100 protein-coding genes, 1 pseudogene and 2 riboswitches are annotated in these 115,343 nt (G+C 35.5%); of the genes and pseudogenes, 75 read left to right on the top strand and 26 right to left on the bottom strand.

Features of this window, described 5'->3' with window-relative positions; translation table 11 throughout:
- The first annotated feature begins 243 nt into the window (after positions 1-243).
- Positions 244-354, top strand: a riboswitch (SAM riboswitch).
- A gap of 111 nt (positions 355-465) precedes the next feature.
- The 4 genes from PQ479_RS03135 (at position 466) to PQ479_RS03120 (ending at position 4,412) form a co-directional block, all read left to right on the top strand.
- The gene (locus PQ479_RS03135) at positions 466-1,584 is read left to right on the top strand and encodes a sugar ABC transporter substrate-binding protein (protein ID WP_047989061.1); all 1,119 of its coding nucleotides are present in this window, start codon (positions 466-468) and stop codon (positions 1,582-1,584) included.
- Positions 1,585-1,660: 76 nt separating this feature from the next.
- Complete coding sequence (locus PQ479_RS03130) at positions 1,661-3,196, top strand: sugar ABC transporter ATP-binding protein (RefSeq protein ID WP_047989062.1); 1,536 nt, start codon at positions 1,661-1,663, stop codon at positions 3,194-3,196.
- Positions 3,165-4,175: an ABC transporter permease gene (locus PQ479_RS03125; protein ID WP_047989063.1), complete on the top strand. Its 1,011-nt coding sequence runs from the start codon at positions 3,165-3,167 to the stop codon at positions 4,173-4,175. Before PQ479_RS03130 ends, PQ479_RS03125 begins: the two co-directional genes overlap by 32 nt.
- Before the next feature lie 63 nt (positions 4,176-4,238).
- Positions 4,239-4,412, top strand: coding sequence for an SE1832 family protein (locus PQ479_RS03120; protein WP_273716753.1), 174 nt, complete (start codon positions 4,239-4,241; stop codon positions 4,410-4,412).
- A gap of 160 nt (positions 4,413-4,572) precedes the next feature.
- On the opposite strand, the gene PQ479_RS03115 is transcribed toward PQ479_RS03120, so the two are convergent.
- Positions 4,573-5,493 carry a VanW family protein gene (locus PQ479_RS03115; protein WP_047989064.1) on the bottom strand — a complete coding sequence of 307 codons (921 nt, stop codon included), beginning with the start codon at positions 5,491-5,493 and terminating at the stop codon, positions 4,573-4,575.
- Positions 5,494-5,619: 126 nt separating this feature from the next.
- Here PQ479_RS03115 and PQ479_RS03110 point away from each other — a divergent pair, with 126 nt between their 5' ends.
- Positions 5,620-6,582, top strand: coding sequence for an alpha/beta fold hydrolase (locus PQ479_RS03110; protein ID WP_047989587.1), 963 nt, complete (start codon positions 5,620-5,622; stop codon positions 6,580-6,582).
- On the opposite strand, the gene PQ479_RS03105 is transcribed toward PQ479_RS03110, so the two are convergent.
- The gene (locus PQ479_RS03105; RefSeq protein ID WP_053070413.1) at positions 6,561-7,616 is read right to left on the bottom strand and encodes an AbrB family transcriptional regulator; all 1,056 of its coding nucleotides are present in this window, start codon (positions 7,614-7,616) and stop codon (positions 6,561-6,563) included. The genes PQ479_RS03110 and PQ479_RS03105 overlap by 22 nt on opposite strands.
- A 624-nt stretch (positions 7,617-8,240) precedes the next feature.
- Between PQ479_RS03105 and desA the strand changes: the two genes are divergently transcribed.
- The 10 genes from desA (at position 8,241) to PQ479_RS03055 (ending at position 21,477) form a co-directional block, all read left to right on the top strand.
- Entirely contained in the window at positions 8,241-9,233 is a 993-nt protein-coding gene (desA, locus tag PQ479_RS03100) for a Delta(5) desaturase DesA (RefSeq protein WP_047989589.1), read from the top strand.
- A 13-nt stretch (positions 9,234-9,246) separates the two neighbouring features.
- The gene (locus tag PQ479_RS03095; RefSeq protein WP_047989065.1) at positions 9,247-10,401 is read left to right on the top strand and encodes a sensor histidine kinase; all 1,155 of its coding nucleotides are present in this window, start codon (positions 9,247-9,249) and stop codon (positions 10,399-10,401) included.
- Complete coding sequence (locus tag PQ479_RS03090; protein ID WP_047989066.1) at positions 10,398-10,997, top strand: response regulator transcription factor; 600 nt, start codon at positions 10,398-10,400, stop codon at positions 10,995-10,997. The genes PQ479_RS03095 and PQ479_RS03090 overlap by 4 nt, the downstream gene beginning before the upstream one ends.
- A 1,546-nt stretch (positions 10,998-12,543) precedes the next feature.
- Positions 12,544-14,373: an assimilatory sulfite reductase (NADPH) flavoprotein subunit gene (locus tag PQ479_RS03085; protein ID WP_047989067.1), complete on the top strand. Its 1,830-nt coding sequence runs from the start codon at positions 12,544-12,546 to the stop codon at positions 14,371-14,373.
- Positions 14,374-14,400: 27 nt separating this feature from the next.
- Positions 14,401-16,113 (top strand): assimilatory sulfite reductase (NADPH) hemoprotein subunit, encoded by a 1,713-nt coding sequence (gene cysI / locus PQ479_RS03080; protein WP_047989068.1) that lies wholly within the window; start codon positions 14,401-14,403, stop codon positions 16,111-16,113.
- A gap of 235 nt (positions 16,114-16,348) precedes the next feature.
- Positions 16,349-18,166, top strand: a complete 1,818-nt coding sequence (locus PQ479_RS03075) for a UbiD family decarboxylase (protein WP_047989069.1) — start codon at positions 16,349-16,351, stop codon at positions 18,164-18,166.
- A gap of 100 nt (positions 18,167-18,266) precedes the next feature.
- Entirely contained in the window at positions 18,267-19,187 is a 921-nt protein-coding gene (locus tag PQ479_RS03070; RefSeq protein ID WP_047989070.1) for a phosphotransferase, read from the top strand.
- A gap of 12 nt (positions 19,188-19,199) precedes the next feature.
- A complete protein-coding gene (locus PQ479_RS03065; RefSeq protein ID WP_047989071.1) occupies positions 19,200-19,925 on the top strand; it encodes an MOSC domain-containing protein in 726 nt (241 codons plus the stop codon).
- Positions 19,926-20,609: 684 nt separating this feature from the next.
- Positions 20,610-21,113, top strand: a complete 504-nt coding sequence (locus PQ479_RS03060; protein WP_047989073.1) for a flavin reductase family protein — start codon at positions 20,610-20,612, stop codon at positions 21,111-21,113.
- Between the two features lie 70 nt (positions 21,114-21,183).
- Entirely contained in the window at positions 21,184-21,477 is a 294-nt protein-coding gene (locus tag PQ479_RS03055) for a HesB/YadR/YfhF family protein (RefSeq protein ID WP_047989074.1), read from the top strand.
- 46 nt (positions 21,478-21,523) lie between these two features.
- Here the strand turns inward: PQ479_RS03055 and PQ479_RS03050 are convergent, their stop codons facing one another.
- Positions 21,524-22,348, bottom strand: coding sequence for an aldo/keto reductase (locus PQ479_RS03050; RefSeq protein WP_047989075.1), 825 nt, complete (start codon positions 22,346-22,348; stop codon positions 21,524-21,526).
- Between the two features lie 159 nt (positions 22,349-22,507).
- Here PQ479_RS03050 and PQ479_RS03045 point away from each other — a divergent pair, with 159 nt between their 5' ends.
- From PQ479_RS03045 to PQ479_RS03035, 3 genes are all read left to right on the top strand, one after another.
- Entirely contained in the window at positions 22,508-23,179 is a 672-nt protein-coding gene (locus tag PQ479_RS03045) for an NAD(P)H-binding protein (RefSeq protein ID WP_047989076.1), read from the top strand.
- A gap of 98 nt (positions 23,180-23,277) precedes the next feature.
- Positions 23,278-24,216, top strand: coding sequence for an MBL fold metallo-hydrolase (locus PQ479_RS03040; protein ID WP_047989077.1), 939 nt, complete (start codon positions 23,278-23,280; stop codon positions 24,214-24,216).
- A 398-nt stretch (positions 24,217-24,614) separates the two neighbouring features.
- Positions 24,615-25,214 (top strand): GNAT family N-acetyltransferase, encoded by a 600-nt coding sequence (locus PQ479_RS03035; protein ID WP_047989078.1) that lies wholly within the window; start codon positions 24,615-24,617, stop codon positions 25,212-25,214.
- A gap of 619 nt (positions 25,215-25,833) precedes the next feature.
- On the opposite strand, the gene PQ479_RS03030 is transcribed toward PQ479_RS03035, so the two are convergent.
- Complete coding sequence (locus PQ479_RS03030; RefSeq protein ID WP_047989079.1) at positions 25,834-26,415, bottom strand: hypothetical protein; 582 nt, start codon at positions 26,413-26,415, stop codon at positions 25,834-25,836.
- A 216-nt stretch (positions 26,416-26,631) separates the two neighbouring features.
- Positions 26,632-26,964: a hypothetical protein gene (locus PQ479_RS03025; protein WP_047989080.1), complete on the bottom strand. Its 333-nt coding sequence runs from the start codon at positions 26,962-26,964 to the stop codon at positions 26,632-26,634.
- A gap of 1,472 nt (positions 26,965-28,436) precedes the next feature.
- Between PQ479_RS03025 and PQ479_RS03020 the strand changes: the two genes are divergently transcribed.
- From PQ479_RS03020 to PQ479_RS03005, 4 genes are all read left to right on the top strand, one after another.
- The gene (locus PQ479_RS03020) at positions 28,437-29,171 is read left to right on the top strand and encodes an ABC transporter ATP-binding protein (RefSeq protein WP_047989081.1); all 735 of its coding nucleotides are present in this window, start codon (positions 28,437-28,439) and stop codon (positions 29,169-29,171) included.
- Positions 29,149-30,585 carry a hypothetical protein gene (locus PQ479_RS03015; protein WP_273716752.1) on the top strand — a complete coding sequence of 479 codons (1,437 nt, stop codon included), beginning with the start codon at positions 29,149-29,151 and terminating at the stop codon, positions 30,583-30,585. The genes PQ479_RS03020 and PQ479_RS03015 overlap by 23 nt, the downstream gene beginning before the upstream one ends.
- Positions 30,572-30,874 carry a hypothetical protein gene (locus PQ479_RS03010; RefSeq protein ID WP_047989083.1) on the top strand — a complete coding sequence of 101 codons (303 nt, stop codon included), beginning with the start codon at positions 30,572-30,574 and terminating at the stop codon, positions 30,872-30,874. Before PQ479_RS03015 ends, PQ479_RS03010 begins: the two co-directional genes overlap by 14 nt.
- A 538-nt stretch (positions 30,875-31,412) precedes the next feature.
- Entirely contained in the window at positions 31,413-31,670 is a 258-nt protein-coding gene (locus PQ479_RS03005) for a hypothetical protein (protein ID WP_047989085.1), read from the top strand.
- Positions 31,671-32,504: 834 nt separating this feature from the next.
- On the opposite strand, the gene PQ479_RS03000 is transcribed toward PQ479_RS03005, so the two are convergent.
- Positions 32,505-34,268 (bottom strand): ABC transporter substrate-binding protein, encoded by a 1,764-nt coding sequence (locus PQ479_RS03000; RefSeq protein ID WP_047989086.1) that lies wholly within the window; start codon positions 34,266-34,268, stop codon positions 32,505-32,507.
- 125 nt (positions 34,269-34,393) lie between these two features.
- On the opposite strand from PQ479_RS03000, the gene PQ479_RS02995 reads away from it, so the two are divergent.
- Positions 34,394-35,632 carry an MFS transporter gene (locus tag PQ479_RS02995; protein WP_047989087.1) on the top strand — a complete coding sequence of 413 codons (1,239 nt, stop codon included), beginning with the start codon at positions 34,394-34,396 and terminating at the stop codon, positions 35,630-35,632.
- Between the two features lie 87 nt (positions 35,633-35,719).
- The gene (locus PQ479_RS02990; RefSeq protein WP_047989590.1) at positions 35,720-36,217 is read left to right on the top strand and encodes a L,D-transpeptidase family protein; all 498 of its coding nucleotides are present in this window, start codon (positions 35,720-35,722) and stop codon (positions 36,215-36,217) included.
- A gap of 20 nt (positions 36,218-36,237) precedes the next feature.
- On the opposite strand, the gene PQ479_RS02985 is transcribed toward PQ479_RS02990, so the two are convergent.
- Complete coding sequence (locus PQ479_RS02985; protein ID WP_047989088.1) at positions 36,238-37,464, bottom strand: helix-turn-helix domain-containing protein; 1,227 nt, start codon at positions 37,462-37,464, stop codon at positions 36,238-36,240.
- A 174-nt stretch (positions 37,465-37,638) separates the two neighbouring features.
- Between PQ479_RS02985 and PQ479_RS02980 the strand changes: the two genes are divergently transcribed.
- A complete protein-coding gene (locus PQ479_RS02980) occupies positions 37,639-38,961 on the top strand; it encodes an MFS transporter (RefSeq protein ID WP_047989089.1) in 1,323 nt (440 codons plus the stop codon).
- Here PQ479_RS02980 and PQ479_RS02975 read toward each other — a convergent pair.
- Entirely contained in the window at positions 38,899-39,342 is a 444-nt protein-coding gene (locus tag PQ479_RS02975) for a hypothetical protein (RefSeq protein WP_273716751.1), read from the bottom strand. The genes PQ479_RS02980 and PQ479_RS02975 overlap by 63 nt on opposite strands.
- A gap of 700 nt (positions 39,343-40,042) precedes the next feature.
- Here PQ479_RS02975 and PQ479_RS02970 point away from each other — a divergent pair.
- From PQ479_RS02970 to PQ479_RS02940, 7 genes are all read left to right on the top strand, one after another.
- Positions 40,043-41,923, top strand: a complete 1,881-nt coding sequence (locus PQ479_RS02970) for a BCCT family transporter (protein ID WP_047989092.1) — start codon at positions 40,043-40,045, stop codon at positions 41,921-41,923.
- 988 nt (positions 41,924-42,911) lie between these two features.
- A complete protein-coding gene (locus PQ479_RS02965) occupies positions 42,912-44,555 on the top strand; it encodes an FAD-binding dehydrogenase (RefSeq protein ID WP_047989093.1) in 1,644 nt (547 codons plus the stop codon).
- A gap of 102 nt (positions 44,556-44,657) precedes the next feature.
- Entirely contained in the window at positions 44,658-46,328 is a 1,671-nt protein-coding gene (locus PQ479_RS02960) for a sigma-54-dependent Fis family transcriptional regulator (RefSeq protein WP_053070414.1), read from the top strand.
- 368 nt (positions 46,329-46,696) lie between these two features.
- Complete coding sequence (locus PQ479_RS02955) at positions 46,697-47,683, top strand: 2-keto-3-deoxygluconate permease (RefSeq protein WP_047989095.1); 987 nt, start codon at positions 46,697-46,699, stop codon at positions 47,681-47,683.
- 21 nt (positions 47,684-47,704) lie between these two features.
- Positions 47,705-48,997, top strand: coding sequence for a four-carbon acid sugar kinase family protein (locus PQ479_RS02950; RefSeq protein WP_047989096.1), 1,293 nt, complete (start codon positions 47,705-47,707; stop codon positions 48,995-48,997).
- Positions 48,984-49,988 carry a 4-hydroxythreonine-4-phosphate dehydrogenase PdxA gene (gene pdxA, locus PQ479_RS02945; RefSeq protein WP_047989097.1) on the top strand — a complete coding sequence of 335 codons (1,005 nt, stop codon included), beginning with the start codon at positions 48,984-48,986 and terminating at the stop codon, positions 49,986-49,988. Before PQ479_RS02950 ends, pdxA begins: the two co-directional genes overlap by 14 nt.
- Before the next feature lie 168 nt (positions 49,989-50,156).
- Positions 50,157-51,587 carry an aldehyde dehydrogenase family protein gene (locus tag PQ479_RS02940; RefSeq protein WP_047989098.1) on the top strand — a complete coding sequence of 477 codons (1,431 nt, stop codon included), beginning with the start codon at positions 50,157-50,159 and terminating at the stop codon, positions 51,585-51,587.
- Between the two features lie 140 nt (positions 51,588-51,727).
- Here PQ479_RS02940 and PQ479_RS02935 read toward each other — a convergent pair whose 3' ends face one another.
- The 4 genes from PQ479_RS02935 to PQ479_RS02920 are packed head-to-tail and all read right to left on the bottom strand — an operon-like array spanning position 51,728 to position 55,740.
- Complete coding sequence (locus PQ479_RS02935) at positions 51,728-52,843, bottom strand: GerAB/ArcD/ProY family transporter (protein WP_047989099.1); 1,116 nt, start codon at positions 52,841-52,843, stop codon at positions 51,728-51,730.
- A gap of 17 nt (positions 52,844-52,860) precedes the next feature.
- The gene (locus PQ479_RS02930; RefSeq protein WP_047989100.1) at positions 52,861-53,094 is read right to left on the bottom strand and encodes a hypothetical protein; all 234 of its coding nucleotides are present in this window, start codon (positions 53,092-53,094) and stop codon (positions 52,861-52,863) included.
- A complete protein-coding gene (locus PQ479_RS02925; RefSeq protein ID WP_047989101.1) occupies positions 53,084-54,292 on the bottom strand; it encodes a Ger(x)C family spore germination protein in 1,209 nt (402 codons plus the stop codon). Before PQ479_RS02925 ends, PQ479_RS02930 begins: the two co-directional genes overlap by 11 nt.
- Positions 54,289-55,740 carry a spore germination protein gene (locus PQ479_RS02920; RefSeq protein WP_273716750.1) on the bottom strand — a complete coding sequence of 484 codons (1,452 nt, stop codon included), beginning with the start codon at positions 55,738-55,740 and terminating at the stop codon, positions 54,289-54,291. The genes PQ479_RS02925 and PQ479_RS02920 overlap by 4 nt, the downstream gene beginning before the upstream one ends.
- 152 nt (positions 55,741-55,892) lie before the next feature.
- On the opposite strand from PQ479_RS02920, the gene PQ479_RS02915 reads away from it, so the two are divergent.
- The 3 genes from PQ479_RS02915 to PQ479_RS02905 all read left to right on the top strand — a co-directional run bounded on the left by PQ479_RS02915 (position 55,893) and on the right by PQ479_RS02905 (position 59,670).
- The gene (locus PQ479_RS02915; RefSeq protein ID WP_420535534.1) at positions 55,893-57,242 is read left to right on the top strand and encodes a sigma-54 interaction domain-containing protein; all 1,350 of its coding nucleotides are present in this window, start codon (positions 55,893-55,895) and stop codon (positions 57,240-57,242) included.
- Positions 57,243-57,528: 286 nt separating this feature from the next.
- Positions 57,529-58,305 (top strand): 3-hydroxybutyrate dehydrogenase, encoded by a 777-nt coding sequence (locus PQ479_RS02910; RefSeq protein ID WP_047989102.1) that lies wholly within the window; start codon positions 57,529-57,531, stop codon positions 58,303-58,305.
- Between the two features lie 51 nt (positions 58,306-58,356).
- Positions 58,357-59,670: a GntP family permease gene (locus PQ479_RS02905; protein ID WP_047989593.1), complete on the top strand. Its 1,314-nt coding sequence runs from the start codon at positions 58,357-58,359 to the stop codon at positions 59,668-59,670.
- A gap of 412 nt (positions 59,671-60,082) precedes the next feature.
- Here PQ479_RS02905 and pdxR (PQ479_RS02900) read toward each other — a convergent pair whose 3' ends face one another.
- Positions 60,083-61,483 (bottom strand): MocR-like pyridoxine biosynthesis transcription factor PdxR, encoded by a 1,401-nt coding sequence (gene pdxR, locus PQ479_RS02900; protein ID WP_047989103.1) that lies wholly within the window; start codon positions 61,481-61,483, stop codon positions 60,083-60,085.
- Positions 61,484-61,605: 122 nt separating this feature from the next.
- On the opposite strand from pdxR (PQ479_RS02900), the gene pdxS reads away from it, so the two are divergent.
- From pdxS to PQ479_RS02870, 6 genes are all read left to right on the top strand, one after another.
- Positions 61,606-62,493, top strand: a complete 888-nt coding sequence (gene pdxS, locus PQ479_RS02895; RefSeq protein WP_047989104.1) for a pyridoxal 5'-phosphate synthase lyase subunit PdxS — start codon at positions 61,606-61,608, stop codon at positions 62,491-62,493.
- Positions 62,493-63,068: a pyridoxal 5'-phosphate synthase glutaminase subunit PdxT gene (pdxT, locus tag PQ479_RS02890; protein ID WP_047989105.1), complete on the top strand. Its 576-nt coding sequence runs from the start codon at positions 62,493-62,495 to the stop codon at positions 63,066-63,068. Before pdxS ends, pdxT begins: the two co-directional genes overlap by 1 nt.
- Positions 63,069-63,455: 387 nt before the next feature.
- Entirely contained in the window at positions 63,456-63,602 is a 147-nt protein-coding gene (locus tag PQ479_RS02885; RefSeq protein WP_273716749.1) for a hypothetical protein, read from the top strand.
- Between the two features lie 638 nt (positions 63,603-64,240).
- A complete protein-coding gene (locus PQ479_RS02880) occupies positions 64,241-65,209 on the top strand; it encodes an NAD(P)H-dependent flavin oxidoreductase (protein WP_047989106.1) in 969 nt (322 codons plus the stop codon).
- Positions 65,210-66,031: 822 nt separating this feature from the next.
- Complete coding sequence (locus tag PQ479_RS02875; protein ID WP_047989107.1) at positions 66,032-67,234, top strand: ROK family transcriptional regulator; 1,203 nt, start codon at positions 66,032-66,034, stop codon at positions 67,232-67,234.
- Between the two features lie 293 nt (positions 67,235-67,527).
- Complete coding sequence (locus tag PQ479_RS02870; protein WP_047989108.1) at positions 67,528-67,806, top strand: CD3324 family protein; 279 nt, start codon at positions 67,528-67,530, stop codon at positions 67,804-67,806.
- A gap of 24 nt (positions 67,807-67,830) precedes the next feature.
- Here the strand turns inward: PQ479_RS02870 and PQ479_RS02865 are convergent, their stop codons facing one another.
- Positions 67,831-67,992: a DinB family protein gene (locus tag PQ479_RS02865; protein ID WP_273716748.1), complete on the bottom strand. Its 162-nt coding sequence runs from the start codon at positions 67,990-67,992 to the stop codon at positions 67,831-67,833.
- Positions 67,993-68,076: 84 nt separating this feature from the next.
- Here PQ479_RS02865 and PQ479_RS02860 point away from each other — a divergent pair, with 84 nt between their 5' ends.
- Both PQ479_RS02860 and PQ479_RS02855 read left to right on the top strand, forming a co-directional pair.
- Positions 68,077-69,147, top strand: a complete 1,071-nt coding sequence (locus PQ479_RS02860) for a serine hydrolase domain-containing protein (RefSeq protein WP_047989109.1) — start codon at positions 68,077-68,079, stop codon at positions 69,145-69,147.
- Positions 69,137-69,991 carry a GNAT family N-acetyltransferase gene (locus PQ479_RS02855; protein ID WP_047989110.1) on the top strand — a complete coding sequence of 285 codons (855 nt, stop codon included), beginning with the start codon at positions 69,137-69,139 and terminating at the stop codon, positions 69,989-69,991. The genes PQ479_RS02860 and PQ479_RS02855 overlap by 11 nt, the downstream gene beginning before the upstream one ends.
- A 142-nt stretch (positions 69,992-70,133) precedes the next feature.
- On the opposite strand, the gene PQ479_RS02850 is transcribed toward PQ479_RS02855, so the two are convergent.
- Entirely contained in the window at positions 70,134-70,436 is a 303-nt protein-coding gene (locus tag PQ479_RS02850; protein ID WP_047989111.1) for a hypothetical protein, read from the bottom strand.
- Positions 70,437-70,748: 312 nt separating this feature from the next.
- On the opposite strand from PQ479_RS02850, the gene PQ479_RS02845 reads away from it, so the two are divergent.
- Both PQ479_RS02845 and PQ479_RS02840 read left to right on the top strand, forming a co-directional pair.
- Complete coding sequence (locus PQ479_RS02845; RefSeq protein ID WP_273716747.1) at positions 70,749-71,909, top strand: alanine racemase; 1,161 nt, start codon at positions 70,749-70,751, stop codon at positions 71,907-71,909.
- On the top strand, positions 71,906-73,213 hold the full coding sequence (locus PQ479_RS02840) for a D-arabinono-1,4-lactone oxidase (RefSeq protein ID WP_053070415.1): 1,308 nt from the start codon (positions 71,906-71,908) through the stop codon (positions 73,211-73,213). Before PQ479_RS02845 ends, PQ479_RS02840 begins: the two co-directional genes overlap by 4 nt.
- A 157-nt stretch (positions 73,214-73,370) precedes the next feature.
- Positions 73,371-73,519, bottom strand: a riboswitch (cyclic di-AMP (ydaO/yuaA leader).
- A 36-nt stretch (positions 73,520-73,555) separates the two neighbouring features.
- Here PQ479_RS02840 and PQ479_RS02835 read toward each other — a convergent pair.
- Positions 73,556-74,167 carry a TetR/AcrR family transcriptional regulator gene (locus PQ479_RS02835; RefSeq protein WP_047989113.1) on the bottom strand — a complete coding sequence of 204 codons (612 nt, stop codon included), beginning with the start codon at positions 74,165-74,167 and terminating at the stop codon, positions 73,556-73,558.
- A gap of 220 nt (positions 74,168-74,387) precedes the next feature.
- Between PQ479_RS02835 and ytxJ the strand changes: the two genes are divergently transcribed.
- The 5 genes and pseudogenes from ytxJ to PQ479_RS02810 all read left to right on the top strand — a co-directional run bounded on the left by ytxJ (position 74,388) and on the right by PQ479_RS02810 (position 79,313).
- Entirely contained in the window at positions 74,388-74,735 is a 348-nt protein-coding gene (gene ytxJ / locus PQ479_RS02830) for a bacillithiol system redox-active protein YtxJ (RefSeq protein WP_047989114.1), read from the top strand.
- 294 nt (positions 74,736-75,029) lie between these two features.
- The gene (locus PQ479_RS02825; RefSeq protein ID WP_047989115.1) at positions 75,030-75,725 is read left to right on the top strand and encodes a response regulator transcription factor; all 696 of its coding nucleotides are present in this window, start codon (positions 75,030-75,032) and stop codon (positions 75,723-75,725) included.
- The gene (locus PQ479_RS02820) at positions 75,718-76,821 is read left to right on the top strand and encodes a HAMP domain-containing sensor histidine kinase (RefSeq protein ID WP_047989116.1); all 1,104 of its coding nucleotides are present in this window, start codon (positions 75,718-75,720) and stop codon (positions 76,819-76,821) included. The genes PQ479_RS02825 and PQ479_RS02820 overlap by 8 nt, the downstream gene beginning before the upstream one ends.
- 347 nt (positions 76,822-77,168) lie before the next feature.
- The gene (locus PQ479_RS02815) at positions 77,169-78,035 is read left to right on the top strand and encodes a M15 family metallopeptidase (protein WP_047989117.1); all 867 of its coding nucleotides are present in this window, start codon (positions 77,169-77,171) and stop codon (positions 78,033-78,035) included.
- Positions 78,036-78,120: 85 nt separating this feature from the next.
- Positions 78,121-79,313 (top strand): annotated as a pseudogene (locus tag PQ479_RS02810) (BCCT family transporter).
- A gap of 344 nt (positions 79,314-79,657) precedes the next feature.
- Here the strand turns inward: PQ479_RS02810 and PQ479_RS02795 are convergent.
- Positions 79,658-80,191, bottom strand: a complete 534-nt coding sequence (locus PQ479_RS02795; RefSeq protein WP_047989118.1) for a D-glycero-alpha-D-manno-heptose-1,7-bisphosphate 7-phosphatase — start codon at positions 80,189-80,191, stop codon at positions 79,658-79,660.
- A gap of 454 nt (positions 80,192-80,645) precedes the next feature.
- On the opposite strand from PQ479_RS02795, the gene PQ479_RS02790 reads away from it, so the two are divergent.
- The 4 genes from PQ479_RS02790 to PQ479_RS02775 are packed head-to-tail and all read left to right on the top strand — an operon-like array spanning position 80,646 to position 84,359.
- Complete coding sequence (locus tag PQ479_RS02790) at positions 80,646-81,731, top strand: zinc metalloprotease (protein WP_053070417.1); 1,086 nt, start codon at positions 80,646-80,648, stop codon at positions 81,729-81,731.
- Between the two features lie 35 nt (positions 81,732-81,766).
- Complete coding sequence (locus PQ479_RS02785; RefSeq protein ID WP_047989119.1) at positions 81,767-82,615, top strand: GNAT family N-acetyltransferase; 849 nt, start codon at positions 81,767-81,769, stop codon at positions 82,613-82,615.
- Positions 82,616-82,621: 6 nt separating this feature from the next.
- On the top strand, positions 82,622-83,548 hold the full coding sequence (locus tag PQ479_RS02780) for a tetratricopeptide repeat protein (protein ID WP_047989120.1): 927 nt from the start codon (positions 82,622-82,624) through the stop codon (positions 83,546-83,548).
- A 25-nt stretch (positions 83,549-83,573) separates the two neighbouring features.
- On the top strand, positions 83,574-84,359 hold the full coding sequence (locus PQ479_RS02775; protein ID WP_047989121.1) for an SHOCT domain-containing protein: 786 nt from the start codon (positions 83,574-83,576) through the stop codon (positions 84,357-84,359).
- 263 nt (positions 84,360-84,622) lie between these two features.
- Here PQ479_RS02775 and PQ479_RS02770 read toward each other — a convergent pair whose 3' ends face one another.
- Both PQ479_RS02770 and PQ479_RS02765 read right to left on the bottom strand, forming a co-directional pair.
- On the bottom strand, positions 84,623-85,216 hold the full coding sequence (locus PQ479_RS02770) for an SCO family protein (protein ID WP_047989122.1): 594 nt from the start codon (positions 85,214-85,216) through the stop codon (positions 84,623-84,625).
- 138 nt (positions 85,217-85,354) lie between these two features.
- The gene (locus PQ479_RS02765; RefSeq protein ID WP_337957082.1) at positions 85,355-86,065 is read right to left on the bottom strand and encodes an aspartate/glutamate racemase family protein; all 711 of its coding nucleotides are present in this window, start codon (positions 86,063-86,065) and stop codon (positions 85,355-85,357) included.
- A 121-nt stretch (positions 86,066-86,186) separates the two neighbouring features.
- Here PQ479_RS02765 and pdxR (PQ479_RS02760) point away from each other — a divergent pair, with 121 nt between their 5' ends.
- The 7 genes from pdxR (PQ479_RS02760) (at position 86,187) to PQ479_RS02730 (ending at position 92,416) form a co-directional block, all read left to right on the top strand.
- Complete coding sequence (gene pdxR, locus PQ479_RS02760) at positions 86,187-87,584, top strand: MocR-like pyridoxine biosynthesis transcription factor PdxR (protein WP_047989123.1); 1,398 nt, start codon at positions 86,187-86,189, stop codon at positions 87,582-87,584.
- Between the two features lie 122 nt (positions 87,585-87,706).
- Positions 87,707-88,384: an adenine nucleotide alpha hydrolase family protein gene (locus PQ479_RS02755; RefSeq protein WP_047989124.1), complete on the top strand. Its 678-nt coding sequence runs from the start codon at positions 87,707-87,709 to the stop codon at positions 88,382-88,384.
- A 180-nt stretch (positions 88,385-88,564) separates the two neighbouring features.
- Positions 88,565-89,455, top strand: coding sequence for a GNAT family N-acetyltransferase (locus tag PQ479_RS02750; RefSeq protein WP_047989125.1), 891 nt, complete (start codon positions 88,565-88,567; stop codon positions 89,453-89,455).
- 123 nt (positions 89,456-89,578) lie between these two features.
- Positions 89,579-89,923, top strand: a complete 345-nt coding sequence (locus PQ479_RS02745) for a YflT domain-containing protein (RefSeq protein WP_047989126.1) — start codon at positions 89,579-89,581, stop codon at positions 89,921-89,923.
- A gap of 439 nt (positions 89,924-90,362) precedes the next feature.
- Entirely contained in the window at positions 90,363-91,403 is a 1,041-nt protein-coding gene (locus PQ479_RS02740) for a serine hydrolase domain-containing protein (protein ID WP_273716744.1), read from the top strand.
- A 59-nt stretch (positions 91,404-91,462) separates the two neighbouring features.
- The gene (locus tag PQ479_RS02735) at positions 91,463-91,735 is read left to right on the top strand and encodes a CPCC family cysteine-rich protein (protein ID WP_047989127.1); all 273 of its coding nucleotides are present in this window, start codon (positions 91,463-91,465) and stop codon (positions 91,733-91,735) included.
- Positions 91,736-91,882: 147 nt separating this feature from the next.
- Positions 91,883-92,416 (top strand): GNAT family N-acetyltransferase, encoded by a 534-nt coding sequence (locus PQ479_RS02730; protein ID WP_047989128.1) that lies wholly within the window; start codon positions 91,883-91,885, stop codon positions 92,414-92,416.
- 376 nt (positions 92,417-92,792) lie between these two features.
- On the opposite strand, the gene PQ479_RS02725 is transcribed toward PQ479_RS02730, so the two are convergent.
- Together PQ479_RS02725 and PQ479_RS02720 are read right to left on the bottom strand one after the other, a co-directional pair.
- Entirely contained in the window at positions 92,793-95,360 is a 2,568-nt protein-coding gene (locus PQ479_RS02725; protein WP_047989129.1) for an ABC transporter permease, read from the bottom strand.
- Complete coding sequence (locus PQ479_RS02720; protein ID WP_047989130.1) at positions 95,357-96,124, bottom strand: ABC transporter ATP-binding protein; 768 nt, start codon at positions 96,122-96,124, stop codon at positions 95,357-95,359. The genes PQ479_RS02725 and PQ479_RS02720 overlap by 4 nt, the downstream gene beginning before the upstream one ends.
- Positions 96,125-96,286: 162 nt before the next feature.
- On the opposite strand from PQ479_RS02720, the gene PQ479_RS02715 reads away from it, so the two are divergent.
- From PQ479_RS02715 to PQ479_RS02655, 13 genes are all read left to right on the top strand, one after another.
- Positions 96,287-96,988, top strand: coding sequence for a response regulator transcription factor (locus PQ479_RS02715; RefSeq protein ID WP_053070418.1), 702 nt, complete (start codon positions 96,287-96,289; stop codon positions 96,986-96,988).
- Complete coding sequence (locus PQ479_RS02710; protein WP_047989132.1) at positions 96,978-98,345, top strand: sensor histidine kinase; 1,368 nt, start codon at positions 96,978-96,980, stop codon at positions 98,343-98,345. Before PQ479_RS02715 ends, PQ479_RS02710 begins: the two co-directional genes overlap by 11 nt.
- A 576-nt stretch (positions 98,346-98,921) precedes the next feature.
- On the top strand, positions 98,922-99,626 hold the full coding sequence (locus PQ479_RS02705; RefSeq protein WP_047989133.1) for a metallophosphoesterase family protein: 705 nt from the start codon (positions 98,922-98,924) through the stop codon (positions 99,624-99,626).
- A gap of 157 nt (positions 99,627-99,783) precedes the next feature.
- A complete protein-coding gene (locus tag PQ479_RS02700; RefSeq protein WP_047989134.1) occupies positions 99,784-100,713 on the top strand; it encodes a GNAT family N-acetyltransferase in 930 nt (309 codons plus the stop codon).
- A 15-nt stretch (positions 100,714-100,728) separates the two neighbouring features.
- Entirely contained in the window at positions 100,729-101,613 is an 885-nt protein-coding gene (locus tag PQ479_RS02695; RefSeq protein ID WP_047989135.1) for a serine hydrolase domain-containing protein, read from the top strand.
- A 503-nt stretch (positions 101,614-102,116) separates the two neighbouring features.
- Positions 102,117-102,629, top strand: coding sequence for a GNAT family N-acetyltransferase (locus PQ479_RS02690; RefSeq protein WP_047989136.1), 513 nt, complete (start codon positions 102,117-102,119; stop codon positions 102,627-102,629).
- A gap of 676 nt (positions 102,630-103,305) precedes the next feature.
- The gene (locus PQ479_RS02685) at positions 103,306-103,491 is read left to right on the top strand and encodes a hypothetical protein (protein ID WP_047989137.1); all 186 of its coding nucleotides are present in this window, start codon (positions 103,306-103,308) and stop codon (positions 103,489-103,491) included.
- A 42-nt stretch (positions 103,492-103,533) separates the two neighbouring features.
- Positions 103,534-104,127, top strand: a complete 594-nt coding sequence (locus PQ479_RS02680; RefSeq protein WP_047989138.1) for a hypothetical protein — start codon at positions 103,534-103,536, stop codon at positions 104,125-104,127.
- Positions 104,111-106,063 carry a DDE-type integrase/transposase/recombinase gene (locus tag PQ479_RS02675; protein WP_047989139.1) on the top strand — a complete coding sequence of 651 codons (1,953 nt, stop codon included), beginning with the start codon at positions 104,111-104,113 and terminating at the stop codon, positions 106,061-106,063. Before PQ479_RS02680 ends, PQ479_RS02675 begins: the two co-directional genes overlap by 17 nt.
- Positions 106,064-106,077: 14 nt before the next feature.
- Entirely contained in the window at positions 106,078-107,064 is a 987-nt protein-coding gene (locus PQ479_RS02670) for an ATP-binding protein (protein ID WP_047989140.1), read from the top strand.
- A gap of 65 nt (positions 107,065-107,129) precedes the next feature.
- A complete protein-coding gene (locus PQ479_RS02665; RefSeq protein ID WP_047989141.1) occupies positions 107,130-108,314 on the top strand; it encodes a hypothetical protein in 1,185 nt (394 codons plus the stop codon).
- Between the two features lie 21 nt (positions 108,315-108,335).
- Positions 108,336-109,793, top strand: a complete 1,458-nt coding sequence (locus tag PQ479_RS02660; protein ID WP_273716743.1) for a hypothetical protein — start codon at positions 108,336-108,338, stop codon at positions 109,791-109,793.
- Positions 109,794-110,131: 338 nt separating this feature from the next.
- Positions 110,132-110,452, top strand: a complete 321-nt coding sequence (locus PQ479_RS02655) for an AbrB/MazE/SpoVT family DNA-binding domain-containing protein (RefSeq protein WP_047989144.1) — start codon at positions 110,132-110,134, stop codon at positions 110,450-110,452.
- Between the two features lie 65 nt (positions 110,453-110,517).
- On the opposite strand, the gene PQ479_RS02650 is transcribed toward PQ479_RS02655, so the two are convergent.
- From PQ479_RS02650 to PQ479_RS02640, 3 genes are read right to left on the bottom strand one after another with little or no spacing between them, the layout of a single operon-like run.
- Entirely contained in the window at positions 110,518-111,273 is a 756-nt protein-coding gene (locus PQ479_RS02650; protein ID WP_273716848.1) for a cytochrome c oxidase assembly protein, read from the bottom strand.
- Between the two features lie 9 nt (positions 111,274-111,282).
- Complete coding sequence (locus PQ479_RS02645; protein WP_047989146.1) at positions 111,283-111,729, bottom strand: disulfide oxidoreductase; 447 nt, start codon at positions 111,727-111,729, stop codon at positions 111,283-111,285.
- Entirely contained in the window at positions 111,722-112,417 is a 696-nt protein-coding gene (locus PQ479_RS02640) for a DsbA family protein (protein WP_047989147.1), read from the bottom strand. Before PQ479_RS02640 ends, PQ479_RS02645 begins: the two co-directional genes overlap by 8 nt.
- Before the next feature lie 258 nt (positions 112,418-112,675).
- On the opposite strand from PQ479_RS02640, the gene PQ479_RS02635 reads away from it, so the two are divergent.
- A complete protein-coding gene (locus PQ479_RS02635; protein ID WP_053070419.1) occupies positions 112,676-113,875 on the top strand; it encodes a murein hydrolase activator EnvC family protein in 1,200 nt (399 codons plus the stop codon).
- Between the two features lie 58 nt (positions 113,876-113,933).
- On the opposite strand, the gene PQ479_RS02630 is transcribed toward PQ479_RS02635, so the two are convergent.
- Entirely contained in the window at positions 113,934-114,836 is a 903-nt protein-coding gene (locus PQ479_RS02630; RefSeq protein ID WP_047989148.1) for a cation diffusion facilitator family transporter, read from the bottom strand.
- Between the two features lie 104 nt (positions 114,837-114,940).
- Positions 114,941-115,246, bottom strand: coding sequence for an ArsR/SmtB family transcription factor (locus tag PQ479_RS02625; RefSeq protein WP_047989149.1), 306 nt, complete (start codon positions 115,244-115,246; stop codon positions 114,941-114,943).
- Positions 115,247-115,343: the final 97 nt, after the last annotated feature.

The following is a 115,343-nucleotide window of genomic DNA, read 5'->3' as shown; positions in this document are numbered from 1 at the left end:
GGCTTCACATATAAAATCCACATGGAGGAACCAATACTACTCCGTCAGCAAAAGAGAAAAAAGTATTAGCTTACCTTATATTTTTTCTATGACTGATAACGTTTAGATTTTGTCCTCTTATTGGTGGCTCTTCATTCAATTTGTTATTGTTGTATTTATTCTCATATAAAAAAAGATTGACCTTATCGTTTTTAAGGATTATAATGCCAATAAGATTAGTCAGAATATAATTGAATAGTAAAACTCTTATGTTGAGTGGTGGAGGGACTGGCCTGATGAAACCCAGCAACCGTTTTCGTTTAGAAAATTGGTGCTAATTCCTGCGAATCTAGAAGTAGATTCGAGAGATAAGAGAGGACTATATAAAAAACCTCTCATTGCAGAGGTTTTTTCTTTTGATTGTAGATTCCGAATTTTTAAATTAGGGATTACTACATAGATAAAAATAAAGAGGGGGAGAAAAACATGAAGAAGAAACTGATCGGAATAATCGCCGTCATTTTCATGATTATTTTAGTAGGGTGTCAGTCCAATGAAGGAACAGAAGGAGAAGAACAGCCAGAAACAACTGGTGCCGTTCAACAATTAGAAGGGGTACCAGAGGTGTTTACATCAGGGAAAGCTCCAAAAATTAAAGTAGTTAGAAAAATAGGTGGAGACGACCACACAGCTCAATTTTTAGCTGGAGCCAAGGAAGAAGCGGAGGCACTAGGGTTTGAAGTTGATATCTTCACTGCCAATGGTGATTCAGCGAGATTTCATGATGCACTAACGCAAGATGTTGATAAATATGATGGCTTTATTATTTCTCATGGAGATGATGAAGCAACGGTACAAACGGTCAAAGAATTACGTGAGACAGGCAAGTTGGTTGTAGCGTTTGATTCTGTGCCAGAGTTACAAGAAATCGAAGGAGTAACTTTAACCTCTCAAGATGATGAGCAGTTGGCCGATTTATCGTTAAATCAATTAGTTGAAGATTTTAACGGTGAGGCAAATATTGTTTATTTATGGGTAGATGGATTCCCACCTATGGTTCGTCGAAATGCCGTTTATCAAAATTATTTATCCGAACATTCTGGAATTAATGAGTTAGAGCGATTTGGTCTAGCAACAGACGATACTTCTGTACAAACCCAAAATGCAGTAGCAGCGATGTTAAATAAGTATCCAGAAGGAGAAATCGATGCTATTTTTGCAACGTGGGATGCTTTTGCGATTGGGGCTGCCCAAGCAGTAAGGGAAGCGGGACGAGATGAAATTAGCATTTATGGTATTGATGTATCGAATGCTGATTTACAAGAAATACAAAATGAAGAAAGCTCTTGGCAATATACAGCAGCTGTTGACCCAAAACTAATTGGTGCTGTTAATGTAAGAATATTGGCTAAACAATTAGCGGAAGAAGAAACGCCATCGACATATAATCTAGAAGCATTTCTTATATCTCAAGAGGAATTACGACAAGCTTCAGAGCCGGTTAATATGATCAACCTTACAGAAGTCATTGATGGATGGGGACAATCAGATGCATTTGAAGAAGATTGGATGAAAACCTTAAAAGAATATCATTCAAAAGATTAAAATGGATAGAGTAGCACTCTTTCTGATTTAAGAGTGCTACATGTCATCACTATAATTAAATGAGAAGGTGAAATAGATGAGTCAGCATGTACTAGAACTTAGAAAAATATCCATGACCTTCCCGGGTGTTAAAGCCCTAGACGAGGTCGATTTTCATTTGAAGTCCGGTCAGGTGCATGCTTTAATAGGAGCAAATGGAGCAGGGAAATCAACGTTAATGAAAGCATTAGCAGGAGCAATTAATCATTATAGTGGCACCATTGTTCTAGATGGAGAGCATGTTGAGATTCAGTCACCGAAACAGGCCCAGCAATTAGGAATACAAATGGTGTACCAAGAAGTAGATACAGCACTTATTTCTTATTTAACTGTTGCAGAAAATGTCATGATGCCAAAGATTATTCATCAAATGAAAAAGAAACATTGGATGTCTTGGCGTAAACTGCATCAACAAACAAAAGATATTTTGCACAGTATTGGATTACATATTTCTACTAAGGCTTTAGTTAGCGATTTGTCTTTAGCTGAAAAACAAATGATTTTAATCGCAAGAGCACTAGCAACGGAATGTCGTTTTTTATTATTAGATGAACCGACAGCTCCATTAAGTCAAACCGAAACGCAACAACTATTTAGAGTTATTAAAGAATTGAAACAACGTGACGTTGGGATCGTTTTTATCTCTCATCGCTTACCAGAAGTTTTTGAGATATGTGATCATATTACGGTGATGAGGAATGCTAAGCATGTCTATTCAACAATGACAACTCAAACGGACGAACAGGAAATCGTTTGGTATATGCTAGGTAAAAGATTAGAAGAACAGTTTCCTAGATACAAGAACGAAAATCAAAAGCTTGGTATGGAAGTGATTGGCCTATCTGACCGAAAATTCTTGAAGGATATTCATCTAACGATTAACCAAGGTGAAATTGTCGGTATTGCTGGTTTAGTGGGGGCAGGCAAAACGGAGCTGTGTAAGGCTTTGTTTGGTGAGAGTAAGAATATTGGGCAAGTGAAGCTGGCTGATCAAGAGCTGAAGATTCAATGTTCTGCTGATGCCGTCAAAGCTAAACTGGCCCTTATTCCAGAAGAAAGACGTAAAGAAGGCTTACTAATTCAAGAGTCAGTTGTACATAACTTAACGTTGCCACATTTGGGAGCTTGGACAAATCGATTATCATTTTTGAAGCCGAAACAGGAACTGATAGCTGCTCGTGAAATGATTCAAAGTTTAGGTATTAAAACACCGCATGCGTTTACAAAGGCTGAGCATTTATCTGGTGGTAATCAGCAGAAGATTGTCATAGGAAAATGGCTACTAGCTGATTGTGATGTTTATATTTTTGATGAGCCGACAAAAGGTGTCGATGTTGGAGCGAAAAAAGATATTTTTGATTTAATCATTAATTTAGCTAAAAAAGGAAAAATGATTTTGTATGTATCGGCTGAATTACATGAGGTTTTAGGGATATCGGAAAGAGTATATGTTATGTACGATGGGCGAATCGTTAAAGAATTAAAGACAGACGAAACTTCAGAAAATGAAGTGTTGTTTTATTCAGCAGGAGGGAATCAGGATGAATACGAGCCAGCAACCAGTGAAATCTAAAGAGAAAATTCCTCAATCTTCTACTGGACTATTTCAATTTTTATATAAGTATGGAACGATTGTGACAGTTGTCTTATTAGTTATTATTTTTACCATATTGGAGCCTAGATTCATTCAAACAGATAATCTAATCAATATTTTACGTTCTATTTCAATCGTGACAATTATCGCGATTGGGGTTACCATTTCCTTGACAGTAAATGGTTTTGATTTATCAGTAGGCTCAACTGCATCTTTAGCTAATGCTGTCGTGATGGCTATGTTTGTTTGGTTTTCACAGGATACGGTCATCGCCCTAATTTCTGCCTTGTTGGCAGCATTACTCGTTGGGTTCTTTAATGCTTTTATGATTGTCAAGTTAAAAGTACCGGATATGTTATTAACACTTGCAACGATGTTTATTATTCAAGGTGTTGCTCTTACTTTTACAAGAGGAGCCACGATTTCTCCGAATATGGTTATGCCAGATGGAACCTTTGCAGAAGGACAAATACCGCCATTCTTTTCTAAATTAGGACAAGTACCATGGATTATTATTTTAATGATTGTGATTGTTGTAGCTGTACATATCTTTCTCAATCATACAAAACATGGGCGTTATATGTATATGATTGGGGGAAATGAAGAAGCGGCACGTTTATCTGGGATTGCTGTTAACAAGTATAAGTGGCTTGCTTACTCACTATCATCCACGTTTGCGGCAATAGGTGGAATTATTTTAGCTTCTAGGGTAATGAGAGCCGAAATTAGTGCCGGTGCACCTTATTTAATGGAAGCAGTTGCGGCAACATTTATCGGCTTTGCCGTTTTAGGTAAAGGAAAACCTAATGCTTTTGGAACTTTTGTTGGCGCTGTCTTGATCGGTTTGTTGGCGAACGGCCTCGTGATGCTATCGGTCCCTTATTACGCAATGGATATTGTTAAAGGAACGGTTTTAGCTTTTGCACTTGCTGTCACGTACTATAAACAAAAACATTAGTCACTGTTTTGCTTTTTTCTAAAAGATGATAAAGTTATAGGGACAGTAAAGTGGAGGGATATGATGAGCAAAGCACAATGGGAAGCAGAACTAGAAGAACTGAAGGCTGAATATTTAAGAATTCAATTTGATTTAGAGAAAGTAGAATCTGTTGGTAGGGATATTGGCCCATTAGAACAGAAATTAATACGTGTGGAAACAGAGATTCAAGAGCTTAACGATAAGTTACGAGGTTAAATAAAGGGGATTGGCTAAAGATTGCCTGTCTAGTTAAGAAGCTACTGGCATATTGGCGTATGTCAGTAGCTTCTATTAGTTAAGAGCTAATTCTAAAACATTTAGATTACCGGTAGTGCCAACGACAGCTGAAATTAATTAAGGAAACGTATAAATAGTCTTAGCTGCTCTTATTCACTCTCATCTCTTCTGGAATCTTTCTTTCAGCTTTTGGAACTTCTTTTGTTTTGTAAATAACATCTTCTGTGGAAAATATTTTTATGATTAGTTGCCCGCCATAAACTTTTGCTTGAATTAAGATCGGTTGGTTAAGTTTATTTTCAAAACGAAAATCAGGCCCGTACCAACTCACGGTAGCATCTCGGCCAGGAGGTACATAAGAGACCCGGCGACTATGGATGTATCGTTCAACAATTTTTAAATTTGCATGATCAACTGCATTAAATAAGGTTGATGATACTTGGCAAATCCCTCCACCTATACCTTCGCTTAACTCACCTCTAACGATAACAGGCGCTTTTTTATAACCATTTTGAACCGTTCTTTCGCCAACCGTTTCATTAAAGGAAAATGACTCATGTGGAAAGATGACGTGATTATGAATGGCTGAAGTTGCTAGCTTGATATTATGGCTTCTTTCTTTATTGTGGGGGTTGAAATAGGTAATATAATGTCCAATCATCTTATTTCGTAGCCGGTTCATTAATTCTGTGTTTACCTTTGCATAAACAGGGATTAGTGGAACGGTTATTTGATCTGTACCGGTTTGTAACAAACTTTCTATAATATCTTCTTTTAATTGCGTACGATTTATAGTCTGGCCATTTTTATCTCCAACAATTTCACCAAACTCACCTATAAACGCATTAGTTGCAGGCGTATAGACGGTCTTAATAAGTTCTTCGGTCAGAGTATGTAGAGATTCATAATTAATATGCCCGTTTTCTAACAGTGGATGAAACAGTTCTGCTTTAGCTTGAGTATAGATGATCTCATCCTCATACATAAATTCAATTTTAGCATCTATCTCGTTAATCGGATTAATCCAAACTAAAGTTAAAAAACAAAATAACCAAGCCATTTTTTTCACCTCCCTGTTAGGATGAACTAAAGATAGGATTTCATGAAAAAATGTTGTGATAAAGGAAAAATGCTCGTTGACCGAGAATATACAAGGGATGATATTTTTTATAAGGATGTGAAGGCAATGCCATTAATTGATATGTCACTAGATCGTTTGAAATTATACGAAGGAATAAACCCAAAACCAGCTGATTTTGAACGCTTTTGGGAGTCCTCGTTAGAGGAGCTTTCACTAGTCCCACTTCAATATGAACTAATTGAGAGCGACTTCCAAACGGAATTTGCCAAATGTTATCATATGTATTTCACTGGCATAGATGATGCGAGGATCCATGTGAAAATGGTTGTTCCGAAGTCAGCGATCAAAAAACAAGCAGCGATATTAAAGTTCCATGGCTATAAAGGGAATTCTGGAGATTGGACATCCATCTTATCATTGGCTTCATTAGGGCATTGTGTATTTGCGATGGATGTCCGTGGGCAAGGGGGATATTCTGAAGATGTTGGAGGTGTTATTGGAAATACGGTTCAAGGGCATATTATTCGAGGCTTAGATAATGAAAATCCGAACAAACTCTTTTATCGTTCTGTATTTCTTGATACCGTTCAATTAGCGAAAATCGTTCAATCGTTTGACTTTATTGATGAAAATCGCATAGGTGTAACCGGTTGGTCGCAAGGTGGAGGGTTGGCTTTGGCTTGTGCAGCTTTATTTCCACAGATTAAAAAGGTTGCGACCGTTTATCCTTTTTTAAGCGATTATCAACGTGTTTGGGAAATGGATTTAGCACAAGGTGCTTATGAAGAGTTACGCACGTATTTCCGTTTATTTGACCCAGAACATCAAAGAAAAGATAAGGTATTTGAGAAGCTTGGTTATATTGATATTCAGCACTTAACATCCAGAATAAACGCAGAGGTCCATATTGGGATTGGATTAATGGATACGATTTGTCCACCGTCCACACAATTTGCCGCTTTTAATAAGATAAACGCTAAGCGTATCTTTCATATATACCCAGATTTTGGGCACGAAGGTTTACCTGGCCATTTTGATAAAATCCATCAATTTTTTGAGGACTTATAATGGAAATACCATTTCAATGCACCAGGAACACATAAAATAATTACTAGAATTCGAGTTAGTTGAAAGGCACTTACTAAGGCTGGATCAGCACCAACTTGTGAGGCTGTCAGAACCATTTCAATTAGTCCTCCCGGTGCGAGGCTCAGTAAAGAAGTCTTTATATCTACCCCTGTTAACAAACTAAAAAAATAAGCTAAAACAAATGATGTAGCGATAAGTAATAAGGTAATGATGAAATAAATAAAGCCGTACTTTCCACCTGCCTTTAAGTCAGGGATGTGAATACTTTTACCAAGGCTAATTCCAATAAAGACTTGAGCAATTAATAAGATAACATCAGGTATGGTTGGTAATGGGAGCATAAATAAATGAATAAGTATCGTGATGACCATCGAACCAACAACGATGCCAGCAGGAATAATGTTCCGTAATAAATAACCACCTATAATAGGGATTAGATATAAAGTGTATGTCCAATCTAAAGACAACGATTCGAGCGAGCCTATCGTTGGACTCGAGGCTAGTGTATCTGCTGGACTAAAAATCGTAATAATAAGTGGAGGGACGATAAATAGGACCGATACGAGACGTACCGTTTGGAAAATCACGACGTAAGCTGATTTCGCATGTAATGCTTCACTAGCTACAGCCATTTCTGTTAACCCACCAGGAATGGAACTGAATACACTCGTTACTTGATCGATTGGAATCCACTTTGTTACGAGAGTGCTCATTATAATGCTAACTAGAATTAATATCGAGGTCGCGATAATATAAGGAATTATGAATGGTGTCACGATTGTAAATGTTGAAATCGTAAAGTATAGACCGAAATAAGCTCCTAATGTAACTAAGCCGATGTCTTTATATGTAGGTTGAAATACGATTTTTCTTTTGGTAAAGGCTTGAAATATCGTGATTGCACTTAGGCTACCTAATACCCATGGCAAGGGAAGTTGAAAAAGGGCAAAGATATAACCACCAATAAAGCCGACGATTAGTGCTTCTAACGAAAATCTCTGTAATATATGCAAGAATAAGACTCCTTTTGTATAAAAGTTGACTAAAGCTCAAGTGCTCATCTTTGAAGATCGCTGCGGGAATGGGGGGCACGCTTTCCCCAGGCGGGCAGGCTTCCTGGATCGTACACTTCTTATACAAAATGAATAAGAAATAATGAAAGCTAACAAACCAAGGAGCAAAATTATATTGAATTAAGTGCCACCAGTCAAAGGCAAACACCATTTTTATATTTGTTGGTGATGGAATGCTTTGGTAGAGCGTTTTGTGGTATTGTTCAGGTTTACTTTCCTTAAAGAAATGGTGAACAGTGGCTAGAAAAAGTTGTAATGTGCCAAATCATTTTAAATGTTATTGAAATTAGTCATACGTTTTGGATATTAGAGGATAAAGCCGCTTCAATGATTGTGTTATTTTTATACAGTCTTTTTATTTCGTCACCCTAATTATAGTCTAATTAAAGAAGAGGTGGTAGAGTTATTATTGTAGATTACATATTGATTAATACCAGCTCCTAATTTTTGGTTTGAAACCATGACACTTATCATGGTTTTTCACATGATACCTATGACTTCCTCATACGTCCTCAATTCTATATAGTAAAGAAAAGAACGTAATAAAGGGGTTTTGAGGTAATGATGGATAAAGAAAAACAGCGTGCGTTACGAAAGCAGGTATCACCCTTTGAATCTGCTAGCTTACGTGCAAGTGTGGTACAATTAATTAATACATTTATACCTTTTATTGGACTTTGGGTATTAGCTTATTTCAGTTTATCCGTATCCTTTTACTTAAGCTTAGTATTTTCTGTTATTGCTGGAGGTTTCCTCGTCAGAATTTTTATCATTTTCCATGATTGTTGTCATTACTCATTCTTTAAGAATCGTCGAGCGAATAAGATTCTTGGGACTATTTCAGGAATCTTAACATTATTTCCTTATAGTAAATGGCAACATGATCATTCCGTACATCATGCATCAAGTGGAAATTTGGATAAGCGTGGAGTCGGTGATATTTGGATGATGACCTTAAAAGAATATCAAGAAGCGTCAACGTGGACAAAAATTCAATATCGTCTTTACCGTAATCCGATTGTCATGTTCTTAATCGGACCGATTTATGTATTTGTAATTGATAATCGTTTTAACCGACGTAAAGCAAGAAAGCAAGAACGACTTAATACGTATCTTTGTAATTTAATGATTGTATTATTATTTGGAGGCTTAGCTTACCTTATTGGATGGCAAGCACTATTAATGGTTCATGGTCCACTCTTTTTTGTTGCTGGAGTTGCTGGTGTGTGGTTATTTTATGTACAGCACACATTTGAGGATTCTTATTTTGAACAAAATGATGAATGGGAGTATGTGAGAGCTTCTGTTGAAGGTAGTTCGTATTATCAGTTACCGAAATTATTACAATGGATCACAGGAAATATCGGATATCACCATGTCCATCACTTAAGCCCAAGAGTACCTAACTATAAGCTTGAAAATGTTCATGAAACGGTTCAGCCATTACAGCATGTACCTACGATTACACTAAAAACAAGCCTAGAATCATTAAAATACCATTTGTGGGATGAGCAACAGAAGAAGTTCGTTGGTTTTCACGCTGCCAAAATAAACTAATAGAGGTTTTAACATGGAAGAAAAAACAGGATGGCAACGAATTAAAAAATGGTTGATGTTTGAAAGGAAAAACGGGATCGCTCCATATATTTGGACGGTCCTTTGCATTTTACCTTTTTATTTTATCTTTCAGACGGATACAATTGTTTCAATTATTGGGATTGCCCTTACTTTATTATTTTTTATCTTTTACCGGATTGCTTACGTGACTGCAAAAAGAACATCTGTCTATGTATGGACACTCATCTTAATTACGATCTCAAACGTAGCTACCTATGTATTTAGTTATGTTTATTTTTCGTTTTTTATCGCTTATTTAATAGGAAATGTTAGAAATCGAATTGCGTTTTTTGTTCTCTATTTTATTCATTTAATTTCTATAGCTGTTGCGATTAATTATATGATAGTTATTCAAGAGCCATTTTTTATCACTCAGCTTCCGTTCGTTTTGATTGTTTGTTTAAGTATCATTTTATTACCATTTAATATATTTAATCGAAATGAGCGTGATGAGTTAGAAGGAAAATTAGAAGACGCTAATAAAATTATCGAGGATTTAATTAAAGTAGAAGAGCGTGAACGAATTGCTCGTGATTTACACGATACATTAGGTCAAAGACTTTCCATGATTGGACTTAAAGCGGAGCTAGCCAAGAAATTAATTGATAAAGATACCCATGCAGCCAAGGCAGAACTACAAGACGTCCAACAAGCTTCGAGAACGGCGTTAAGTGAAGTGAGGAAGATGGTTTCTTCGATGAGGAGTATTCGCCTAAAAGATGAGCTCGTACGGGTAGAAAATATTTTGAAAGCGGCTGAAATTGAATTTGAACTGGACTATGCAAAGCCACTGAAAAATATATCATTATTTGCAGAAAATATTGCAAGCATGTGTTTAAAAGAAGCGGTTAATAACATTATTAAGCATAGTGGGGCAACCAAGTGTAAAGTATTGATTCAGCAATTTGATAAGGAGACCATTGTTTTAATTAGTGATAACGGTACGTTTCAACAAAAAAAGCAGCAGGAGCTTCCAGGATATGGTTTAATAGGGATAAAGGAGCGATTAGAGTTTATAAATGGTGAACTTCAACTGAATACAACGGGAGGTACTCATTTAACGATGAAGATCCCGAGTGATGCGAGAGGAGGGAATGAACCGATATGATTAAAATTGTTATAGCAGAAGATCAACAGATGTTATTAGGTGCACTAGGTGCTCTATTAAATTTAGAAGAAGATATGGAAGTAATCGGAAAAGCGACTAATGGGGAGCAAGCAATCACTCTAGTTGAAGAATTAAAACCAGACATTTGTTTAATGGATATTGAAATGCCTGGTAAAAGTGGTTTGGAAGCAGCTGAACAATTGGTCAGTCAAGATTGTAAGGTCATTATTTTAACGACCTTTGCTCGTGCAGGTTATTTTCAGCGAGCCATTAAAGCGGGAGTACGCGGCTATTTGTTGAAAGACTCACCGAGTGATGATTTAGCTGAAGCTATACGGCAAATCATGGCAGGTAAACGTGTGTATGCACCTGAGTTGATGGATGATTTATGGAGTAACAAAAACCCTCTTACCGGGAGAGAAAAAGAAGTGCTTGAACTCATTGCTGATGGTAAAAACACAGATGAAATTGCCAACGAATTAAAAATCAAAACAGGAACCGTTCGTAATTATGTTTCGGTCATTCTCGATAAGTTAGAAGTGAAGAACCGAATAGAAGCGATCAAACAATCAAAAGAACGAGGTTGGTTTAAGTAAATTCGTTTCCTTAAACTAACCCCTCACCTACCCCATCTATTTCCCGAAATAACATTAAACTCCTTGTTCAAAGACTATACTAAAAAACTCACTGTAACTAAAAAGCGATAACAAAAAAAACAACCAATATGTCAGTAACTTTAAGGGAACCGATTACCAGCTAATTTCAAGGCCCGAACTATCGTTCCTAAGTACACTTTTTACAAAACTCCCATGATGACTTCCTAAGCAAATCATCACCAACAAATATGAAAGTAGGGTTCAGCTCTTAACTGGCGGAACTTTATTCAATTTTGATTTTGTTCTTTATCATTTAAAAAAATGGTGTTAGATTTTTTTATTTGAGAATTAGCAGCAATCCAGCGGAGCATGATTTTCGGTAGCGGCGGGCAAAGCTCCGCACATGAGCATCAGCAACAAATTTCATATAAAACGCCCATGGCGGAGCCCGATTCACTCCGCCACCAACAAGAATGAAAGTCATCTTTCACCATGTTAACAAATCATATAGGTTTGTGCAGATAAGGAGGCCAAACTTCGGAGTAACTGCACAAAGAGAAGGTTAATGTGAAGATACGGAAGCCAAACTTCGGAGTAACTGCACAAAGAGGCGGTTAATGTGAAGATGCGTAGCCCAAACTTCGGAGTAACTGTACAAAGAGGGGGTTAATGTGAAGATAAGGAGGCCAAACTTCGGAGTAACTGCACAAAGAGAAGGTTAATGTGAAGATGCGGAGCCCAAACTTCGGAGTAACTGTACAAAGAGGCGGTTAATGTGAAGATAAGGAGGCCAAACTTCGGAGTAACTGTACAAAGAGGGGGTTAATGTGAAGATAAGGAGGCCAAACTTCGGAGTAACTGCATAAAGAGAGGGTTAATGTGAAGATAAGGAAGCCAAACCCCGGAGTAACTGCACAAAGAGGCGCTTAATGTGAAGATAAGGAGCCCAAACTTCGGAGTAACTGCACAAAGAGGCGCTTAATGTGAAGATGCGGAGGCCAAACTTCGGAGTAACTGCATAAAGAGAGGGTTAATGTGAAGATAAGGACGTCAAACCTTGGATTAACTACACGAAAAGGGCTGAACGAGATAGTTACTGAAGGACAGGGTGTAGTAATTGCACGAAAAGAGCCGAACGTGTAAGTTGGTTCTTTTAACGGTTGTTTTTTCATTTAATTTGATTTTGTTCTTTATCATTTTAAAAGAATAGTGTTGGATTGTTTTTTTTGAACTAAAGAATTACTATAACCCAGCGAGCGAGTCATGCGGAGACTCCCGCGGGAAGTAGTGGTAGAGCCGAAATCCACTAGCGAAGCTAGTTAGTTCGGCGCCACCCCGCAGGACGCGGACCATCATTTTAGGTAGCGACAAGCAACGCTCTATGTTCGCACTAACTTTTATATAAAATCCAAGAAAACAACCTCACAAACCTAAAACCAACTTGACTTATAGGAATAGTGAAGCTATTATTAAAGAAAATATTTTCTTAAAATTCGAATATATTTATTTATACTGACTAAAATGATTTTTTGTGAGGTGAATGTTGTTGCAACTCAAGGTGACCAATAGTCCATTTAATCAAGAACAAGTTAACTTATTAAATCAACTATTACCTACTTTAACAGAAACACAAAAAGCATGGCTAAGCGGATATATCTCAGCGAATCAAGTTGCTCTTCCATCATTGGAAGCCCAAACAGGTGAACCATCTAATGAACAGGCTGCTGTAGTCCAAATAGAACAAGCACCAAAAGAAGTAACTATTTTATTTGGGTCTCAAACAGGCAATGCACAAGGGCTTGCTAAGCAGACAAAGAAAAAATTTGAAGAACAAGGATTTGAAGTGACACTCGTATCAATGGCTGACTATAAACCAAACCAACTGAAAAAAGTAGAAAACGTGGTGATCCTTGTCAGCACGCATGGTGAGGGTGACCCGCCTGATACGGCGATCGCATTCCATGAATTTTTGCACGGTAAACGAGCTCCTAAGCTAGAGGGTGTAGGATTCTCTGTTTTATCTCTCGGTGATAGTTCCTATGATTTTTTCTGTCAGACGGGTAAAGAATTTGATATTCGCTTAGAAGAATTAGGCGCTAATCGTGTATATGAACGAGTTGATTGTGACCTTGATTATGATGAGCCAGCAAGTGAATGGATAGAAGGTGTAGTCTCAGCATTAACCAAGCAGTCTAATCCGGAGAAAGCAACCACAGCAGATACACCGAAATTGGAAGAGTTGGAAGTAAGTTACTCAAGGTCAAACCCTTTTCAAGCAGAAGTTCTAGAGAATATTAATTTGAATGGACGAGGGTCAAATAAAGAGACGAGACATATCGAGATCTCACTAGAAGGGTCGGGCTTAACCTATCAGCCTGGTGATAGCTTAGGGATTCTCCCGACAAATGACCCTCAATATGTCGCGCAACTACTAGCCATACTTCCGTGGCGAGGTAATGAGGTTGTTACCATTAACAAAAAAGGTGACATCTTAACGTTGGAAGAAGCACTCACTAGCTATTTTGAGATAACGGTCTTAACGAAACCACTCATTCAAAATCTAGCCACTTATTCAAGTAATGAATCATTACATAGATTACTAGGAGCTGAATCTAATGAAGAATTAAAAGCTTATGTGGAAGGACGAGATTTGATCGATTTTATCGAAGATTTTGGTACGTTATCTGGAAGTGCACAGGATTTTGTTCAATTATTAAGGAAGATACCGGGTAGACTTTATTCAATTTCAAGTTCTTATGAAGCTAATCCTGAAGAAGTGCATGTGACAATTAGTACGGTTCGTTATGAATCTCATGGACGAAATCGTCATGGGGTTTGCTCCGTTTTATGTGCAGAAAGGGTAGAGCTAGGAGATAAGCTACCTGTATATATCCAGCATAATGAGAATTTTAAATTACCCGATAATAGTGAGACACCTATTATTATGATTGGACCTGGTACAGGAGTTGCCCCGTTTAGAGCATTTATGCAAGAGCGTGAGGAAAAAGGGATTGACGGAAAATCTTGGATATTTTTTGGAGATCAACATTTTGTTACAGACTTCCTTTATCAAACGGAATGGCAAAAGTGGGTAAAAGATGGAACCTTAACGAAAATGGATGTTGCCTTCTCTCGTGATCAAAAAGAGAAAGTGTATGTTCAACATAAAATGCTCGCTCAAAGTGCCGAGTTTTTCCGATGGTTAGAAGAAGGAGCCTTTGTGTATGTTTGTGGGGATGAAAAAAATATGGCACACGATGTCCATGAGGCTCTTCTAACGATCGTTCGGCAAGAAGGCAAGCTCGATCAAGATAGGGCAAAAGAATATGTAGCCAAAATGACGCAAGAGAAGCGATATCAACGCGACGTCTATTAAATGGATAAATGAGGTGAAAAAGATCATATGGCTGATCAACGTTTAAAGGCTCCAGATGGTTTACCAAGTGATGTAGAACGAATAAAAGATGAAAGTAATTATTTACGTGGTACGTTAAAGCAGTCTATGGAAGAACCTTTAAGTGCAGGTATTTCAGATGATGATAATCGATTAATGAAATTCCATGGTAGTTATTTGCAGGATGATCGAGATTATAGAAATGAACGACAAAAGCAGAAATTGGAACCAGCTTTTCAATTCATGTTAAGGGTTAGGTCACCCGGAGGGGTCGCGACACCAGAGCAATGGCTCGTCATGGATGAACTTGCAGAGAAGTATGGTAATCAAACGTTAAAATTAACGACAAGACAGGCTTTTCAAATGCACGGTATATTAAAATGGAATATGAAAAAGACAATCCAAGATATTTATGCTTCCAAGTTAGATACTATTGCTGCCTGTGGTGATGTGAATCGAAATGTAATGGCCAACCCGAACCCTTATCAATCTGAGCTTCATGGTGAAGTATTTGAATGGTCGAAGAAATTGAGTGATCATTTACTCCCGAAAACAAGAGCTTATTATGAATTATGGTTAGATGAAGAAAAGGTAGCAGGAGCTCCAGAAACAGAAGAACCTGTATACGGTAAGTATTATTTGCCACGTAAATTCAAAATTGGGTTCGCCATTCCACCTTCTAATGATATTGATGTTTTCTCTCAAGATATTGGATTTATTGCCATTGTTGAGGAGGGGGCTTTAGCAGGTTTTAATGTAACAATTGGTGGCGGATTAGGTATGGCACATGGAGATACGGAAACATACCCACAAGTCGGTAAGGTCATTGGGTTCATTCGACCTGAACAGCTACTTATAACGGCAGAAAAAATCTTAACAATCCAACGTGATTATGGAAACCGCTCTGAACGCAAAAATGCAAGATTCAAATATACGGTTGATCGTTTAGGGTTAGAGAATGTTGTTACAGAGTTAGAACAACGATTAGGATGGTCCTTAGCAGAAGCAAAACCGTTTCATTTTGATGATAACGGTGATCGCTATGGTTGGGTAAAAGGTGTAAAAGGAAGATGGCATTATACATTATTTGTTCAAGGTGGTCGAATTGTTGATCAGGAGAATTATCAACTCATGACAGCATTACGAGAAATTGCTAAAATCCATACAGGTGATTTCCGCTTAACGGCCAATCAAAATTTAATTATTGCTAATGTTACAAGTCAGAAAAAGAAAAAGATTAATCAATTAATTGAATCGTATAACCTAACAGATGGGAGCCAATACTCCGCTTTAAGACGAAGTTCATTAGCTTGTGTTTCTTTACCGACCTGTGGCTTAGCTATGGCTGAGGCGGAGCGGTATTTACCGTCTTTAATTGATAAGATTGAAACAATCGTTAATGAGAATGGTTTAACAGATAAAGAAATTACGATTCGAATGACTGGTTGCCCAAATAGCTGTGCAAGACCTACCTTGGCAGAGATAGGCTTTATTGGTAAAGGACCAGGAAAGTACAATATGTACCTTGGTGCTGCATTTGATGGTAGTCGCTTAAGCAAAATGTATAGAGAAAACATCGATGAAGAAGCAATTTTATCAATCTTGAAAGAATTATTACCTAGATATGCTAAGGAGCGAGAAGAAGGCGAGCATTTTGGTGACTTCCTCGTACGGACAGGAGTTATCGAGGCTACTACGGACGGAACTAACTTTCATAAGTGAGATAAATAATATTGGAATCTTGCTAGCTTGTGCCAATGGTGCGGCTAGCTTTTGTTTTCTTAAAACACCTAACTATTGTTAAAAAGTTAAAGAAAGAGATAGTAAGGAAATAAAAATTTCATGTACCGTAATTATTCATAAAATAGACACCCTACAGCCAAATGATAAAATGAGACAATATCCTACAAACACGATATAATACTGGTATAAGACTTAATAATTAGGGGTTTTTTAGATGTATAAAAACTTACAAGAATGTATTTTAGACTTAGAGAAAGCAGGGCATCTCATTCGTATTAAAGAAGAGGTAGACCCTAATCTAGAAATGGCTGCCTTGCATTTAAGGGTGTACGCAGAAAATGGACCAGCCCTTTATTTTGAAAATGTGAAAGGTTCGGAATTTCCAGCTGTTTCAAATCTATTTGGAACGGTTGAACGTAGTAAATTTATTTTTCGTAAAACAATAGAGCAGACTCAAGCTGTTATTGCTGTAAGAAATGATCCAATGAGTGTCTTAAAAAACCCATTCAAGCATGTTCGTTCAGGTATACCGGCGACGAAAGCATTGCCTGTTCAGAAGAAGGGTTTACCTAGCAATTTTAAAGAAATAAAAATCTCTGATTTACCTCAGATTAAATCTTGGCCAGATGATGGAGGAGCCTTTATTACACTTCCGCAAGTTTATTCAGAGGACCCTGATAATCCTGGTATTATGAAAGCAAATCTAGGCATGTATCGTGTGCAGATGAGTGGCAATGAATATGAAGTGAATAAAGAGGTGGGGCTTCACTATCAAATTCATCGCGGGATAGGGGTGCATCAAGCAAATGCAGTGAAAAAAGGTGACCCTTTAAAAGTCAGTATTTTTGTAGGGGGACACCCAGCACATACGTTAGCGGCCGTAATGCCACTTCCGGAGGGCTTTAGTGAAATGACTTTTGCGGGCTTATTAGCAGGCAGGAGGTTTCGTTATAGTTATGTGGATGGATATTGTATAAGTCATGATGCAGATTTTGTTATTACAGGAGAAATATATCCGAATGAAACGAAGCCAGAGGGACCTTTTGGTGATCATTTAGGTTATTATAGCTTAGTTCATGAATTCCCTGTTTTAAAGATTCATAAAGTCTATGCAAAAGAAAATGGAGTTTGGCCGTTTACCGTGGTAGGACGTCCACCACAAGAGGATACATCTTTTGGTGATATTATCCACGAGATGACAGGTGGTGCTGTAAAAGCAGAGATTCCGGGTGTAAAAGAAGTCCATGCTGTTGATGCAGCGGGTGTCCACCCCCTTTTACTTGCTATCGGCTATGAGCGATATACGCCGTATCAGAAACTAGAGCAACCACAGGAAATTTTGACCATTGCTAATCGAATACTAGGCACTAGTCATTTAAGTTTAGCTAAATATTTATTTATTGCCGCAGAAGAAAATATTGAGCTCTCAACTCACCGTGAAGTTGAATTCTTTTCCTATATATTAGAAAGAATTGATTTGCAAAGAGATATTCATTTTCAGACGAATACAACGATTGATACGCTTGATTACACAGGAACAGGTATTAACCAAGGTAGTAAAGTCGTTTTCGCTGCTGCAGGTGATAGGAAGCGGACACTTTGTCAACAGCTGCCGACTTCATTTGTTGAACATCCACTCTTAAAAAACGCTCGTTACGTCCAGCCCGGTATCATCGCCATTGAAATCGCTGCATTTGAAGATTACGAGCATACTCAAAAAGAAATGGTCCAAGTAGCAGAAGAACTCGAAAAGTTACATGGAATCGAACAATGTCCTTTAATTATTATCGCGGATGACAGCGCATTTATTGCCGAGAACTTGAGTAATTTCCTTTGGGCGACATTTACGAGAAGTAATCCAGCAACCGACATATATGGTGTGAATGCCACTTATTTGCATAAGCACTGGGGTTGTGACAATTTAATTATTGATAGTAGAAGAAAGCCACACCATGCACCGCCATTGATTCCAAACCGAGAGGTACTTATCGGTTTAGAGCGTTTTTATGAGCATCAACAATTAAAAAAGTAATCAATGGAACAACCTTACGTTCATCAGTGAGGTTGTTTTCTTATCGTCACTTTTGTAAGAATATTATGTTATTATTTGGGATAGGAAGGGGAGTTTTATTGTGAAGGGCAAAGAGGTATTAGAGAAATTTAATTTAAAAACAAAAGAAGAACCGATTAGTATTTATCCATTTTCTCCTGTATATAAGTTTGGAGAACAAATTATCAAAAGAACCGCTTATCCATTAGAAAAAGCAGAAAATCTACAGAAGTATTTAACTTTCTTACAATCAAAACAAATTGATGTTGTGAAGGCGTTGGAATTAAATGATGCGAAAAACCCGCAAGAACTGGGAGAAGATTGTTATGTAGTTTATCCATTTATTGAGGGGACTTCATATTCGGGGAAAGATGAAGAGATTATTCAAGCTGGTCAATTGTTAGGCAAGCTTCATAAACATTCCCCTATCAATAACCATTTTGATCTCCCTGTCTATTCAGTGTTTGATTTTAATGAACAAGAAGTGTTGGAAAGTATGGAAGCCATTCAAAATTATATAGAGAAATTTCAATTACATACAGAGGCAGACCGACTACAGGAACGATTATTACAGGCTGTTCAGAACCAAAAAATTCTTAGCGAGGCACCTGTGAGATGGTTAGCAACACCGTATGACTTTAAAGCGAATAATTTAATTTATCAAAACAAACCCGTCCTTATTGACCCTGATCATGCGAGGTGGGTTCCACAAGTATTTGATTTAGCTTTAGTTCTATGGCTTTTTCATAATGAGCATGAACAAGCTCCACATCGGGTCTTTACGGAGCGTGAATGGAATTTATTTTTAGACGGGTATCGCTCTTGGCATTTTATTAGTGAACAGGATAAAAAATTGTGGACTCTTTGCTTGGAACATATTTTCCTTGATGAAGTAATGTGGATGCTAGCTGAATTGGATGAAGATTGGGAACGAGAAGAGCAGCGATTATTATTCCAAAGTCTTATTTCTCTTATGGTGTCAGGTCCGAAATATCATTTATAAAGGAGCCGTTTTATGCTTAAAATAGGTCAAATTGATCGAATAATACGTTATCCCGTTAAATCTTTTTCTGGAGACCATGTTCGGGTGATTAGGGTTATGAATTATGGTTTATATGGCGATCGTAGTCATGCGATTATTGATCAATCAAGGGGAGAGAAATTTTTAACGATTACTCAATTTCCTGAAATGGCTACTTATTCAGCTCGATTTGTATCAGAGGATTCATTAGATGAATACCCTGAATTAGAGCTAGATTTACAACAGGAGCAGTTATTTTATTGGGGGGATCCGTCAACTTTAGAGGTTTTAGAAGCGAAAGCGAAAAGGCCGATCCGATTTATTCAGTATGAAGTCGATGATGTGCCTCTAGGTGCTATTGAAGAGGAGCATTTACTATTTGTATCGCAACGGAGTCTTAATCAATTAGCGAACGAACTCCAGATACAATCGATTCATGCTGAGCGATTTCGTCCGAATTTTATTTATACTCTTGATCGATTAGAGATATCGGAAGAGGAGCTATATGGAAAAGTGATTCAAATTGGCTCTGAGGTGCAAGTGGAGTTTGTACGTGAGTGTGAGCGGTGTTCAATCATAAATGTTGATCCGGAAAGCGGGCAAAGGGATTCGCGATATTTGAAACATATTGTGAAGAATCGTGGTCATTTCTTTGGGCAATATGCGCGTGTTATTCAGACGGGTGAGGTACAAGAGGGGGACGCGATTGGTTTGATATGAAAGTTGGTGCGAACATGGAGCGTTACTCGTCGCTACCGAAAATTATGCTTCGCGTCCTGCGGGGTGGCGCTGAACTAATCGACGCAGCCGCTGGATCTCAGCTCTGCCACTACTTCCCGCGGGAGTCTCCGCATATTTTCGTCCGCTGGGTTGCTGTAATTTCACTAATTCAAAAAAGTAATTCAACACAATTCTATCAAAATGAAAAAGAACAAAATCAAAATGAATGAAGTTACACCAGTTAAAGGCTAACGCCAATTTCGTGTTTGTTGGTGGCGAAGTAAATGGGGCTTCGCCATGTGGGTTTTGTATAGAAGTTGGTCTGTTATGATAAGTTAAACTCGTCGCTTATGAAAATTATGCTTCGCGTCCTACGGGGGTTGCTGAGGTGATCGGCGTAGCCAGCTGATTTCAAACTTTCTACATGATGTCCCTCTGTAGTCTCATATATTTCGTCCGTGGAGTGGGGGAAGTGTTAGAGCGAAGAAGATGTTTCACGAGAATTTATCGCAAGCAAACTTTATTCGAACTGCAAAAGGCTAGTGGTCATATAAAGTCCAGTGTTTGTGAGCAGTGTGCATGCATTCTTGGTTTTAGTGTGCTATGATTTACATGAAGTTTTTAAACATTTATGTATAAAAAGTCTAGAGTTTAGCAAAATGATTGTTGGAGGGAGAGCTTTACATGAGCGATACATCAAAGAATGTTGAGTTATTTAAAGAAGTAATGGGAAATTATCCAACTGGTGTTACAGTTGTTACGACGAATACGGAGGATGGTGTACCATTAGGGTTAACGGTTAATTCTTTCGCATCCGTCTCGATTGATCCATTACTGATTTTATGGTCGATAGACAAGCGAGTATCTTCGTTTGATGTATTTACAACGACTAATAAATTTGCGGTTAATGTTTTAGCATCTGACCAAGCTGATGTTTGTACTTTATTTGCTTCAAGGGTCGATGATCGTTTTGCAAATACAGAGTGGGAACAATCAAAATTTGGTGTTCCAGTTTTAAAAAATGTAGCTGGTGTGTTTGAATGTGAAGTCTTTAACCGAGTAGAGGCAGGAGACCATATGATTCTAATTGGTAAAGTAGTTGAAATAGATAGTGGAAAAAAAGAACCACTTTTATATCATAAACGGACATTCGGACCAATCCCATCAGAATTTTATAGTGTAAAATAATATCCTATTTTAGTAAATGCTAATGGACCAAGACTAAAAGCAGGTTTCATTAAAAGGAAGGACGATCACAGTGAAGATTGTAGTAAGTGAGGCTGCTGCCAGTTGGTTTAAAGAAGATTTCGGAATGGACAAAGATGATAAAATCAAATTTTATTCGCAAATCTATGGCACAAGCCCGATCCAAGAAAATTACGCCCTAGCATTTGCGAAAGAAAGTCAACCAATTGATATCGCTGTACAAACAGAAAAAAATGGCGTAACTTTTTATGTAGAAGAAACGCATCTCTGGTTTTTTGATGGACACGATTTATATGTGGATTATGATTCAAATGAAGATGAGCTGTCGTTTGATTACAAAAAATAAGGAGAAAAAAAGCTGAGCAACGATATGCTCAGCTTTTTTTCTGAAATTACCTTCTGTTATTTGTATGTGGATTAGAGCCACAGCGCTCATTTTTATTTAATTGATCAATGATGTTCATTTCTTCGGGTGATAATTCAAAATCAAATACTTGAAGATTTTCTAGAATTCTTGCTGGTGTAACGGATTTAGGGATAACAATAGAGTTTTCCTGTAAATGCCAACGTAAAACAATTTGTGCGACTGTTTTCTTTTTTACAGAAGCTATTTCGTAAAGTGCAGGATCTTGTAATAATTCTCGCCCTCGTTGAAGCGGGCTCCATGCTTCAAAGGCTATTGTTTTTTCCGAACAAAAAGACTTTAACTCTTTCTGTGTGAAGTAGGGATGACATTCAACTTGGTTAACAGCAGGAGTAATTGAACATTCATTGATAATCCTCTCAAGGTGTTCAACCTCAAAATTACTTACACCAATAGCACGAATGCGACCTTCTTGATATAATTTTTCTAAAGCTTTATATGTCTCGATGTATAAATCATACTTAGGTGTTGGCCAGTGAATCAGGTAAAGATCAACATAATCTAATTTCAGCTTGTCCAGGCTTTGATTAAAAGCGGCTAACGTATTTTCATACCCTTGGTCTGAATTCCAAACTTTAGTCGTAATAAATAGCTGCTCCCGCTCAATGCCAGATTTGGAAATCGCTTGACCGACACCTGATTCATTTCCATAAACGGTGGCTGTATCAATAGAGCGGTAACCTATTCTTAAAGCTTCGCTGACCGCCTTTTCAGCTTCCGCGTTACCAACTTTAAAAACACCGAATCCTAGTTGAGGCATGAGTACATTGTTATTTAGTTGTACCATTTCCATAGTGAACACCCTTTCCGTGTAATGATAAAGCAAATCCGTTTTAATACTTTACATTATAATTCAAATGATTAGAAACTTAAAATATATGTATCTATTTAAAAATTTTAAGTAAATGAATTTGGCCTTTACATGGCCTGAAATTTAAGATGAGGTGAAAAAATGACTAAACATGCAATGATCATTGGAGCAACTGGACTTGTAGGTTCGAAACTGTTGCCCCTACTTTTAGATAGCAGGCATTATGAAAAAGTAACGGCACTTGTCAGGAGGCCTATATCTATCAAACATCCTAAATTAAATGTAATCTATGTAGACTTTCGTCAATTAGAAGGTAGTTTTCCAAATGAATCTATAGATGATCTATTTGGGTGTTTAGGGACAACGATTAAAAAGGCGAAGTCTAAGGACGTGATGTACGAAATAGACGTGTTATACACATTGAATACAGTAAAACTAGCACAAGCCCATGGTTTGAAACGTTGTATGCTTATTAGTGCTACAGGTGCTAATGCTGATTCGTCCATTTTTTATTCCCGTATAAAAGGTGAGTTAGAAGCTAAGTTAAGAAAATTAGAACTTCACCAGCTCTCTATTTTTAGACCATCATTATTAGTAGGGGAACGCGAAGAATTTCGATTAGGCGAGCAAATGGCAATAAAGCTATTTCATGGATTGTCTTGGGCAGTACCTCAGCCATTAAAAGCATCTTTTGGATTAAAGGCGGAACAAGTAGCACACGCGATGCTCGTAAAAGCAAAGCAGCAAGAGTCAGGAACTCATGTGTATAAGCCAGCCCAAATAGCATCATTCTCAAAAATTATTAAGGAATAGAGATTTTGCACATAAAAAGCAGGGATCACTCATATAAAGATGGAATATATAAAAGGAGACTAGTCTGTCTCTTTTTTTACATCTAAGGAGGTCTTGTTATGCTTAAAAAAATTGCCGAGAATATATTTTTGTTACAAGTTACGTTTCCTTTTGGGATTCGAGAAGTGAATAGCTATTTATTTAAAGGTGAGAATGGCTATACCGTTATTGATACAGGGAGTGAAGCGGAGGAATCCATTCTTTTATGGCAAGAAGTTATCAGAAGTGGTATACATATTGAAAAGGTAGTGTTAACACATATTCACCCTGACCATGTCGGTTTAGCTGAATGGTTTCAACGTGAACATTCGATTCCGATTCATATGTCAAGGCATGGTTATGAAGAAATTCAGCTCATTCAGTCAAGCGAGATTGACCCTTCCATTTTAGAAGAGCTAGTTATTAAAAATGGTGGTCAAAAGGTACCAACAGAACTGTTATCACTCGATCCAACACCTTATCAGTTTACACCTGATTATGTTTTTGAAAATCATGAGCAGATTATGATTGGGGATGAGCGCTTTGTAGCTATTTGGACTCCGGGTCATTCATCTGATCACTATTGCTTTTATAATCATGAAAAAGAAATACTAATCGCTGGTGACCATATTCTTCAAGATATTTCACCGATTATTTATTTTTCGTTCATTTATCCAAATGAAAATTCAATGAAACAATACTTGCAATCCCTTGATATTATCCAATCTTATCCAACAAAGTTATGCTTACCTGGACATGGCATGATTTTTGAAGATGTGCAAAAAAGAGCTTTAGAAATTAAAGCAGGGCATGAAAGAAGACTCGAGGAGATTTTAACACTCTTATCTGACAAAGACATGACGATAGCAGAAATCGTGATGAAACAATATAAGCCAACAAAACCAAGTCGCTTTTTTGGTCCATTTATTACAACGATGGCAAGAATGAAATACCTGCAAGAAGAAGGTATGGTTCAATTAGAGGTGAAAGCAGGGTTAAACACCTATATAAATTCATAACTAACCGATCATCAAGCTTCTTATAGTATGAAGTGAAATCTCATTTCAACATCTAACAGAATGCGTGAGTAGAACAGAAATTAGTATGTGTAATTTCTGTTCTTTGCGTAGAATTAGAAACCCCGAAAAAAAGTGTAAGTCTCTCTTTTATAAGAAAAGTAAGACATTCTCCCTGAAAATCTGTTCCTATTTATAATCAAGCCCATCATGTCAATCCCATCCACCGGTCGATTTCCCAAGTCCTCCTAAAATAAACTCTCTTAATCTTTCCATAAGGCTGTTTCCTTAAATATTGTTGTTAAAATAAATAACAATTATAGTGACTTTAACATCGCAATATGATTCACTTAGAGAGGTATTATAGACATTAGTACAGTTTTTATACAGGGAGATGTATTATGAACACAAATGCTCGTTCCGATTCCAAAGAAAACATTTTTACGATTGAATGTAAGGATGTAATTCTACGAGAATTTTTAGTAACTGATTTAGATGATTTTCATTCACTCACCTGGCAACCTGAAATACATGAATTTTTGCCAGGCTGGAACGTATCGAAAGAGCAAAGGAAAGATTGGTTTATCAACTATGAAATTCCAGAGAACAAACAGTTTTTGAATGCTGTATCCAAAAGTGAAGACATTGGTGAACTCCGTCTTCGATTAGGAATTATCTTGAAAGAGACAGGAGAATTTATCGGTTGGTGTTGTTCAGGAATTAAAGGTGAATTGCCACAGCCAAATCGAGAAATCATGTATGCAATTTCTAAGGGTCATAGAGGTAAAGGATTCACAACCCAAGCTTCACAAGGAGTGATTAATTATTTATTTGAGAGTACGAACGTTAAAGTGCTTAGTGCTATTGCTCTTTTAAATAACGTTCCGTCAAATAAGGTAATACAAAAATGTGGTTTTAACTTTCAGAGTATTATCGAGATTAATAACGAAAAATATAACTATTATAAACTTGATAAGAAGGAATGGGCTGGCAAACGTTAGAGAAGTCCAGACCAATATAGATCACATGTTAAAAGGAACTCACTTTTAAGGCGGTTTTGAACTTGAGAATCAGCAGTAGCCCAGAGGGCGAGTCATTCGGAGACCCCATGGGACGTAGTGGCAGATCTGAGCTAACTGGCGTAGCCAGTTAGCTCAGATCCACGTGATTGTCTCGGAGCATGATTTTCGGTAGCGGCAATTAGTGCTCCGCATTCCAGCGTTAGTCAACTCTCATACAAAACTGCCATGATGACTTGCTAAGCAACTCATCACCAACAGGAATGAAAGCAGGTTTTTGCTCTTCAACTGGTGGCATTTTGTTCATATTCATATGCCTTTGCTTTTTGGTGTTTGTTAGTTTTTATTACATTTCATTCATCTATTTTGTATGAGAAGTGTACGACCCAAGAAGCCTGCACCAACCCGAGCGGAGGGAATGGGGAGGCCGACTCCTGCAGGAGGAAAGGGCAGGCTGAAATCCACTTGCGTTAGCAAGTTAGCTCAGCGCCCGCCTGCGGAAAGCGTGCCCCCCATTCCCGGAGCGATCTTCGAAGATGAGCACCACCCATGTAACTACCATACAAAAAAACAGAGTCAGCATGAACTCTGTTTTCCGTGTTTATTGTCTAGTAAAGTTAACTAATTTCCACTGGTCTTCATACTTTTCAAATACGAACCGGTAGTTAATTTGACTCTTATCATTCACTTCAGCAAAGATAACTTCCACCATATCCTCTTCTAAAACAGAAATATCTTCAAAAACGAGCGTTTCAAGTGAAAACGTAAATTCTTCGTCATCAATTGATAATAACTCAGATTCATCTGTGATTAAATAATCAATCATCATCTCATTATTTGTATGATAAGCATAAAAAATTTCGAAAGAATAATTTAATAACAATTGTAAAACATCAGAATGGGGTAGAGTAGGGTCTAGTAACCCAAGCTCAGCTTCTAGTTCCTCAATATGATCTTCACGATTATTTAATTGCTGACGCAAGGCATCTGTCGCAATATCATACTCAATATCTTTGGCATTTAGTTTTTCTTCTAATTCTCTATTTTCTGTTCGTAAGTCTCGATTCTCTTCTAATAACTCACTTATTTGCTCTTGAAAATCTAAGCTATCGTTAGGTTGAGTAGTATCAACACATCCAGAAAGGACAATGCCACATAGAATCAAAAATAGTATCTTTTTCATTTTGACCTCCCTTACCATTTAAAAGTTTACCATATCTTTAAAGGGAACTATAACTTTTTTCATCATTTTATCCGAAATACATAGATTATCGCTTGAATTTCTCTAATTTATGTCAAAATGTCTAAGTTTAAAGCAAAAGACAAAAAAATAAATGCTCAATTCCTTGAACATTTACTTTCCATTCACACACTGTGAAATCCTGCATGTTTCAGATATTTAATTATTCTCATGATTATGTTGCTCTGACTTTGGATTCTTTTTCGCATTCATCACATGAATCAAAACATAGTTAATTAATACGATGACGGGGATAAAATAAATTAAGTTATAAATCCCTAAATTGATGAAGAATGGTATAGACTGATTTTGAAAAATGCCATTGTCAAGACTGTAAACGATTGGTGTAGCTGAAACTAAAATAAACGCAGTGATAGCAGATGAAACAGCTAATGCGATATACTTATGATTTTTCATTTTCATCACGATTAAACTAGTTACAACCGAAACGATAAAAGCTACACAAATAACAATCAATAGTATAGGGTTCAAGAGAATCCCTCCCATTTAAAATGTCGAACGATGTATGTAATCATTATATACTACTAATCCCTTTAAGAAAGAGAAACAAGCTATTTGACCATTTTATGTCATATTTTATGATTTGTCCAAGTTGAACAAGCCCAAAATTGGAAGAAAAAAGAATAGGTAAGATATCCAATTAAACTAGATGGGAAAGGCTGAAACATGAAAACGGCAAAATAATGCTCAATCACATCAAATGTGTATTCCATATTTCGATAACGACTTAAGTATAATTTAGACAAATAAGTTATCACACAAGGAGACTAAATTGAAAATTACTTACGATCACAAACGAGGAAAGAGCGCTTATCCTCAAGGCTTACTCCAACGGGAGCGTCATGGTTGAGCCCTGTTGTTTCAAACGATTTGAAGAGGCAGCGCCGTTTCGTTTTTCAAGCTGACATGCAATTTATGCCTGAACGTTCGCCATGATAAACTGCCCATGGTAAGCGTGTTTTGTCAACAGTGATCGTTTTCGAATCAATCGAAAGAAGCATCTTTGTCATCTTTAACTACACGTGTAGCACGATACTTGTCAACAATGACGTAAAAAAATACGCTTTATAATGGCGTAAGCAAGTGCTTTCATGTGCTTTGACAGTGACGAATGCAGTGGAAATGAGTCCAATACTTGGGCCGACATCGGCTGCGTGACGCAAACTTTTCAATTCATTTGTTGGAGCACTAATCAAATTCGAAATAACTGTAGAAACCGTGCATTTTCTGGCTGTATCGGTGTGGTTGAACTCCGTAAAAATCGCCTAAAGTTCTACTTTTGAAAGAAAGTTTTGAATTAATTTGTGGGACGTGGTATTTTGTTCGTGAGAGATTCCTCGTTTCGTAAATGTTGGTGTGGTAACTACACTGTACAAGAGGGACCTCTTTTTACATTCGTTTTTTGGTAGAAATTAGATAATCAACAGACGTGATAATCTATATTAATAATTCCTTTACTCGAGGTGCTTTGACTTGGAGCCTCTATGGTCAAGTGTACTGGCAGTGGATTGCCTGGCAACGGAGCCTAACATGACCACATCTCCATGTAAAGGTGTGCAGAAGCGGTTGCAATTACCATTAATATGAATTATGGGTGGCAATGGTAAATTGATGGCGTAAGAGGGTAAAATATTTGTCACTCGGTGGTAAATAAGATGGCAGAGGTGGTTTATTCCGTTGGCCGTATTCAAAATTGCCGATGTAATTCAAGTTTGAAAAATCATTTGATAGAGAGTCTAACTATGATGATTGTTATAATGTAGCAAATAGTATTTGGGATAATTTCCATTTTTTTATAAAAAATGGAAATTAACAGTTGTAATAAATTGTAATTTTGATATAATAGTGATAGTACAGTAACACCATTGTATAGTTTCATATAATAAAGCACTTAACTTACAAGTGGAAAAATATATTCATAATTGAACATGTAGGAGGGTTGTATGCTTAATATTCAGAATATTACTTATTGTTACACAAAAAAAAATACGGTTCTAAACAACGTTAGTTTTAAGGTAAATAAGGGAGAACTATTAACAATTGCTGGTCCTAATGGAAGTGGAAAAACAACGCTTATTAAGTTAATAGTAGATTTAATTAAAATTCAAGAGGGGTCTATTACCATTAATAAAACTTCTCATGATAATCCATCGGCTAAAAAAGAAATTATATATTTATCTAGTGAGGATTTTTTACCGGATTTTTTAACAGGGAAAGAATATATAGAAATGATATGTGATTTTTATGATACATCATTGGACAAAGAAAAGTTATCTCGTTTAGCAGAGTATTATTCATTAGATTCTAAATTAGATCAATTGATAGAAAGTTACTCTCATGGAATGAGGAAAAAGATTCAATTAGTTAGTGCATTTATGATTAATAATAAAATTATTATTATTGATGAAACATTGAATGGTATCGATGTAGAAGCAAAAGAAGCAACCAAACTATTATTTGAACAATACAAACGACGTGGTGGTTCCATAATAATGTGTACCCATGATTTAGAACTAGTTGAAGAGATAGGATATAGGGTGTTACTTATAAATAATGGTGTAATATACATTGATGATTTTATTGAAAATATTCTCAAAATTGGTTCTAGTTTAACGAATGTTTTTAAAGAACTAATAGATTATGAGGGCATGAAAAATGAAATTGAAAAATATTTTTAATTTACAAAAGCTATATTTCTTATTTATTTCAAGAAGAATACTAAGTGTGGGTATATTAAAAGAGAAAATATTTAAAGTTCTCATCTTTATTGCTATAGCAGTAACTATTACGGTAAGCACAGTTTTTCTATATTTTTTTTTAGATGACACCGATGTTTCTGGACAAATTAACTTTATATATTTTGTTATTAAAATGCAAGGTGTAAATATTATCGTTTGGACGATGATTATATTCCTTTTTACTAGAATTATTTTCCTGAAAAAAGGGGATTTCTTAAATATAACAAATCAGTTGCCAATTACACATAATGAAAGAAATAGTTCATTCATATTTTTTGAATTGCTTATGTCTTTAACCATTATTTTTCTAATTAGTATGGCCGTTATTATTGCAATAGTATTACGCACTGACATTCACTATATTCCTTTACTAATTTGTACAGTTATTTTTACAAGTTTAACAGGATATTTATTATTACAATTAATTAATTCTATAATTCTATATACATTAAATGTAATTAAATTAGAAAAAGTAAGTTCTCTCGTTTCAATTCTAGGTTTTATAGTTATATTGGTAATATTATATCTAGATATAGTGAAGTCTATAACTAATATAAATTATAACACTGCTGATTTTAGTCACTGGTCCCAATTTTATATAGAAATGTATAGTAATTATGGGTTTGTTGTTACATTCTTAATTTTTGTAACAATCAGTTTTTTACTATTACTGTTCATTCTTTATATCCCAAATAATTTCGGTTCAGAAGATAATCATTATATAAAAATTAAACAGCCTATTAAATTTAGACTAACTATGTTTAATTTATATATTTTACAAATATCGAGAAGAGTGGAAAACCTAACAATTCTTATAATTGCCTATTTTTTAGCAATCTCTTTACTTTTTCTAGATATATTGAATCCATTATATGCCATGTTTTTAGTAACTACATCAGGACTCTATATTTATACTCAAACTGATGCAATTAGAATAAATTACTATAGATTTAACTATAGTGCAATTAAAGATTATCTAAATCTAATTACCAGTCAATATATATATATATTAATAACGTCATTACCAATATTGATATTAGGGCTTCTTATAAATAAAGGTAACTTTAATCTTTATGATACTCTAATTATTTTTGGTCAATTAGTTTTAATAATTATACTTGCAACTTTAATTGGAATTTTATTCCCGGCAAAAAAGGACAACCCATTCTCACCGTTTATTGGATTTTTAATAATGGTAATAATTTCAGGGTTTATATCATTAATATTACAATTCTTAGATTTATCAAATCTGTACAATAGCATATTAATGCTGATTTTATATATTTTCGTTATATATATAAGTTGTTTGGGATTAATAAAACTAAAAGAGGAGTTTTTACATGAAGAAAGTTAATATTATCATTGGAACTCTAGTGATAGCTGTGATAAGTACGATAGTAATTTTAGTATTTAGTTTGATAACGCTGATGTTTACTCAAGATGAAGCTGGATATAAAACTTCATTTTTCAACACAGTGTTTGTGAATGTGGAGGAAAATACCGCAGACTGGGATTTATATACAACTCTAGGGGTGAATACTGATAATTTAGCACCTATTATTTTAACGACTATCTTTTTTTGGATTTTGTATTTAATTTTAACTAAGGTCTATTTAGAAAAAAAAAGAAAAGACAAAACGTAAAGTAAAAGATTATGGTAGATAAAAAAAATGATATTAATGCTATCAAATTTATTGATGTTATTAAGTACGTTCTAATTTATATGAAATGGTGCAATTATTTCTTTATCTTTTTCTTTATTGCTTCATTATTATTACTTTATATAAAAGTTAACATTATTTTATACACGTTAACCTATCTTTTAGGTGGAATATTATCAATTAGCATACATGAGTATATGCATATATTATTTATAAAAAAAATTACAAATAACAGTCATATTAGAATAAAAATTAATTCAAATCATTTTAGTATAATTCCTTGTGATAAAGTACATGGCTATAAATCCATTCTTATTGCATGTTCTGGTCCGATAGTATGCTTTCTTATAGCTGTATTTCTATACTTAATTAAACAATGGTTGTCTCTGGAAAGCTTTTTTATGGATTTACTTATTTTCTCCTATGCATGTCATATTTTCAGTATCCTACCTTTTTTTAAAGATGGGAGTATGATATTAAAAGAAGTGATTTATTATCTTTTGAAAGGAGGTGAAAAACAATGAATTATATCATGTCGAATTTATATGTTAAGAAAGAGAGCGCAAAAGATAAGATTATGCAATGGATTGAAAATTGGACACAGGGATATAATGGTCCACCATTCTGGTTTATTGTTTCATTAATTGTGTTAGCTGCTATCGCAATAATAGTAATAACAGCAGCAAGTATTTTCTGTATGCAAAAAGGTTATTCGTACTACGGTGTTGACTGGAAAAAAGGAAATGTAGGGCAAATTGGAGTAGGCTGTCTACGATAGAAAAGTAAACTATTTGCTAATTTAATGCTAGTAAAGTTTCGTGGACACTTTTCGGTTAAATTCCTACAATTAAATCTAGAAGAGTGTCCAATGAAACATAAGTAAACAGGAATCGATATAAGTGATCACTTTCAAAAAATGAATCGTTCTGTCTATCATTATTGTCAATGAGTAATAAATTTAAGTAGTGATATCCCATATCTGAAATAACCATATATAGATAGATTAATGAGAGTTGCTCTAATGTGACAATAACATTACTTAAATTTTCAAACAGCCTACTACGTTCAAATTAACTGATTAATTCAATACCCTGATCCACTTTAATTAATCCAATCACTCTTTATTAATATTACCGAAATTCTTACTTTTATACTCTTGAATAGCATCTACATAACTTTTATTATAACACTTTTTTTAATTTTATAAAACACATTCTCAAATTGGAGTCTGTCATGTATTTATGGGAGCTCTGTCTTACCTTTGATTTTCCTTCGTTTTTTCGTTCCAATAAATTTTTTCTATGAGGATTTATCAAACGTAACTATCTTCCAAGAATGCCTTTAGCTTATCCCACTGATTGCGACAGTACTTAATGTCTTGCCTTGGCATATCCAAACTGAATAAACATCAAGAATTGGCTTACTTTTTTTATAGACGCATTTCATGACATTCCTCTTACCATTTAATTTTTGTCGTCAGCTCTGCATTTTATTGCTCAAATGAAGAAACACGTTGTTCTAACTTTTCAGTTGTTGTCTGTGAAGTCGGTTTAATTGTTTTCATTCTTTTTTTATACACCGACCTTACTTAAAAAGGTGGAGTGTCTTCTAGTTACTCTATTTTATACCAGAGTTTTTCATAATTAAGTCGACTATAGTGGTTTAATTCTATACCTGCTAGTTTGGAATCAGCTACTACTTTTGAAGAAATAAGACGTTGGTAAAGAAAAATCATATAATCATGCTCTAATAGAAAGGCCTCTAACTTTCGTATTTCAGCATAGGCGTCAAAAGTAGAACGACTGGATATAACTTTTTCAACCATTTCGTTTATGACGGTTTGTATATGAGTGGGTAAGGTGTTATAAAGAAATGACCGACGAGCAGTAAATAAGTTTAAGAGCGAAACTAATCTGTTTTCTCCAACCATTATACCGGAAATGAGAATATCTGTTTGACTAAGCTTTTCCGGGTTTTCTAACTCTTCAATATTCACAATGTTAGTCTCCAAATGAATTCCTAGTTCTTTAAAAAGTTGTCTAAAAACCTTCAATTCATATTTGAAATAAGCATCATGTGCTAAATTCGTTGAAGTTAATCGGATAGTCTCTCCGATAAATCCGTTCTCTTTAAACCATTGTTTAGCTTTAGAGTCATTTACCTTTTGTCTAAGTGGTGAAGCATGTTCATCAATGAGACTATCCGGAAACCAAACGTCATGGCTGGGGTGATTTTGAAAAAGCTGCTGACGGTCAATCGCATAAGAAAGCATTTTTCTAAATTCAGGCTGCTGATGTTTTCCTTTTTTTTGATGGTTTACAAATAGAAAGGTTCCACCTAACTCTGGTTGATATGTTTCATATGTCGTAGTACTTTTCGTCTCCTCGCTTGTAATCTGAAAATAAACTTTTCTTTTTTTGTAAGGAGGGGTAGGGAGAGAAAATAAATGAATTTGGTCCAAAGATGGTTGATACCCGTAATAGTTTTGAAACGCATGTAAGGTAATCTGGTCTTTCAAATGTTTTTTGATTTGGTAAGGCCCCGTACCAATTGGATGCCATTGATAATGTCGTATATCCTGACGATAGCTTTGAGTATCGATAATCATGGCATTTTTGTCTGAAAATAGGTGTAAGAACAAATAATTGGGCTTTGTTAGCTGGACCGTAAAAGCCGTTTCTGAATGGACCTCTATCGATTCGATTTGTTTTAAGAGCTTTTGGTTCCAACCAGACCATTTCAATTGCCAAAGATGAAAATTTTCGATAATCGTTTGAGCTGTCAAACGTTTATGATTATGAAAAAGTACGCCTTTCCTTACATAAAAGCGCCATTTTGTCCCATCTTCTAAACACTGCCAATATTGAATGAGTTCAGGGATAAATTCATGGGTTCTATGATTGTATCGCACTAATGGGTTGAATATATGTTGAATGAGCTGACCTTCATGTCTAGTGGCCGCTTCAAAAGGTATTAAGGTACGTATGGGTCGATAATAGGGATAGCTTAGTGAATCTACTCCATTTTTCCTTGACCAAATCATTTGGTTTCCAAGTATCTCCACGATTTGTTTATGATCCCAGCCATTGTCTTTAAGATATTTCATTGCTTCATCTGTTTTTCCTTTTTCAATAAGGAATTGAACCTGAATTTGCTGCATGTCCTCTAATGTTTTTACAAGTATAAGAGTTGATGGCTTTGACCTACCAGCACTAGGTAGCCATTGTAGCCATTGCTTGGCGCCCATTTGCTTTAAAAGTGATTTCGCATAACGTTCTGTACATTGTAGGATATTCGCAATTTCAGATATATAAATTTTAATCGAAGTTCCTTTTATTGATTGACATAAAGTCACGTAATGCTGAGCTAACCTCATAGTTGTACCTCCACAAAGAAAAGGTGATATTTTTTCTGCTTAATTTATGCTCTTTTTCTTCCTCTTTTTTATTTGTATCATGAAATAGTGAGAATAGAAAGAAAAAATAAGGGAGTGACATATTAATGGGGGTCAAACAGCTAGAGAATCGTGTGTTGATTAATGGTAGTGAGCCTACTTTATGGAGAAATAAAAATTTCCTCTTATTATGGGCCAGTCAAATTTCATCTGGAATTGGATTTCAAATATATAATATTGTGATGCCACTTCTCATTTATTCAATGTCTCAAAGTGCATTGGCTATGAGTGGAATGAGAGTGATGGAAATACTTCCAAATGTTTTTTTAGGAATGATTGCTGGGGTCATCGTCGACAGGTTTAAGAGAAAATTAATTATGAGCTGGGCGATTATTTTAAAAGGATTTGCTATCGGATTAATCACCTTTTCGCTATTTACGGGTCAATTGCAGCTGTGGTCTTTATTTTTATTAGGCTTTCTTTTTGCGAGTTCTGGTTATTTTTATGGAAACGCCTTACACTCTATTATCCCACAATTGATGGATAAACGGTTTTTAACTGAAGCCAATGCAAAATTGAGTTTTACGAGTACATTTATTAGTATGATTGGACCAGGTGTTGTCGGCATATTTTTGGTCCTTTCAAGCTTCACTGGCTTATTTTTTGTTCAATTATTGCTCGTGTTATTGATGGGTTTTTTTATATTAAATATGAAGGTATCTGAGCGCCCGAGACAACAAAGCACCTTTTCTTTCTGGAAGGACCTATTGGAGGGCCTTAAAGAGCTATTTGCAAATAAAACATTACTAACACCAACGATCGCGATTCTCTTTATAAATTTAGCTTCAAGTATGACAATGGGAGTTTTAATCTTTTTTGCTGTAGACACGTTAGGTACGACTGAGGTAGAAGTTGGATATATGATGAGTTTAGGCGCCATTGGTGGATTAGTTGGAGCTGTTTTGATTAAGAAAGTAGCAACATTTCTTCCAAGAGGTAAAATGTTCACCTATGCTTTATTGATTGATGTGACAGGTTTTATATTATTATTATTTGCTCAAATCTGGTGGTTTATAGGTATTACGCTCATGTTACGCACTTTTGCGGTGACCATTATTAACATCAATTATTTGGCGATTCGACAAGAGTTTACGCCTAATCATTTGTTAGGAAGGGTAGCTGGTACCTCATCCACTTTAATGAAACTCGCTATGCCGATCGGTTTTTTACTCGGGGGCTTATGGGTAGAGTGGTTTCAAGTTCAAACCTTATTTATGATGACAGCTTGTATCATTTTGGCTATCTTTGTAAGTCTCATTCGGACCACTTTTTATCAGTTGAAATAATGAGCCCCGCATCTATATGGGCACAAAAACTCTGCGATTTACATATGATAAGGTGCATAGTAATCATTGTAGGGAGGTTGCATGGCTATGTATCATCATCTCGTAAAGCCAGGAGAGACCTTATGGCAAATTTCTTTAGATTATCGAACACCTCTAGAAAACATTATACAAGCTAATTCTGGAATCAATCCCAATTATTTAACGATTGGTCAAGCACTTGTCATACCGGGATTTCCAGATCCTACAACATTACCATATGAGATCAAAGTGTCTTTGACGAATCATCGACTATCTTTATTTCAACATGGTTCTTTAGTGAAAGAATACCCGATCGCTGTTGGGAAAATGTTGACACGAACCCCGACAGGTCAATTTATCATTCTTAATAAAGCTCCTAACCCGGGTGGACCATATGGTACGATGTGGATGTCATTATCCAAACAAGGCTATGGTATTCATGGTACGAACAACCCAAGCTCAATCGGCCATTCCGTTTCACATGGGTGTATACGAATGCATAATCATGATGTAGAAGAATTAGCGAGTATGGTACCAATTGGAACACGTGTTATCATCGGACATTAACCGATAAAAAAGGCATGAAATTATGCCTTTTTTTGTTCGGTAAGTTGTTTATATGTTTCGTTTACAAAGCGGTTGTAGTACTCGATTGGTTTAATAAGTTTTTTCATTTCCACCTGAGCTTTTTTAGCAAGAGTTACTGCCTTTGTATGGTCACCAAGCTTCTCATAACATAATGCTTGGTAAGAATATCTTGGTACTAACAGTGATTGATCGAGTTCTAATAAACTGCCTAAATCTTTTTGCTCTAAGTCTTTAAAAGAAAGTAATGCTTTCTCATATTGACCAAGCCCGTACAACGCTTTACCAGTCTCTAATTCTTCAATATACAGAACATCGTCATCAAAGAGCTTTTGTAGTTCGTCAGTAAAGGTGAGGGCTTTTGTGTAATCGTGATAATACTCGTTGTAAATATGGGCTTTCAAAAAAAGACTAAAACCTATCATATTTTTGTCTTCAAAAAGGTCACATAACAAATCTAATTTGGTTAAATAGTGAATCATGCGCTCTTCTTGTTGATCAATCATTGAAAAGATAATTGCAATACGATAATATTCATCCATTCGATAGAAATGCTTATGTTTCGTTTGATATATGATATTCTCATCGACTTTACTGAGCGCTTCCTCAATCTCTCCTACAAAGATTAAACAGCCAACTTCATGATAACGAAAGCCTAACTCATGAATAATGTCTAGTTCGATATGAGCATCTTCATATTCTTGTCTTTTCTCACGTAAGTAAGCTAACGATTGATCATATTTCTTCTCCCACATAAAAATAGCAATTTTAAATAAATCGAGTGGGGCAATCTCATTATATAAATGCATCGATTGAAAATAGCTTTCAGCAAGTTGTAAATAATCCTGCCACCCTTTGTCTTTTTCCATATAAAGAGATTTGGCATAAACAGTTGCCAGCGTAGCAAGTTCATAGGAATGGACTTTTTCCACACTTAAATAAGGTTCAAGTAGTTGAATGACCTCATTAAAAGCCCGATTCTTATAGAGTTCATGTGCATTTAAAATCATTTTTCGTAAATCATAAATGGAGTGTTCTTCTAATAAAGTATTAATCTCGACTCCAAGTACTTTTGCGATATGGTGTAAGCTGTCCATCGAAGGTTGTGCTTTATCATTTTCAATCAAACTTAGCATTCCCTTTGTTAAATGGTTACCAGCGATATCTGTAAGTGTTTTCTTTTGATGCTTTCGTATTTGACGAATTCGACTTCCGAGAGTAGAGCTCATTAAACCATTCCTTCCATAAATTGAAACTTTAACCACTCGTTTTCGTAAGTAAGCTGATAGCATAACTGATAAGTTCAATTTTATTAAACTTTTGCTTGAATGTGAAGAGGGAATATGATAAGTTTAATTTAATTAAAAAGTTTAATTATATTAAACTATAGGGAGTGATTGTATATGAATGAAGAACAAAAAATCCGTCGAGCTACTTATCATCTATGGACGTTTGGTTTTAGTAAGCTCATCTCAACATTTGGAAATAGCATTTATGTGTTTGGGATTAGTCTTTATATTTTGACTTTGACAGGTTCGGCGATGAATTTTGCTGTCAATATGTTGTGCTCTGTGTTACCAAGAACGATCCTGGCACCCTTTGTTGGTTATATGGCTGACCGTTACTCGAAAAAAGCCCTTATTATCATTTCACAATTAAGCTCTTTGCTCATAGTGATTGGTTTACTTATGTATAGTATTTGGTATGGAATTTCATTATTAGCTATTTACATAACGACTGTATTGTTAACCATTTCTTCTATGTTTACCGGGATTACGTTTACATCATCCATTACGAGATTAATAGATAGAGAGAGGATTCAAAAAGCGATGTCACTCAATCAAATGTCTGTTTCCATTTCGGCGATTGGAGGACCTGTAGTAGGGGGAATGTTATTCGCTTTTGCACCGATTGAAGCCTTCCTTACCATATTTATTGCTGCTTTTATTGTCGCGGTCATATTAGAAGCAACAATGAATTTTCGCTTATTTGAGGTCCAAAATGAGAATCAAATTACAGAAAAAGAATCTTTTTGGCAAGGCATGGGTGCCGGTATCAAATATGTGATGAATCAAAGAGTGCTGAAAATCATTTTTACTGTTGCGATATTTATCAATTTCTTTGCCGCAAGCTTGACGATAGGTTTACCTTATCTACTCATTGAACAATTACAAATTAATGCTGCCCACTTCGGCATGATTGAAGGAATTTTTGCAGGTGGACTATTGGTTGGGGCTTTATATTTTATGTTCAGAAAAGAAGTGCAATTTCCTCTAATCAGCGTGAAATTTGGTATAATCAGCTATGGACTCCTCATTATATTAATGGTTCTCCCTTTAATGATGGTATTTCCTTATTGGCTTCAGGTTTCCTATTATAGTTTATTAGCCTTATCAATTGGTTTTGCCTTAACGTATACAAATACACCAATTGGCGTGATGATGCAAAAGATGATCGATGAAGATTTAAAGGGAAGAGTTTTCGGAATTTTAGAAACGATCGCCCAGGCTTTGATGCCTATTAGCGTAATCATATATGGCATGTTATATGACCAAGTCGGTCCGTTTTGGGTATTAATTAGTTCAGGTGTATGTGTAATCCTATTAACGGTATTCCTAATACGTCCATCGATAATCAAATCCATTTATCCAGAGAAATACGGACTATCCATCCCTGTACCAGAAATTAGTAAGACAGATGTAGAAAAAAGAGATGCGTTGATTTAGGTGAGGAGAGTCAGATTGAGCAAACGCTGAATCGCGGGGTTGCCGGATAGAAAAAGAGAGAAGAAGCCCGAGCAAACGCTGAACCGCGGGGTTGCAGGCCGGAAAAGAGGAAGAACGCCCGAACAAACGCTGAATCACGGGGTTGCAGGTGGAAAAAGAGAGAGGAAGCCCGAGCAAACGCCGAATCGCGGGGTTGCAGGTGGAAAAAGAGAGAGAAATCCCGAGCAAACGCTGAATCACGGGGTTGCGTGCTGAAAAGTCGAGAGAAAGCCCGAGCAAACGCTGAATCACGGGGTTGCGAGCTGAAAAGTCGAGAGGAAGCCCGAGCAAACGCTGAATCACGGGGTTGCGTGCTGAAAAGTCGAGAGGAAGCCCGAGCAAACACCGAATCATGATTAAAACGCAGGCTATCGTCCTTAATGAACTTTCACAAAAGCTAAATAACAGAAGCCCGATTCACATCGCCACCAACAAACATGAAAGTAGCGTTCGCCTTCAACTGGTGGCATTTTGTTCATATGCCTTTGCTTCTTGGTTAATTAGCTTTTATTACTTTTCATTCATTTATTTTTGTATGTTATGTTGTTACTTCCTCGCTTTTCCTACAACATAGCACGGCTTTTGCTTGGCTTATGTTGTTACTTCCTCACTTTTCCTTACAACTTAACACTACTTTTACTCACCTAAAAGTGGACATTGTTAAAAAATCGTTTTTGAACATTCCTAGATTAGCATTTATATGTATGAGTAGTGTACAAGCCAAGAAGCCTGCAACAACCCGAGCGGAGGGAATGGGGAGGCCGACTCCTGCAGGAGGAGAGGGCAGGCTGAGATCCAGCGGTGTAGCCGTTTAGCTCAGCGCCCGCCGGAGGGTGCGTGCCCCCCATTCCCGGAGCGATCTTCGAAGAAGAACACATGAGCATTAAGCAACTTTCATACAAAAAGTCTCATTACCAATTATCTATTTCAAACATCCATACAATAAATTCCCTTATTCCTGTTTATATTGAACGTTTAAAGGGAAAAATTCTTTGTACCCTTCATGCAAAAGTTGGGAATAGAGTAAAAGGTGTTGAGGCTTATGCAAGATAATCAAGTTACAGAAAAAAATGGAGCAGCATTTGTGTTATACGCTTCCGTACTTATTATTGTTTTATTTGTACTATGGGGGATTATCTCACCAACACATCTTGGAGAAACCTTTAATACAGTGCTCGATTGGATCATTGTGAACTTCGGTTGGTTTTATATGTTACTGGCCAGTTTATTTGTTTTATTCGGCTTTGTGATTGCGTTATCTCCTTTTGGGAAATTGAAATTAGGTAAAGAAGAAGACGAGCCTGAACATTCCTTTATTTCATGGGTCGGTATGTTATTCGCTGCCGGACTAGGTGTTGGTTTTGTGTTCTTTGGTGTAGCGGAACCAATTATTTATTATCTCGATACACCACCTGGTATTACACCAGGAACAACAGAAGCAGCAGAAGTTGGTTTGCGGTATGGTGTCTTTCATTGGGGTTTACATGCTTGGGGAGCATTTTCAGTCGTTGGTTTAACATTAGCCTATGTTCAATATCGAAAAAATCGTCCTGCCTTAATTAGTTCAGCTTTTTACCCGCTTTTAGGTAATAAGGTAAACGGTTGGCTGGGTAAAGGTATCGACTTACTTGCTGTTATTTCAACTTGTGCGGGTGTCGCTACAACATTTGGAATTAGTGCCATGCAAATTACAGGTGGTATTTCTTTTCTTACGCCACTATCTAACAGTATTCCTGTTCAATTAGCTGTTATTGTGATTATTACTTTCTTATTTTTATTTTCAGCTGTTGTTGGGATTGATAAAGGAATTAAAAGATTAACAAACTTGAATTTGGTTTTAGCTGGTCTATTATTAATCTTTGTTTTCTTTGCTACTTCATCTGTCACGTTATTGGAAAGTATGGTTACGACCTTTGGTGGATATGTCGCTAATATCGTTGATATGTCTTTAACAATGACGCCTTTTATTGAAAGCGAGTGGTTAGGAGCAAATACGATATTCTTTTGGGCTTGGCATATGTCTTGGTCCCCATTTGTTGGTTTATTTATTGCTAGGATTTCAAAAGGGAGATCGATTCGTGAATTTATAGCTGGTGTGTTATTAGTTCCGACAGTTCTTGCAGTCATTTGGTTTACTACATTTGGTGGAACGGCATTAGATATTGAAATGTCAGGAGCCTATCCACTTGCCGATGTTGCAACATCTGAAGTAGAGTTAACATTGTTTTACATGTTAGAGCAATTGCCTTTAACAACAATTTCTAGTATTCTTGCGATTATTGTTGTCGGTATTTTCTTTGTTACTTCTGCCGATTCAGCAGCGTTTGTACTTGGATCTATGACCTCTGGAGGAAAGTTAAATCCGAGTTTTAAATTGAAGATTTTATGGGGCGTTTTAATAGCAGGAACCGCTTCGGTGTTATTAATAAGTGGTGATGGTGGTCTCGATGCCTTACAAACAGCTGCAATATCAGCTGCCTTGCCATTTGCTTTTATTCTCATATTAATGCTTGTTTCTGTAACAATGATGATGTTTAGAGATTTAGATGCAGATAAGAATCGAAAACGCCGTATTAGAACAGATGAACTAAAAGAAATTATGAGAAAAGAAGCATATGATGAGTTAAGAGCAGAATTAACGGAGGAATGGCGTGAAGAATTAAGACGAGAGCTAAAAGCGATGGGGAGAAATAACGCAGAAATGATTCATTTCCAAACATCGGAGAATAGTGCGATTGTTGGGAAGTCACTTTCTGAAATTTCCTTTCCTCCTCATATTAATGTTAGTGCGATTGAACGTGGAGAAGAAATGTTGACGCCTTCTGGAAGTACGGAAATTCAAGCTAATGATTTTATGTATATACTTGTTCAAAGTGAGCAAAAGGATGCTTTATTAGATATTTTAAAAGAAACGAAGGATTGATTTACTGACATGAACTCTTATTGGTTTTAGCCAATAGGGGTTTTTGTGTTGTATGAAAGTTACTTAGGGGCGATGGGTTGTGCCTTGAAGTTAGCTGGTCATCCATCTTGCGATAGATGACCTTAACAGGACAGTGCTCCCTGTTTGTTAGGCTGACACCTGATGGTGATCGGGTTGTAAACGTGCCAACAGTTTAAAAAGTCGCCACTACTTTGATCTTTGTTGGTGACGAAGTGAATCGGGCTTCGCCATGTGGGTTTTATATGAAAGTTAGTGCTAATGCTCATGTATGTTGACCTTTCGGTCTTTGTTTTTGGTCCGTTTTTGAAAATCGAAACTTCACGTGAGCGTGAAGTAGCCAAGTGAGCTTGGCTAACGGTCCAAAAACACTTGGATATTAGATGCTAATCCTGATGAGTACTCTCTCTTTTTTTGTTGGTTGTGGCTGTTTGTGCGGTGCGCTGAAATTAGCTTTGAAGCACTCTTTGAGGTCTCCCCTAGTTGGGCAAGGTTACAGCTGAATTTGAGAATTCTCAAAACCCGAATTGAATAAAGTGCAAACTATAAAGGATACCACCACTTTCATATTTGATTGGTGGGTGAGGATGTGGGTTTTGTTTATTTGAGCTTAGTTTGAAAGGGCGTTTGGCTATGGAGCATTGTTCGTCGTCATCGAACATCACATTTTCCTTCCGATAGACTGGTTGTTGATTTATTTGGCTAAATAAGCTGGACCTTGTCTCTACGACAGTTGTTCAAAATTCCACTTGGTTACTGTTTTTTCCTGTGTCTATAGGCGATTTTTCTAAATTGTAATTGTAGAAAACAGGATTTTGCCAATCAATCGATTAAACGCTCGTTATTTTAATCACTTGAGCGTTTTTGTTATTCAGGTTTTTTATCGTTAAAAAGAGGGTTTTCGCCTTTTAATCGATAATATCCTTCTATCTGGATTTTTAGTAATTTGGAGGAGGGAGTGATCGTTAAAATGAAATACGATGCGATTGTTGTGGGAGCAGGTATTGCTGGTTTGGTTGCGTCGACGGAAATTGCTCAATCTGGTAAACGTGTATTGTTAGTAGAACAAGAACCTGAAGCCTCTCTAGGTGGACAAGCATGGTGGTCCTTTGGTGGTTTGTTTCTTGTTAATTCACCAGAGCAGCGTCGATTAGGTATTAAGGATTCTTATGAACTTGCCTGGCAAGATTGGATAGGAACGGCTGGTTTCGATCGTGTTGAAGATGAGTGGGCTAGAAAATGGGCACAAGCATATGTGGAATTTGCAACCTATCAAAAAAGAGACTGGTTACATGCAATGGGCGTTCGTTTTTTCCCTGTCGTTGGATGGGCAGAAAGAGGAGGTGGGTTAGCAAGTGGACATGGGAATTCTGTTCCTAGATTCCATATAGTTTGGGGAACAGGTCCGGGAATTTTAGCGCCTTTTGAGAAGAAACTAAAAGATTTTATCAAAGAAGGGACGATTACCTATTTACCTAGACACCAAGTCAATCATTTACTCAAAGATGTCGACAGAGTGTTTGGTATCGAAGGTAATATTTTAAAAGAGAGTCATGTACGACGAGGTGAAGCAAGCAACCGTGAAAAGGTTGGTCATTTTCACTTTGAGGCGGATGCCATTGTCATAGCTAGTGGTGGGATCGGTGGAAATTTGGAGTTAATAAGGAAATACTGGCCAACACGTCTCGGTGAAGCCCCGAAAAATATGATTATCGGGGTCCCTGCACATGTTGATGGAAGAATGATAGATGTAGCTGAGCAGTCTGGAGCCCACATCGTAAATAGAGATCGCATGTGGCATTATACGGAAGGCATTCAAAATTGGAACCCAGTTTGGGAAAAGCATGGTATACGCATTTTACCAGGACCTTCTTCGGTTTGGTTAACAGCAAAAGGTGAGAGAATGGGAGCACCTAATTTTCCAGGCTTTGATACGTTAAGTACTTTAGAAGCTATTCAAAAAAGTGGTTACGAATATACGTGGTTCATACTTACAGATTCTATTATTGAAAAAGAATTTGCTCTCTCTGGATCCGAGCAAAATCCAGATTTAACAAATAAAAGTATTCGACAAGTTTTAAAACGAGTTTTGCCTGGTCCTACACTAGCAGTAAAGGCTTTTTTGGAACATGGTGTGGATTTTGTGCAGGCTCAATCTTTAGAAGAATTGGTTTCGAAAATGAATGAACGAACAGGGGATTATCTACTTGATATCACATTGGTGAAAGAGCAAATTGAAGCGAGGGACCGTGAAGTTATGAATAAGTTTTCGAAAGATTTGCAAATACAAGCTATATTAAATGCGAGAAATTATAAAGGAGACCGTCTCGTACGAGTTGCCAAACCTCATCCCATTTTGAGTGGTGATCGTAAAAGGTTAATTGCTGTTAGATTAAACATTCTTAGTAGAAAAACTTTAGGGGGAATTCAGACAGATTTAGCTGGTCATGCTCTAAACGAAGATGGAGAGATTATCCAAGGCTTATTTGCCTGTGGGGAAGCTGCTGGGTTTGGCGGAGGAGGCATGCATGGTTATCGCTCTTTAGAAGGTACCTTTGTTGGGGGCTGTTTATTTACAGGGAAAGTCGTAGGAGAGACTATTTCAAAATTATAAGAAATGTGCCCTTTCATAAGAAGTATCACGGTTATCGCTACCTTTTTCTGTTTGAATATGATTCAATAATGATATGAATTTTATTATTGAATGGAGAAGGTTATGTTACATATTCACATTATTGCTCCTTACCAAGCAATGTCACCTATTATAGAAGAATGTCAAACGATATTTGATCAAATTCAAATTACCTATTCCGTTGGGGATTTACAAAGAGGTCTTGAAATGGCCAAACAAAAGGAGCATGAAGAAATCGATCTATTTATTAGTCGTGGTGGTACGGCAAAATTATTAAGAGAGCATGTAACCATTCCTGTCATCGATATTCATTTATCGGGTTACGATTTAACTCGTTCATTAACTTTAGCTAGTCAAATGAAGGAAAAAACGGCCGTTGTAGGATTTGCGAATATTACGACAGGTGCTTCATCGATTATTGATTTGTTAAATTTACCTTTAAAAGTATATACAATTGATACATCAGAAGAGGTTGCCCCCCTTCTATTGCAGTTAAAAGAAGAAGGTTATCAGCACATCCTCGGAGATGTTATCACTGTTCAAACGTCTGAGTTATTAGGGCTAAGAGGCATGCTGTTACAATCAGGGAAAGAATCCATCATTCGAGCAATTGAAGAGGCTTTATTTTTATGGCAGCAGTTAAATAAACAACAGCTTATTCAACATATATTAAATCAATTACTATTGAAAACCCATCGCAATATCATCATATTTAATCAAGAGAATGAAATCATTTATAAAAAAATAGAGGGGGAGTGGAAAGTTCCACTTTCCGATCAAGATTGGTACTTATTACATACTTCTATTGATAACACGAGTGATACTTTCTCAAGATATTTTAATAATGAACAAGAACAAATTCGAGTTACTGGATATCGATTTGACGAATATAAGGTATATACTATTGAAAAATATGCATTAAACCTATTATTAGATAATGGAATAAAATTAAAAACAACACTGATGAAAGAGCCTATTGCAACTAAATCTGAAACAGTCAAGCATCATTTTGAACGGATGAAAGCTTTATACGAAAATAATAAACCGATCATGTTAACTGGTGAAAAAGGGACAGGAAAAAAATTTCTAGCGACTCAAGTACATGTAGAAATGTCGCATTCAGGATTATTGATTGAATTAGACGCTAACATGTATCGTCCCAAAAATAATCATTCATTATTTATTTCTAAACCGACTAGCATTCTTATTTATGATGTGGAACCGAATGCTGAGAACTTACTTACTGTGTCAGAATTGCAACAACTATGCCAAGAAAACCAGGTCCAATTATTTATAACCTCTGAACAGCCATGGTCACAAGAATGGGTCGAGGACGAAAAACTACATCAAATTCATTTACCGAAATTATCAGAGCGAATGGAAGATTTACATGAGTTAGTTCATTATTTTCTTTTTAATTATCATCAAAAATATGGAACCACAGCAATGAAAATATCTGATGATGCTTTGATTTTCTTAAGAAGTTTAATATATGTAAACCATATTGATAGTTTGCGTGACATTATTAAACAAGCCGTACTTAATGAAAATGACTATATTTTACATGAGAAAACAATTCAATTTGTCATTAAACAAGAAAATGCTCACCAAGGATTTCCGATTCATGGGACTTTAAAGGAGATGGAGACGGCTATTATTGAGCAAGTTCTAAAAGAGGAAGATTATAATCAAACAAAAGCAGCTAACCGTTTAGGTATTAATCGTGCGACATTATGGAGAAAATTAAAAGGATAGTTATGGACCTATCACTTCAATTGGAGGTGATAGGTTTTTTGAATGTAAGTGACAGGATAAGCCGAATAAGAGCAATAACTATCCTAGAGATTTTGGTAGCGATGAGTAGAACTCCACATACCATTATTAATCAACTTTAATCTAAAATACAAAGCTATCAGGGAACGTGAAAAAAGCAAGGTCTAGTGAATAGTACCGCATCGAGTTTTAAAGGAATAAATAATTAATTATCCCAATATTAGGTGTTGCAATATTAAACTAATTAAATAATCTTTATATTTAAGTGTTGCATTATAGATCTATCTATTTTACTCTAATGATAGAGCAAGACATGAAAACGCTTTATATAAGGGGAGAGGAAGATAAAAATGAAAATTAAAGCGACTTTAGATCGAATACCTGGTGGAATGATGGTTGTACCTTTATTATTGGCTGCTGCCATTAATACATTTTTTCCAGACTTATTAAGAATTGGTGGATTTACAGAAGCGTTATTTGTAAACAGTTCCAGTGCACTTATTGCCCTATTTTTACTCATAGCAGGAACGCAAATTACGTTTAAAACAGCAGGTACTTCTGTTAAAAAAGGAGTGACATTACTAGCCTTTAAATGGGGGATTGGAGCAGGTATTGGTTTAATTGCGATTTTATTAGCAGACTCAAATGGATTATTTATGGGGCTTGCACCGATTGCGATTATTGCAGCCATGACTAATTCAAATGGTGGCCTTTACATCGCATTAGCCGGTCAATACGGTAAAGAGGATGACAAAGCGGCTTATCCATTTTTAGCATTAAGTGATGGTCCCTTTTTAACGATGGTAGCATTAGCTATTTTCGGTACAATGGGCTTTGCAGAAGGAATGTTTTCACCTATTGATTTCGTAGCGGTTCTATTACCTTTATTAGTTGGGGTTGTTATTGGGAACTTAGATAAAGATATGGGCGATTTTCTTCATAAAGGTAGTGATAAATTAGTACCATTTTTCGCCTTTTCACTAGGGATGGGTATTAATTTCACATCAATTATACAAGGTGGATTAAGTGGAATTTTATTAGGAGTAATGACTGTATTATTTACAGGTGGAATTGGCTATTTCATTTTTAAATGGATTGGTTGGAATCCAATCGTTGGTACAGCGGAAGGCTCAACGGCCGGAAATGCAGTAGGTACACCAATGGCGATTGCAGCTGCAAACGCATCCTTTATGCCTGTAGCCGAATTAGCAACCGTACAAGTAGCAGCGAGTGTGGTAACAACGGCCATTCTTTTACCGATATTTATCGGATTTTTAGCTAAACGATTGGAAAAGAAAACAGGAAAAACAGTAAAAGAAATCAATGCAACCATGTAAGGCATCTAAAGGAGAGGTTTGATGAATTTAGCAATCATCGCAGACGACTTAACAGGAGCCAATGACAGTGGGGTTCAGCTAGCAAAGTACGGCCTGCAAACATCCGTTTTTTTCAAAATGGACCAACGTAATTTACAAGAAAATGATGCGATTGTTTTTGATACAGATAGTCGAGCAATGGCAGCGGAAGAAGCCAAAAATGTCGTTGCGGATGTGACCCAATTTTTATTAAAAGAAGGGGTAACTAACATCTATAAGAAAATTGATTCAACGATGCGGGGAAGTATCGGTGCTGAGTTAGTCGGCATGCAACAGGAGTTACAGGCAGATTTTATAATCATCTCACCTGGCTACCCTAAAAACCATCGTCAAGTTATTGATGGCTATCATTATTTAAAAGGGAAAAAGTTAGCAGAGACAGAGATCGCCCTAGACCCAGTAACACCTGTTCATGAATCTTATTTACCGGATTTGCTAAAAGAACAAATCGGTGAACAAGTTGGTTTAATGAATTTACAAGAATTACGAACAGAAGCCAGCTTTCATGAAAAATTAAACTTTTTTGAAAATAATGGGATTTCATACGTGGTAGTTGATGCAGAAGTAGAAGAAGATTTACGAATTCTACTTTCAGAATTGAAGAAAACAAGTTTTTCTATTGGACTAGTAGGGTCTGCAGGTTTGGCCAATTATTTACCAGATTATTATGACCTAAAACCAAAGGTGCAGAACTACCGTATTACGGATACGAATAAACCTATCTTAACCGTCGTAGGAAGCGTTAATATTAATTCAAGAAATCAATTAAATAAACTATTAGCAGAAGAAATCTTTGCTGTAAAAATTAATTCATTCAAAGCTGTGGGGAAATTAGAAGACAGAACAGCTGAAATTGAACGTGTTTATCGTGAAGTGCAGCAAGTCGCTAAAAGTGGACGAGATGTTGTCGTTTACTCATCTGGAGAACGAGAAGACATCGATTATGCTCGAAAAGTAGGTGCACAAAACGGTTTTGATTTCATGCAAACAAGCAAAGAGATTGTAGCTATGATTGGTGAAATAGCTGCACGTTTATTACAAGAAGGGTTATTTCAAGGTATTGTTATGACTGGTGGAGATACAGCTAAGAAAATATGTGAGCAATGGGATATAACGGGGTTCACCTTGTATGATGAACTTGAAGTAGGCGTGCCGATATCAAGCTTTATCGGAGTCGATGGATTATTCGCGATTACGAAGGCTGGCGGATTCGGAAAAGAACGTGTATTTATTGATTCTATTGCTAAGTTAAAGGGAGTGCATGATAGTGAGTAATAGACCTATTATCGGTATAACAATGGGCGATGCGTGTGGGATTGGACCTGAAATTATCGTGAAAGCATTAGCACATAAAGAGATTTATGATGCATGCCGTCCAGTAATTATTGGAGACGCGAAAATTATAAAAAAAGTATTACCTATTGTTGAATCAGGTTTAAAAATTAATCAAGTAAATGAACCAGAAGAAGCGACATTTAAGTATGGGACCATTGATGTTATTGATATGAACCTACTGCCTGATGAATTACCATTTGGTCAAGTATCAGCGGAGGCAGGAAATGCTGCTTATGAGTATTTAGCGAAATCAGTTGAATTAGCCAAAGAAAAAAGAATTCATTCGATTTGTACGGCGCCGTTAAATAAGGAAGCACTACACAAAGGTGGACATCTATACCCTGGTCATACAGAGATTTTGGCGAAACTAACTGATACAGAAGATTTTTCGATGATGCTTACAACACCGAATCTTCGTGTCATTCATTTAACGACTCACGTTGGTTTAATAAAAGCGATTGAAAGCATTACTCCAGAAAGAACGTATAAGGTTGTGAAGTTAGCACATGAGACCTTAAGTAATGCAGGAATGGATAATCCACGAATTGCTGTATGTGGTATTAATCCACATGCAGGGGAAAATGGCTTATTTGGCAATGGCGAAGAGGAAGAAAAGCTTTCCCCAGGAATCCAACAGGCTAAAGAAGAAGGTATAAATGTGACAGGTCCGCTTCCAGCAGACACCTTATTCTTTAGAGCGGGGCGTGGCGATTTTGATATGGTCGTTGCTTGTTATCATGACCAAGGTCACGCACCGATAAAAGTTATGGGTATTGAAGAAGGGGTTAATATTACCGTCGGGTTAAAAGGTGGAATTGTGAGAACATCTGTTGATCACGGAACTGCTTTTGATATAGCTGGTAAAAATATTGCAGAAGAGAAAAGTATGATTGCTGCCATTCGCTCGGCTTATGAGTTAGCACCTAAATAAAATGATTACATGAAAACCACCTTGAATGCACAAGCCTTGTGTAAAGGTGGTTTTTTAGTTTTCAACGATGGCCTTCAGTTGATTCGATGTTTAATCATTTCTAATCGCGGGGATATCCTCACTATACATGATTTAATAGATTAGACTAAATCAAAGGAGCTGGAATTCATGAGAAACTATACAAAACATTATATAAATGGTGAATGGGTAGAATCAACAGGAACGGATACGATAGACGTTATAAACCCGGCAACAGAAGAAATAATTGGGCAGATTAGTTCAGGTACAGAAGAAGATGTTCACCGAGCTGTAATGGCGGCTAAAGAAGCATTTCCATATTTCTCACAAACATCTCGTGAAGAAAGGATCGCTTTGTTAAACAATATCGTTAAAGAATACGAGAATCGTAAGGATGATTTTGTTCAGATTATTACAGAAGAGTTGGGTTCACCTATAAGTAAAAGTGAGTCGGTACAATATGAAATGGGTTTACAACATTTCAAGCAGGCAGCTAAAGAATTAGAAACCTTTACCTTTTTAGAGGATCGTGGTGGACATGTTGTTCAGAAGGATGCCATTGGTGTGGCTGGTTTAATTACACCTTGGAATTTCCCAACCAATCAAGCAGCAACTAAGCTAGCAAGTGCCTTTGCTGCAGGGGCAACGGTTGTTTTAAAACCAGCTTCGAAGACTCCATATGCTGCCATTATTATGGCGGAAATCTTCGAAAAAGCTGGGATGCCAAAAGGCGTCTTTAATTTAGTAAATGGTAGTGGTTCTAGAGTAGGAAATGCCATTAGTTCGCATTCGGATGTGGCGTTTGTATCATTCACTGGCTCTGGTGCAGTAGGTGAAAAGATTATGAAAAACGCAGCAGAGGGAATTAAAAAGGTATCTCTTGAACTAGGAGGTAAATCCCCTTTAGTTATTTTACCGGATGCTAATATTTATAAGGCGGCCCAAACAGCTGTTGAAGGTGTAGCAAATAATGCAGGTCAAGTTTGTACGGCGGCAACTAGAACGATTATTCCACATTCGATAAAAAATGAGTTTGTCGAAGCGGTTAAAGAGATTGTCGCTAATTATCCTGTGGGTGACCCTGTTAAAGAATCAACGCAAATGGGACCACAAGTATCAAAAGATCAATGGGAAACCGTACAATCATATATTCAAAAAGGTATTGATGAAGGAGCAACATTAATTGCAGGTGGTCTTGGGAAACCAGAAGGCTTAGAAACTGGCTACTTTAGTCAGCTTACGGTATTTTCTAATGTGAAAAATGATATGGTGATTGCACAAGAAGAAATATTTGGCCCGGTCATGTCGATTATCACCTATGATGATTTAGATGAAGCGATTGAGATTGCTAATGACACTGTGTATGGTCTAGCAGGTTATGTGTATGGTGAAGAGCCTAAATTACTTGCTCATGTAGCTAAGAGTTTGAAAGCTGGGAGAATTACAATTAATAACGAAGATGGAGATTTCCAAGCTCCTTTTGGAGGCTTTAAGCAATCAGGAATAGGTCGAGAATGGGGCGACTATGGAATTGAAGAATTTCTTGAGCCTAAATCGATATTAGGGTTACCTAACGTATAACGAAATGGATAGATTAGGTTAAAAAAGGTTAGGAGAATACGACTCCTAACCTTTTTTGTGCTCAAAATATTTCACATGAAATTTCCATTCAAATTATAAGCAGCCTCACAATTTGAATAGCCGTGCCACCTACCTATCATTCATATTGATTCTGACCTTGAGGTTGATTTTCTTGGTTCTTTTCTTATATATCCTCCAATTACTAAAATAATAGGGAATACGATCCCAAACACCATGGCATAAAAGGGCCAAAAAGATAAAATCTCAATTAAGGAACTAACATCCTTCCAAATGATCGTTGCTCCAAACAAGATAAGAAATAAAAGAGGTATAATCATATTTTGGGGCTTATGAAGATGAAGACTAACTCTTAAACCATCTAAGCTAATGTATGTTAAAAGTGAGATTCTAAAAAATATCGTAATATACCAAAATACGGCCACCAATACTTCAAATCGTTCAAAAAAGTTCGCTATTGAAATCGTCCTAACGACAAAAACACTAGGATAACGTAAATTAGCCGTTATAGCTTCGGACAAGACACCGATCGATAAAAGAGTAACTAAAAAAAACATGAATCCACTTATTACAGTACTTTTAAGCCATACCTTGATCCATCTATCTGGATGTTTAAATCGATCTTTTAATTGTAAGATAAAGATATTTTCAAAATACGGAAAAGAAAGTAAAGTGAATGAGCCAGCAATTACAGGTTTAAGACCCTGATCAAAGATGGGTTGTAAGTTAGCAAGCTCGAAATCAAATAGTAAAGGTATGTAACCAATCGCAAACAGTAGAACGACGATAAAAAAGAGTAATTCAGCTAACCTACCAATGGTTGATAATCCAGAGCGTATCGCATAATAAACACAAACTAAAAAGATAAAATAGAAAGCTTCAGGTGGGGTAACGGTTAAATAGGCATTACCTAAAAAATCGCCTAAATCCCTTAAAACCGTCATGGAAATTAAAAGTGGATAACAAATGATATAGATAAATATAATGAATCGTCCAAGTGGTCGACCAAATAGAAAGAGAATATATGAAGTTAAACTTCTGTTTTGCATCTTTTTAGACAAAAGAATATGAAGTAATAAAAGAAATAGGGCAAAGAAAAGAGAGAAGCTTATTGAAATCCATGCATCCTGTTTAGCTGTTGTTGCTAAGGATCCAGGCAATAATAAAAAGGCACTACCGAGATGGTGCAAGCTAAATAACATCGTTACCTGACGATTTGTTATTTGTTCTAATTTCATAAAGGCCCCCTCTTTCTTTACGGTGTCAGTAATGCTTCAATTGTTTGGGCAATAGGTGCAAAGATCGGTTCAATCCACTGAAATGGGCTAGAAAAAGGGATTCCGAGCCATTGCCCTATAAAAAGGCTTAGTCCAACTGTGAACACAGCTAGATTTTTAGCTAAGTCTGAACGTTCACCCTTTTTCCAACTGTGTCTAAGTTCTGCTATATAGCTGATTAGGATGAGACAGACAATTACTTTAGGAACCATCTATTTTACTCTCCAGTATATCTTGGGAAGGATTTACAAGTGTTCCCAAGCCTTTGATGTTAACAGAAACAGCTGTGTCTGTTGTTAGGCGTGTTTCGAAATATTGTTCCCAATCCTGTTTAATCTCTTTCCAGTAAGTCGGGTACTCTCTATGGACAAGTTCACCAAAGCCGAAAATATCCGTTTGGACATTTTTTTGAATATCTTCTACATTTTTTTCGATCATTTCGCTTAAATGTTTGGCAGTTGTTTCATTTAATTCAGTAATACTTGCCGTGTTCTTCAAGTCAATAGGGCAATGTATTTCGCCTAATTTTGCATCAATATCAACCTTAATAGTGATATTCACCTGTTCATTATTACGTAGACTTGTATCTAATTTAGTATTTGAATCAATGATTTCAAGGACAAATTTATCTGAAGTTGAAGGACAGTTAAGCTCTAGAATACCGTTTTCAATTTCTCCTTTAATGAAACTATACGTTTGACTGTTTTCTTCACTTAACATTTGAACTAATTTACCCTTTTTAAATACGGCTAATTTCTCGATTTTAAAAAATGTGCTTGCGACCGGACTTGACGTATTATCTAACGTTTTTCCTTGAACGTGGTCACCTTTGATAGAAATCGCAGTCATTACGGTGCTAGTACCATCTTTGACAAGTGATTTCATAACATCTTTTATAGGGTAGTTGACGGTGTTTAATGTGTTTTTTGAAGAATTCTGAATGGAGTGATAAATATCCAGAGCGGGCAGGACTTCTAATGGTGTTATAAGGCTTAAGACGTCTAAGGCAGAGTAATCTTGTGCAATGACGATTTGAAAATCAGGACGTACTTCATGATCCCTAATAAGTAAATCAAGGATTGTGTGAATCCCTTCTTTAGCGGTTTCTTCATCAATGACAATCAGGTGTATATGAGACAAATATATCCGTCTAGCTGTTTGTTGGGTCATTTTTCTAAGAGCTGAAAATATCGTATCCGCCTGTTCCGATACGACAATGACTGGTGACCTTTCTGAATTTTTCTTTAGAGACATTTGCAAGGGATCGACTACTTGAACGGTAACACGGTAGCTATCTTCAAGCTTATCAATGCCTAATGCTAAGCTAATGGCAATTTCATTGAGCTCTTGTTTGTTCCAACAGCCACTAAGAATTAAGAGAGTAAGTAAGAGTGAAATGAATTTTCTCATGGACGTCCCTCTATTTCTTGTTTCTGTTGTTTTCGCTTATTAAACGGAAATCTTAGTATCGTATCTGGACTTTTGTCTTGATCATATGGAGCAATTGGGCTCATGTAGGCATTACCAAATGATTCAAGCTGACATAAATGAATACAAAGTAAAAAGAAAGCAACGGTAATCCCAAAAATGCCAAATACAGATGCAAAAATCATAAAAATAAATCGTAAAATTCGGATAGGGATGGACATAGAGTATGATGGTATAACAAAGGTTGATATAGCTGTTATCGCAACAACAATGACCATAGCTGCCGAAACGATACTTGCCTCTACGGCTGCTTGGCCAATTACAAGTGTTCCTACAATAGATACAGCTTGACCAATCGTTCTTGGCATCCTTAGTCCGGCTTCTCTTAGAATTTCAAAGGTGATTTCCATTAATAACGCTTCCACAAAAGCAGGAAAGGGAATGCCCTCGCGTTGTGCTGATAAACTTAACAGTAAAGCTGTCGGAATCATATCTTGATGATAGGTTGTTAAAGCGATATAAATAGCAGGTGTGAACATGCATATAAATAAGGCGATATAACGTAAAATACGAATTAATGAACTGTAATACGCAGGCTGATAATAATCTTCGGCCGACTTAAAAAAGTCAGTGAATCCTGTGGGGAGTATAATACTAAATGGAGATCCATTGATAAGAATGACTACTTTACCATCTGTTAAGCCTGCAACAACAACATCTGGTCTGTCACTAGTAAAAGTAATCGGAAAGATTGTCCATTGATTTTTATCATGAATGACCTCCTGGATATACTCGGATTCAAATACGCGATCTATTTTGATCGTACTTAAACGTTTCTCAATTCTATGAACCAGCTTATGATCTGCAACATCGTGTAAATAGAGGAGGACTACATCGGTATTTGTTTTTTCTCCAATCTTAAACTGACTCATACGAAGCTGAGGATTTTTTAATCGTTGTCTAATTAAATTGATATTACTAGGAATTAATTCAGTGAATGCTTCTTGTGGTCCTTTGATGACCGTTTCCACTTTAGAATCTGTTACACTTCGTTCTTTATAAAGAGGTAATGAGACGGCCAAAGCATCCAACTCTTCTTCTAAAAACAACAAGACAGCACCTTCATAAAAAAGGAAGGAAGCTGATTTTGTATCATTCACATACTGTATAACATGGCTATCTAGCACTTGCTGTTCAATATATTTAAGATTCATCAAAACGGATGTGTCATGATGTAATAAAGGAGCGACGACGCTCTCCTGTAATGTTTTTAAATCAACAGAATTGCTTAAATAAAGTAACGTAGCGGTCTGATTATTTTTTAACTTTAATTCTCTCCGAATAAAATCTGAATTAAACTGAACGGTTTCTTTGGTTCTTTCCATGTTTTTTTGCCAATCTTGTGTAAAGCTAGATAGGCTATTCTTCACAAGCAATCACCCCCACACCTTATAGGTAGCTTTTCCAACCGCTCAAGAAATATGTAAAGTTATGAATGCTTGGTAGAGCATATTCCTGTTTATCATGTAAAATAAAAAGAGACAAGTATCTTCCATGGAAGAAAAGGGGTATAGCTTTGGATATTAATCATGCATATATGGATGAAATCTTCGAGATCATTTTTGAAAACGCTTATCACTGTATCGTGATTGTGGATAAAGAGGGAGTCATTACAAATATAAATGAGACCTATTGCAAATTTTTGGGGATTGATAAATCGAGAGCATTAGGTCGTCATGTGACAAAAGTGATTGAAAATTCTCGAATGCATCATGTTGTCAAAAGTGGTCAGGAGGAAATTGCTGATATTCAATATATTCGAGGCAACCATATGATTGCCAATCGAGTGCCAATTTTTGACGAGAATGAAGTGGTCGGGGCTGTTGGAACGGTGCTTTATAAAGATACGGAAGAATGGATGAAAATGAATAGCCATATTAAGGATTTATTGCTAGCCCTGGAAAACCAACGAAAAGCCCTCAAAGAACAGCATGGGGTGACCTATACATTACATGATATCGTTGGGAGCTCTGAAGCAATCACACACTTAAAAGAAAAAGTAAAACGAGTCGCTTCGGGTGATGTTTCGGTTTTATTAAGAGGGGAAAGTGGAACTGGTAAAGAGTTGTTTGCTCATAGTATTCATCATTTAAGCGAGCGGAACGAACAGCCATTTATCAAAGTGAATTGTGCGGCGATTCCTGACCATTTACTAGAGTCAGAACTTTTTGGTTATAAAGAAGGGGCATTTACTGGTGCTAAAAAAGGGGGGAAATTAGGTAAGTTTCAACTCGCACATCGTGGTACCATTTTCCTCGATGAAATTGGAGATATGCCTTTAAGTGCACAGGTTAAAATATTACGAGTGATTCAAACGGGTGAAGTGGAAGCATTAGGGTCAATGACGACTGATAAAGTTGATGTTCGTATTATTGCCGCCACAAATCAACCTTTAGAAGACCTAATTGATAAGCAGCAATTCCGTGAAGATCTATTTTATCGGATTAATGTGATTCAATTAGATATTCCGTCACTAAAAGAACGACGTGAGGATATTCGTATTTTGGCCAAGTACTTATTATTTCAAATTTCGATGAGAGTAGGTAAACGGATTGTTGATTTTAATGAACAGGTGATGAATCAATTTTTGAGTTATTCATGGCCAGGCAATGTTAGAGAGCTAGAGAATGTCATCGCGGCAGCGGTACATCTAACTAACTCTGAATGGATACAAGAACATGATTTACCTGCACATTTCGCAAAAATAGATGCCACGAAGGATAAAAGTCTTAAAAGTATTATAGAAGAAACGGAGAAAATAGTAATTAAAAAAGCATTAAGTAAATACAATGGTGACAAAAAAGCTGTGCAGCAAGAATTATGTATCGGCAAAACGAAACTTTATGAAATGATAAGAAAATACAAGTTGTAGTTTCCGTATATACGGAAACAGGTTCGTGTTTGCGGAATTGCACATATCGTGTGTTTGGTTGCTAATTTTAACTCAAATGGAGAGAGGTTTTTCCGTTTTTACGGAAAGTCCTCTCTCCATTTTTGTTGAAGAAGTCGGAGATTTGAACACTTTGTGGCTTTATAAAAGTTGGCACGAATCTTGCTTATATTAAATTGTAAACATAAAAGGGGGAATTGAAAGGATTTACAATTAATGTCCATGTATTTGAAAGCGATTTCTAAAAAGTATAAAGGTGGTAGAGGAAATGGTTAAAGATCAAGTTGTTTTTATCACAGGAAGTGCGAGTGGAATTGGCTTAGAAATAGGTAAATCATTTATTAATCAAGGAGCCAAGGTAGTTTTTACAGATTTAAATGAGGAAAAACTTAATGAGGTTACCAATGAATTTAAAGAACAAGGCTTTGAATGCTTAGGCTTTCGTTGTGATGTGACAAAGGAAGAGGAGCTTGCAACAGCGATTGAAAAAACGGTTGAGCATTATGGTCGATTAGATGTTTTAATCAATAATGCAGGTTTTCAACATGTCGCAAACATTGAAGATTTTCCGACAGAAACATTTGAATTAATTACAAAAGTAATGCTCGTTGCTCCATTTGTTGCGATTAAGCACGCACTACCTATTATGAAAAAGCAAGGTTTCGGTCGCATTATTAATATGGCTTCCATTAATGGGTTAATTGGTTTTGCAGGAAAAGCAGGCTACAACAGTGCTAAGCATGGTGTGATTGGACTAACGAAAGTAGCTGCACTTGAGGCGGCCGCACATGGTGTAACGGTTAATGCTTTATGCCCTGGTTATGTGGATACACCACTTGTTCGTAATCAGCTGAAGGATTTAGCGATAACAAGAGGGGTTACTTTTGATAAGGCGTTAGAAGAGGTTATCTATCCATTAGTTCCGCAGAAGAGGTTATTAGATGTTCAGGAAATCGCAGACTATGCGATGTTTCTTTCAAGTAATCAAGCAAAAGGTGTTACGGGTCAAGCGATTGTTATAGACGGTGGTTATGTTGCTCAATAAATTGATTTTATGAAAGCGCTTATATCTTTTTGGGGGAGAGTGTTATAAATGATTTTTAGTGCTATTGGTTTAATTGGTGGTTTGACATTATTAATTGTGTTAACGATGAGAGGGATGAATTTATTAATTGCCGCCCCACTATCAACGTTATGGTTAGCGGTATTTAGTGGTATCCCGTTGTTTCCACAACTCGTAGAAGCTGGGGAAGCAAGTATGGTAGGAAGCTACATGACTGGATTTTCAGGTTTTGTTGCGAATTGGTTTATTATGTTCTTGCTCGGTTCTATTTTTGGGAAAGTGATGGCAGATGCACGGGCAGCAGATAGTGTATCTAAATGGGTCGTAGATAAACTGGGTGTTAAATATGCATTGGCTGCTGTTGTCGCAGCGTGTGCGATCTTAACTTATGGAGGCGTTAGTTTATTCATTGTAGGTTTCTCTGTATTTCCACTTGCCTTAAGTTTGTTCAAACAAGCTAATTTACCGAGACGATTTATACCGGCAGCACTTGCTTTTGGTTCTGTAACCTTTACAATGACTTCCGCTGGCTCACCAGAAATTCAAAACTGGATTCCAATTGAGTTCTTAGGCACAAACGCTTATGCGGCTTGGGAAGTAAGTTTAATTGTTGCTATCTTTATGATCATTTTAGGTTATTGGCTTCTAAAGAAATTAATCTATCGTGCTGTTGCAAAAGGTGAAAAGTTTGAAGCTCGTGTTGGTGACCCGGTAATTGAAGAAAAAGAACTACCGAATCCATTGTTATCAGCGATTCCGTTGTTAGTTGTCCTTATTGTTTCTTTCATATTCCACGATACTTTAGGAACGTCTGCATTAATTATTGCATTAACTGGGGGAATTGTTGCAACATGGGCATTAAATCGTAAATTCCTACCAAATGTATGGGAGTCTGCTTCAAATGGAACGATGGGTGCTTTGTTAGCGATTACGAATACAGCGGCTGTTGTAGGTTTTGGAGCAGTTGCTCAGAATACAGAAGCTTTTAAAGCGGCGGTAGCTGCGGTGACCGATATCCCAGGGAGTCCATTAATTGGAGCCGCTGTTGCGATTGGAGTTATTGCTGGATTGACAGGTTCTTCCTCTGGTGGTCAGCAAATCGCCCTACCACTAGTGGCACCGCATTATATGGATATGGGTGTTAATCCAGAAGCGTTACACCGTGTCGCAGCTATTTCTTCAGGTGCATTAGATACATTACCACATGGAGGTTATGTAGTAACGACAATTCGAGCTATTTGTGGCGAGACACATAAAGACGCTTACCCAGCCTTTGCGGCGGTAACCGTAGTTGTACCATTACTTGGTGTTGTATTAGCGATTGCTCTATTTGCACTCGGTATGTAATAGAGGAAAAACAAAGATTCATGTAACCCTTATAAAATGTGAATAGCGAGTAATTTGAAAATGAAAGTTTAATGAAGAAATGACACCTATCTAATTGGCATAAAAATGCGAATTGGGTAGGTGTATTTTTTTTGGGGGATGCAGGCCTTAAAGAGATCGTGGATTTGTAGGATTTAAATGCTAATCTAAGAATGTTCAAAAACGATTAAATAACCATTTACACTTTTAGGTGGGAAAAAGCGTTACTATGTCGTAGGGAAAGCGAAGAAGTAACAACATAGGCCGAGCAAAAGCGAGGGAGTCACGAGACAACAGGGGAATAGAGCTGTACTGTTGTACGAAGTTCCGTCGAAATTTAATAATCAAGAGAATTTGTTTAAGTAGATCATGATTTTTTTTATCGATGAGTAAGTTACTTGAAATGCCACGCTTTTAATAATTGATTAATAGCTCTTTCTAATTCGTGTTCAGGGATGTGAGCAAAGCCAAGTAAAAACTGTGGTGCATCTTGTACGCCTTTTTTTAATGAGTAATTGGATAAAGGGTACACTTTCATGTTTGCTTTAGCAGACAAATCAATAAGCTCGTTTTCGGTGTGGTCATTATTAATTTTGAGCACGATATGTAATCCAGAATGCTCTCCAATTAGTTGAATGCTCTCCTCGTAAGTCTTTAATAGTGATAATACCTTTTCTAATTTCTTTCGATAGATTTTCCTCATGCGATTTAGATGTTTTTCAAAGTCGCCACTTTTCATAAAACTAGCTAAAATCACTTGATCAATTCGTGATACGGTGGAGTGATAATGAGCAAATTTTTGCTTAAATATATCTAAAAGGTTGTTTGGCAACACCATATAGCTAATACGGATGGATGGCATGAGTGATTTTGAAAAAGTGCCTAAATAAATGACCTTTTCAGTTCTGTCCATACTGTGTAAAGACGGTATTGTTTTACCAGAATAGCGAAATTCACTATCGTAATCGTCTTCAATAATATATCGTTCCGTGTTTTCTTCTGCCCAAGTTAATAACTTATGCCTGCGATTAATTGAAAGTACACTACCATATGGAAAGTGATGTGAGGGGGTTGTATATACAATGTCCACATTTAAGTCTTGCAATTGCTCAACTTGCACACCTTCAGCATCAACACTTATAGGTATGGCCTCATTGGGATAATGTTGAATGATTTTAAGCATCATATGATAGCCAGGGTCTTCAATTCCGTAAATTTTATCCGAACCAAGTAGCAATACAAGTTGCTGTAAAAGGACCTCAACCCCTGCTCCAACGACAATTTGATCAGGATGACATTTTACCCCGCGTGAGTGATATAAATAATGCCGAATTTCTTCTCTTAATTCCATTTCTCCTAACGTATCACCTAATAATAATAAATGGTGATTTTCAGGGGCTACTACGTTTCTGGCGTGTTTGCGCCATCTGTCGAATGGGAACTCTCTCGGGTCGATTTGACTCGGATGAAAATTATATTGATATTGTTCCTTTGAGGGAAGGGTCTTGATTTCCTCCTTTGTGTGACGTGGAATGTATTCTAGTTCATCTGATGCTTGAACAAAATAACCTTTTCTAGCTTTGACCTCTACATAACCTTCCGCTTGTAATTGCTCGTAAGCAGTTTCGATGGTATTTTGACTCACTTTTAAGAATTCTGCCATTTTACGCTTGGAAGGAAGTTTTGTTCCATAAGGTAACCGTCCTTCAGTAATTTCACTTTTAATATATGTGTAAAGTTGTTCGTATAATGGAACAGAACTATCTCGATGAAGTTCACACCAAAAGCTTTCCATAATTGCTCGCACCTCTCATATCTGAACCCATTACTTTTATTAAAACTGACACTTTCAATCATATCAGTTCATTTCTATACTAATAAACAAATCATTATATTTCAAGTATAGGAGTGGATTCGATGGAACGATTACTAGGAACTGACAAAGTGAAGCGCGGTATGGCTGAAATGCAAAAAGGTGGAGTCATTATGGATGTTGTTAATGCGGAACAAGCTAGAATTGCCGAGCAAGCGGGTGCTGTGGCGGTGATGGCTTTAGAGCGTGTACCTTCTGATATACGTGCAGCAGGTGGCGTTGCAAGAATGGCTGATCCAACCATTGTGGAGGAGGTCATGAACGCAGTATCAATACCGGTAATGGCTAAAGCAAGAATAGGTCATATTGTTGAAGCACGTATCTTAGAGGCAATGGGTGTTGATTATATTGACGAGAGTGAAGTATTAACGCCTGCAGATGAAGTCTATCACTTACATAAACGCGATTTCACTGTGCCATTTGTTTGTGGAGCAAGAGATTTAGGGGAAGCTACAAGACGTATCGGTGAAGGAGCTTCAATGATTCGTACTAAAGGGGAACCAGGAACTGGAAATATAGTTGAGGCTGTTCGTCACATGAGACAAATGCAAGCCCAAATCAAACACGTTATGGCGATGTCTATCGATGAACTTATGACAGAAGCGAAAAATATCGGTGCTCCATATGAGCTTTTATTGGAAATTAAACAAAAGGGGAGATTCCCTGTTGTTAATTTTGCTGCGGGAGGTGTAGCAACACCAGCAGATGCGGCATTAATGATGCAACTTGGAGCAGATGGTGTTTTTGTAGGGTCTGGAATTTTTAAATCAGAGCATCCAGAAAGATTTGCGAAGGCGATTGTTGAAGCCACTACACACTATACAGACTATGAATTAATTGCTCAGTTATCAAAAAATCTTGGCACAGCAATGAAAGGGATTGAAATTGCTACACTTTCGAAAGAAGAAAGAATGCAGGAGCGCGGCTGGTAATGATCACAATTGGCGTGTTAGCTTTGCAAGGGGCTGTTTCGGAGCATAGGCATTTATTACAGCAAAATGGCGTCCGCACGTTGGAGATTAAAAAAGCAGAGCAATTAGAAGAAGTGGATGGACTGATCATTCCTGGCGGTGAATCGACTACTATGCTTAAATTAATCAAACAGTATCAATTTTTAGAGCCGCTAAAAATGTTTAAGAAACCTGTATTCGGAACGTGTGCTGGACTTATTTTAATGGCGAAAAAGGTGAATGGTATAACTGATCAGCATTTAAGTTATATCGACATGGACGTGGAAAGAAATGCTTTTGGAAGACAAAGAGAAAGCTTTGAAGCGAACTTGGATGTAAAGGATATTGGCTCTAATATTCATGCTGTTTTTATACGGGCACCTTTAGTTAAAATGGTTGCACCTAACGTGAAAGTTTTAGCTGAAATAGATGGCGAAATCGTGGCCGTACAACAAGAGCAATATATGGCTTGCTCATTTCATCCGGAACTAACAAATGATGATCGGTTTCATCAAGCCTTTATTCAAATAATAGCAAGCAGGAAAATGAATGTTTGATGTTAAAGAGTAAGTCAGTGAAAAAGTCCTACTCATTATTTTGATATAAATTGTTCGTGGGGGAGATAGGCACTTTTTTTCAGAAGGGATTTATTCGTCGAAGCTTGTCGTGACAATGATTCGTTACTCCTTTCAGACAAGAAGAAATACAGTATGAATTAGGGATATTGAATTAAAAAGTATATTGGTATAAATATAAAAGTAGGATAATCGAACGAATATTCGTATTATTATATCGTGGTCGCTATGGATATGGTAAAATGTAAATAGACATATATTCCATTTGGACAAAGATAACTTGTCCTTAGCTTATTGCGATTTAACAGCCTTGCCAGATATGAACGTCTGTGTGAGGCTGATTTTGTAATTAAAAAGGGGGAGATAATCGTGTTGGAGTGGCTTGAGCCTGTATTACAACTTCTAGTACTCGCTGCCACAATCTTTTCTTCCATCACACTAGGGTTAAAGAACTTAAAAGAGCTCAAAAGAAAATCGAGAGACAAACCTAAAAAGAAAAATAGACGCTTCATGTAAGAAACGTCTTAGGGTGTGCTTCCCAATCATTATATTAGTAGCTAAAGAGAAAAATTGCAAGTGAATTTCATAATTTTCTGATTTATTATTAACTGTGGGATATATGTCTTTTCCATGGTTTTTTGTATGGAAGCTATCTGAAGCTCGCGTGCTCTTCTTCGAAGAGCGCTCCGGGAATGGGGGCACGCACCCTCCGGCGGGCACCAAACTAACTTGCTATCGCAAGTGGATTTCGGCCTGCCCTTACCTCCTGCAGGAGTCGGCCTCCCCATTCACTCCGCTCGGGTTGGTGCATGCTTCTTAGTTCATGTGAGTTGGTCTAGGGATTAAATTGTAATACATATAAAACAGCCTAATCCTTAAAAATAGAAGCTTAAAATTGGCTGTTTTATTTTCTAATTTCCTTGGCCTACAAGGTTTCCGAAATGTTGGCGGTGCCAAATAAAGAAAGGTGAATTAGTATTAGAATAAGACTCTTCGTAAGTTAGATACAATAAAAAAGCCACCGACCAAAGTTTATGATTGTTATATAGAGCTATATTGTTCTAATTATTATAATTATTAGTTTAAATTTCTCTGGATCTATTTTAAAATGGATGTACAGACTGTTTGGTCTGATTAGCTAGGGGGGATATGTGATGAGCAAAGAGCGTGTTAAGGGTTTACTAGCAACGATGGAACTACCGGTTATTAATGCTCCGATGTTTTTAGTTTCTGGACCGGAACTTGTTATTGAATCTTGTCGTCAAGGGATCATGGGGTCATTTCCACTTTTAAATGCCAGAACATCCGTAGAATTAGAAAACTGGTTGATTGAAATTAAAGAACATTTGAAAGTAATCGAAGAGGAAAATGGTCAAGTCGCTCCTTGGGCAGTTAATTTAATTGTTCATAAAACGAATAAGCGTTTTGAGAATGATTTGGCACTTATAGCCAAGTACCAACCACCCATTGTTATTACTTCATTAGGAAAGCCTAATTCTGTTGTTCAAGTAGTTCATGAATATGGTGGACTTGTATTTTCAGATGTGGCTACGCTTACACATGCTAGAAAAGCAGCTGAGACTGGCGTAGACGGTCTCATTTTAGTTACGAATGGTGCAGGAGGACATGGAGGGTTATTAAATCCAATGGCTTTTATAGCAAGTGTCAAAGAATTTTGGAAAGGAATCACTATTTTAGCGGGTAGTATTACAAATGGTAACGATATTTTGGCTGCCCAGGTTTTAGGTGCTGATTTTTCCTATATGGGTACGAGGTTTATCTCTGCAAATGAAAGTATGGCTAATGAAAGTTACCAAAAAACCTTACTTGATTCTACAGCTGAAGATTTAGTTTATACAGATGCATTTAGTGGTGTACCTGCCAACTATTTAAGTAAAAGTGTGTTGAAGGCAGGTTATGATATACAAGCATTACAAAGAAAAGAGAAAATCGATGTCGGACAATCAGATGCAAAAGCATGGAAAGATATCTTCTCTGCTGGCCAAGGTGTCGGTACTATTCATAAGATTCAATCCGTGGAAGAGATTGTTGCCGAACTAAAACAAGAATATACAAACGCATTAGAACAACTTAATCAAAAATCATTGCTCCCACGTAAATAAAATTAATATAATCTTCTTATCTAACTCTGTTTGGATAATAGCACCGGTCTATTGTCCAAACAGCAACTTCATGAAATCAAATTTCACCTTCAAAAAACAACTCGAAAACACCCCGATAAATCATGTCAAAGCCAATTTTTAAGCAACTTTGGGCAGTAAGTCAAGCAAACGGACCAAAAACAAATACTAGAAGGTCAGCTTATCTTGAGAAATGAGCGTCGCTCGTTGAACTTTCATACAAAGCTCCCATGATGACTTGTAAAGTATCTCATCACCAACAAAAAGAGAGAGTAATAACCCATCAGTATCAGTATCTAAAAACAAAGACCTAAAGATCATGATATCTAGAGAAATAATCACCACCTTTTAACTTTCATACAAAACCCACATGGCGAAGCCCCGTTCAATTCGCCACCAACAAAGATGAACGTGGCGTTCGCCTTTTACTGGTGGCTTTTCATTCATATAAACGGTTTTTGGGGATGCTCACACTTTGCCGTAGCCCTGCCACTTTTTAGGGGTGAGCTCGCAAGAGCTTTCCTAAAAAGATTCAGCGCACCGCACAACCAGCCACCACCAATAAAAAAGAGAGAGTAGTAACCCATCAGGATTAGTATCTAAAATCCAAGTGTTTTTGGGCCGTTAGCCAAGCGAGCTTGGCTACTTCACCCATTGTACTTTCAATGCCACCCCACTTAACCAGCTAACTTTAATGTGCAACCTACTAACCTAAGTTGACAGTATGTACCTTAATGATTACGATAAAATATGATAATCAGCAACTTAGAAGAGTGATTAAAGTAAAAAGAAAGGAAGAGAAGGATGACTGAACAAATTAGTAGTTTTCAACGCATGAGATTAACAAATCGTGCCAAGGTCCTTAATCAAATTCGATTAAAACAGCCTATTTCTAGAGCCGTTATTGCGAAAGAAACACAACTTACCCCAGCAACAGTGACCAATATCGTTCAAGACCTACTTGAAGAGAAAATGATTAAAGAAGGAGAAAATGGTTCCTCGCAAGGAGGCAGAAAGCCTATTCTATTATCCATCGATGATCGTAGTAAATATATCATCGGAATTGACATCGGTGCCTTTGAAGTGAGAATGGCGATTACTAACCTACAAGCTGTCATTATAAGAAAAAAAGACTTACCCTTATCGGCGAAATTAGATAACTCGTTATTTTTATCTTACATAGAAGAATCGATTCAAAACATAATTGAAGAATCTAGGCTTGATAAACAAGCAATAGTTGGTATTGGTATAGGTATGCATGGAGTTGTGAATGCTGAACTCGGAACAGCCATCTTTGCACCGAATTTCCAATTAGTTGATGTACCAATAAAGTCATATTTAGAAACGAAGGTTCAAATTCCTGTATATGTAGAAAATGATGTACGAGCTTTCACTTTAGGCGAGAGTTGGTTTGGAGCAGGGAAAGGTATTAACCATTTTATCTGTGTGAATGTTGGTGTAGGAATTGGAGCGGGCATTATATATAACGGTGAACTGTACCGTGGAAGTAATCATATTGCCGGAGAGTTCGGTCATACTCTCATTGATATTAAGGGTGAAAAATGCTCGTGTGGTCGTATTGGCTGCTTAGAAACGGTCGCAAGCGGAAAGGCTTTAGTTGAGTACGTCTTACAGGAAAAAGATAATGATTATATCATGCAGCAAGTAAATTCAAGTGAGCAGTTAACGGGTGAGCTCATTTTTCAATGTGCGAACCAAGGTGATCCTTGTGCAATTCGGATCTTAGCAAAGGTTGGATATTTCTTAGGGGTGGGTGTGACGAACCTTATCAATCTTATTAACCCTGAATGTATTATAGTCGGAGGCGGTGTGGCTAAGGCAGGTGGGTTTGTATTAGAAGAAATGAGGCGGGTTGTGAAAGATAATGCTTTAACAAATGACGCCCGCAACACGATAATTATTGAATCAGAATTAAAAGATGAAGGAACACTAATCGGAGCTGTTACATTAGTTTTAAATCATATTTTTTTCTCAAATCATAAATAGACTCTTTGAGAATTTTCAAACCATGTTAAAATAAACTTAATTTATTTAATAAATTAAGTTTATTTGCGATCTTTATTAGGAGGACGCCAGTATCTGAAGATCGCTTCACAAATCTTTGTTTTAAAAGCTAAAGAGTGATATAATTTGGCTGAATATTTCTTTTATTTAAATAAGGAAGAGGTGTTCCTTTTGAAGATGTTGATCTGAATTGTATGAACGTATTCCTATAGCACATGTTAAATTTCCGAACTCTCATTTTAAAGTAACTATTGAAATAAGAGGAGGAAAAAGCCATGAGTTATATGAATGCACAAGAAGTATTACCCAAAGAGTTAATCGACCAAATTCAACATTATGTAGATGGCAAGCCCTTATATATTCCTAGGAAAGAGAATAAGCGAAGTCGTTGGGGCGAAAAAAATGGCACAAGAAAACAACTCGCCATTAGGAATCACGAGCTTTATCAAGACTATTTATCTGGCGTTTCAAAACATGACTTAATGGAACGTTATTATTTGTCAGACAAAAGTATCCAGCGGATTATTAGGGTGCAAGGGCAATTGAATAAATAGACTGATTGACCTCTGAGCAAATGTTCAGAGGTTTTTAATCATTTCTACATAATAGAGAGTGAGTCCTATCTCTCTAGTCCAGACCGATAATTGAACAATATGATGAAATTCGTGGGCGATGACATGGTTCACAATGTCAGCATATATAGGAGTACCAAATGTTAACTTTTGAGCTGTTAGATACATGGCTCAAGTTTCATTCATACAAATTTTAAAGCTATCCCTAATTTATATGAGGATGTTATTGTATCTTTAAGGATGGTGAATAATATGAAAAATCAGTTATTGGATCGTGTTCAAAAATATGTGAATACCGATCATTTTTCAGGTGTTGTATATATAAGAAAAGAGAATCAGTTGATACTCCACAAAGCATTTGGTTATGCACATCGTGGTTTAAAAGTTAGTAATCAAATTCAAACAAAATTTGATACGGCTTCTATTACAAAAGTGTTTACCGCTGTAGGTATTTTGCAATTAGTAGAAAATTACGGACTTAATCTTCATTCAAAGGTTCATGATTTAATTGATTTAAGCCATACAAACATTGACTCACATGTGACAATTTATCAATTACTTACTCATACTTCCGGGATTGGTGACGATGCTGATGAAGAAGCCGGTGAGGATTATGAAGCGATTTGGCAATCAAAACCGAATTATATGATGAAAAAAACAACGGATTATCTTGAGCAATTTGTTTATAAAGATGCTAACTTTCCACCTGGAGAAGGGTGTCGTTATAATAATTGTGCTTATATTTTACTAGGATTAATCATTGAGAAGCTTACAAATATGAGTTATCACGACTACATCCGAACCTTTATTTTTGAAAAAGCCTCTATGCAAGATACACAATTTGGTCGTATGGATGAGGTGATTGAAGGAGTAGCTGAGCATTATGTTTCCGAATATGATGAGCAAGGTAATGTCACAGGGTATCGTAAAAATATTTATTCATATCCTTTTATTGGTTCAGCTGATGCAGGAGCTTTAACGACTGCTTCTGATTTAGCTTTATTTCTTCAAGCGTTAGCAGAGGGGAAGCTTTTAAATAAGAAATATACAGAACAATTATTCAAGCCTCATGAGTTATATCAAAAATATCAAGATTACTCGAGCTGGATGGGCTATGGCTTTCAATATATGATTCATTATGAGAGCGAGAACATATTTTATCGATACAAGGATGGAAATAATGCTGGAGTTAGTTGTACGATGAATGTTTACCCAGAAAATGATGTGACAATAATCATTTTATCCAATCAAGATAGTGATGTTTGGACCTTAGCAGATGAGTTGCAGGAAATCGTAAAAGAGGGTGAATCCATTGATCACTGAATTACATGAAAAGAGCTTCCGGCGGTGCCTTCCTTTATTAGAGCATGTAAGCGCACTGGAAGCAAAAGCGGTTCTTCAGGGGGTTAATCGTGGCAGAGTCTTTGTTGACGATAGCCAGAAGCCTAGAAGTGGCTTTGTCTGGCTAGGTAATCATGACGGTTTTCTTTTTTTTGGTGATGCAGCTAACGAAGTTTTCCTTGCTGAACTCCAATCGTTTCTTTTAGAAACCATATATCCAAACATGGTCGAACTAGGATTGCAATGGTTTGAAGCTATTTCCAGCCAAGCTAATTGGGAGCCTGTTTTAAAAAATGTCTTCAATAATAGTCCACATTGGCAACAGCATGTGTACCTTAATGATAATTTTCAGAACACGCATGAACAATTAGGGGGACAACTTTCGGGCAAATACGAGCTTTTACAACTCAGTAACGAAACAGATAACTACTTCAGCAGCCTCCTCAACTATTCAACAGTGAAAAAAACAATCGAACAATCATGGTATAGCTTAAACGACTTCTATGCTAAAGGAATTGGGTATTGTATCGTATTTGAGAGACAGGTTATTAGTTATTGCTATTCAAGTTTTGTCAGTGACCATTATTATATCATCAATATTTGGACAGATGAGAAATTCAGACGACAGTCTTTGGCACTCGAAACCGCACAGGCTTTTATAAGGTCGTGTCAAGAAAAGCAAGGTCACCCCTATTGGGATTGCACTGATAGTAATAGGGCCTCCAATCAATTAGCACAAAAGCTAGGCCTTAAGATTCAGCAGAGTTATACAGGTTATGAATACAAAGTTCCTACAAAGGTAATGAATAGCACCATACTAACTTAAATAAACGGTCACGACGAATGAGATGTTTACTATTGTCGCTCGATTACTTGCGAATTCTTGCGTTGTGTATCAAATCATGCAAAAGCAGCAGTTATTAGCTGCTTTTTTTATGTGGATATCAAAAGGAGAAGTTCCTAACACTTTAAACTGGCAATGAACCTAGATTTAACGCTTCACCTATAAAAATAATTCCCACTATAATAACAGCAATAATGATTATAAAGATGACTACTCTGAATATAAGGATGCTAGTTGATTTCGGTTCAGACTCCTGTGTCTTTCCTTCTAACCATGGTGATGCAAAAATACTAAGTAATAAAACCGTCATAGCTAATACCCCAACACTGAGGGCATCAACACCTAAATCAAACATATAATTTGCTAGTAAAATTAATAAAGTACCAATTATAAATCCGGTTATTGTTGATAATAAACGATTCTTCATACATCTTACCTCCTCAGATTGTATTAACTACACTACTCTATTTACTTACTTATAAATTCCTAAACAGGTGGAGTAATAGCGACTATTTAAACAGTCAGCCCGTTTACAACTCCATCACCATTAGGAGTCGCAGGAACAAAAGGGGACCACTGTCCTGTTTAGGTCGTCTATCTCAAGATGGATGACTAGCTAAACTTCAAGGTACAACCTATCGCCATAAAGCCACTTTCATACAAAACTAATGAAAACCATGAGATAGTACGATATAATAATCATAAAAGACAGAATATTAAGTATATTAGAGGTGCTATGATGGAACATCCATTCGTAACAACGAAAACACCCGAGTTACTTCTTGATTTAGATGCTTTCGAACATAATACTAAAATGATCGCCAAACAAGCTTTTGGAAAGAAAATAAGAATTGCCTCTAAGTCCATTCGTTCGCTAGAGCTCTTAAGGTATATTCTAGACAGCGATGACGTTTTTCAAGGTGTGATGTGTTATACGGCAGAGGAAGCACTCTTTTTGTATGAGAATAACATTACAGATATCATAATCGGTTATCCGACCACAGACCAATTACGTTTATCAAAAATTGCACAAGTACATGGTGAAGCAAAGATCTTTGTTATGATTGACTCGATTCACCACGTTAATGAGCTAGAAGATTTGGCTAAGGCAGTCAATGGTCGCTTTTATGTGCTAGTGGATATTGATATGAGTACTCAATTTCCTGCCCTTCATTTTGGTGTGAGAAGATCTCCATTACAGCAATGCGAGGAAGTTTTAGGTGTAGCCTTTGCGATTAGACAAAGTCAAAATCTGCAGTTTTGTGGAATCATGGGATACGAAGCTCAAATAGCTGGTGTTCCTGATTTTGTTAGAGGTAAGAGTCTGACAAACAAACTCATTCAAACATTAAAAAAGGTATCCATGCCCCAAATCGAGAAGAGAAGAAAACGAATCGTTACTTGCTTAGAAGACCATGGCTTTATCTGTCGTATTGTTAATGGGGGAGGGACAGGTAGTTTGTCACATACAGTTTGTGAGGAAGTGATTACAGAAGTTACGGTAGGTTCGGGCTTTTATGCACCTGTTCTTTTTGACCATTATCGCGATTTTCAATATAACCCAGCTCTTTTTTTCTCATTACCGATAGTTAGACAGGCTGGCAAACATCTTTACACCTGTTTAGGTGGTGGTTATATCGCTTCAGGCAGTGTTGGTGTTGATAAACAGCCGCTACTCATTTATCCACCTGGTGCGAGTCTTACGAAGCTAGAGGGAGCAGGGGAAGTACAAACACCTATACATTATTTAGGTACATTACACATAGGTGACTCGGTTCTTTTTCGGGCTGCTAAAGCAGGTGAAATTTGTGAACGCTTTGACAACATCATTGGCCAAAGGAACGGAGAAGTAGAACAATCATTTTTAACATACCGTGGTGAAGGGGTGTGTTTTTTATGAAAGTGTTGGAAAATAAACGATGGGTAAACTGGGCTTCTACGAGTAAAAGCATACCAGCTTCAACCTTCTATCCTGAATCAATTGAAGATGTAAGGACTGTTATAAAAAAAGCCAAAGCATCAGGAAAAAAAGTAAGAGTAGTTGGCGCGGGTCATTCCTTTACACCTCTTGCAAACTGTGATGACTATCTCATGTGCCTTGACCGTCTCAAACGAATAGAAAGCATAGATGTAATCAATCAAACCGTAACGGTTCAAGCCGGTATTCGCTTATCTGAATTAGGTGACGAATTAGCCAAACAAGGATTCGCTCAAGAAAATCTTGGGGATATTAATGTGCAAAGTTTAGCTGGTGCGATTTCAACAGGCACACACGGTACCGGTATTCAATTTGGTAATATACCTAGTCAAGTTGAAGAACTGACATTGGTTACAGCAACTGGAGAGCTTCTTACTTGCTCAAAAGAAAAGGACCAAGAACTTTTTCAGGCAAGTCTTATCTCTTTAGGTTTGTTTGGTGTTATCGTCAAAGTTAAATTAAGAATCATAAAAGCACCAGTCTATGACTTTCGAAGTGAGAAAGTCACGTTTGAGCAATTACAAGAACAGTTACCAAAATGGATCGAAGAAAATACTCACTTTGAATTTTTTATGTTTCCATTTTCTGAATATATACAAACGAAAAAAATGAAAGTATCTTCTGCTCGTCCTCAAAGTGTTCGTCATTTTCATCGGAAAAATGTTGTTATTGAAAATTATCTTTTTTATCTCGTATCGGAGGTATGTCGTTTATATCCTAAATCAAGTAAAAGGATGAGCCAATTATCGGCTAAATCAGTGAGTAAGCAAGTGATTACGGCTAATAGTTATGATCTATTTACGACACCGAGAAAAGTAAAGTTTGTTGAAATGGAATATGCGATTCCCATTGAAGCATTACAGGATGCTTTAGATGAGATTCAAAAGAAAATCAAAAAAGAACAATTTCAAGTGCATTTTCCTATTGAATGTAGAATGGTCGCTGCTGATGAGAGTTGGTTAAGTCCATCTTATCAACGTAAATCTGCTTACTTGGCCTTTCACATGTATAAAGGAATGCCGTTTGAGTCCTATTTCTATGCAATGGAAACCATTATGGATAGCTATGCCGGTCGCCCGCATTGGGGGAAATGGCACTCCAAAACAAAAAAAGACCTCGAACACTTATATCCAAAGTTTGCGGCTTTCTTAAAGACGAGAAATTCGCTAGACCCCGAGCATATCTTTATAAATGATTATCTTCGTCAACTAATACTTGGCCGATAGAATTTGAACCTTAGACATATTCAAATGGTGAATATGTCTTTTTTCTGTATAGCCAAAGAGCCGATAGTGAACTTCTGTAAAGGAATAAACAATCAACTTAATGGTGAAGCTACACAAATAAAAAAAGACCATACGTAAAGAATGGTCAATAAATGATGACCCTTCTTACAGATGCTGACGAGGTTAGCTGACGGATTAGGAGGTGTAAGTCCCCCTTCTTTATAAAAGATTCACCCCATCATAGAGCTCGTTAAAGTCCATGAATTGGTTCCCCCGTTCAAATAAATGATTAAGCAATCTTAAGGTTTTTTTGAAACAATAATAGAATGAATAAAGAACAATTTACTCCTGTTTGGAAGAAGTGTCAAGGTTTTTTTTATCATATGTGGATACACCATGTAAAAACAATTCCACAATATCATCAGAAAATTGGTCAAGCTTAATATAACTAGGGTAATGTTTAATACCGTTAATCATCATTTTTAAATAAAACATGAGAATTTCGTTGGAAAAATGAGAGTCTATTTCACCCGTTTTTTTGGCATGTTCGAAAAATTGAAGATAAAATGCATCTCTTTTCTCCATATAAAATTGACAAATGTCACTTTCAGATGAATTTAATTGATCTCGATAAAAATAAATGAACTCTTGATGAATGTTTTGGTTCGGATCTTGCAAAAATAAAAGTGAACTGATTTTATCTTTAAAGCTATTTGTTTGGTTGATCACTTGTTCATATTCTTCAAACCGTTGCGAAATATGGTATTTAAATGTTTGAATGATTAAATTCTCTTTGGATTGGTAATAGTTAAGTATCGTCGCTTTTGAAACGTTCGATTGTTGTGCTATTTGAGTCAGAGACGTTTTTTTCATTCCATTTTGTTTGAAGTATTGCAAACTTGTCGCTAATATGGCCAATGATTTCAATTGTTTTCTCTTTTGAAATCCATCCATCATATTCCCCCTTTATTTTCACTTCCTATTAAATATAGTCCTTGTTTTAGACCATTTCAAATAAATTGGTTTAAAACCATTGATTTTTTTTGCAGATGGATATATATTATTGACTTGAAACCAATAATAGAATGAATGAACAAGTTAACCCGTAGATGAATATTAGTACACTATGAAAGAAAACTGGGACGACATTATGATTGAAATTTGAGGTGCTATTATGGCAAAAATTAAAGAAATACAAACAAAAGAACAATGGGATGAGATTTTTAATCATTCACCTGAGAGAAAAGCTTATGTATTAAAATATAATCCGCAATGTGTCATTTGTCAGGAAGGTTATGAGCAATATGAAAAGTTCTTTTCACGTTATGAAAAAGACGATGCTGATTTTTATGTTGTTGATGTTGTGAAAAACAAACCGATTTCCAAAGCGATTGCTAACGACTTGGAAGTGACACATCAGTCTCCACAATTAATCATTGTTAAGGACATGGATTCGGTATGGTGTGATAACCATAAAGATATTGAATTAGAAAGTATTCAAGAAGGTTCAAAAGTAGATTAATGATAGGTACTGAGGATGAATGAGCATGGCTATTTAGTCATGCTTATTGTTCATTTTGGCTTAAAAAAGTAAGATAGAGATCATGACTGACATGCAAAGTGGCCATGGCACAGCTGAATCACCCCGCCACCAATAAACATGAAAGTAGTGGCGACTATTTAAACAGTTGGCCCGTTTACAACTCCATCACCATTAGGAGTAGCACGTACAAAAATGGAGCAGTGACCAGCAAACTTCAAGGCACAAACTATCGCTCCTAAGTCCACTTACATGCAAAAGGCAGAAGGGATACTTATGAAGGATATAACGATATTAATTGCAGACGATGAGATAGAAATTTCACAGCTAGTATCTGTTCACCTGCAAAAAGAAGGCTTTCAAACCGTTGTTGCAGAAAATGGACTAGATGCACTTGAACGTTTGAAAAAACACTCCGTTCAACTTGTTATTTTAGATATCATGATGCCTGGAATGGATGGGTTTGAAGTAGCCAAGCAAATCAGAGAGACGTATACGATACCGATTATTTTTTTAAGTGCCAAAACATCTGAATATGATAAAGTTCAAGGGCTTATCTTGGGTGCTGATGACTATATGACAAAACCATTTTCTCCTATCGAACTTATCGCTCGAGTTCATGCTCAATTACGACGTTCTTTAACATTTAATCAGCAGAATCAACAACCATCCAATGACATGGTATATGGTGAGTTAACGATTTCACCTGAGAAACGCATTGTTCAAATTTTTGCAGAAACGATTGATTTAACACGTAAAGAATTCGATATTTTATATTTATTAGCAAGAAACCCGAATAAAGTGTTTAGTGTTGAGCATATTTTTCAAAGTGTTTGGCAGGATGAATTTTATGAAGGGGCTAATACCGTCATGGTACATATTCGAACATTACGTAAGAAGCTGCAGGAAGATAAGCGAAAAAATAAATTTATAAAAACAGTATGGGGAGTAGGGTATACATTTAATGGTTAAATATTGGCAAAGCTTCCGTGTGAAAATGATGATTTGGTTAATGCTTAGTCTATTTTTAGCTGGTGTCGTCACATACATCTTCTATTCGATTTTGCGCTTTATTTATTATAATTACGCCGTACATGGAGATTTCCTCTTTTCTTTCAGGCAATTTCTCTATAGCTTTAATGAAACAACCATCATTATGATTGTTTTTATCCCTTTATTTATTCTGTTTTATCTTTTATTTATGAATCAATACACCGCTTATTTTAATGAGTTGTCGAAGGGTATAAGGGAATTAGCGAAGGGGAATTTCGAGCATCGTGTCAACATTACAAGTCATGATGAATTTAAGTTCGTTGCCAATGATTTACATTCGGCGAGTCAGACATTAAAAGAAGCGATTGAAAAAGGGGAGTTTGCTGAAAGTAGTAAGGATTATTTAGTCGTTAATCTTGCACATGATTTGCGAACGCCTTTAACATCTGTACTTGGTTATATCGAGCTTATATTGCATGACGAGCAATTGAGTGAAGATGAAAAGAAGCATTACCTCAAAATCGCGTTTAATAAATCACAACGTTTAGAAAAACTAATTGATCAATTATTTGAAATTACAAAGGTGAACTATGGAAAAAAATCACTAAAAAGAAAAGAGTTACAACTTTCTAATTTACTGTATCAGCTTTACGAAGAGATGATTCCACTTTTTGAACAAGCCCAACTCCAAGTACGTATGGAGGTTGAGGAACATGTAATGATCGATGCAGATGGAGACTTACTAGCACGAGTATTTGAAAATTTGCTTACCAATGGCATTCGTTATGGCGTAGATGGAGAATATATTGATTTGAAAGCTTATACACTCGAGGGGTCCGTCATTGTTGAAATGATCAATTATGGTGAGGCCATACCGAGTGATGAAATTCCTTATTTGTTTGATATGTTTTACACAGGCGATAAATCTCGAACCCATCAGAAAAACAGCAGTGGCTTAGGTTTATTTATAGCTAAAAACATTATCGAACAACATAATGGCGAGATCGTAGTTGAGAGCAACGTCAAGCGTACGGTGTTTAAAGTTATCATACCAAACGCACATGGCGAAGCTTGATTCACTTTGTCACCAACAAAGATGGAAGTGTGGTTTCGCTCTTTACCTGGTGGAACTTCATTCAATTTGATTTTTTTCTTTTTCATTTTAAAAGAATAGTGTTGGATTGTTTTTTGAACTTAAGAATTAGTGGTAACCTAGCGGACGAAAATATGCGAAGACTCCCGCGCCACCCCGCAGGACGCGGAGCATAATTTTCGGTAGCGATGAGCAACGCTCCATGTTCGCACTAACTTTCATACAAAAAAATACAACTAACAACTTAAGAAAAATTTAAGATTTAGCCCACCATCTTTTTAAAAGTTGCCACCTATACTGTATGTAATCAGATAGAGGGGGAACAAAAATTGAAAAAGTGGGCTATTTTATTACTCAGTATCGTGGCGATCATTGCCATTAGTCATTTATTGATAACGTCTTCAGAAATAAACATAGAACCTTTAGCTAGTCCAAAACTAGCAGAAATTGAGGATTGGGAGGAAATGACGCTTTCCCAGAGTGAAATTTCAAAGGGCGATTTATTATTAGTGAATCATGAACATCCAATTAGTGAATTAGCACTACCGGAAAATGTCATAAATCTATATGACCAAAATCAATTTGATTTAAACTTTGGTCTAATGAACACAGATTTATGGTTACCTGAACGAATGGTTTTACCATTTATAGAGATGATTGAGGAAGCGAATTCTGTCGGAATTCATGATTTCCTAATGACAAGCGGATTTCGTGGATTTGCAAGTCAAGAGCAATTGTATGAAGAAAAAGGTAGTGAGTTTGCTCTTCCTGCTGGTTATAGTGAACATCATTTAGGATTAGCGTTAGACGTAGGCTCTAAGAATGGTTTAATGTCTGAAGCAACTGAAGGGAAATGGTTAGCGAAAAACGCGTGGAAACACGGTTTTATACTGAGGTACCCAGAGCATAAAACAGATATTACCGGCATTTCTTATGAACCTTGGCATTTTCGCTATGTTGGTTTACCTCACAGTGCGATTATGTACGAGCATGATTTAGTGTTGGAGGAATATATTGAATATGTATCCGGGTATCAAGAAGGCTTACTGGTCACCGTAAATGCTAAGGATTATCTCATTCTATATTATTCTTTAGATACAGATGAGAAACAGATTCATGTGCCTGTTAATTACCCTTATGAAATATCAGGGACAAATGTAGAGGGTATTATAGTGACCATTGATCTAAATGTATAAAGAGGTTAAAGGATGGCCTTCCTTGGTATTTTACAACAAAAATGATCAACTTATAGATAATGATTAAACCTATGCTATTTTGCAAATGGGGGTAGGTTTATTATTCTGGGCAGTAGCAGAGCCCTTGACGCATTACAAACAGCCACCTCCAAGTATTGATGCCGAGACTCAAATGGCTGCTGAGGTTGGGTTGCTTTATAGTGTTTTTCATTGGGGCATTCATCCTTGGGCGGTTTATGCCACGGTAGCTTTGGGACTAGCTATCGTTAAATTTAAAAAAGAACTTCCTGGATTAATTAGTTCAGTTTTTTATCCTTTGATAGGAAATCGAATTTATGGAGGTTTAGGTAAAACAATTGATATTATCGCCATTATTGGTACGACTATTGGCGTTGCTACAACGCTCGGTTTAAGTACTATGCAATTAGCAGGTGGTTTTTCAGAAGTTTTCGATCTCAATAATTCGATAGTGATACAACTCATAATTATTTCAGTTATTACCGTCATTTTTATTACGTCAGTAGTAACAGGCATTAATAAAGGGATGCTTTATTTAAGTATTTGTAGTTTGAGCTTAGCAGGTTTAATTATGATCGTCATTTTTTTCGTGGGCCCGACCCAATTTTTAAGTGAATATATCGTTTCAATGACAGGGGAATATTTATCCAGCTTTCCTTCACTTACATTTGAAACAATGCCTTTTGCTGACAATGAATGGATGGGAGATTGGACATTTTTTTATTGGGCTTGGCTGATTTCATGGAGTCCTTTTGTTGGAACGTTTATCGCAAGAGTCTCTAAAGGAAGAACCTTGCAAGAGTTCATAATAGGAGTAGTTTTTGTACCTGCGTTTGCTTCGCTTATATGGATTGTCATATTCGGAGGAACGGGTATTCATTTTCAACATGTTGAGGGTATTAATCTGACTGAAAATATCATTTCTGAGCCTGAGGGAAGTCTTTTTCTCATGCTTGACCAGTTACCTATAAGTCTTATCTTGAGTGTAACGACCCTTTTCATTATAACGCTCTTTTTTGTGACATCTGCTAATTCTGCTACCTATGTTTTAGGTGTTTTTTCAAGTGGCGGTGATTTTAATCCTAAAAATAGAGTACTAGTCACCTGGGGCTATTGATTTCAGCAATTGCCGCCTCCTTTCTTTATTCAGGTGGTTTAGATGGTTTAGAGGCTATGGCTATTATCATCGGTTTTCCATTTACATTGATGATATTACTTATGTTCGTGTCAATCATCAAGTATTTTCGGATGGAAGTTTAGTAGCTAGTTTACTTTTGTGAAAAATGAAACAATATATAAATTATTCATATATGTCAGTCATGTCAAAGGATTAATTGAAAGACTTACAAACGCTCACCAATAAACAAAGGGATATGGCACTTGATAAATGAAGGTGAGTCTTGATTACTTAGTAAATCACATGGTATATGAAGTGCCAGAGCAAGATTTAAGCTATAGTATGCTTAGTATACCAAGCATTCCTCAAAGTGAAATTATTCTCCAGTATGTAAAAAGGGCAAGTACCCTTTAGAGGATATTAACATGTAAACCTTAAATCCCTCTTCATCGTTATCCAATTAATAACGGGAAGAGGGTGCATCATTCTATTTTTTTAACTGTAAGATTTGTGGAATAGCTTTTAATAAATCTGAACAAACAAAATCGGCTCCATAATTATCCTCACTTCTTGCATGGACCAATATGGTTTTACAACCGGCATTTTTACCAGCGACGATATCTGGCTCACGGTCACCAACCATTATACTTTGCTGTAAGTCAACGTTATATTTTTTGGCTATCTTTTTTAGCAAATATGCTTGAGGTTTACGACAATGGCAACCAGCATTGGGTTTATGAGGGCAATAGGCAATCTCATCAATAGTAGCTCCATACTGAAGTAAATCTTCTTTCATTCTCTCATGGATCATCGTTAGCATCTTTTCTTTCATAAAACCAAGTCCGACCCCACCTTGATTGGTCACAACAAATACGAGAAATTGAGCATCGTTTAGTTTTTTTACTGCTTCTCCAACCCCATTTAATAGAAAAAAATCAGAAGGCTTATTTACGTACTTCACCCTCTTTGTTAACACCTCATTAATCACACCATCTCGATCTAAAAAAACAGCCTGATTCATTATACCCTCCATTTTGAATCAATTTTTAATTCTCTAGTAAGTATAATAACCAAAAAAGGAAAAGAGCTTACACGCATAATGCTATATCGGAGTGAAATCAAATCTAGTAATTGTAGGAGAAGTCCTGAAGTAACAACACAACCAGTAGAATTAGTACCGAGTGTGGTAGGGAAAACCAAAAAGTAGCATCACAAAGTTTAATATTGCTCTTTACTGTTGTCATCATCACCAGCAACTCAATTCACAGCCATAAAAAACTAACCAATCTACTCCCGCAAATAGCTTCAACCATCTTACTTTTAGCTGCTATTAACCGGCAATACTTCATACCTCTTCAAGAACGAAATAATTATGTAAATATTTCTTATATTCTCTACAGAAATGAACTTGATTTTGTTATACTAGAAAAGATTTGGAAGCTTTTTAAATGAATAAAACAAAGAGGGGTTACATCATGAAGCAAAAGAACTCATTCCCACACATCATTATTATGATGCTTGTTGGTGCCGCTGGTGGCTTTTTAGGCGCGTTATATATGATTGATACGCCTACATCTTGGGTCAACATTATTATTGCAGTTGGTACTTTAATCCTGTCATTTATTTTCCACTTAATCATCCACGAATTTGGCCATCTACTATTTGGAAAAGCAACGGGGTATCAAGTCTTATCGTTTCGCGTATTTTCTCATATGTGGGTCAAGAATTCTGATAAAATTGAATATAAAAGACTTTCCGTTCCTGGAACTCTCGGTCAATGTCTGATGATTCCACCGGAAAAAAAGGATGGTAATTTCCCGTTTAAACTTTACTTATTAGGCGGCGGACTTATGAATATTTTCGCGAGTGTATTGGTTTTAGGAGTTACTCTATCGCTCGATTTCCGTTCAATACATATACTCGCATTCGTTATGGCGGGTTTATTAGCAGCTGGACTTAACCTCACCCCTTTTTCATTTAATGATGGCATGATGTTGAAAAATTCCATAAAAAAAGTAGAAGTTCGCCAATTTTTGTATAATCAACTTAAGGTAAATAGCTTAACTTCAACGGGTACAGCTTACCTGGAATTACCGCAAGAACTTATCGAAAAACCTGAGCTACTCAATTATCAAGACTTATTCCATATTTGGGTGATGCTCGTCCACTATAATCGAGCACTTGAGGGACAGAGATTTATTGAAGCACGGGAAATCATCGACGAAGTATGGACAAACATCGATAAGACTAATTTTTATCGTCAAGAAGTTGCTAAGGAATGGATGTTTATCCATTTGTATTTAAATGAACAGCTAGAGGTAGTTGAGAATATGTGGAAGCAGAAGGAACTGCAAGTGAGTATATCAGCTAAAATGATCTCACATTCACGTTTGAAGGCGATGTTCGCGTGGAGAATGGAAGGAAATGAAGAAAAAGCTAGTCAATTTTTTGCTGAAGCGATCGAGTATGGTAAAAGACACCCTAATGAAGGGGACGCACAAATGGAATATAATCTAATCAAACATTGTCAACAGCAGTTAAAAGAACGTCAGCATGCTTAAAATAAGACTTACGATTCAAAGCAGGGGGAGAAACAATGGAATTTAGAGAATTAACTCAGAATGATAAACAGTTATTTGCATCGATGGATACAGGCATTGACGATGATTATGTTTTACATATTTATGATTATTTAGTGCAAGGAGAAAACCGACTATTTGGGCTATTTGTCGAAAATAAGTTAGTTAGTTTAGGAGGTTTCTCCATTTTTGCGAATGAATATGCGATGTTAGGTAGGCTAAGAAGTGACCGTAGTATTCGCGGCAAAAATTATGCGACTACATTAATGAAACAAATAATCGAGGAAGCTTTTACCTCACTAAACATTCAATGGGTCGGTGGAAATACACAGGAAGAAAATATACCAGCAAGACGTGTATTGAAGAAAATTGGATTAGAAGAAGGGTTTAAATTATACAACGCGACAACGACGGATATTTCTTTTTTACAGAATGGAGCGAACGTTTGGAAGGAAGTTAGTCTATTACAAGAAAAAAAGAAATGGTTAGAGCAAAGTTATCTCAAAGAGCAACTTATATTCCCCTATGAGTGTTACTATCCATTTCCTGCTTCAGAAGCTTTATTCACTGAAGAGGATCTTCAAGCGTGGTCATTTTTTGAGAACGAGGATCAGTCAAAGTTTGTTATTTTAAAAAACGATCGTAAAGGTTATCAATATGTGCATGTTTTGTACCCTTATGATAATGTGTTTTCAGAGCCTGGTTTATGGGAAACCGTTGATTACTATTATGCTAGACAGTTACAAGAACAAGAAAATGAAACGAGAGTTTGGGTTGATTTAACAGAAGAACAAGTGGCTCAGTTAGTCCCTGAGCATACCTTTGAATGGCCATCACCATGGATTTTGCACGGGAAGCGTCGTTAACTGAACATGAATACGAATCAAAAAGCCATTCAAGCACTAGAAAATAATGATTATAATCAAGCAATGGGTTTATTTACATTAGCTTTGAAAGAGTCGAGAGATGTTCAATCCTTAACCAATTTAGCGTGGTTATATTACTATGATGACACAGACAGTCAGTCGGCCATACAATTATTAGTAGAAGCGATTCAATTAAAACCTACTTCGCATTTTCCCTACAGTTTATTAGGTGAAATCTATGTTACATCCAAAAGGTGGAAGCAAGCAAAAGAAGTTTTACAATGTTCCATACAAATAACGGAATCTGAAGTAAGCCTTCATAATTTAGCTGCTGCCTCCTATCATTTGCAGGAAGTTGAAGAAGCGTCAAGACTTTTTCAAAAATCAGCAATAAAAGGTTCGAATGTTTCGTTGTATGCCTATACGAAATGTTTAATTGATTTAGGTAGGGATAAGGAAGCGAAAGAGCAAGTGAAAATAATCTCACTAAATGAAGACGATTTTGTTGGAGAACTAGAAGTGGCTGATTTATACTATGAACTGTGCAGCTATGATTTAGCAAATCAGTGGTATCAACAATCTTGGGATGATTATTATAAAGAGCCTGATTGGATTCAAAGATACGCTTATTCATTATTGCAGTCAGGAGATAACAAAAAAGCAACAGATATCGTTAATCAAGCTATGAGTGAAAAAGAAGACGAAATAGAAGATGCTTTCAATGAAGAATGTGATGAAGATTGGTCAGTTTTAGAAAAGGATGAATTCATTCAGACACTAGATGAGCAACGACAAGAATATAAACAAATGATGGAAAAGCTAATGACGGGTTACAGGCCTTGTGTGAAATTCGAAGCAGCTGCATTAACAGCATGTTACTTGTTTGGATGCCAACGACACCATCATCGAGAATATTCTTTTGAATCTAAATAAGGCATAGCTAGAGAGGAGGGCTATTTTGAATCATTTACGTGCGAAAGGGTGGAATGGTGAGATCGAGTTATCTCCAGACGGTATTCTATACACGTATTCTACAAAACACCAAGTAGCGAAAATCAAACAAAGTCATTTTTTCCCTTATGACCAAATCCAAGACATGATTCTCAAGAAACCAAAAGGCTTTTCACCTGGCTATTTTTATGTAGCTTTATCTGAGAGTGATAAAAAAAAGAAGTCCTTTTTTACTCTGAGTAATCATGAACAAGCGATTGTCATTAATTCTGTCAAAGATTACGAGCAGTTTTTTGAAGTGAAACAATACTTAGAACAAAATTATCTTGTTGAATATACGAAGGAAAAGCTTTATAAAGGAGATGATGCCTCCTTAATTGTTTCACCGGAAAAGGTGATCATTCAATATCATCGAAATCACCCTTGTAAAACGGGTCAGAAAGTCATCTATATAGATGAGATTTTACAAATTAACAAAAGCGCTCCTAAATGGATGACAATTGGAACAATGGTTTTTTACTTAGAGAACGAGTATGAGCGTCGATTTGATGCCCATCTTGACGATATTGATATCGAAAATACGATTAAGCTTAGTACCCCTAAGCAATACGATATATTTATGGACGCTATCCAACAAATTCAGACGTATAGTGAACAATATACGGAAGCTGCTAATCCTACTCACTTAAGTGATATTGACCAATTAAGAGAATATAAGATGATGCTTGAAGAAGGATTAATTACAGAAGAAGAATATGAGGAAAAAAAGAACGATATATTATTTAAAGAATAATTTTTGTTTACGGGGAATTGGGCTTTATGGAAAGCACTGATAACCTTTGATGCATCTAAACATAGTAATCAAAAGATAGCTGATGAACAATCTATTATCATTAAAAAGTCATGCAAGATCACGAACTTTCAAAGCAGTAGTCATTGAGGTTGGTTACTTTCTCTTTTTAAAAGGATAGGGAGCAAACCGTACATGTGCACCTATCCTTTTACATGTGCACGGAAGTAGCTAATCTGATGACTAGGTGATCCTATTGTGTTTCATTAATCTTCAATTACATTTAGTAAATCCTCTTGAATAGGGCTTTGATCAACAGCTAATCCATCGTATAAGCGAATAACATCACCGTTACGGTCGATTAGAAAGAATCGAGTACTATGCATGATATCATCGTTATCTTCTAACGGTTGCACAGGAGCCAAAAACGCCTCCTCCGAAAATGCGGCTATTTCTTCTTGACTATAACCGGTTGCAAAGTCCCAGGTGTCAAAATTCACACCCATATTTTCCCCGTATTTTTTTAATCTTTCTGGGGCATCTGCATCTGGATCCACAGTAAAAGAAATATATTGAACCGGCAAATTTTCTTCCATTGTAAAATCCTGCAACGCCTGCATATTAGGTGTCATCATCGGGCAAACAGAAGGGCATTCTGTAAAAATAAAATTGGCGATCCAATATGTATCTGATAATGTGCCCGTTGTCATTTCTTCCCCGTGCTGCGTAATAAAATGAAAGTCATTAGGAATGGATGAATTCCCTTCTAAAACGCCTTCAGGTGGACCGCCTACTTGATACACCCAATTACAACCTGTTAGTAATAATGTAGAAGCTAGTAATAGCCATATGTATCTCATCTTCTATTTCCTCCTATCTAATCAAAGCATAGCAGAATCATGTTAAATCCTTGTGAAGTTTTGATTGTTCATTTTATCTTCACAAAGAAACATCACCTCGTTTGTAAGGTGATGTTAGCTGAAAAGTTATTTCACAGCTTAGGATACCTGTTCTTTTGGTAGTAGGGCAAGTTTTGTTGCATATTCCGCATGGAGTTTTGTGGAGTCAAATAATGGAATCAAGGTGTCGTGCTCTGAAATGAGTAATGGAATTTCCGTACATCCTAAAATAACACCTTCCGCTCCACGAGAAGCTAATCGTTCAATAATCGCTTGATAGGATGCTTTTGAATTTGGACATACGATTCCTTGACACAACTCGTCATAGATAACATGATGCACAATGGCTCGGTCTTCCTCAGTAGGAATGATCGTTTCAATTCCATGTTCTTCAAGCTTTTCTTTATAAAAATCCTTTTCCATCGTAAATCGAGTTCCTAATAATCCTATCTTCGAAAAGCCATGACTTTTGATTGACTCAGCAATGACATCAACGATATGGATGAGAGGAATAGAGATCGCTTCTTGGACTTCCTTTGCCATTAAATGCATCGTATTTGTGCAGATAATGACGAGCTCGGCCCCCGCTTTTTCTAATGATTGAGCAGCTGTAATCATTTCTTCTGTTGCTTCCTGCCAACGTCCGTTATTTTGCAATTCTACAACTTCATGAAAATTGAATGAATAAACGAGACATTTTGCTGAGTGAAGCCCTCCGTATTGATTTTTAACGTATTCGTTAATTCTTTTGTAGTAGTCAGCCGTCGATTCCCAGCTTAATCCACCGATTAGACCTATTTTTTTCATCATGATTCCATCACCATCTTATTATTGTATTTGATCTATCATAAATGTATCATGATATACTGGTCTTACATAGAACCAATAAATGAACAAATATATGGTACCAGATCAAAAGGGGTTCGATACGATGTTATGGTTTGAAGTGAACAGAAAGAGTCAAGTTAGCTTAACGAAACAAGTATATCAGCATATTCGAGAACTTATTTTGGACGAGCAATTAATTGAACATACGAGACTTCCTTCTTCTCGTGAAATGGCAGACCAAATCGGTGTATCAAGAAATACGGTGCTAGCCGCTTATGAACAGCTTTTATATGAGGGTTATATCTACATGAAAGAGAAATCAGGCAGCTATGTTGCACCGGGTGTTGCTCTTCAGGTGGGCATAACGACTGATTTTAGACAGACAAAAAGCCATCAGCCAAAAATAGAAAAGATGATTGATTTTAGGGCGGCTCACCCAGCGATCGATCATTTTCCGCGAAAGGTTTGGGGCAAGCTTATTAAAGACATTTGTTATGATATTGATAACGAAATTTTTGGTTATGGAACGTCAAATGGTGAGGAAAAGTTAAGAGCGAGTTTGGCCAATTATTTAGGAAGGACTCGTAGTGTGAAATGTCACCGGGACCAAATCGTCATTACTTCAGGGGCTACACAAGCTTTATACTTAATAACGAGACTCTTAGCAAGTCAAAAAGGTAGAATAGCTGTTGAGGACCCTGTTACCGATGAAATGAGAGGTATTTTTGTGCAAGCCGGGGCGAATCTATTGCCGATTTCTATGGATAATGAAGGAATTATTCCGAGGGAGTTACCGACAGACACAGCTCCGAGCTTTGTTTTTGTGATACCGTCACACCAGTTTCCTACCGGCATTACATTAAGTATTCAAAGGCGAATTCAACTTGTTGAGTATGCAAGGAAAATGAATACGTTTATTGTTGAAGATGATTATGATAGTGAATTTACATATGAAGGAACGGCTGTATCATCGATGCAAAGTCTCGATCCGAATACAGTGATCTATGTCGGAACGTTTAGTAAAATTCTATCGCCGGCGATTAGAATTGGTTATGTTGTATTACCACCAGCTTTAATTGAACCCTTTCAAGCATTAAAATGGTATGCAGATCGTCATACGAGCACTATGGAACAATTAGCGATGGCAAGATTTATTGAAGAAGGTTATTTAGAACAACATATTAGAAAGATGAAACGAATTTATCAAAAAAGAAGGGCTACGTTAGTTGATGAGCTCGCTAAATATTTCCCGAGTTGTAAACTAATTGGGGAGGCAGCTGGTATGCATTTGGTTGTAGAAATGCACAATATTATTTTCGAAAAGAGCTTATTAAAGAAGCTTCAAGAAGCAGATGTTCAAGTGTATCCTGTTGAACATTATGCGATGAAAAAAGGGCATCACTTAAACCAAATCGTTCTCGGTTATGGCAGTTTAACGGAAGATCAAATAAAAGAAGGGGTTTTACGGATTGCGACGGTCATCAACCAGCTTCATTTGTAAAAGTATTAAGGGCTGACAGCGAGGACCATCATTCTTTCTTCTTGCTATTTGAATAAAGGTTAATTTCAATAGAGCAGGGGTATGATATACATGAATATGAAAGATTAAATGGTGGTGTTAAAATGTTAGAATTAAAAAGTCAAAGAAATCATGAAAAGGTGCTCGTTTTTCTCGAATTTGATATGTATAGTCCTACGACTATATTACGTGGGGCGAAGGTAGCCAAAGCTTTTGAATGTGATTTTGAAGTGTTGTTTTTACATGAAGCAGAAAATACATATCATGATGGACCTGAAGTAGAATTGATGAATACAGAGAGTAAAAAGCTTAGTGAAGATTTAGGAGCCAAGCACTTTCAAATCAAAGAGTTTCCTACTTACAATAAGGCCTTTAAACATTTAGTATCCTATATTAAAGAAGGTGGCTTTACCCAAATTGTTTTAACACATGTCGCTGAAAGCCGCTTTGAAGAAATGCTGCACGGTTCTTTTCCAAACTTATTAATGAAGGAAATGCCTCAAGTCGATCTTCATTTCGTCTCACAAAAAGTGGCTTTTCCTTATGAACATTGGAATTATGACCGTGGCGTTTATGCCTATTTAGAACCGACAAATAAAGAGGGTGAATTTATGATCACCTACAAAAAATCAGAACAAACTATTGAAGATGGTGTATTTTTTAAAGAATCTGCTACCGACTTTGATAACGGCATCTTTTTGTCGTTTACAAATGGGAAAAAATTCGATTCCTATCATGTACATGGGTTAAAGGCTAAATTGGTGGCTGACAATGATTCGTAAATAAATAGACACCGAAACACTTACGATTAAATATCGTAAGTGTTTTTTTGCTATGTGTTCTAATATATCTGTTAGGATGTACGTTTTAAAAAAAAGGATGAAAAAGACAGAATAATCATATAAAATATAAGTCGTGGTATAATGATGGTATTGTATTTCCAACTAAGAAAGGTTGATTTTATGAACAGAGTACTAACAGCTCCAACGAATATAAGAGAACTTGCTGTTTTTTTAGAAAAGATGAACAATCAAAAGGAATTTCACATTGGGTTTTGCGGAGAGGACCGCGAGGAAATTTTCGACACATTAATGAATGATTTTTCTGATTTGACAGTAGAAGAATCTTTTATCGTAGCTTACCATGATTCAGTAATCATGGGTGCAATTGGCTTTGATGTAGATATTGAAGGACAATATGCTGAGGTATGGGGACCATTTGTTGTCAATCATGATCATTCATTAGCTCAAGAATTATGGAATCAATTAACCGAAAGAATGCCAAATGAAATAAGCTGCTTCTCATTTTTCATTAATCAAGAAAATCAATTCGTACAAGACTTTGTTCGAGAAAACGGCGGGGTAGATGAAGGTTCTCATATGGTCCTTGATTTAAATAGAGATACATATAAAAATGACAAAAACTCTGATTATGAAGTCTATGCAGAGGATTATCAAAACTCTTTTAGCCAACTACATAATGAAGCATTCCCTAAAACATATTATGACGCTAAAACGATACTCTCTCGTTTACATGAAAACCATCATTTATATGTCGTTAAAGAGAACGAGAAAGAAATAAAAGGTTATGTTTATATAGAAGCTAACCCTAAGCACCAGGAAGCAAATATTGAATATGTAGCTGTAAATTCAAAATACAGAAGGCAAGGTGTTGGAAGAATTCTCATTGCTGCTGCCTTAAAACAAATATTTTCCTATGCTAGTATCGAAGAAATAACTATTTGTGTAAGTAGCGACAATACAGCCGCTATTAACTTATATCGCTCTCTTGGTTTTCGCGTAAAATATGAATTAGTCAGTTATGAAAGCCGTATAAAATCTCCATCATCGTAAATTCCGTATACATTTTGGACATACATGGTTTAATCTCAAAAAATCGCTAAAGACTCTCTAAAAATAGTATTCCTAGTTTTATGAAGAGCTCCTTGGGTATACATACACTAGGAGGCGATACAAATGAAACCAACACATAAGGAATTCACAAATGACGAAGAAGTAATAACGGTCGTTAATCAATTAAAAACTCAAAACATCTCCGAAGATGATATTTATGTGATTACCCATGATGATGACAGAACGAATCGTGTAGCAGACCAAGCCGATGCCAACAAGGTATCCGTATCTGAAACAGGACTTGGCACGAGCATAAAAAATGTATTCCGAAAAAAAGGTGATGAATTACGAGCGAAATTTGAAGAGCTTGGTTACTCATCTGTAGAAGCAGAAGCGTTAGAAGAAAGATTGGACCAAGGTAAAATTATCGTGATTGTCACAAACCAAGAGCAACTTGTTCGTTTTTAATAATCGTATTAGAACCCTATGACTCTCGATGAGTACTAGGGTTCTTTTTGATTTTGTTCAAGAATCGGACTGAACAGCAATCATGACGTAACGTTTCATGATAAAATAAGTGGTGAATGATTATGATTTAGTGAAGGATGTTAGAGTGCTCATGTAAGGTAATGTTTTCACTGTCTAGTAACAGTGTTTTGAAATTGAGGAGGTATGATTTTACGACTTGGAAGCAGAATTTAAAGTCACATATATTTTAGAAAAGGTCCTTTTATGCAGCAATCCATCACTTAAGAAAATATAAGCAAACCTTAAAGGAGATTTATCGTGAACTGCTTTTAGATGGTATGAAATGATTGTTTTTTAAGTGAGCTAAACAGGAGATTGGTAATGTATTATACAGTATGACCAGTTATATGAATGGTCAAGAAAAAGGAGCCAATGGAGTGTGAAAAAATTGCATTTAAAAAATACCGATAAAACCTTGTTTAATGAAGTACGTACCCATGTCAAAAATAGTGCTAATAGATTGGGTAGTGGAGCAGCTCTGTGTATGATTCATAACGATAAAATCATTACGGAATCTTATTTTGGTAAACAGTCAAATGCAAAAGATGCACGAGATGTTCAAGCGGACACACAATTTCATATTGCATCTGTTAGGAAGACGTATATAGGGTTTGCGGCTGCCTACGCCGTATATCATGATTACTTTTCGATTGATGATCCAATAAGTATATATATGGAAGATGCTAATTTAGCGGTCTATGAAGGAATCACCGTTCGTCACTTATTAACCCATACTCATGGGCTTAAAATAGTTAATGGAGAGTTAGTTCGTGAATATAACCCAGGTGAATCATGGGCATATAGAGGACCCAGTATCGAATTACTAACGGCGATTATAAAAAAAACAACGGGAAAGTCTGTGGCTGACATTTTAAGAGAGCAGGTCTATGAACCTTTAGGCTTTATATCAACAGAGTGGATAAAGATGAGTGAGCCACATTTAAAGATTGCTGATACGATTCGAGATGCAAACAATCCTTTTTGGGTAGAGACAGATAACATCGACGGCTCAGATATGAATATGTATGTGTCGGCAAGAGAGCTTGCCTTATGGGGGTATCTTCATTTAAGGGAAGGGGAATGGGAAGGAAAACAGGTAATCCCTAGAGACATTATAAAAATGGCTACAGCTATTCAAACACCAAACGAAAGACTTCCAATCGAAAAGAATGGATTTTTGTGGTTTGTGAAAGGTTCAAACCAGCCTTTTAGCCAAATAGGCGATGCCGTTCCAAAAGGCTCTTTTCAATTACTTGGATACACCAATGTAGCACTTCTTGTAATTCCAGAGGAAAACGTAGTAGCAGTCAGAACGTTTAACCGTTATGGCTCACCTGAGAATTACGATTACTTGAGTGACATTCGTTCCTTTGGAGATGTGGTTTCTAAATGTTCGATTAAGGCAAGGACGGAAGAATGATAGGTTAGAATAGGTGGATTTTTAAGGTGAGATAGTCATTACACCTAGGAGGTTTTTAAATGAGAAAGTACACATGCCCTTGTTGTGGTTATAAGACGCTTGCTGAAGCAGTACGGGATAGTTATGACATATGTGAGGTTTGTTATTGGGAAGATGATTTCGTTCAAAATGAAGATCCAGACTATGGAGGTGGAGCTAATCAAGTTTCTTTGAGACAAGCACAAAGGAATTTCCTCACCTTTGGAGCAAGTGAGCTAACATATAAAGAGCTTGTAGTGGAACCAGGTTCAAAAGGTTATGAAAAAGATCGAGATTTTAAGGTGTTTTCATAAAAGAAACGGAACTTTCACCTCAATGAGAGCTCATTAAGAATTCTCTTAAAATGATGTGATGAAATCTAACTTAATTAAAGATGGCTTTAAAAGTAAAGTATACAATATATCAATTAGAATGATTTTTACAAAAGCGAGGGATTTGCATTGTCAAAACAAATTAGTATAGAAGAGATAAAAGAGCTTAGCTCTGTTCAAATCAATGAATTGTGTGACTTGTTAATAAAAGTAGTAGAAGACGATGCGTCGATAGGCTTTTTAGCACCTTTAAAGAAAGACGTCGCAACCGAATATATTAAATCGGTTATAACTCCTTCGAATTTATTACTTGTAGCAAAAATAAATGAAAAAATAGTTGGAAGTGTCCAATTGGAACTAGCGACCAAACAAAATGCTACACATAGAAGTGAGATTGCGAAGTTGATGACACATCCAGATTACAGACGAAAGGGTATTGGACGTCAATTGATGGTAAAAGCAGAAGAAATCGCTCGTGAACATAATCGCTCTTTAATGATATTAGATACAAGGAAGGGTGACGCTTCAAATTATCTATATCAGTCACTAGGTTATCTAGAAGCCGGGCAAATACCTAATTATGCTTTATCCAGTACAGGCAAACTAGACACAACCGTTTATTACTACAAGGTATTGGACCAAAACTATTTACATACTTTTTAAATAGCCCATTTAGTAAGACGGCAAGATTGTTAGATAATTACACTGAGCGTTGTTGTAAATAGAAAAGTAACAATTAATTCATAATATTTTAAATATTGATACCTGTTTGAATGTGACTTGTTGTAGTAACAATCCTTATTTTTTTACTATCAATATTTTCATGAATGTTCAGTCAGGGGTTTATTAAACGTAACATAAAAAGAACAAATGGAATGTTGTTCACGGATTGAGGCAAATCTATAGGAAAATCATAAATGATAGCACTTGTGATCATATTCGCATCCCATGTTCATGCTAGTACCCACAAGTGCTATACTCTTAATAATCCCGGATAATGTTAGAGTAATAATTGTACAAAAAATAGTAAGAACTTAAATCAAGTTCTTGATACAATATTTGATAAAATATCTTTTCTAGAGGCCCAAATAGAAGGGGCTAAAAAGGCACTCATACCAATTATTGGTGATAATAGTAAAATTGTAAAAGACGCATTAATTGGTAAAGTAATAATTTTGCTATTAAAAGACAAGTTCAGGTGAATAGAAATCCATAAGGATATCATAACGGCAATACTACCACAAATAGTCGATAATACTGCACCCTCTATTATTAAAGAGTAGGTTTGTCTTTTTTTACTTAAGCCAATGGCTCTTAAGGTAGATAGCTCTGGTAGTCTTTCTTTGATACTACTAATTGAGTTATTCATTAAACCAATAATAGATAAACCTATCATGAAGGCAGCAGCTAAAACTAAAATAATCAACCGTTGGTTATATTGTTCTAAAAATTCATTTACTGACTCATACCGGTTATAAATGGCAACTTCTTTCTGAAGACTCAGCTCATTAATTATAGACTCTAATATCTTTTGATCAATTATCTCACTCTCACTAGAATTAATTAGTAATTCTGAATGACTCACAATTCCAAATATATCTTCCATCTGAAAAGAACTTAATAAAAGTGTAAAATCAGTTTCTTCCCCTAGCATACTACTATTATCAATAATCATCCCAATTCTAATTTGATAAGTATCATTACTTACTTCATCGAGTACTTCTACTACATCTCCAATGGTGTAACCCGTAATATTCGCTGTCCTTAAAGTAATGATAGCCTCATCAGCTTCTAGTGCATTTATATCTTTTCGCCCTTCTATGGTATGTGTGGTGTTCATTAACGTTTCTATATCAGTACCGACTACCCTAACCAAGGCTTGCCGTGTATTAGATTCTTCAATTGAATAAAGCCCAGCTTCCTGATTTGGTAAATTTAAAGTCAGCCCCATTACTGGCTTAGTAAAAAACAATGAATGCTTATCAACATTGTCTAATTCAATTAATCGATTAAATAACTCTGAAGTAAATCCTTCAGAATTTATCCTTTCATTTCCGTAAGCCATTTCTGTGACTTTATAATCAGTTGGATTGAGGTTAAATAACTGGTTTATTGATGTTTTCTTCATACTTTCTAAAGTAGTAAAACCTATAATGCTAATTGAAATACTTATCAATAAAATGACCGCGATTTGCTTGTTTTTTTGTATCTGTTTTAATGCATTAAGTGGTGTCAACTTCAAATAATTGTCAACCTTGAATTTATCCATAAAAAAGATACATGTCTTAAAACCGTAATGTAAAAAATAAGTAGTAGAAAGTATCATTAAACTAAATAGAGCAATAATAGAAAGGATATGCAAAGTTGGATGATTGATAAGAATACTAGACAGAGATATAAAAATACACAGTATGAATCCTGTCATGAAATTCCTATGTTTAATTCGATAGATTGCATGACTCTTACTAGAGTTTTGGTAAACTTCAATAGGTGGAGATTGGCTGGCTTTCATAGCTGGGATAGAAGAAGAGGCTATCATAAGCAGCATGTAGATAATACTATAGAGAATTATGTTTAACCAAGGTATTGATACATTAGTGATTTCTATATCAACAAATGACAGTGAGTTTTTAAGTATTAGTAAAGGAGCGATAATCCCTACACCTATACCAATTAACAAGCCTATACTACCAATAATAAACGATTCCAATAGGCTTAAATGAAAAATCTTTCTTTTAGAGGCACCAATAATTCTCATCAAAGCATATTGTTTCAGCCGATTCTGAGTAGATATTTGAAGAATGCTAATTAAAAGCATCCCACTGATAATAAGAATAGCCACATTAAGTGCGGTTAATATTGGATAGAGGCCACCTATATTTTCGCGTTGCTCATCAGCCTCGTTTAGAAAATCTATATTTAAGTTTGGGTTAATCATATTAATTTGTTCACCAACTATTTGTTTAGATCGATAGGAGTCTAGACTAAGCATTAACATATTTGGACCTTCTCTAGTTACGGATACTAACCAATCATAATTAAAAACTAACACTCGTTTTAAATACTCTCTATCCTCAGACAACCCAACTACTTTTACTTGCTGCTCTTTATTAGGTGGGAAAGGAAGTTGAATTAAATCGCCCACATTAATATCCTTTGATTTTGCATAAGACGGTGAAACAATCACTTCGGCTGGGCCAGGGATATCTTGCTCACCAATCTCAACCATAGTCGTTTCATATGCAAGCGGTTCATTTCTAAAACCTACATAAATATCATCGTGCATTTCGTATTCGATTTCCATACCAAGATAAGGATAGGAAACTGGTGTGAGTTCTTTAACCTGATCAAGGCTTCTAATTTGATTGATATCATTACTTGAGACCGGGTCTTTTGATTCATGCGAAAGATTTAGTTGATGTCCAACATATAAATCAATTTCTCCGTAAAGTTCCTTTACAGAAATCTCATTCGACTCTTCAATTGAAGCAATAAAGATTTGGGAAGAGGTAATGATGATAGCCCCTAAGCTAATCCCAAAAATGATTAGGAGATTTCGGAATTTCTGTTCATATACTAGTTGGAAAGCTAGTTTAATTAATTTCATTTGTGTTCTCTCCCAATACCATTAAGTAATTGTGATAAATAGATGACTTTCGTCTCATGACTATCTAATTTAGATAAAATTTGCTCTTTGACAATATAACCATCATGCATCATTAAGACCCTATCGGCATGAGCAGCGACGTTGGCATCATGCGTAACCGTTATTATCGTTTGATTATGTTCAGTATTCAATCTTTGTAACTGTTTCATGACCAACGTGGACGTATTTGAATCAAGGCTTCCTGTAGGTTCATCAGCTAACAATATTTCAGGCTGATTGATCAAAGCTCTGGCAATGGCAACACGTTGTTGTTGTCCACCAGATAGTTCTGCAGGGAAGGATTTTGCTAAGTGCCTAATGCCTAAATCATTCAAAATGCTCATTGCTCTATCTGTAAAAGCATTTTTACTTTGTTTTTCCTTAGTGAAGTATTTAGGTAGTGTGATGTTATCAATTACATTCATTACTGGAATCAAATGAAAGTACTGAAAGATAAATCCATAGTATTTATTTCTCATCGAAGTTAATTGGTGATCATCGAGCTCATTTAAATTAATATCATTGAAAAACAAAGAGCCTTTAGTAGGTTTATCTAAACCTGAGATAATGTTAAGAAGAGTAGATTTCCCAGAGCCACTCGTTCCCATTATGGCAGTAAATGATCCTTTCTCAAAAGTGACATCAACGGATTTTAACGCGTATACACTGTTTTTTTCATGTTCACCAAATCTTTTTGTAATGGAATGTCCTGTTAATATGTTCATTATTAAAACCTCCTTGCAATAACTCTAACCATGAAATATAAATTGACTATATTTCATTTATAAGCGATTTATAAATGAATAATTAAGAAACGTTTATAAATGACTAATTGAATTCATTAATTTGTAATAATATACTTGAAATGGAAAGGGAGGATGAAAAGTTTGTTAAAAACAAATATATTGTTAGTTGATGATCAGCAAGATATTTTAGAGCTAATGAGTGATTACTTAGAAGCGGGTGGATACAATATCTATACGTCGTCTAACTCTGAGGAAGCATTAGCAATTTTAAAACAAAGTTTAGTAGATATTATTCTATTAGATGTGATGATGCCTGGTGAGGATGGATTTTCACTGTGTAAAAAAATACGTGAATTTAGTACAATACCAATTTTATTTCTTAGTGCAAGAGACGGTGATATTGATAAAATAAGAGGCTTGACAATTGGAGCAGATGATTACATAACTAAATCTTCTAGCCCTGCGGAAGTAGTAGCTCGTGTTAATGCCACTAGTAGGAGACAGCAATTTAATAGTAAACGAAATAACGATCAAAGAGGAGGCACTTCAGTAGTGCATATTGACCATTCTTCTATGGAAATTTACATTTTAGGAAAGAAAGTTGACATGAGCATCAATGAATTTAGATTGTTTTCTTACTTATATTCAAATATAGGGAATGTTCTTTCTTATGACCAAATTTTACAAAGAGTATGGAGAGATGAATATTATGACCCGCAAATTATTAGAGTATACATAACTAAGTTAAGAGACAAATTAGCTGAATATAATCATATTTTAAAGTTAAAAAATATTAGAACACTAGGTTATCGCTTAATTATGGTAGATGAAGATGCAGAATGAGAAATCATTCCCTATTAATTGGCTTTTAGTCTTTTTTTCAATTTGTTTAATTGCCATTCCTCTTATTTTATTAAGGATATATGATAGTGTATTGCATGATTATTTTAGTGAATCTAATTATTTTGATAACCCAAACATTTGGCTGAGAGATCAATTGTTAATCGAGGAAATTTTTAATCAGTCTCAGGAAAAAATACAGCATTTACATAATGTGTTAGAGAAAGAGGGGGTTAATGTTGAAATTTTTAATGCCTCTAACGAGTTAATTTATAAAAATATACGCGACGAACAAGGAGCTATCATCGATAACCATGGGAATTTAATCACAGAATCTTCATATAAGACAACCGTATTAGATATAAATAACCAAATATTAGGTTATATTTACACAAGTCCGAATGCTCAAAATTTAGCCATTAAAAATTCTAGCTCAAGTGAGTCCGTTATGATGCTAATGATAATAATTGTTATCCTTATCATCTTATTCGCCTTTTTATTCTTAGTCAGAAAAGAAATGATTAAGCCAATTATTGCATTAAATAAGGCTTTTAAAGAAATAGCTAATGAAAACCATTCTATAAAAGTTATGACCTCGAGAATACGAGAAATTAATAATTTATCTTCAGGATATGAGGAAATGAATCAGCACTTAGCTACTTTAAAAAAACAAAGAAGTCAGTATGAAAACGACCGAAATTTATTTGTTTCATCGATTGTACATGATTTAAGGACGCCATTATTCGGTTTAAAAGGCTATTTGGCAGGTTTGACAAATGGATTAGCCACAAGTGAAGAAAAAAGAGAAAAGTATATTCGAAAAGCGGAAATTCAAGCATTTAAAATGGACCAATTATTAAGTTTATTAGCAAAGTATAATCGCTCTTATTACCTAAGTAAGCATATTTCAAAAGAAAAAATAGATCTAAACATATTGATAAAAGACATACTAAATGGTTTAGAGTATCAAAAACAACAAAAAAAGTTAAGAGCAATTGTAAAAATCGGACCAATTAGCATTCATGCCGATCATTTTTTACTGTATCAAGCAATTGAGAATATTATCTCCAATGCCATTAGATTTAGTCCAATAAACGGAATTATCAATATCACAGCAAAAGAAGATAACAATTGGTTAAGTATTTTTATAAAAGATCAAGGTCATGGAATAGCTGATTCAGATATTGAACATGTTTTGAAGCCATTATATCAATCAGAACAATCCCGAAAGGATAGTAGTCATATTGGCCTTGGTTTAGCTATTAGTAAGAAGAATATAGAAAGTCATGGAGGAACTATCATTTTAAAAAATAGGGAAGAAGGAGGGTTAGAAGTTACATTGTTATTAAGGAGAGATTAAGAAACTTTAGAGAAGTTGTATATTAAAGTAATTTCAATGTTTACATTCCAAACATTAAGCATGAAATTAATTATTTTCACACTCATTTGTCATATTGTCCTAGTTGCTTGAGCGAAGGATATCATAGTATTTTGCACCAAATTAAATTCTTTGATCACTGCACTTTTCATCCTAAACAGAAATTAATTGATAGGTGTGTAAAATGCAACCAATTAATGCCAGAATACCTTATTAATAAAGGCAACTCAGAGGCTTTTCGTTGCACCAAGTGGATACGGATTTCTTGATTCAGAAAACATAAGATCCATATTTTTATCATGGGAAAAGCAGCCTAAAATACAAAATAAAATTATAAAATCTTGGCTTAAATTACCTCGAAATAAAAGTACTGTCTACTTGAATAGCATTATTCAGGATATAAGTGAAAAATTTTCTTGTCCTTTTAATAGGAGGGTTAAATACCCATCTTTTAAATCACCGATAAGAATTGCTATGGATAAAAGGAGTTATTAATGATGTTCATTAATTAATAGAAACGAAATGGAGTATAATTTGCAATGGAGGAGGTGTATTTTAATGCGTGTTGCTGCTATTTACGATATTCATGCAAACTATTCGGCATTAAAAACAGTTTTAGAAGATATTAGAAAAGCTAATATTGATCAAGTTGTAGTAGGTGGGGATTTAGCTTGGGGACCCGAACCACGTCAAGTAATGGATCTTTTGATGGACTATAAGGATGAGTTTATTTTTATTAGAGGTAACGCTGATCGTGAAGTATCTTATCGTCATGGGAAAGAACAAGGATTGGATGACTTTACAACTGAATTAAATCACTGGTGTGCAGATCAATTGACAGAAGAGCAATTAAGATTCCTAAAGAGTTTACCAGAAAAAACTACTTTGAGCATTGATGGCTTGGGAGAAGTCTTATTTGTGCATGGTTCTCCCCGTAGCGATGAAGAGGCGATTAGAATAAATACTACTGATAACGAAATTCGACCAATGATTAAAAATGTCTCACAAAATATTATCGTTTGTGGTCATACCCACATCCAGTTTGATCGCAATGTTAATGATAAACGCATTATAAATGCGGGAAGTGTTGGATTACAAAGTCGAGCAAATGGAGCCTGTTGGGCTTTACTCGGTCCAGAAGTTGAATTAAAGGTAACTCCATATGATACAAAAAGGGCTTCCGAAAGAATTCTTGAAACTAACACGCCTTACAAAGAAGATTTTGCTGAACATTACTTAAATCCACCTCATGAGGGGCCTTAATTAAAAATTGCACTTTAAGTAATAAATATGAACGTTAGTAATAAGATTGTGAAAAAGTGTAATCTAACGGACAGTTTGGTTCAATAAGATATATTATTAAGATATATAAAAATTCGGGCAACTAATATGATATAAAAAAAATAAGGGGTATTATATAATGACTGTAGATGGAGATTTTTACATAAGAAGCTATCAGGAACAAGACTGGGATTCAGTAGTACTATTATATAAAAAATTGATCAAATACGAAGAAAATGTGATCTATTGGTGGCCGGGTCCAGTAAACACCTGGGATGATGTACACTGTATTTTTAACAAAGGATTTATGATTGCAAAAGGACATGTGCAAGCGATTAATTTGGTTGCGGAAGATTATCAAGGAGATGCCAACCATTTAATCTATTTAAATATTAAAGTTGATCCGGATTGGGAAAGTCATAATGAGATTAGGGACATCCTTTACGAACGTTTACTACAAAGGGCTAAATTACTTAAGAATAAACTACCACCACAGTTTCCTACAAAATTATGTGTGGGTAACTATGCAAGTGAAATAAAAGAAAATTCTTATTTTGAATCAAGAGGATTTACACATTTTGAGAGTCTTTATTGGATGAATATTGAAATAGATAAAGATTTATCCCCAACAAACTTTAAGCTAACTAGTGAAAATATAATACATTGGAATATGAACACCTACGAAGAAGAAATAAAATATTTGCAGGCGGAAAATGAAATTTGGTCAGAAAATCCTACAGGATTACAGAAATTACGTGAATTTAAGAGTAATCCATATTGGACTTCAATTACTGCTTTTTACAACACTGAAATTATTGGCAGTGTTATGGCTTGGAAGGAATCAGATGAGAATATAGGCACAATAGAAAATGTTTTTGTTAAGCCTGATTGGAGAAGTTGTGGTCTTGCAAAACATTTAATAACAGAAGGAATCCGTCATTTACAAAAATGCAATCTTGATTACATACAGCTTCTTGTAGAAACTAAAAATGAATCTGCATTAAAACTTTATAAATCCATTGGATTTGAAATTAAAAAAGAAGAAAAGAGATATTGGATTAATATGTAGGGGGATACCAAGAGAATGAAATCTTTAACCGACTTTGAAAAAATGATAAAAAGAGATAAAATTGATAGTGTCCTTGTACAGAAGAATAATACCGTGATTATTGAATATTATCGAAACAAAAAAATGAAAGAAAAACAATATAAAATATATTCTGTCACAAAAAGCGTCTTATCCGCACTGATTGGAATTGCGATTGACAAAGGTTTTATCGAAAATGTTAACACACCGATAGTTCATTACTTTCCGGAATTTAATAAAGATAAAGAAAATGGGAGAATTACAATTAAGCATCTGCTGACAATGACTTCAGGATTACACTGGCCAGGTAATAATGGTATGATACCCAGCAAAAATTGGGTCCATTTTGTACTGCAGCAGGAAATTGATCATACTCCTGGAAATGAAATGGTCTACAGTTGTGGTTCTTCACAATTATTAAGTGCAATCTTACAAAAGACTACGGGATTAAATACAGAAGTTTTCGCTAAAAAGTATCTATTTACACCTCTAGGAATAACAGATTATAAGTGGAACCATGATGCTCAAGGAATAGCCATTGGTGGATTTGGATTAACGATGAAGACGGTTGATATGCTAAAAATTGGTACTCTATATATAAAAAATGGAGTATGGAAATCCAAACAAATCGTATCATATCATTGGATTGAGGAATCTACAAGTGCAAAGGTCAAAACTGATGATAATTATTCATATGCATATCATTGGTGGAACCTAACATCCGACAATCAACTAGGTACAATTTTTTTGGCGATTGGACATGAAGGACAGTATATTATTATCGCACCTGACTATCAATTGGTAACGGTTTTCACAAGTAGTTTTAAAGATGGTGCAACAAGACCTTTACAATATTTTAAGGACTATCTATTAGAAGGGTAGATGAGAAATCAATATCGTTAGTGTCATTTATATTTTATTTGCGCTCTTTCTTATAATGATTCTCACATTCGAAAGCCGAGAGTTATATAAGGGAGTTAGATGACAAATATGAAGCACTAGACGCAGCACAATTAAAAGGTGATGTATACGATCAGATTCTAACTGAATCACACGTCTTAGGACAAAACTGGCGAGTTTCTAAAAATAGCCCTTTAAGTATCACAACCTTTGAAAAACTACCATAAGCAAGAATTTGAAGTAATTATCCGATTATTCGCATTTATTGATGGGGAACAGATGGGCAAAACGGATAAATAAAGCTAAATCCTAAGCTCTTTTTCATTAATGATTGGCGATGTATATTTTGAATAAATGGCACTAACGCTCTAAGATTATTCATGATTGGGGATTTTCATACAGAAGAATTCAAATATCTAGAGGCTATTGTTAACGTAATCTCGAAATAAAGGTAAAGGGACTTGGTTTTGGTGGGGGGTTGTGTAATGCACATAAAAACAAAAAGGTTATTGATACGAGAATTTGAATTTAATGATTGGCAAGCAGTATATGAGTATACGTCAAATATTCATGTTATGAAGTATATACCTGAAGGGGTTTTTACTGAAGAAAATGCAAAAGAATTTGTAAATAAAAACAAAGGTGATAACGCTGAAAAATTTCCAGTAGTCCTAATAGATAAAGATGTACTGATAGGACATATTGTTTTTTATAAGTATTTTGGTGAGCATACTTATGAGATTGGATGGGTGTTTAATCCCACATTCCAAAATAGAGGGTATGCCTCTGAAGCAGCACAAGCTATCTTAGAATATGGTTTTAAAGAAATGAATGTACATAGAATTATAGCTACGTGTCAACCTGAGAATATTCCATCATATAGAGTTATGGAGAAGATTGGAATGAGAAGAGAAGGCTTTTTTAAAAAATGTATTCCAAAAGGCAATGTATGGTGGGATGAATATTACTATGCTATTTTAGCTGAAGAGTGGAAGTGAGCAAAAAAATATTCTATGATGGAAATAGATATTGTTCGTGTTTTGAGCATATCAATTCGTGTCAGGCTCGTGGGTGATTCGCATTTAGTAGGAATAAAAGCGAACTTTATTCGGTGTTTCTATTTAAATCATTCGCTAACCTACAAGTTGTCCGTTGAAGACATTCTTATGACACGGAAATCCTATTAAATTGGGATTTTTTCTTTTTGTCATAAGAATGTCTTCAAAAAAAATATACAAACAATCTTATGACATCTCGGAAATTGAAGACATCCTTATGACATCTCGGGAGCGAAAAATAAACAACGTTGAATATTTATACAAAAAAGTATATGTGAAATTCTCTAGAGGAAATCAAAAAAGTCTTACACTAGATGTGGTAAAAATACACAGCTTTGATTACAATCGAATCTTTGATGAACCTATCCTGGATAATTGGGGTTCTTGTCTATTATTTCTTCAGTATTTACTTTTATTACATAGAGAAAAAAGGAGTAAGTTTATTAAATCTCTTTTTTAAGTGATTTTCTTTTAAATACTCTATTTCTAGATTAACAAGTTAAATAGCCTCAAAAGTATAAAAAGAGAATTTCATCTGATTTGAGATTTTTAGTTTAAAACCTTTAAGCTGTGGCAACTATTAATCTAATAAATAAATTAAGTAAGGAGTAAGATAATGGACTATATATACATTAAATTACCAAAGTGCCACGTTTATCTAACACAAGGAGAGATAATGACTCTATTACAACAAAATCCTGATATTTATATTACAGCCATTAAGAGAGGAAAGACCATCCAAAGAAGTATTAACTTAAATAAAAGAGCAGAAGAAAAAAAATTTGATAAAAAAGACATTTAAATTTCTGATTATTGCGAATATAATTATGTGGAGGTTATACTTATGCACAAATCCTATCCTGCCGATAAGTCTAAAATGATGAAAAATAATTGCTGGTACGTTTATAGCCATAAATTGAAAACTGAGCTAGTAATCACAAGTAACCTAGAATACTATTATTGGTTACTGTTAGAAATGAACTTAGATATTGAATCATTTATCATACGTCCTGTCCTAAAAGAAGTACCTAAAAAAGATTCACCGCATTTTTGGTTAATCTATAAGTCTGGTAAGGAAAGATATGTTTACTTAATGAATAACAAAAATAATATAACGAGATTCAACATTACTAACAGTGTATATATCAGTCAACAAATGATTAAAGACCAAGGAACATTGATAAATCATGCTAAAATCATTTTACCATTCCTTGATATAGAGCCACACGAAACAGATATTCGTATAATAAAAAAATATATAAACCAACAGCCAAAAACTCGATTAACTGAGCTAATCGGAGGTACATTTTCTATCTGTTCAACACGTATTAGACGAACAATTTTTTATTTAATTTTAGAGGGAAGCCTAGAATCTAATATTAATGTAATTGATAACTTAATAAATCTGGAGGTATGGACGAGTGAGAAATTATTTTGATTCGCTAAAAATTCATAAAAAGTATTTAGATTTAAAAAATTGGCCAGGTGTAAATAGTTACCACATGACTAAAGAGGATTTAGATTTATTTAATAGAAGAAAAAAAGCAGTAGAACTATACTTTGAAAACTATAAATTTAAAGACATTCATGACGCAACCGAAATACAAAGGCAAGAGCTTCATCGTTTACTCAAGCGTTGCTTACTTGAGGATAAGTTGGGAGTGATATGGGGTTATCGTGCTTTAATTCCTCGATTCAGAATAGGTGAATATAATATTAAGCAAGATGCCTTATATCAAAATAATGGGGGACCTGGATCCTTTAAATATCTAATTACTCATTACACTGAGCTCGAAGAACTGATTTTTAATCTGTTATTTCGAAAGAAGAATAGTATTAGAGATAAACGAATGTCCAAAAAGTATATTCATAAACACTTCATAAAGAAATGTAAAGAATTAGGCATATCTTCAATTAATGAGTATCCTTTTACTTCAAGAGACTTAGGGCAGAGGTCTCTCTATGCATATATTAGTGGGTTAGAAGATAAACATTTTAATAAAATGATGCTAAGAGATGATGTTGAGATTGAAACTAAATTTGATTTTGATTCATCGCTTAATAGTGTGAAGCCTTACCAAAAAGTACAATTTGATGGGCATAAAATTGACTTAATTATTTCAATGGAATTAACTGCTCCCGATGGTACACCAAGATATGTTACGTTAAGCAGAGTTTGGATTCTGACCATAATTGACGTATCAACTAGAGCCATTATAGGTTATCACCTATGTATTGAAACTGAATACAGTAGTGCGGATGTTCTTCAAACGATAAAAAATGCTATTGTTCCACAAAAGAACTTAGAACTAGCAATTCCGAATTTAGAATATCCTATAGATAGCGGATTGCCTTCTACGTTAATTCCTGAGGTGAGATGGGCGTTATGGGATGAGTTTTATTATGACAATGCTAAAGCTAACTTATCTAAGATTGTAAGGGATAGGTTGAAAAAAATCACTAATTGTAGAGTTAATGCTGGACCGATTAAATCTCCTTTAAATAGAGCTATTATAGAGCGATTTTTTGGTACTTTAGAGCGGATGAGCTATCATAGATTACCAAGTACAACTGGAAGTGATATTTTTGATCCAAGGAGGAAAGGAAGTGAGGAAGATGCAATAAAATATCAAATTACTTTTGAAGAATTACAAGAGATAACAGCCGTTACTATAGCTCAATACAACTCCACAATGCATGAAGGGATTTATTTTTCGTCTCCTTTAGAAGCGATGAAACAAAAAATTAAACAGGGAGCTGTCATTCGGACTATGGATAATTATCAAAAGGGAGAGGTGAAGTTCTTTTCAATGGAGACATTCCGAACCATAAAAGGAAACAGTTCTAAAGGTAGACGGGCTCATATTAATTACGAAAATGTTAAGTATACAAATGAATTATTACAAAGCAGCCCTGGTTTAATAGGTACAAGAATTATGATTACTGTTGATATTGAGGATATAAGAATATTAGAAGCCTATTTAGAAGATGGATCCAGCTTAGGAAAGTTAAGGGCTACTGGTAAGTGGGGAGCATCAAAGCACTCATTAAAATTAAGAAAAGAAATTTACAAGTTAGCCTACAAGAAGTTATTGCAGTTTACTAGTCAGGAAGATCCTATAATGGTTTATCAAGAGTACCTCAAAGAAAAAGCACAAACTGAAAAAGTTGCACGAAATAAATTGAAATCAATGCAAAGAAATCAAAAAGAAAAAAGTGAAGGAGAACTAGTGAAGATAGACTTTCCTAAGAATTCTTCTGCAAATAAATTTGAGAAGTCATCAGATATTATGCAACAAAAACTCATTGAGGATTTCATGAAAAAAAAGGCAACAAATAAAGGGAAAAAATTTAGAAGAACTATTACTTACTAAAGGGAGTGTTAATTATGAATGACTTTCAAATTAGACCGAATGTTACGGAAAAGATGCACCCAATTGAGACGGGTACTTATATTATACCTACTAATGAAATAGACAAATTATTTCAGAAGATCTCACACTGTTTAATAAATCGCTCACCTGGAGCCATTATATTTGGAAGACCCAGATTAGGTAAGACTAGAGCCATAAAATATCTACAGACAGTTCTTCCTGACGAATTTAAAGAAATTGCAACATATTTTATAATGTGCAGAAAATATAAAAATGCAAATGAAAATACCTTTTTTGAAGATTTATTGGAAGGAGTAGGACATGCCTTACCTTACCTGGGAAAAGCTAATCGAAAAAGAGAAAGGTTATTTAAATTTTTAATTGAGGAAGCAGCTATAAGAAGGAGTAACAGGGTAGTTTTTTTTATTGATGATGCTCAACGATTAAGCGAAATACAGTATGATTGGTTAATGGATATAAACAATGAATTGGATAACTATGGAATTTCATTTACTGTTTTTTTATTTGGGCAAACTGAGCTTATACATCAAAGAACAGTTTTTGTAAACCTAGGGAAACACCAAATAATTGGGCGATTTATGGTGCAACATCATCAATTCAGAGGTATTGAAAATAAGAAAGATTTAAATGAATCCTTAAAAGGCTATGATGAAAACTGCGAGTACCCAAAAGGCTCTAATTACTCTTTTACTAGATATTATTTTCCACACCAATATATTAAAGGGTTTCGACTAAGTAATTTCTCTGATGAATTATTTAATGCATTTAAAGAACTCAGAACTGAATCAGGTATCAAAGAGAAAATGGAGATTCCTATGCAATATATTACATTAACAGTTGATTATGCACTTAAAGAGTTTGGAATAGAAGGTCAAAATCTTAGCCGAATTAGTTTAGAAAATTGGAGAGATGCAATAATTAGTTCGGGTTATATTGAAGCAGAGTTGTATGGAAATCTCCAAGCTAAATTACTACCTTAAATAACATGAATATTCAGTATACAATATGTCATTTGTGACCATTATGTGTAATAGGTGGTGAACATATGATATATGTAAACAATAAAAAACTTACATTTAATATAAAATGGATAAGCGAATATGAATCAATTTGGAGTATTTTTGAAAAGATAAAACTTGCAAACTTAATAGAATTTGGAGAGTTAAAAAAGATATTCAATAACAACATTAGATTTATAGAAAGACAAAACACACTCATGATGACAGAAGGTCTACCAGAATTAATAAGTTCACATCAAAAAGTTATTAGTGAAAATTTATTTGGGAAGTTGAATATTATAAACAAATCAGATTTATTTAGTAAGGATTTTAAATTTTGCAATACCTGTATACTACTGTACCACCATAGTGTACTTCATCAATTAGTATTCGTAAATACTTGTCCATTTCACCCTGTGGAAAAGTTGCAAATTATTGAAGTTGATGCAATTTACAATTTATACAACAATCCATTTACAATATTTTTTAATAAAGTTAATAGGTCTGGAAACGAAAAGTTCTTTTGTTGTAGTAAACTGAGAATTAATGATACAAAATTATTGAAGTATCTAGAAATGGATAAAGTAAGGCAAGGGATAATATATATATTTCAGTTAACCGGACAAAGAACATCTGATTCTAAATCACTTAATAAGTTATTAAATTTATCAGATAACAATAAAACACAAGGAACATTGTTTAGAATTAACAGAGAGGAGTCTCCAATAAAATTAATGAATAAATTTACTGTTTATCAAACTGAATTAATTAATTCTACTCTAAAAATTCAAAAGAGCTACACTAGAAATTTGAGAAAGAATTTTATTAAAGGACATAAGAGCTGTATACATAAAATAACAAGAAAACATCCGCAGGAAGCAATTTGTAGTATTTCGTCTAAGTACTTGTTTTGGAGAATGACAAATGAGAATTTAACTGAACAATCAATTGTCCATAATAGTGACAAAAAGAAACCATTTTATTCTTTCGGACAGATCGTATATTGTTATCGTTATAATAATGAGATATATAAAATGCTATCATGTATTATGAATATCAATAAGGTTAATTTAGGTTTTTATACGATAAGTTGGCTAGTAAATAAAGTCTATGCATTGTTTTTAATAAGCTCATGGACAGAGGAATTACCCAGTAAAAGTAAGGATATATTTAATGGGGATGTCTATTTTATAAATATAGATTTATCTAATTATGAATTACGTATATTGTGATTTTATAGAGGGGGGGTAAAAGTGAAATATAACTGGAACAATGCATGGGTAAGTAAATATGAATCATCATGGAGTATTATCGAAAAATTCAAATTTTACAATTCTATAAACTCTCGAGAGGTTTTAAGTATAATAGGTAATGAACAAATTCGAAAAATGAAAACAAATATTGGTATTATACACAGATCTTATCTAAATTTAAGTGGTATAGACGATAATGTTACGAAAGGAATTTTGGGATTTTCTTTAATTAGTCATAATGAAAATATCATAAAGTTGTTATGCGGTATAATTAAACCTAGCAGTTATCAAAGATTCTTCCATATTGATCTATACATATGTTTAGAGTGTTTAAAAAAAGGTTATCACAGTCTATTTCACCAATTTAAACTTTTCGATTTATGTCCATTTCATAACATTGAGCTTATTCCACTTTGTGAAAAGTGCATTGACTCTCAAACTTTTACATTCCATTTCTCTAATAAGAAAAAGAATAATTTTTTTACATGTGATTGTTCAAATAATGGGTATTGGAACTTAGCAAACAGCTTCCGTAATAAATTTTATAGGCCTATTGATGCAAACATAATAGAAAAAGAAGCAAAAAAGTGGTTAAGCTTATCAAATAATCAAAAAGATGTTGGAGATAAACTTTACTTTTATGAGCATAGAAATATAATCAATAATAAATTATTAAAACAAATATTATCAATATTTAGTGATAATTCATGTTATATAGAAGTGAGTTTTCCAGAAAAAAAGAATGAAGGTATTAATATTAATAGTCTACACGATCTTCGCAACGTAAGTCATCAAACCTATATTGATAATATGAGAAAATCTAATTTAAATACAATAAATTCTTTAATAAGAAATGTGAGAAAAAGAGTCACTCAAGGCCATAAGAATTGTTTAACTAGAATTAAACAAGATTTAAGAATTAATGACCAAATTTTTTATTGTCCAATTGCATATACATATTTAGAATGGCGTTATATTCTACAACATTTCGATACAATAAGAACGGTTGATAATAGGGGGAGGTCCTCTCAACAGATTATAGAAAATAGTATATTCTCCTTCATCAATTCTTACAATCCTCTAGCTGAAGAAATATCTTCAATTCTGACAAAAGTTTTAAATGAAAATAAGTTATTAATAACTACAACTCATATTAATTGGATCCTTAATAATTTTCTGATTTGTGGGTATATTCATTATTTTAATTATCTATTATCATATAGGTCTAATTCTTATAATGGTGAACTGAACCATGAAGATGCTCCTTATCTATCTACCCCGATATTAGTAATTAATAATATTACAAAGCAAATAAAAATTGTCATTCCAAAAGATGTTATATTAGCTGATATTAAAAAAAATTCTCATACCTGTCTTAACCTAGGGAAAATAAAGAGATTTGAAATTTCTCCAATACATAAAGTAATGATAAATATGAATGAAGAATGGACAAATTGAATTTCTTTATTTTTACATTTTAAGAAAGTTATTTTAAAATTAAATTAAACCTTAAAACCCTAACGAAATATAGATTTACTGTATATTTGTCGATTGGAATGTCAATAAGTTTAGGAGATAGTATGATGATTATAGCTTCAATGTCGCATGAATACTGTGCTCACTTATATGAGAAGGCGTTTTATTTGTAAAACGACTATATATATTCATCATTTTCTCTGATATTATCAAATTGAATTTTTTTTTAAAAGACTCTTCACAGAAAACGTTCGCCTTCTCCATACTTTCTATACAGTTGGGATCTATACTGATAAAAAGGTTACAGGAGGAGGTATGAAATGAATCAAATAAAGAAGAATATTGTGATATGTAACTTAATAAATGGAACTTCAGTAAGAATTCCTAAAATAATCAGAACGAGATTAGGGATTTCATCTGGTGATGAGATTATTATTAAGACTAATAATAAGTTAGATGGTCTAATTCTCTTCAAGTCTGGTGGTAATACGAAAGAAAACCAAGTAGTATTAAGCGAAGACGGAAGAATATGGATTCCCATAGAATTAAGACGACAGTTACAAATAGAAAAAGGAACCGATTTTGAAATTCATATAAATAATAATCATGAGATTACTCTAAAAGTAATAAAAATCAAATAATATTTGTTCTCAAAAGGCACTTAAAGAGGCTTATGAAAAAATAGCCTCTTTAATAAAAGTCCTTTCTACATTGAAAGTTCTTCACCCCTATTTTGTTCTTCTTCTTTTTGTGCTTCAATAAAAGCAATTCCTATCATAAAACAATAAATCAGCATTTGCATGATTTTCATGGCTACTCCACCAGCCTGTTGATCATTTAGTAACAGAGTTTCAGAAAGGTTTGTAACACTATACGTATAATATAGAATCTGATTTGTGAAAATCAAAAAAGCAGCAAGCGGAGTCATAAATGCACCCATTCCAACGATGTAAATAATCTTTATCAATGGTGAGAGTGTTGTACCATTTTTAACAGGTGCTACGATAGGCCACCACATAACAAATGATAATAGAATAAAAATAATTGTTAGTATTATAGTCAATAAAGGACTAACCTTGACCGTATTAAAAATAGCTGGAAAGAAATAAAGGGAAAATAAAATATTAAACAAAGGCAATGAGACAAAAGGATTTGTAAGTATTTTCCATATTTTATTGATAAGTGGATGGATATGAAAATCCATCAATAAACTTTCATTTAATCCAAATAAAATTAGTATCGGGACTAAGAAATAAAGAGTAGTTTGCTGAAGCATATAGACCAAAAAATACGATTGGCTGAAATTTAACATCGGATAAGAAAAAATGAGTACTAAGAGAAAAAGCCCCGATATGAAGGAGACTTTTCTTGCAATATTAGTGTCATTTTTTTTTCGTTTTGTTAAATTGTGATAAAAATTTAAGGTAGTAGCAAATAAGAGTAGTTGAATAACAGTCCACATAATACTCACTTATTCATCCTCCAATATATCAGTAGTCGTTTTTTTGTTTTTTATAAAGATAAGTAGTAATGTAATAAGTGAGAATGCTACTAAAGCTAAAAATGGGATGGTAATAAATCCAAACCAATTAATGTATTGAACATTACAAGGTACACCATTTGCACAAGGCTTTATGGCTCCGATGGAAGGTACTTTTTGCATGAGATAATGATAGAAAGAAATTGACCCACCGATTATTGAAAGGGGTAGCACATATTTTTTTATGTTGAAATCACTGTTAAATACGGCAATTCCAAGAATAATTGATAAAGGATACATAAAAATTCGCTGATACCAACAAAATTCACAAGGAATAAAACCTCGTATTTCACTAAAATATAGGCTTCCTAAGGTAGCCACAATGGAGACTACCCAGGATGCATATAAAAGAATTTGATTTTGTTTGTATTTATTCACGTTCGTTTTCCTCCAAATTCTCCTCTATTAATTTTACAATCGTATCATAGTCAAAAGGATCCTCTACCATGGTGTCGTTAATGAAAATACTTGGTGTTAACGATACGTTGAATTTTTCAACTTGAGCTTGATCATTTAGAACTTCATCTACGTATGTTTGATTTACAATGTCATTCATTAGCTGGTCTAAGTCTACATTTACGTTTACTTGCTCTGCTATTTCTATAAGCTTCTCAGGTGTAATCCAAGCATCATCGTGGTTTTGTACATCAGGCTGTTGTTGGAATACTTCTTTATGGAAATTCCAGAATCCTTCTGGGTCCTGGTCCCAAACAGACTCACTTGCTAGTGCAGCTAAAACTGATTCTTCACCATGGAAAGGAGTATTAATGTAGGAATAGTTGACTTTCCCTGTATCAATATAACTTTCTTTCAATAGTGGAAAGATAGATTCATCCCAAGCTTTACATGCAGGACATTTGTAGTCACCAAATTCAATTACTGTTACTGGAGCACCTTCATTACCTAGTGTTGGTTGCCCCTCTATATTAGGTATTTCCTCAAACTCGTTGGTTGGTGCTACGGCATCATTACGAGTTAATGAATAGAATGTTGCAATTACTAGTCCTACGATAATTAATGTAATTACAACCATTGTTTTAGGGAATTGGTTCTTCTTATTTGTCATATGTACACCTCTAATGTTTATTGAAACTTTGAATAAGGTAAAGTTCCTTTTTTGAATTTACACTTTAAGTGTGTAGAAATCATGGAGATTTATTATCAACCTTAATATTAAACACAAGTAATTGTTTTGTAACAAAATCGTAATTAAAATTACCTACATACTTAGCCTCGTATTCTTTTATATTAAGAAATGTAGCCGACAAATTTTGCAAAAGTTTAACTTAATAATAGTAATTGTTATTGAACGGAGGATATTTTGGTGAATTTAAATAGTCTGAAGTTAATACTACTAATAATAGTATTAGTCATGATAAGTGGGAATGCAGTTTATGCTGATGATGTACAGAGAGTTAGTGAAATTAAGGAAAAACAACAAAAAAATCAAGAAGAAATGGATGTTGCCGGTGAGGAATTAAAGCAAATTAGGGAGGAAATTAAAGAAATCGACCAAGATATAGAGCTCATGGATAGAGAAACAACGGAGTTAAATCAAAATATAAGAGATAAAAATAGTGAAATTGAAAAGTTAAATAATGAAATCGATAGTCTAAATGATGAAATTGAGGTATTAGAAGAAAGAGTTGTGGAACGTGAAGAGTTGCTAAAGAGACGTGCAAGAGTTCTTTATCAAACAGAAGGGTCTAACAACTTCCTGGCAGTCATTTTAGGTTCTGAGAGTTTTTCAGATTTTATTAGCCGTGTACAAGTTGTCACAAAAATAACTGAACAGGATAGAAAATTGATTGAATTATATACAAATGATGTTGATGCTCTTACTATCAATAAACGCCAAGTTGAGTTCAAAAAAACAACAAATGAAAATATGGTATATGAATTAACGGAAATGAAAAAGAACTTAGAGTTACAACGTCTCGAAAAAGAAGATTTGTTACTAACGGTAGAAGAAAAAGAAAAAAATCTTATTAGTAAATTAGAGGATTTAGATCAACAAAAAATATTACTACAAGACGAAGAGATAAAAGCTATCCAAGCAGAATATAGAAGTGTTCAATCAACAAGTGCACCTGTAGCTGAGCTTCAAACGATTGTTGATAGTACAGAGTTCATGAGACCCACCACTGGACGTTTGACTTCGGGGTACGGACCTCGTAGCGGAAGCTATCATTATGGGGTTGATATTGGTAAAAATGGCCGTACTGAAGATGTTCCAATACAGGCAGCTAATGAGGGAGAAGTAACACTTGCTCAATATTCTACGAGTTATGGAAACTATGTTATTCTTACGCATCAAGTTGATGGTCGACAAATTCAAACATTATATGCACATATGGATAGGTTAGATGTCTCAAAAGGAGACTATGTATCAAAAGGTCAACAAATTGGCTTGATGGGGAATACCGGTCGGTCATTTGGTGCACATCTTCATTATGAGGTTCATTTGGGTGGATGGAATAATGCTAAATCTAACTCGGTAGACCCACAGAAGTTCATTCCTTAACAGTACAGTCAATAAAAAAGACGTTTGTGTAAAGATAACTACACAAACGTCTTTTCCTTTAAATATTTGGATGTTCAAACTCCCTCATATCATCAGTTTCAATTTGAATCGTACTGTGTTTTATGTCAAGCGTTTCTCGTACATACTGATTAGCTTGGATAAGAGCGTCTTGTTGACTGATATATTGAGGATTAACAATAAGGTGCACGGTTAAACTATTAATTCCAGATGTGATGGTCCAAATATGCAAATCATGTACATTTTCAACACCTTTCATTTGTAGTAAATCTTGTTTGACTTGTTCGATATCAATATGATCTGGAGTTCCTTCTAATAATACATGGACAGTGTCTTTAAGTAATCGGAATGCTGAGAAAGCAATCATGAATGAAATAAGAATACTTAGAATAGGGTCTGCGATGTTCCAGCCAGTAAAGTAAATGATAAGAGCAGCTATAATGGCTGCCACTGAACCTAATGTGTCACTCAATACATGTAAATAAGCTCCTCGCATATTTAAATTGTTCTTAACATCTCCTCGTGTTAAAGCAAACATAGCACCAATATTGGCGATGAGACCGATTATGGCGATAATCATCATGGCACCGCCCATAACATCTTGAGGAGAAATGATACGATCAATCGCTTCTTTAACAACAAAGAAAACAATAGCTAACAAAGCTAAGCTGTTTAGCAGAGAAGATAGTACTTCGTAACGATGATTACCAAACGTTCGTCTTTTCGTGGCTGCTTTTGCTGCAAGGATAATGGCAATCAAGCTAATAAATAAATTAGAGAAATCATTAAACATATGGACTGCATCGGCTAATAGTGCCAAACTTCCTGTCCAAAGTCCTCCTAAAAATTGAATGAACATCCAACTTCCTATAATGATCATGGCTATAATAAGGTTTTTTTTGTTCGCCTGACCAGTAGAATGATGGTGGTGGTGGTGTCCCATAGTTCCAACTCCTTTAAATCATTACATGAACATATACTCATATAATGAGTGTATCACAAATACTTTTCTTTTGAACACTTTATTTCAAAATTTCATTTTTACTTTTAATCATGAGAAGAGTGTTGAATCGTTTTTTCAAGTATATTAATAACATGTTCATCTTCCGGAGAATAATACATAGAAGTACCAACTCTACGAGATTTTACCAACCTTAAGTTTTTAAGAAATCTCAATTGATGTGAAACGGTGGATTGGCCTAGGGAAAGTTGCTCGACAATTTCACCTACAGAACATTCTCGGTTAGCTAACAAGTGTAAAATTCTAATTCGAGTAGGATCTCCAAGGGCTTTAAATGTTTGTGAAACTATAAATAAGGTTTCTTTATCAAGATCGTTATATTTGTTGTGCATAAAATCATTCTCCTTTAGCTTTGTGATAATATTTATGTTGTAATCATTTTTATATCTCCACGTTTTTTACACATTTATACTATATGTTAGTTTGAGA

The organism is Alkalihalobacillus pseudalcaliphilus, assembly GCF_028610675.1.
Classification (GTDB): domain Bacteria; phylum Bacillota; class Bacilli; order Bacillales; family Bacillaceae_D; genus Alkalihalobacillus; species Alkalihalobacillus pseudalcaliphilus.
Note: the sequence above shows the minus strand (reverse complement) of the source record. Positions and strands in the feature narration are given on the sequence as shown.

Excerpts from the sequence above, each read along its gene's own strand:
- PQ479_RS03135 (WP_047989061.1), top strand. The coding sequence starts at position 466 with ATGAAGAAGAAACTGATCGGAATAATCGCCGTCATTTTCATGATTATT.
- PQ479_RS03130 (WP_047989062.1), top strand. The coding sequence starts at position 1,661 with ATGAGTCAGCATGTACTAGAACTTAGAAAAATATCCATGACCTTCCCG.
- PQ479_RS03125 (WP_047989063.1), top strand. The coding sequence starts at position 3,165 with ATGAATACGAGCCAGCAACCAGTGAAATCTAAAGAGAAAATTCCTCAA.
- PQ479_RS03120 (WP_273716753.1), top strand. The coding sequence starts at position 4,239 with ATGAGCAAAGCACAATGGGAAGCAGAACTAGAAGAACTGAAGGCTGAA.
- PQ479_RS03115 (WP_047989064.1), bottom strand. The coding sequence starts at position 5,493 with ATGGCTTGGTTATTTTGTTTTTTAACTTTAGTTTGGATTAATCCGATT.
- PQ479_RS03110 (WP_047989587.1), top strand. The coding sequence starts at position 5,620 with ATGCCATTAATTGATATGTCACTAGATCGTTTGAAATTATACGAAGGA.
- desA (WP_047989589.1), top strand. The coding sequence starts at position 8,241 with ATGGATAAAGAAAAACAGCGTGCGTTACGAAAGCAGGTATCACCCTTT.
- PQ479_RS03095 (WP_047989065.1), top strand. The coding sequence starts at position 9,247 with ATGGAAGAAAAAACAGGATGGCAACGAATTAAAAAATGGTTGATGTTT.
- PQ479_RS03090 (WP_047989066.1), top strand. The coding sequence starts at position 10,398 with ATGATTAAAATTGTTATAGCAGAAGATCAACAGATGTTATTAGGTGCA.
- cysI (WP_047989068.1), top strand. The coding sequence starts at position 14,401 with ATGGCTGATCAACGTTTAAAGGCTCCAGATGGTTTACCAAGTGATGTA.
- PQ479_RS03075 (WP_047989069.1), top strand. The coding sequence starts at position 16,349 with ATGTATAAAAACTTACAAGAATGTATTTTAGACTTAGAGAAAGCAGGG.
- PQ479_RS03065 (WP_047989071.1), top strand. The coding sequence starts at position 19,200 with ATGCTTAAAATAGGTCAAATTGATCGAATAATACGTTATCCCGTTAAA.
- PQ479_RS03060 (WP_047989073.1), top strand. The coding sequence starts at position 20,610 with ATGAGCGATACATCAAAGAATGTTGAGTTATTTAAAGAAGTAATGGGA.
- PQ479_RS03050 (WP_047989075.1), bottom strand. The coding sequence starts at position 22,348 with ATGGAAATGGTACAACTAAATAACAATGTACTCATGCCTCAACTAGGA.
- PQ479_RS03045 (WP_047989076.1), top strand. The coding sequence starts at position 22,508 with ATGACTAAACATGCAATGATCATTGGAGCAACTGGACTTGTAGGTTCG.
- PQ479_RS03040 (WP_047989077.1), top strand. The coding sequence starts at position 23,278 with ATGCTTAAAAAAATTGCCGAGAATATATTTTTGTTACAAGTTACGTTT.
- PQ479_RS03035 (WP_047989078.1), top strand. The coding sequence starts at position 24,615 with ATGAACACAAATGCTCGTTCCGATTCCAAAGAAAACATTTTTACGATT.
- PQ479_RS03030 (WP_047989079.1), bottom strand. The coding sequence starts at position 26,415 with ATGAAAAAGATACTATTTTTGATTCTATGTGGCATTGTCCTTTCTGGA.
- PQ479_RS03020 (WP_047989081.1), top strand. The coding sequence starts at position 28,437 with ATGCTTAATATTCAGAATATTACTTATTGTTACACAAAAAAAAATACG.
- PQ479_RS03015 (WP_273716752.1), top strand. The coding sequence starts at position 29,149 with ATGAAATTGAAAAATATTTTTAATTTACAAAAGCTATATTTCTTATTT.
- PQ479_RS03010 (WP_047989083.1), top strand. The coding sequence starts at position 30,572 with ATGAAGAAAGTTAATATTATCATTGGAACTCTAGTGATAGCTGTGATA.
- PQ479_RS03005 (WP_047989085.1), top strand. The coding sequence starts at position 31,413 with ATGAATTATATCATGTCGAATTTATATGTTAAGAAAGAGAGCGCAAAA.
- PQ479_RS03000 (WP_047989086.1), bottom strand. The coding sequence starts at position 34,268 with ATGAGGTTAGCTCAGCATTACGTGACTTTATGTCAATCAATAAAAGGA.
- PQ479_RS02995 (WP_047989087.1), top strand. The coding sequence starts at position 34,394 with ATGGGGGTCAAACAGCTAGAGAATCGTGTGTTGATTAATGGTAGTGAG.
- PQ479_RS02990 (WP_047989590.1), top strand. The coding sequence starts at position 35,720 with ATGTATCATCATCTCGTAAAGCCAGGAGAGACCTTATGGCAAATTTCT.
- PQ479_RS02985 (WP_047989088.1), bottom strand. The coding sequence starts at position 37,464 with ATGAGCTCTACTCTCGGAAGTCGAATTCGTCAAATACGAAAGCATCAA.
- PQ479_RS02980 (WP_047989089.1), top strand. The coding sequence starts at position 37,639 with ATGAATGAAGAACAAAAAATCCGTCGAGCTACTTATCATCTATGGACG.
- PQ479_RS02970 (WP_047989092.1), top strand. The coding sequence starts at position 40,043 with ATGCAAGATAATCAAGTTACAGAAAAAAATGGAGCAGCATTTGTGTTA.
- PQ479_RS02965 (WP_047989093.1), top strand. The coding sequence starts at position 42,912 with ATGAAATACGATGCGATTGTTGTGGGAGCAGGTATTGCTGGTTTGGTT.
- PQ479_RS02960 (WP_053070414.1), top strand. The coding sequence starts at position 44,658 with ATGTTACATATTCACATTATTGCTCCTTACCAAGCAATGTCACCTATT.
- PQ479_RS02955 (WP_047989095.1), top strand. The coding sequence starts at position 46,697 with ATGAAAATTAAAGCGACTTTAGATCGAATACCTGGTGGAATGATGGTT.
- PQ479_RS02950 (WP_047989096.1), top strand. The coding sequence starts at position 47,705 with ATGAATTTAGCAATCATCGCAGACGACTTAACAGGAGCCAATGACAGT.
- pdxA (WP_047989097.1), top strand. The coding sequence starts at position 48,984 with ATGATAGTGAGTAATAGACCTATTATCGGTATAACAATGGGCGATGCG.
- PQ479_RS02940 (WP_047989098.1), top strand. The coding sequence starts at position 50,157 with ATGAGAAACTATACAAAACATTATATAAATGGTGAATGGGTAGAATCA.
- PQ479_RS02935 (WP_047989099.1), bottom strand. The coding sequence starts at position 52,843 with ATGAAATTAGAACAAATAACAAATCGTCAGGTAACGATGTTATTTAGC.
- PQ479_RS02930 (WP_047989100.1), bottom strand. The coding sequence starts at position 53,094 with ATGGTTCCTAAAGTAATTGTCTGTCTCATCCTAATCAGCTATATAGCA.
- PQ479_RS02925 (WP_047989101.1), bottom strand. The coding sequence starts at position 54,292 with ATGAGAAAATTCATTTCACTCTTACTTACTCTCTTAATTCTTAGTGGC.
- PQ479_RS02910 (WP_047989102.1), top strand. The coding sequence starts at position 57,529 with ATGGTTAAAGATCAAGTTGTTTTTATCACAGGAAGTGCGAGTGGAATT.
- pdxR (WP_047989103.1), bottom strand. The coding sequence starts at position 61,483 with ATGGAAAGCTTTTGGTGTGAACTTCATCGAGATAGTTCTGTTCCATTA.
- pdxS (WP_047989104.1), top strand. The coding sequence starts at position 61,606 with ATGGAACGATTACTAGGAACTGACAAAGTGAAGCGCGGTATGGCTGAA.
- pdxT (WP_047989105.1), top strand. The coding sequence starts at position 62,493 with ATGATCACAATTGGCGTGTTAGCTTTGCAAGGGGCTGTTTCGGAGCAT.
- PQ479_RS02880 (WP_047989106.1), top strand. The coding sequence starts at position 64,241 with ATGAGCAAAGAGCGTGTTAAGGGTTTACTAGCAACGATGGAACTACCG.
- PQ479_RS02875 (WP_047989107.1), top strand. The coding sequence starts at position 66,032 with ATGACTGAACAAATTAGTAGTTTTCAACGCATGAGATTAACAAATCGT.
- PQ479_RS02870 (WP_047989108.1), top strand. The coding sequence starts at position 67,528 with ATGAGTTATATGAATGCACAAGAAGTATTACCCAAAGAGTTAATCGAC.
- PQ479_RS02865 (WP_273716748.1), bottom strand. The coding sequence starts at position 67,992 with ATGTATCTAACAGCTCAAAAGTTAACATTTGGTACTCCTATATATGCT.
- PQ479_RS02860 (WP_047989109.1), top strand. The coding sequence starts at position 68,077 with ATGAAAAATCAGTTATTGGATCGTGTTCAAAAATATGTGAATACCGAT.
- PQ479_RS02850 (WP_047989111.1), bottom strand. The coding sequence starts at position 70,436 with ATGAAGAATCGTTTATTATCAACAATAACCGGATTTATAATTGGTACT.
- PQ479_RS02845 (WP_273716747.1), top strand. The coding sequence starts at position 70,749 with ATGGAACATCCATTCGTAACAACGAAAACACCCGAGTTACTTCTTGAT.
- PQ479_RS02840 (WP_053070415.1), top strand. The coding sequence starts at position 71,906 with ATGAAAGTGTTGGAAAATAAACGATGGGTAAACTGGGCTTCTACGAGT.
- PQ479_RS02835 (WP_047989113.1), bottom strand. The coding sequence starts at position 74,167 with ATGGATGGATTTCAAAAGAGAAAACAATTGAAATCATTGGCCATATTA.
- ytxJ (WP_047989114.1), top strand. The coding sequence starts at position 74,388 with ATGGCAAAAATTAAAGAAATACAAACAAAAGAACAATGGGATGAGATT.
- PQ479_RS02825 (WP_047989115.1), top strand. The coding sequence starts at position 75,030 with ATGAAGGATATAACGATATTAATTGCAGACGATGAGATAGAAATTTCA.
- PQ479_RS02820 (WP_047989116.1), top strand. The coding sequence starts at position 75,718 with ATGGTTAAATATTGGCAAAGCTTCCGTGTGAAAATGATGATTTGGTTA.
- PQ479_RS02795 (WP_047989118.1), bottom strand. The coding sequence starts at position 80,191 with ATGAATCAGGCTGTTTTTTTAGATCGAGATGGTGTGATTAATGAGGTG.
- PQ479_RS02790 (WP_053070417.1), top strand. The coding sequence starts at position 80,646 with ATGAAGCAAAAGAACTCATTCCCACACATCATTATTATGATGCTTGTT.
- PQ479_RS02785 (WP_047989119.1), top strand. The coding sequence starts at position 81,767 with ATGGAATTTAGAGAATTAACTCAGAATGATAAACAGTTATTTGCATCG.
- PQ479_RS02780 (WP_047989120.1), top strand. The coding sequence starts at position 82,622 with ATGAATACGAATCAAAAAGCCATTCAAGCACTAGAAAATAATGATTAT.
- PQ479_RS02770 (WP_047989122.1), bottom strand. The coding sequence starts at position 85,216 with ATGAGATACATATGGCTATTACTAGCTTCTACATTATTACTAACAGGT.
- PQ479_RS02765 (WP_337957082.1), bottom strand. The coding sequence starts at position 86,065 with ATGATGAAAAAAATAGGTCTAATCGGTGGATTAAGCTGGGAATCGACG.
- pdxR (WP_047989123.1), top strand. The coding sequence starts at position 86,187 with ATGTTATGGTTTGAAGTGAACAGAAAGAGTCAAGTTAGCTTAACGAAA.
- PQ479_RS02755 (WP_047989124.1), top strand. The coding sequence starts at position 87,707 with ATGTTAGAATTAAAAAGTCAAAGAAATCATGAAAAGGTGCTCGTTTTT.
- PQ479_RS02750 (WP_047989125.1), top strand. The coding sequence starts at position 88,565 with ATGAACAGAGTACTAACAGCTCCAACGAATATAAGAGAACTTGCTGTT.
- PQ479_RS02745 (WP_047989126.1), top strand. The coding sequence starts at position 89,579 with ATGAAACCAACACATAAGGAATTCACAAATGACGAAGAAGTAATAACG.
- PQ479_RS02735 (WP_047989127.1), top strand. The coding sequence starts at position 91,463 with ATGAGAAAGTACACATGCCCTTGTTGTGGTTATAAGACGCTTGCTGAA.
- PQ479_RS02725 (WP_047989129.1), bottom strand. The coding sequence starts at position 95,360 with ATGAAATTAATTAAACTAGCTTTCCAACTAGTATATGAACAGAAATTC.
- PQ479_RS02720 (WP_047989130.1), bottom strand. The coding sequence starts at position 96,124 with ATGAACATATTAACAGGACATTCCATTACAAAAAGATTTGGTGAACAT.
- PQ479_RS02710 (WP_047989132.1), top strand. The coding sequence starts at position 96,978 with ATGCAGAATGAGAAATCATTCCCTATTAATTGGCTTTTAGTCTTTTTT.
- PQ479_RS02705 (WP_047989133.1), top strand. The coding sequence starts at position 98,922 with ATGCGTGTTGCTGCTATTTACGATATTCATGCAAACTATTCGGCATTA.
- PQ479_RS02700 (WP_047989134.1), top strand. The coding sequence starts at position 99,784 with ATGACTGTAGATGGAGATTTTTACATAAGAAGCTATCAGGAACAAGAC.
- PQ479_RS02695 (WP_047989135.1), top strand. The coding sequence starts at position 100,729 with ATGAAATCTTTAACCGACTTTGAAAAAATGATAAAAAGAGATAAAATT.
- PQ479_RS02690 (WP_047989136.1), top strand. The coding sequence starts at position 102,117 with ATGCACATAAAAACAAAAAGGTTATTGATACGAGAATTTGAATTTAAT.
- PQ479_RS02685 (WP_047989137.1), top strand. The coding sequence starts at position 103,306 with ATGGACTATATATACATTAAATTACCAAAGTGCCACGTTTATCTAACA.
- PQ479_RS02680 (WP_047989138.1), top strand. The coding sequence starts at position 103,534 with ATGCACAAATCCTATCCTGCCGATAAGTCTAAAATGATGAAAAATAAT.
- PQ479_RS02670 (WP_047989140.1), top strand. The coding sequence starts at position 106,078 with ATGAATGACTTTCAAATTAGACCGAATGTTACGGAAAAGATGCACCCA.
- PQ479_RS02665 (WP_047989141.1), top strand. The coding sequence starts at position 107,130 with ATGATATATGTAAACAATAAAAAACTTACATTTAATATAAAATGGATA.
- PQ479_RS02655 (WP_047989144.1), top strand. The coding sequence starts at position 110,132 with ATGAATCAAATAAAGAAGAATATTGTGATATGTAACTTAATAAATGGA.
- PQ479_RS02650 (WP_273716848.1), bottom strand. The coding sequence starts at position 111,273 with ATGTGGACTGTTATTCAACTACTCTTATTTGCTACTACCTTAAATTTT.
- PQ479_RS02640 (WP_047989147.1), bottom strand. The coding sequence starts at position 112,417 with ATGACAAATAAGAAGAACCAATTCCCTAAAACAATGGTTGTAATTACA.
- PQ479_RS02630 (WP_047989148.1), bottom strand. The coding sequence starts at position 114,836 with ATGGGACACCACCACCACCATCATTCTACTGGTCAGGCGAACAAAAAA.
- PQ479_RS02625 (WP_047989149.1), bottom strand. The coding sequence starts at position 115,246 with ATGCACAACAAATATAACGATCTTGATAAAGAAACCTTATTTATAGTT.